This window comes from Acetobacter oryzoeni, from assembly GCF_004014775.2.
Taxonomy (GTDB): domain Bacteria; phylum Pseudomonadota; class Alphaproteobacteria; order Acetobacterales; family Acetobacteraceae; genus Acetobacter; species Acetobacter oryzoeni.
Genome location: NZ_CP042808.1, coordinates 1,323,979 through 1,415,000, shown reverse-complemented (window position 1 = coordinate 1,415,000; position 91,022 = coordinate 1,323,979). Strand labels below are relative to the sequence as shown.

77 protein-coding genes, 1 tRNA gene, 2 rRNA genes and 1 pseudogene (2 of these 81 only partly in view) are annotated in these 91,022 nt (G+C 50.3%); 44 read left to right on the top strand and 37 right to left on the bottom strand.

The features are described from left to right. From EOV40_RS06635 to EOV40_RS06615, 6 genes are all read left to right on the top strand, one after another. Nucleotides 1–2,117 (top strand): 23S ribosomal RNA (locus EOV40_RS06635) (it extends 623 nt beyond the left edge of the window). A 106-nt stretch (nt 2,118–2,223) separates the two neighbouring features. Continuing rightward, nucleotides 2,224–2,339 (top strand): 5S ribosomal RNA (rrf, locus tag EOV40_RS06630). A 55-nt stretch (nt 2,340–2,394) separates the two neighbouring features. After that, nucleotides 2,395–2,471: transfer RNA gene (locus tag EOV40_RS06625), tRNA-Met, on the top strand. 564 nt (nt 2,472–3,035) lie between these two features. Continuing rightward, entirely contained in the window at nt 3,036–3,542 is a 507-nt protein-coding gene (locus EOV40_RS06620; protein WP_128105424.1) for a hypothetical protein, read from the top strand. Nucleotides 3,543–3,784: 242 nt separating this feature from the next. Continuing rightward, nucleotides 3,785–4,069 carry an alpha/beta fold hydrolase gene (locus EOV40_RS15460; RefSeq protein WP_253534009.1) on the top strand — a complete coding sequence of 95 codons (285 nt, stop codon included), beginning with the start codon at nt 3,785–3,787 and terminating at the stop codon, nt 4,067–4,069. Continuing rightward, nucleotides 4,020–4,544 (top strand): alpha/beta fold hydrolase, encoded by a 525-nt coding sequence (locus EOV40_RS06615; RefSeq protein WP_253534012.1) that lies wholly within the window; start codon nt 4,020–4,022, stop codon nt 4,542–4,544. Before EOV40_RS15460 ends, EOV40_RS06615 begins: the two co-directional genes overlap by 50 nt. A gap of 80 nt (nt 4,545–4,624) precedes the next feature. Here EOV40_RS06615 and EOV40_RS06610 read toward each other — a convergent pair whose 3' ends face one another. Further along, complete coding sequence (locus EOV40_RS06610) at nt 4,625–5,545, bottom strand: SDR family oxidoreductase (protein WP_128105423.1); 921 nt, start codon at nt 5,543–5,545, stop codon at nt 4,625–4,627. Between the two features lie 150 nt (nt 5,546–5,695). Here EOV40_RS06610 and EOV40_RS06605 point away from each other — a divergent pair, with 150 nt between their 5' ends. Continuing rightward, on the top strand, nt 5,696–6,388 hold the full coding sequence (locus tag EOV40_RS06605) for a type 1 glutamine amidotransferase domain-containing protein (protein ID WP_128105422.1): 693 nt from the start codon (nt 5,696–5,698) through the stop codon (nt 6,386–6,388). Here EOV40_RS06605 and EOV40_RS06600 read toward each other — a convergent pair. After that, nucleotides 6,385–6,894 (bottom strand): MerR family transcriptional regulator, encoded by a 510-nt coding sequence (locus EOV40_RS06600; protein ID WP_128105421.1) that lies wholly within the window; start codon nt 6,892–6,894, stop codon nt 6,385–6,387. The two genes, EOV40_RS06605 and EOV40_RS06600, sit on opposite strands and share 4 nt — an antisense overlap. Nucleotides 6,895–7,116: 222 nt before the next feature. Between EOV40_RS06600 and EOV40_RS06595 the strand changes: the two genes are divergently transcribed. The 8 genes from EOV40_RS06595 (at nt 7,117) to EOV40_RS06560 (ending at nt 16,957) form a co-directional block, all read left to right on the top strand. Further along, nucleotides 7,117–7,830, top strand: a complete 714-nt coding sequence (locus EOV40_RS06595) for an alpha/beta fold hydrolase (protein ID WP_456304287.1) — start codon at nt 7,117–7,119, stop codon at nt 7,828–7,830. 396 nt (nt 7,831–8,226) lie between these two features. Beyond that, nucleotides 8,227–8,697: a hypothetical protein gene (locus tag EOV40_RS06590; protein WP_128105420.1), complete on the top strand. Its 471-nt coding sequence runs from the start codon at nt 8,227–8,229 to the stop codon at nt 8,695–8,697. 18 nt (nt 8,698–8,715) lie between these two features. Continuing rightward, entirely contained in the window at nt 8,716–9,951 is a 1,236-nt protein-coding gene (locus EOV40_RS06585; RefSeq protein WP_128105419.1) for a TolC family protein, read from the top strand. Further along, entirely contained in the window at nt 9,948–11,102 is a 1,155-nt protein-coding gene (locus EOV40_RS06580; protein WP_128105418.1) for an efflux RND transporter periplasmic adaptor subunit, read from the top strand. The genes EOV40_RS06585 and EOV40_RS06580 overlap by 4 nt, the downstream gene beginning before the upstream one ends. Next, a complete protein-coding gene (locus EOV40_RS06575; RefSeq protein WP_128105417.1) occupies nt 11,102–14,176 on the top strand; it encodes an efflux RND transporter permease subunit in 3,075 nt (1,024 codons plus the stop codon). Before EOV40_RS06580 ends, EOV40_RS06575 begins: the two co-directional genes overlap by 1 nt. After that, nucleotides 14,176–14,847, top strand: coding sequence for a response regulator transcription factor (locus EOV40_RS06570; protein WP_128105416.1), 672 nt, complete (start codon nt 14,176–14,178; stop codon nt 14,845–14,847). The genes EOV40_RS06575 and EOV40_RS06570 overlap by 1 nt, the downstream gene beginning before the upstream one ends. Next, nucleotides 14,844–16,196 (top strand): sensor histidine kinase, encoded by a 1,353-nt coding sequence (locus EOV40_RS06565; RefSeq protein ID WP_128105415.1) that lies wholly within the window; start codon nt 14,844–14,846, stop codon nt 16,194–16,196. Before EOV40_RS06570 ends, EOV40_RS06565 begins: the two co-directional genes overlap by 4 nt. Nucleotides 16,197–16,252: 56 nt before the next feature. After that, entirely contained in the window at nt 16,253–16,957 is a 705-nt protein-coding gene (locus EOV40_RS06560) for a VIT1/CCC1 transporter family protein (protein ID WP_128105414.1), read from the top strand. 506 nt (nt 16,958–17,463) lie between these two features. Here the strand turns inward: EOV40_RS06560 and EOV40_RS06550 are convergent. Continuing rightward, the gene (locus EOV40_RS06550) at nt 17,464–18,054 is read right to left on the bottom strand and encodes a hypothetical protein (RefSeq protein WP_128105413.1); all 591 of its coding nucleotides are present in this window, start codon (nt 18,052–18,054) and stop codon (nt 17,464–17,466) included. 94 nt (nt 18,055–18,148) lie between these two features. Then, nucleotides 18,149–18,340, bottom strand: a pseudogene (locus EOV40_RS15240) (transposase); the annotation flags it as partial. 697 nt (nt 18,341–19,037) lie between these two features. Between EOV40_RS15240 and EOV40_RS06545 the strand changes: the two are divergent. Further along, nucleotides 19,038–20,432 (top strand): type II and III secretion system protein family protein, encoded by a 1,395-nt coding sequence (locus EOV40_RS06545; protein WP_167506853.1) that lies wholly within the window; start codon nt 19,038–19,040, stop codon nt 20,430–20,432. Next, nucleotides 20,429–21,097 carry a hypothetical protein gene (locus EOV40_RS06540; RefSeq protein ID WP_128105411.1) on the top strand — a complete coding sequence of 223 codons (669 nt, stop codon included), beginning with the start codon at nt 20,429–20,431 and terminating at the stop codon, nt 21,095–21,097. Before EOV40_RS06545 ends, EOV40_RS06540 begins: the two co-directional genes overlap by 4 nt. On the opposite strand, the gene EOV40_RS06535 is transcribed toward EOV40_RS06540, so the two are convergent. The 7 genes from EOV40_RS06535 to EOV40_RS06510 all read right to left on the bottom strand — a co-directional run bounded on the left by EOV40_RS06535 (nt 21,094) and on the right by EOV40_RS06510 (nt 26,866). Beyond that, entirely contained in the window at nt 21,094–21,906 is an 813-nt protein-coding gene (locus tag EOV40_RS06535) for a tetratricopeptide repeat protein (RefSeq protein WP_128105410.1), read from the bottom strand. The two genes, EOV40_RS06540 and EOV40_RS06535, sit on opposite strands and share 4 nt — an antisense overlap. 33 nt (nt 21,907–21,939) lie before the next feature. Next, on the bottom strand, nt 21,940–24,033 hold the full coding sequence (gene sctV, locus EOV40_RS06530) for a type III secretion system export apparatus subunit SctV (RefSeq protein ID WP_128105409.1): 2,094 nt from the start codon (nt 24,031–24,033) through the stop codon (nt 21,940–21,942). Then, nucleotides 24,033–24,902 carry a SctD/MshK family protein gene (locus tag EOV40_RS06525; protein WP_128105408.1) on the bottom strand — a complete coding sequence of 290 codons (870 nt, stop codon included), beginning with the start codon at nt 24,900–24,902 and terminating at the stop codon, nt 24,033–24,035. Before EOV40_RS06525 ends, sctV begins: the two co-directional genes overlap by 1 nt. A 44-nt stretch (nt 24,903–24,946) precedes the next feature. Next, nucleotides 24,947–25,123, bottom strand: a complete 177-nt coding sequence (locus EOV40_RS14975) for a hypothetical protein (RefSeq protein ID WP_167506852.1) — start codon at nt 25,121–25,123, stop codon at nt 24,947–24,949. A 104-nt stretch (nt 25,124–25,227) separates the two neighbouring features. After that, complete coding sequence (locus EOV40_RS06520; RefSeq protein ID WP_128105407.1) at nt 25,228–26,028, bottom strand: DUF1521 domain-containing protein; 801 nt, start codon at nt 26,026–26,028, stop codon at nt 25,228–25,230. 33 nt (nt 26,029–26,061) lie between these two features. Continuing rightward, complete coding sequence (locus tag EOV40_RS06515; RefSeq protein WP_128105406.1) at nt 26,062–26,250, bottom strand: hypothetical protein; 189 nt, start codon at nt 26,248–26,250, stop codon at nt 26,062–26,064. A gap of 19 nt (nt 26,251–26,269) precedes the next feature. Further along, on the bottom strand, nt 26,270–26,866 hold the full coding sequence (locus EOV40_RS06510; protein ID WP_128105405.1) for a hypothetical protein: 597 nt from the start codon (nt 26,864–26,866) through the stop codon (nt 26,270–26,272). A gap of 208 nt (nt 26,867–27,074) precedes the next feature. Here EOV40_RS06510 and EOV40_RS06505 point away from each other — a divergent pair, with 208 nt between their 5' ends. Genes EOV40_RS06505 through EOV40_RS06455 form a run of 11 tightly spaced genes read left to right on the top strand, consistent with a single transcriptional unit; the run spans nt 27,075 to nt 34,949 of the window. Next, nucleotides 27,075–27,485, top strand: a complete 411-nt coding sequence (locus EOV40_RS06505; RefSeq protein ID WP_128105404.1) for a hypothetical protein — start codon at nt 27,075–27,077, stop codon at nt 27,483–27,485. Continuing rightward, the gene (sctJ, locus tag EOV40_RS06500; RefSeq protein WP_128105403.1) at nt 27,485–28,231 is read left to right on the top strand and encodes a type III secretion system inner membrane ring lipoprotein SctJ; all 747 of its coding nucleotides are present in this window, start codon (nt 27,485–27,487) and stop codon (nt 28,229–28,231) included. Before EOV40_RS06505 ends, sctJ begins: the two co-directional genes overlap by 1 nt. 35 nt (nt 28,232–28,266) lie before the next feature. Then, nucleotides 28,267–28,812, top strand: coding sequence for a hypothetical protein (locus EOV40_RS06495; RefSeq protein ID WP_128105402.1), 546 nt, complete (start codon nt 28,267–28,269; stop codon nt 28,810–28,812). Next, the gene (locus tag EOV40_RS06490) at nt 28,805–29,356 is read left to right on the top strand and encodes a hypothetical protein (protein ID WP_128105401.1); all 552 of its coding nucleotides are present in this window, start codon (nt 28,805–28,807) and stop codon (nt 29,354–29,356) included. Before EOV40_RS06495 ends, EOV40_RS06490 begins: the two co-directional genes overlap by 8 nt. Further along, nucleotides 29,356–30,654 (top strand): FliI/YscN family ATPase, encoded by a 1,299-nt coding sequence (locus EOV40_RS06485; RefSeq protein WP_128106204.1) that lies wholly within the window; start codon nt 29,356–29,358, stop codon nt 30,652–30,654. The genes EOV40_RS06490 and EOV40_RS06485 overlap by 1 nt, the downstream gene beginning before the upstream one ends. After that, a complete protein-coding gene (locus EOV40_RS06480; RefSeq protein WP_128105400.1) occupies nt 30,633–31,148 on the top strand; it encodes a hypothetical protein in 516 nt (171 codons plus the stop codon). The genes EOV40_RS06485 and EOV40_RS06480 overlap by 22 nt, the downstream gene beginning before the upstream one ends. Beyond that, entirely contained in the window at nt 31,145–32,143 is a 999-nt protein-coding gene (locus tag EOV40_RS06475; RefSeq protein WP_128105399.1) for a FliM/FliN family flagellar motor switch protein, read from the top strand. Before EOV40_RS06480 ends, EOV40_RS06475 begins: the two co-directional genes overlap by 4 nt. Continuing rightward, complete coding sequence (gene sctR, locus EOV40_RS06470) at nt 32,136–32,795, top strand: type III secretion system export apparatus subunit SctR (protein ID WP_128105398.1); 660 nt, start codon at nt 32,136–32,138, stop codon at nt 32,793–32,795. Before EOV40_RS06475 ends, sctR begins: the two co-directional genes overlap by 8 nt. 9 nt (nt 32,796–32,804) lie before the next feature. Beyond that, entirely contained in the window at nt 32,805–33,071 is a 267-nt protein-coding gene (locus EOV40_RS06465) for an EscS/YscS/HrcS family type III secretion system export apparatus protein (protein WP_128105397.1), read from the top strand. Between the two features lie 7 nt (nt 33,072–33,078). Next, nucleotides 33,079–33,897, top strand: a complete 819-nt coding sequence (gene sctT, locus EOV40_RS06460; protein ID WP_128105396.1) for a type III secretion system export apparatus subunit SctT — start codon at nt 33,079–33,081, stop codon at nt 33,895–33,897. A gap of 8 nt (nt 33,898–33,905) precedes the next feature. After that, entirely contained in the window at nt 33,906–34,949 is a 1,044-nt protein-coding gene (locus tag EOV40_RS06455) for an EscU/YscU/HrcU family type III secretion system export apparatus switch protein (protein ID WP_128105395.1), read from the top strand. Between the two features lie 44 nt (nt 34,950–34,993). Here the strand turns inward: EOV40_RS06455 and EOV40_RS06450 are convergent, their stop codons facing one another. The 3 genes from EOV40_RS06450 to EOV40_RS06440 form a co-directional block, all read right to left on the bottom strand. Beyond that, a complete protein-coding gene (locus EOV40_RS06450) occupies nt 34,994–35,755 on the bottom strand; it encodes a hypothetical protein (RefSeq protein WP_128105394.1) in 762 nt (253 codons plus the stop codon). A gap of 283 nt (nt 35,756–36,038) precedes the next feature. Next, nucleotides 36,039–38,609 (bottom strand): type III effector HrpK domain-containing protein, encoded by a 2,571-nt coding sequence (locus tag EOV40_RS06445; RefSeq protein ID WP_128105393.1) that lies wholly within the window; start codon nt 38,607–38,609, stop codon nt 36,039–36,041. Between the two features lie 202 nt (nt 38,610–38,811). Continuing rightward, nucleotides 38,812–40,542: an ABC transporter ATP-binding protein/permease gene (locus tag EOV40_RS06440; protein WP_128105392.1), complete on the bottom strand. Its 1,731-nt coding sequence runs from the start codon at nt 40,540–40,542 to the stop codon at nt 38,812–38,814. 216 nt (nt 40,543–40,758) lie between these two features. Here EOV40_RS06440 and EOV40_RS06435 point away from each other — a divergent pair, with 216 nt between their 5' ends. Both EOV40_RS06435 and EOV40_RS06430 read left to right on the top strand, forming a co-directional pair. Further along, the gene (locus EOV40_RS06435; protein WP_128105391.1) at nt 40,759–41,991 is read left to right on the top strand and encodes a GTP-binding protein; all 1,233 of its coding nucleotides are present in this window, start codon (nt 40,759–40,761) and stop codon (nt 41,989–41,991) included. Next, the gene (locus tag EOV40_RS06430) at nt 41,984–42,316 is read left to right on the top strand and encodes a DUF6525 family protein (RefSeq protein WP_128105390.1); all 333 of its coding nucleotides are present in this window, start codon (nt 41,984–41,986) and stop codon (nt 42,314–42,316) included. The genes EOV40_RS06435 and EOV40_RS06430 overlap by 8 nt, the downstream gene beginning before the upstream one ends. Before the next feature lie 72 nt (nt 42,317–42,388). On the opposite strand, the gene EOV40_RS06425 is transcribed toward EOV40_RS06430, so the two are convergent. Continuing rightward, complete coding sequence (locus EOV40_RS06425; protein WP_128105389.1) at nt 42,389–43,150, bottom strand: SDR family NAD(P)-dependent oxidoreductase; 762 nt, start codon at nt 43,148–43,150, stop codon at nt 42,389–42,391. A gap of 152 nt (nt 43,151–43,302) precedes the next feature. Next, nucleotides 43,303–43,932, bottom strand: a complete 630-nt coding sequence (locus EOV40_RS06420; RefSeq protein WP_128105388.1) for a TetR/AcrR family transcriptional regulator — start codon at nt 43,930–43,932, stop codon at nt 43,303–43,305. A gap of 518 nt (nt 43,933–44,450) precedes the next feature. On the opposite strand from EOV40_RS06420, the gene EOV40_RS06415 reads away from it, so the two are divergent. Further along, nucleotides 44,451–45,254: a MurR/RpiR family transcriptional regulator gene (locus EOV40_RS06415; protein WP_244297023.1), complete on the top strand. Its 804-nt coding sequence runs from the start codon at nt 44,451–44,453 to the stop codon at nt 45,252–45,254. A gap of 27 nt (nt 45,255–45,281) precedes the next feature. Here EOV40_RS06415 and EOV40_RS06410 read toward each other — a convergent pair whose 3' ends face one another. The 3 genes from EOV40_RS06410 to iolD are packed head-to-tail and all read right to left on the bottom strand — an operon-like array spanning nt 45,282 to nt 48,888. After that, nucleotides 45,282–46,115, bottom strand: a complete 834-nt coding sequence (locus tag EOV40_RS06410) for an SDR family oxidoreductase (RefSeq protein WP_128105386.1) — start codon at nt 46,113–46,115, stop codon at nt 45,282–45,284. Continuing rightward, nucleotides 46,112–47,011, bottom strand: coding sequence for a myo-inosose-2 dehydratase (gene iolE / locus EOV40_RS06405; RefSeq protein ID WP_128105385.1), 900 nt, complete (start codon nt 47,009–47,011; stop codon nt 46,112–46,114). Before iolE ends, EOV40_RS06410 begins: the two co-directional genes overlap by 4 nt. A 5-nt stretch (nt 47,012–47,016) precedes the next feature. Continuing rightward, nucleotides 47,017–48,888 carry a 3D-(3,5/4)-trihydroxycyclohexane-1,2-dione acylhydrolase (decyclizing) gene (gene iolD / locus EOV40_RS06400; RefSeq protein ID WP_128105384.1) on the bottom strand — a complete coding sequence of 624 codons (1,872 nt, stop codon included), beginning with the start codon at nt 48,886–48,888 and terminating at the stop codon, nt 47,017–47,019. Nucleotides 48,889–49,338: 450 nt separating this feature from the next. Here iolD and EOV40_RS06395 point away from each other — a divergent pair, with 450 nt between their 5' ends. The 7 genes from EOV40_RS06395 to EOV40_RS06365 all read left to right on the top strand — a co-directional run bounded on the left by EOV40_RS06395 (nt 49,339) and on the right by EOV40_RS06365 (nt 57,221). Continuing rightward, nucleotides 49,339–50,775, top strand: a complete 1,437-nt coding sequence (locus tag EOV40_RS06395) for an NAD-dependent succinate-semialdehyde dehydrogenase (protein WP_128105383.1) — start codon at nt 49,339–49,341, stop codon at nt 50,773–50,775. Between the two features lies 1 nt (nt 50,776). After that, the gene (locus tag EOV40_RS06390; protein WP_128105382.1) at nt 50,777–51,589 is read left to right on the top strand and encodes an HpcH/HpaI aldolase family protein; all 813 of its coding nucleotides are present in this window, start codon (nt 50,777–50,779) and stop codon (nt 51,587–51,589) included. Continuing rightward, on the top strand, nt 51,589–52,551 hold the full coding sequence (locus EOV40_RS06385) for a hydroxyacid dehydrogenase (RefSeq protein WP_128105381.1): 963 nt from the start codon (nt 51,589–51,591) through the stop codon (nt 52,549–52,551). The genes EOV40_RS06390 and EOV40_RS06385 overlap by 1 nt, the downstream gene beginning before the upstream one ends. Continuing rightward, nucleotides 52,548–53,726: a Gfo/Idh/MocA family protein gene (locus EOV40_RS06380; RefSeq protein WP_128105380.1), complete on the top strand. Its 1,179-nt coding sequence runs from the start codon at nt 52,548–52,550 to the stop codon at nt 53,724–53,726. The genes EOV40_RS06385 and EOV40_RS06380 overlap by 4 nt, the downstream gene beginning before the upstream one ends. 36 nt (nt 53,727–53,762) lie before the next feature. Further along, nucleotides 53,763–54,890 (top strand): Gfo/Idh/MocA family protein, encoded by a 1,128-nt coding sequence (locus EOV40_RS06375; RefSeq protein WP_128105379.1) that lies wholly within the window; start codon nt 53,763–53,765, stop codon nt 54,888–54,890. A gap of 49 nt (nt 54,891–54,939) precedes the next feature. Next, the gene (locus tag EOV40_RS06370; RefSeq protein WP_167506851.1) at nt 54,940–55,503 is read left to right on the top strand and encodes a VOC family protein; all 564 of its coding nucleotides are present in this window, start codon (nt 54,940–54,942) and stop codon (nt 55,501–55,503) included. Nucleotides 55,504–55,739: 236 nt separating this feature from the next. Then, the gene (locus EOV40_RS06365) at nt 55,740–57,221 is read left to right on the top strand and encodes a sugar porter family MFS transporter (protein ID WP_244297022.1); all 1,482 of its coding nucleotides are present in this window, start codon (nt 55,740–55,742) and stop codon (nt 57,219–57,221) included. A gap of 56 nt (nt 57,222–57,277) precedes the next feature. Here EOV40_RS06365 and iolG read toward each other — a convergent pair whose 3' ends face one another. The 8 genes from iolG to EOV40_RS06325 all read right to left on the bottom strand — a co-directional run bounded on the left by iolG (nt 57,278) and on the right by EOV40_RS06325 (nt 67,492). Then, on the bottom strand, nt 57,278–58,285 hold the full coding sequence (gene iolG, locus EOV40_RS06360) for an inositol 2-dehydrogenase (protein WP_128105377.1): 1,008 nt from the start codon (nt 58,283–58,285) through the stop codon (nt 57,278–57,280). A 131-nt stretch (nt 58,286–58,416) separates the two neighbouring features. Continuing rightward, complete coding sequence (locus EOV40_RS06355; RefSeq protein WP_128105376.1) at nt 58,417–59,610, bottom strand: MFS transporter; 1,194 nt, start codon at nt 59,608–59,610, stop codon at nt 58,417–58,419. 206 nt (nt 59,611–59,816) lie between these two features. Beyond that, a complete protein-coding gene (locus EOV40_RS06350; protein ID WP_128105375.1) occupies nt 59,817–61,073 on the bottom strand; it encodes a c-type cytochrome in 1,257 nt (418 codons plus the stop codon). 2 nt (nt 61,074–61,075) lie between these two features. Continuing rightward, a complete protein-coding gene (locus tag EOV40_RS06345; protein ID WP_128105374.1) occupies nt 61,076–62,851 on the bottom strand; it encodes a GMC family oxidoreductase in 1,776 nt (591 codons plus the stop codon). A gap of 78 nt (nt 62,852–62,929) precedes the next feature. Beyond that, entirely contained in the window at nt 62,930–63,514 is a 585-nt protein-coding gene (locus EOV40_RS06340) for a gluconate 2-dehydrogenase subunit 3 family protein (RefSeq protein WP_244297021.1), read from the bottom strand. 275 nt (nt 63,515–63,789) lie between these two features. Further along, the gene (locus tag EOV40_RS06335; protein WP_128105372.1) at nt 63,790–64,989 is read right to left on the bottom strand and encodes an SMP-30/gluconolactonase/LRE family protein; all 1,200 of its coding nucleotides are present in this window, start codon (nt 64,987–64,989) and stop codon (nt 63,790–63,792) included. A gap of 50 nt (nt 64,990–65,039) precedes the next feature. After that, nucleotides 65,040–66,413 carry an MFS transporter gene (locus tag EOV40_RS06330; protein WP_456304290.1) on the bottom strand — a complete coding sequence of 458 codons (1,374 nt, stop codon included), beginning with the start codon at nt 66,411–66,413 and terminating at the stop codon, nt 65,040–65,042. Between the two features lie 161 nt (nt 66,414–66,574). Next, on the bottom strand, nt 66,575–67,492 hold the full coding sequence (locus EOV40_RS06325) for a LysR family transcriptional regulator (RefSeq protein WP_128105371.1): 918 nt from the start codon (nt 67,490–67,492) through the stop codon (nt 66,575–66,577). A gap of 124 nt (nt 67,493–67,616) precedes the next feature. Here EOV40_RS06325 and araD point away from each other — a divergent pair, with 124 nt between their 5' ends. The 6 genes from araD (at nt 67,617) to EOV40_RS06295 (ending at nt 74,888) form a co-directional block, all read left to right on the top strand. Next, on the top strand, nt 67,617–69,395 hold the full coding sequence (gene araD / locus EOV40_RS06320) for an L-arabinonate dehydratase (protein WP_128105370.1): 1,779 nt from the start codon (nt 67,617–67,619) through the stop codon (nt 69,393–69,395). A gap of 138 nt (nt 69,396–69,533) precedes the next feature. Continuing rightward, complete coding sequence (locus EOV40_RS06315) at nt 69,534–71,027, top strand: CoA-acylating methylmalonate-semialdehyde dehydrogenase (protein WP_128105369.1); 1,494 nt, start codon at nt 69,534–69,536, stop codon at nt 71,025–71,027. A 153-nt stretch (nt 71,028–71,180) separates the two neighbouring features. Beyond that, a complete protein-coding gene (locus EOV40_RS06310) occupies nt 71,181–72,551 on the top strand; it encodes a carbohydrate porin (RefSeq protein ID WP_128105368.1) in 1,371 nt (456 codons plus the stop codon). Nucleotides 72,552–72,708: 157 nt separating this feature from the next. Next, nucleotides 72,709–73,584 carry a DoxX family protein gene (locus EOV40_RS06305; protein WP_128105367.1) on the top strand — a complete coding sequence of 292 codons (876 nt, stop codon included), beginning with the start codon at nt 72,709–72,711 and terminating at the stop codon, nt 73,582–73,584. A gap of 291 nt (nt 73,585–73,875) precedes the next feature. Continuing rightward, nucleotides 73,876–74,349: a GlcG/HbpS family heme-binding protein gene (locus EOV40_RS06300; protein ID WP_128105366.1), complete on the top strand. Its 474-nt coding sequence runs from the start codon at nt 73,876–73,878 to the stop codon at nt 74,347–74,349. Nucleotides 74,350–74,402: 53 nt separating this feature from the next. Beyond that, nucleotides 74,403–74,888, top strand: coding sequence for a GlcG/HbpS family heme-binding protein (locus EOV40_RS06295; RefSeq protein ID WP_128105365.1), 486 nt, complete (start codon nt 74,403–74,405; stop codon nt 74,886–74,888). A gap of 66 nt (nt 74,889–74,954) precedes the next feature. Here EOV40_RS06295 and EOV40_RS06290 read toward each other — a convergent pair whose 3' ends face one another. The 10 genes from EOV40_RS06290 to EOV40_RS06245 form a co-directional block, all read right to left on the bottom strand. Beyond that, on the bottom strand, nt 74,955–75,476 hold the full coding sequence (locus EOV40_RS06290; protein ID WP_244297020.1) for a RidA family protein: 522 nt from the start codon (nt 75,474–75,476) through the stop codon (nt 74,955–74,957). A 4-nt stretch (nt 75,477–75,480) separates the two neighbouring features. Further along, the gene (locus tag EOV40_RS06285) at nt 75,481–75,897 is read right to left on the bottom strand and encodes a c-type cytochrome (protein ID WP_128105364.1); all 417 of its coding nucleotides are present in this window, start codon (nt 75,895–75,897) and stop codon (nt 75,481–75,483) included. Beyond that, nucleotides 75,897–77,498, bottom strand: a complete 1,602-nt coding sequence (locus tag EOV40_RS06280) for a flavin monoamine oxidase family protein (RefSeq protein ID WP_128105363.1) — start codon at nt 77,496–77,498, stop codon at nt 75,897–75,899. Before EOV40_RS06280 ends, EOV40_RS06285 begins: the two co-directional genes overlap by 1 nt. Nucleotides 77,499–77,589: 91 nt before the next feature. Beyond that, nucleotides 77,590–80,229 (bottom strand): TonB-dependent receptor plug domain-containing protein, encoded by a 2,640-nt coding sequence (locus EOV40_RS06275; RefSeq protein ID WP_050819847.1) that lies wholly within the window; start codon nt 80,227–80,229, stop codon nt 77,590–77,592. Between the two features lie 429 nt (nt 80,230–80,658). Beyond that, nucleotides 80,659–81,204 carry a sugar O-acetyltransferase gene (locus EOV40_RS06270; protein WP_128105362.1) on the bottom strand — a complete coding sequence of 182 codons (546 nt, stop codon included), beginning with the start codon at nt 81,202–81,204 and terminating at the stop codon, nt 80,659–80,661. Next, a complete protein-coding gene (locus EOV40_RS06265) occupies nt 81,201–81,899 on the bottom strand; it encodes a DUF1349 domain-containing protein (RefSeq protein ID WP_244297019.1) in 699 nt (232 codons plus the stop codon). The genes EOV40_RS06270 and EOV40_RS06265 overlap by 4 nt, the downstream gene beginning before the upstream one ends. 137 nt (nt 81,900–82,036) lie before the next feature. Further along, nucleotides 82,037–83,188, bottom strand: a complete 1,152-nt coding sequence (locus tag EOV40_RS06260; RefSeq protein ID WP_128105360.1) for an acyl-CoA dehydrogenase family protein — start codon at nt 83,186–83,188, stop codon at nt 82,037–82,039. A 212-nt stretch (nt 83,189–83,400) separates the two neighbouring features. Then, nucleotides 83,401–89,421 carry a DUF3320 domain-containing protein gene (locus EOV40_RS06255; RefSeq protein WP_128105359.1) on the bottom strand — a complete coding sequence of 2,007 codons (6,021 nt, stop codon included), beginning with the start codon at nt 89,419–89,421 and terminating at the stop codon, nt 83,401–83,403. 119 nt (nt 89,422–89,540) lie between these two features. Beyond that, nucleotides 89,541–90,485 carry an alpha/beta hydrolase gene (locus EOV40_RS06250; RefSeq protein ID WP_128105358.1) on the bottom strand — a complete coding sequence of 315 codons (945 nt, stop codon included), beginning with the start codon at nt 90,483–90,485 and terminating at the stop codon, nt 89,541–89,543. A gap of 162 nt (nt 90,486–90,647) precedes the next feature. Next, on the bottom strand, nt 90,648–91,022 hold the 3' portion of the coding sequence (locus EOV40_RS06245; RefSeq protein ID WP_128105357.1) for an N-acyl-D-amino-acid deacylase family protein. Its footprint extends 1,515 nt past the window's final position; only the last 375 of its 1,890 coding nucleotides appear in the window; its start codon lies off the right edge, out of view — the gene reads right to left on this strand; it ends in the stop codon at nt 90,648–90,650.

Below are 91,022 nucleotides of genomic sequence, written 5' to 3'. Positions count from 1 at the left end.
AATAGGGCGCATAGTTGCTGGCAGAAGACCCGAAACCGAGTGATCTAGCCATGGCCAGGCTGAAGGTGCGGTAACACGCACTGGAGGGCCGAACCCACGCCTGTTGAAAAAGTCGGGGATGAGCTGTGGCTAGGGGTGAAAGGCCAATCAAACTCGGAGATAGCTGGTTCTCCGCGAAATCTATTGAGGTAGACCGTCAGGTGGTTACCCCGGGGGGTAGAGCACTGGATGGGCTAGGGGGGCCCAAAGCCTTACCAAACCCAACCAAACTCCGAATACCCGGAAGTATAGCCTGGCAGACAGACAGTGGGTGCTAAGGTCCATTGTCGAGAGGGAAACAGCCCAGACCACCAGCTAAGGCCCCAAATCGTGGCTAAGTGGGAAAGGATGTGGGGATTCCATAACAACCAGGAGGTTGGCTTAGAAGCAGCCATCCTTTAAAGAAAGCGTAATAGCTCACTGGTCTAATAGAAACCCTGCGCCGAAAATGTAACGGGGCTCAAGCCACGTGCCGAAGCTGTGGGTGCATATCTATGATATGCGCGGTAGCGGAGCGTTCCGTAAGTCTGTGAAGGAGATGGGGTGACCCTCTCTGGAGATATCGGAAGTGCGAATGCTGACATGAGTAGCGACAAACAGTGCGAGAAACACTGTCGCCGAAAGTCCAAGGGTTCCTGCGCAAGGTTAATCCACGCAGGGTTAGTCGGCCCCTAAGGCGAGGGCGAGAGCCGTAGTCGATGGGAAACAGGTGAATATTCCTGTACCTGCCAGAAGTGACGAATGCGATATGTTGTCAGGTCTTAACGGATTGACCTGGCTTTTGGAGCATTCCAGGAAATAGCTCTGGCGTATAGACCGTACCCGAAACCGACACAGGTGGACTGGTAGAGAATACCAAGGCGCTTGAGAGAACGATGCTGAAGGAACTAGGCAAATTGCTCGTGTAACTTCGGGATAAGCGAGACCCGTTGGTGGGCAACCATTGGCGGGTGGCACAGACCAGGGGGTAGCGACTGTTTATTAAAAACACAGGACTCTGCGAAGTCGAAAGACGACGTATAGGGTCTGACGCCTGCCCGGTGCCGGAAGGTTAAGAGGAGGTGTGAGAGCGCTGAATTGAAGCCCCGGTAAACGGCGGCCGTAACTATAACGGTCCTAAGGTAGCGAAATTCCTTGTCGGGTAAGTTCCGACCTGCACGAATGGCGTAACGACTTCCCCGCTGTCTCCAGCATCGGCTCAGCGAAATTGAATTCCCCGTGAAGATGCGGGGTATCCGCGGTCAGACGGAAAGACCCTATGAACCTTTACTGCAGCTTTACAGTGGCATCAGAGACATTCTGTGTAGGATAGGTGGGAGGCTTTGAAGCAGGGGCGCCAGTTCCTGTGGAGCCATCCTTGAAATACCACCCTGAATTTTTCTGATGTCTAACCGTGGTCAGTTAGCCTGATCCGGGACCCTGTATGGTGGGCAGTTTGACTGGGGCGGTCGCCTCCCAAAGTGTAACGGAGGCGCGCGATGGTGGGCTCAGGCCGGTCGGAAACCGGCTGTTGAGTGCAATGGCATAAGCCCGCCTGACTGCGAGAGTGACAGCTCGAGCAGAGACGAAAGTCGGCCATAGTGATCCGGTGGTCCCGCGTGGAAGGGCCATCGCTCAACGGATAAAAGGTACTCTAGGGATAACAGGCTGATCTCCCCCAAGAGTCCACATCGACGGGGAGGTTTGGCACCTCGATGTCGGCTCATCACATCCTGGGGCTGGAGCAGGTCCCAAGGGTTCGGCTGTTCGCCGATTAAAGTGGTACGTGAGCTGGGTTTAGAACGTCGTGAGACAGTTCGGTCCCTATCTGCCGTGGATGTTGGAGACTTGAGAGGATTTGTCCCTAGTACGAGAGGACCGGGATGAACATACCTCTGGTGCACCGGTTGTCGCGCCAGCGGCACCGCCGGGTAGCTAAGTATGGAAGGGATAACCGCTGAAAGCATCTAAGCGGGAAACCCACCTCAAAACTAGGTCTCCCTGAGGGTCGTGGTAGACCACCACGTTAATAGGCCAGGTGTGAAAGCGTGGTAACACGTGCAGCTAACTGGTCCTAATCACCCAATAGGCTCACTCTCTTACTGTCCCCTTAAAAGGACAGCCCGTGCACAGAAATCATCCATATAACGCCTACTTCTTCATAACCAACCGTCCTCCACACCCCTTACAGGGTGGACTGGATGACCTGGTGGCCATGGCGGGGAGAGATCCACCCGCTCCCATCCCGAACTCGGCCGTGAAAACCCCCAGCGCCTATGATACTGTGGCTTAAGCCACGGGAAAGTCGGTCGCCGCCAGGTCTTCCAATCCACCCTACACAAATCTTACCCCTACAAATTTCAACACATCTTCAACCGCGGGGTGGAGCAGCCCGGTAGCTCGTCAGGCTCATAACCTGAAGGCCGCAGGTTCAAATCCTGCCCCCGCAACCAATTCCATCATAATTCCCTACAAATCGACGTCTGATCGCCATGAAATACTGGTGCATCAGACAGTTACACGCGTCTCGCCCCTCGAAAGAGGGTTGGGCAATCACGCGCGTCTACGTATCGCCATGGCCTACAGGGCCACCTCAAATGGTTTCTCCGATCGTTCAGAACGAAACTTGGAAACCAATGAGGAATATTATCATGCGTGATGACGCAGTGAGAATGCTGTCGGGGCCAAACCAGAGGGGCTGGTTGGCACGCAATACCAGATATGACCCGGAGACTGACCGTCTTCTGGTGTGGAACATCATTACATGGAAATGATGTCTGGCCACTACGGAAAATATCCTGGAACTCTGTCTGCTGTGCGTTCGGGGCTTCGGTGATCCAGGCGACATATGGAAGGATGTCCGGAGTAAGGCTGCCAGGCAGTCTTATGCTCCACGGCAATGCGGCGACGCTCCTGTTCATAGTGAAGCAAAGCGCAGGGAGTGGCTGAGGGAAAGCCGGAGACGGAAATGTCTTCCAGAACGTATCGAAATTTTTAACATAATACAGGGCCGGTGGGTGGCGGTCACTCAGGAGAACCTGGCGGAGCATTATTCGCGTTCATATTGGGAGCCCATCGGGTTGGGTAGAGCGTGGGCAGAAATCGAGGCCGGGAGGGTTGCTGACCCCGAAACAGAATTGACGCTTCGTGAACATGCTGAATTTCTGGCCGAGCATCTGTTCGGGACACTGCGCAAAACGCCTGAAACTCCCGATGAGCGTATTTCGGTCATCGTAGAGGATTTTTATTCTGCACGGGAAGAGCAGGAGCAGGCGCTACCACCTCCGCCGCCGCAGCTTCCGACATTCGAGGAGCGGCTGGACGCCCGGATGCCGGAAGTGCTCGAAGTCTGGGCTACCTCTCAAAAAGGCCACATTACCTCACGGTTGGTGGTCGAAGGTTTACTTCAGTATCAATGGCCATTGTCTACGATCCATCAACGGGCACTTGCCAAAGCCATGCGGCAAGCCGGATGGACATCGCGTAGAAATGCAAAAACGAGGCTCTGGGTTAAAAACGATTGAGGAAAATATCGCCCTTCCTCGTGAAGTATTCAGCGGGAAAGGGCACTGATGGGAGGGAGAGCAGAGCGTCTGCTATCTGCGCCCGAACCTAAAATAACAGATGTTTTATTTACCTAAACTGTATGTCGAGCGATGTTAAAACCTTCCTCTACCGTGAGCGGTATGAAACCTTGAGGATGTAGCTTTACCGCTGATAATCTCCCCGCACGATCCAGAGCGTCCAATTTTATGAAAGCCATTGAATGTTTGCTTCAGGGAAGTTTGTATCAGTTGGCGATACAAAATTGTTCGTCTCTGAAGCCGGGAACCCGACAGGAAGAGTTATTGTACTGCTTCATGGAGGTTTGCTGAGCCGGCTCGATTTCATTCCGATCGCAAAGCTTCTTGCTGAAGATTATAGGCTGATTGCTATGGATACGCGCGGGCATGGTCGCTCCGGTATCGGGACGGCTCCCATGACATATCGACAGCTTCAAGATGATTTTACCGTGGCCCTTACCACATTGGGGCTGTATCATCGGACATAGTGACGGCGGCATTGTCGCCCTGCGTCTGGCTGCAGCGCGTGTCATACAACCCGAATTCGTCATAACGGCCGGCGCGCATTGGGTGTTGCAGGAAAATGATCCGGCCCGGCAGATTTATCAGACGATCAATCTTGAAAAATGGCGTGTGATGTTCGGGAATCAAATATCGGTCTATAATGCGGAAAATCCCGAACCAGATTTCGGAAAGTTATTCACGGCCGCGACGCATATGTGGCTCGGCTGCGATGAAGATGCCTATCCTGGTGCGTCTGTAAAAAACATCCAGTGCCCTCTGCTCGTGGTGCATGGTGACGACGACATGCTGGTATCGCGGCAACAGGGGTTTGAGCTTACTGAGCAGGTCAAAGGTGCCAGGTTGCTTAACTTACCCTTCGCCAAGCACACGTTACTTGAAGACATGCCTGAACGTGTTTTTCCCTTTTTACAGGATTTCATGAAGCGCATCACAGCCTGAAGACTATGCAGTTGCATGGCCTGTTAGAGAAATCCCTTTCTGATTTCCAGATATCTGGCATGAGGATAGTATCCGTCCCTCTATTCCTTTCTGATCAGTTCCAGACCTTCTTCATATGTCGTCACGGAAAACTCGGGGAAATGACGTTTGAATTTGCCTGAGTCAAAAAGATTGTCCTGTTCGTAACGGGGCAACAATTCCCTGATCTCCCGCACCTTTTTTGAAAAAATGCCTGCAATGATCAGTGGCCATTTTCCAATGACCGAATAGGAAGGAGGACGTCCGAAAATCCTGCTCGCCATGGTGACGAATGTCTTGTAGGTCGGCCGCTCGTCACAGCACGGCAGATGCCAGGTCTGTCCGAAAGCTTCCGGTGTATTGCCCAGCGTGGCCAGCGCGCGGCTCGCATCGGGCGTCCAGATGAGAGTCCGGCGGGTGTCGTCACGGACAGGAACCAGGGGCCTTTTGCCTGCTTTCAGCCTGTCAATGATCAGGGCGTTGGTGAAGCTCTGGGTTTTTCCCGGGCCATAGAATTCCGGTGCGCGGGCAATGAGCACGGGAATGTCTCCGCGTGCCATTTCCTGCAGCACCATGGTGGCCATTGCCGCACGCACGCGTCCTTTCCGACCAACCGGGGCAAAGCGTGTTTCCTCCGTCTGGATCTGGCTGTTCTGCGGATACATGTAGGTATTGTCGAAATAGGCAAAGCTAGCCCCCGCCGTCCGGCACGCCTGCAGGGCATTGCGGAGCATGACAGGAAACTGTTCTTCCCAGAGCCTGCTGTCAGGGGGCAGGCCGGCTGTGAAGTAGACGATCCGGCTGCCTTTCACTGCCTGTGTCGTCTGCCCAGCATCCAGCAGGTTCGCCGCCATGAGAGTATCGTCTTCGTTGACCTTACGAGGATTGCGGCTCACAAGCCGCAACTCCCCTGTATGATGCTGATGTAATGTCCGCGCCAGTTCCGTGGCGATCTGACCATTTGCACCCAGTATTGTCTGCATGTGAGGCGGCCTCCATGATGTCAGGTAGGTTTGCCCTTACACCGTTAACCTTGAAGGCAGATTTAATGTCAAACCACAGATTGACCTTTAACCGGGCTTGAACGTTACAGGACGGCAGTCAGAAACGCTGCAGCATGAGAGGGGCCTGCCATGAACCGTCGTATCCTTCACGTTGTCACTAACACCGCTCATTTCGGTAATTCCGCGCATCCGACCGGATTATGGCTGTCGGAACTGACGCATGCGTGGGATGTATTTGCCGCCAGTGGTTATGAACAACGCATTGTCAGTCCAAAAGGCGGCAGAGTTCCGCTTGATCCGCGTGCATTAAAATGGCCAATGCGTGATGCCTCCACCAAAGCTTGGCTGGCCGATCCGGCAAAAATGGCCCTGCTGTCGTCAACACCGTGCCCCGCAGACATCAATCCGGGTGATTACGATGCGATTTACTTCACCGGCGGTCATGGCGTGATGTGGGATTTTCCCGACAATGAGGGCCTTCAGACCATCACCCGCGCACTATGGGAAAAGGGAGGTGTGGTCTCCGCTGTCTGTCATGGATATTGCGGGCTGCTGAACACCCGGCTTGCAGACAGCTCGTTTCTGGTCCGTGGTCGGAAAATCACCGGGTTTTCGTGGGCCGAGGAGAAGCTGGCAGGTGTAGCGCGCGAAATCCCCTACAATGCGGAAGCGCAGATGAAGGCACGGGGCGCGATTTATGAAAAAGCGCTGCTTCCGTTCATGCCCCATGTCGTAACGGATGGACGGCTGGTGACAGGACAGAACCCCTTTTCCGCAAGAGCAACGGCAAGAAAAGTGGCGGCGCTTCTGGATAGGGCTTAACGGGATGCCGCCTTTTTACGGCGGCCAGAGCTTACTGACTGACGGCGGTCCGTTGCATCCAGAAGACGGATATCGTCCGACGTGACATCGAGGGCTTCGGGATGTTCCGCAAGCATGTTCGTTAGGACACGATGCGCATTGGCCGCGCAGTCCATGTCGTCGGGGCGGACCTGAATATCCTCGATCAGACGGAGCAAATGCGTTCTGCTCTGGGTCAGACGCACCTGCAGAGCTTCGATATCCGCAATCTTACGTGTAAGGGCATCCATCAATGTAGCATGGTCCCAGTGTTTCAGATCAGAGGGCAGCAAGGAGCGAATTTCATCCAGCGTAAACCCGGCCCGCTGCGCTGTTGTAATCAGACCCAGGATCATCACGGCCTGCTGCGGATAGGTCCGGTATCCGTTAGACTGACGATCAACCGTTTTCAGCAGTCCAATGCGTTCATAGAACCGGATCCGCGACGGTGTCAGGCCACTTAGCCGTGCCAGTTCTCCAATCTTCATGATTTACCCCCGGTCATGAACGCATGCTTGACCTTAAAGCTACCTTCAACGTTAGGCTCTGACCAGTATCTCGTTATTGATCCGGCAAGGAGACGTATCATGTCATTCATCACGACATCTGACGGTGTGGAGATTTTTTACAAGGATTGGGGACCGAAAAATGCCCAACCAATCGTCTTCCATCATGGATGACCGCTTAGCGCCGATGACTGGGACACGCAGATGCTGTTTTTCCTGAGCAAGGGATTTCGCGTTATCGCTCATGACCGTCGCGGTCATGGGCGTTCGGCACAGGTGAGCGACGGGCACGATATGGATCATTACGCGGCTGACGCATCGGCTCTTGTGGAATACCTCGATCTGAAAAACGCCATCCATGTCGGGCATTCGACCGGCGGGGGTCAGGTTGCCCGCTATGTCGCGAAATATGGTCAGCCTCAGGGACGTGTTGCCAAGGCCGTTCTCATCAGCTCCGTGCCGCCCTTGATGGTTCAGACGGACCGCAGCCCTGACGGCGCCCCGATCTCAGTCCTAAACGGGCTGCGTGCAGGGCTTGCGGCTAATCGCGCGCAGTTCTTCCTGGATGTAGCGAGCGGACCATTCTACGGCTTCAACCGCCCGGGAGCAGAAGTTTCAGAAGGCACAATCCGCAACTGGTGGCGTCAGGGCATGATGGGCAGCGCCAAGGCCCATTATGAGGGCATCAAAGCATTCTCCGAAACAGATCAGACCGAGGATCTGAAAGCCATTACAGTGCCAGTGCTCGTGCTGCAGGGCGATGATGATCAGGTCGTGCCTTACCAGAACGCGGCAGTCCTTCAGGACAGGCTGCTTCGGAACAGCACGCTGAAAATCTATCCCGGTTATCCGCATGGTATGCACACGACACATGCAGACGTTATCAATGCAGATATCCTGGCGTTCATTACCGGATGATGATCGCATCATAACGATGTGACGTTTAGCGTCAGCAGGTGGCGTCTGGACTCTCCATCTGCCCGTCGATGTCGGCTTACGGTAACATCGCTTACGGACGGAATGTTTAGATCTGTTTGCATGGTTACCGGAGCTGCTGCTGATCCTATGTCAGGACTTTGACCTGACGAGGCATTCCCTTTCCTGAAGCTCGATGGATGCCGGCCACTGTTTCTGTGACCAAAGTCTGGACACTCGGAATAGGAAGCTGAGCGATGTGATGAGAAATTTTCTTTCTCCGTAGAAACCGTTGTCTGATGGCCATTCAGGTTCACGTCATCTTTGCGCGTTATAGGGGCAAAGACGCCAGCGCAATGATGGCGTGCTGTGATCGTATTAGGAAGGCCAGTACAGGTTATGCAACGGGTGATACGTTACGGATTGTCAATTCTGATAACACTCAGCCTGTGCGGATGTGTCTCTTATACCGAAACAGAAAGTATCTGTAAGAAAACGGAAGAAGGTATTCTTCTGCATATAGATGGCTCATATGCGGGCTATCCACATTCTGTTTTACGGCATGCAGTTTTGCAAAGCGTTGCCTGCCCTACAAGAGAAACAGAACTTCAGGCATTTCACGCCATTGCTGCGCCACCACCACATATGCGGGTGTCTATCAAGCGTCCGGCCGGGCAGGGGCGGTTGGGATTGCTTTCAGTCACATTATTTTCGCAAGGGCGTTTTGTGATTGGTGAACGCATGGCCCTGACGTCTTTTTCACGCACCCAGTCACCTTCATCCATAAAAGGCGACATCAATCTGGCAACGGTCAATCTATGGAATGACCTCGCCTCCCGAATTACGCATAACAAGCCGATTATTCCGTAGGAGGCTGCGTGTAACCTCATGCGTGAAATCCTGCTGTTAAGTATTGTGACATTTTCATTCGTCATATTTTCTGCAAATGCCCAGAACATGCCAGAAAAAATAGATTTTCATAGAGCCATTAATATGGCCTGGGCGGTTGATCCTGTGCGCACGGAATTGCAGGTTGGCCATCATTCTGCAAAGGCGCGCAGCAGTGCAGCAGGATCATGGTTTGCTGGCGGGCCAACTCTGTCCGGTGAATATATGGATGACCATGCAATCGGCAGTAATGAAGGGTATACTACCTATCAGGGAGGCGTGTCCGTACCGCTCTGGTTACCAGGGCAGGGAAGCGCCACACGTCAGGTTGCAAGTGCTGAAGCCGCATCTCTGGATGAGCAGCTAAATGTTGAATACCTGTCGCTTTCCATAAGGATATTGGATGGGGCGGCCAAAGCAAAGATTGCGCAGGAACGTTTAAAGGCGGCACATCAACTGTATGAGTATGCAAGCAGGGTAAACAGTTTGATTGCCCATTCTGCGCATGTGGGTGAATCTTCATCTTCGGAAAGCCAGATAGCACAGTCAGAAATGGAAAATGCCCGTAATGAACAGGCATTGGCGCAAGAATATCTGGAAAATGCTCGGGTTGAACTGGAAGTTTTATTTGCCCAGCCAGTTGAGGTTGATCTTTCCCATGCTGCAGATATGGCACATGTGCGGTTTGTGGAGCCACATGATATGGAAGACAATGATCCGCGCGTAAAAGCCGCACACAAAAATGTTGAAGCTGCACAAGCTAATATGAAGCTTGCCCGCCGCTCTTTTATGCCCAATCCAGAACTGGGCATCGATGTGATTCATGAAAAACAGTATGGCAGCCCATGGGATGACCGGGTTGGTGTTAACTTCAGCATCCCACTACCAAGCGAGGCCCGGAATACACCGATTATGTCTGAGGCCAGCAACAGGCTTGCTTCTGCCAATAGTCAGGAAATACAGGCCCGGCGCATGGTGCACCTGGAAATATCCCGTGTACGGGCTCGGCTGATGGCCGCCACAGCTGCCCGGCAGACCACCCGTATAGCAGCCGCAAATATGCAAAAGCGTGCAGCGGCAGAAGAACATGCCTGGCGGGTGGGAGAGGCAACGCTCGAAACTGTCATGCAGGCAGAACAGGCAGCCTGCAATGCGCAGTTTGCCAATGCCCGTGCTGAGGTGGAGTGGCATGTCGCAACGCTGCGTATGATGATTGCCATGGGGATTACACCATGAAAGGGCGCATCCTTGCGTATTTCGCTGTGTGTTTTTGTATGTCGTCTCTCGCCAATGCGGAAGATCAGATACTCCCTTCGGTTGTCGCACTAGATATGGAAGCGATAAAAAATGAAAGCATTACAGTAACCTTTGCCAAATCTGGTAAGGTTTCTCGCATTTTGCCAGTTATCAGTCGGGTTATGCCCGATACCACGCGGCTTGTGTACATTCACCCAGCAGGAAGTGGCAAAGTACAGGACATTCTGGTGCAGCCGGGTGCTTCTGTTCGTAAAGGCCAAGCCTTGCTGCGCTATCAGGATCATTCTTTCCATGGTGCACAGCTGCAAGCCATTCAGATGCGTGCCGCGTTAACCGCCGCCATTGCCAGTAGAAATGATGCCGCAGCCGCAGTGCAGCGCGCAAAACAACTGGTTGGTCAAACCCTTTCATTGGCAGAGCTGCGGCGCCGGCAGGATATTCTGGCGCAGGCAGATGCAACCATGCGGGCCCGGCAGGCAGATGTGGATACATTGGGCCATCGGTTTAATGAGGAGTTCAATTCATCCTCTGAACAAAGCAGCCGAAAACAGCAGGATGAGGTATCAACCCTGATCTCTCCGGTTGATGGTGTGGTGCAAACGCTGGACACATCTGTCGCCGCAGACCTAACGCCAACTACAAACGTGGCAAGCGTAGCGGATCTGTCTGACGTGTGGATTGTTTCGGACATTACACCGGAACAAGCAGCATGTCTTCAACCTGGAGGGCTACAGACCACAGAGACCAACGATGGTGCCATCACATCCCGGATTGATACAGTGGATGGCATGGCCAACCCGCAAACAGGGTTGGTGCGTGTTATCAGTCGTGTTCCCAACCCAACTGGTGCATTGGTTCCCGGCATGGTGCTGGATGCCAGCCTGACGGAGCGTGAGAGTGTAACGGGTATTATTGTGCCGGCAGAGGCTATTCAGAAAATTGATGGCCATAACGTCATATTTGTACAGGTGGATCAAACACATTACCGGCCCGTGGTGGTGGATGTGGCCTTGGATAATGGCATGCATGCGGTTGTAAGCTCGGGCTTGAAAGAGGGTGAGGCAGTGGTCAGCCACGGCAGTTTTGCCCTGAAATCAATCATCGGGCTGGCCGGAATGGACGCAGACTGATGGCCCGTAAATACCTGGAGGCTTTGTTACGTGCCCGCATGCTGGTGCTGGGTGGACTGGCTCTGATATTGGCGGCAGGTATGATGGCAGTGCTGGAACTGCCAGTGGAGGCTGTGCCTGATATTTCCCCAAAACAGGTTCTCGTATCCGTTGTGGCGCCTGGGCTCGCGACCGAGGAAGTGGAAAAACTGATCACCTTTCCGGTTGAAGCCAGCATGACCGGTATTCCCGGTCTCACAGATCTGCGCTCTGTTTCCCGTGGTGGGGTCTCGGTTGTTTATGTGCAGTTTGCTGATGACACGGATATCAATCTTGACCGCACACGTGTGAATGAGCGCATCCAGCAGGCGCGTGCCTCCATATCTGTTTCGGGCATTACTGTAAGCATGGGGCCGCTTGCAACGGGCATGGGTGAAATTATGCAGTTCCAGATCAAGGGGGCAGGGCGCTCACTTATGGAACTCAACCGGATCATGAACTGGACGGTAGTGCCGCAGATGCGGCTTGTGCCGGGTGTTGTGGATGTAAACGTCAATGGTGGCGCGGAAGAAACCTATGAGGTTGTGCTGGATCCTGCTCGGCTGATTGCCAGCAACCTTTCAGTGAGTGAGGTTTATCGCGCGGTAGATGCAAACAATGCGGCATCAGGCGGTGGGTGGATCACCCATCATGCCGAACAGCAAAGTGTTGTCGGGCGTGGGTTGATCAGCAGCCTTGCGGATTTTGGCAATATTGCCGTACGCGCCAATGCCGATGGCTCCATCATACGCCTGCGAGATCTTGGGCTCATTACAACTGGCGCACGCACACGCCTTGGCGCAGTCACCCGTGATGGGCAGGGTGAAATTGTGATTGGCGTGGTGATGATGGAAAGTGGCGCAAGTTCCAACGCCACATTGGCCGCCATCAATCGTGCCTTGCCAAGCATAAGGCAATCCCTACCAACGGGTGTTACGCTGGAGCCCTATTACACCCGCGCCACATTAACCAGGCAAACAATCGCGACCGTGCGCGATAACCTGCTGATGGGTGCCGTGCTGGTGATAGCGGTGCTTGTGGTTGTGATTGGAAGCTGGCAGGCCGCTCTGGTGATTGCTTCCGTTATTCCAGTAGCTCTTGTCTGCGCCATGGCCGGTATGCGGTATTTTGGCATTTCAGCCAATTTGCTTAGCCTTGGCGCAATTGATTTTGGCATGATTGTTGATGGCTCATTGGTAGTTATTGAGCATATTCTTTCAAGGCGGGAGAAGGAGCCAGAAGCTGCGTTTATGCCGCTGGTTGTCTCATCCGTTCAGCAGGTCATGCGGCCTGTGGGCTTCGCCATACTGGTCATCATTATGGTCTATCTGCCTATTCTGACCCTGCAGGGCATTGAAGGGCATATGTTCCGGCCTATGGCGCAAACGGTTATCATGGCGCTTCTAGCTTCGCTGGCTTACTGTTTCATTTGTATTCCCGTAATTGCGGTTCTGGCTCTGGCGCGTGTGCGGCCAAAAGGAGATACATGGCTGATTGCTCGCCTACGTGCTCCATATGCACATCTGACAGAGTGGGGAGAAGCACATCCGCGGCTTCTGTTTGGGGGCACGCTGGCCGTTCTGGTGTTATCGGCAGGTCTTGCAACACGTTTGGGCGGGGAGTTCATTCCCCAGCTTGATGAAGGGGCTTTGACTGTTACCACCACACGTCTACCCTCAGCATCTTTGGAGACAGTGCTTGCATCGGTGACAAGGCAGGAACAGATTCTGCGGGGGTTTCCTGAAGTAAAAACGGTTGTCAGCAATACAGGCACATCCGCCATTCCCACAGACCCGATGGGTGTGAATGAGACTGACAGCTTCATTCTTCTCAATCCGCCATCAATATGGAAAACCGCACGCACGCAGGCCGGGCTGGTGGCTGCAATGGATGAGACGCTGCGGCGAGAATTGCCAGATGCGCTGTATTCCTGGAGCCAGCCGGTGCAGATGCGCATGGATGATCTGCTTTCTGGCGTAAGAACACAGATTGCGGTTTCGATTTTTGGTGATGATCTGGCAACACTTGCCACTCTGGGGGACAAGGTTGTAGCTGCTATCTCAAGTGTAAAAGGTGCCGCAGATGTGGCTGCGGCGGGTGATGGCAGTGTGCCGCTGGTTGTGGTGGACATTGATCGTGCGCAGGCTGCCAGCCGCAACGTGGCAGTACAGGATATTCTGGATACGGTAGAAGCCATAGGCGGGCATATTGGTGCGCGGCCTGTTATTGTTGGCAATGCCATTATCAGCACGCAGGTGCGCCTGAACGGTCGCCATGTGGCTTCAGCAGCAGCTATTGCTGCCTTGCCTGTCCGGCGTATGGATGGGCAGGGGAATGTGATGCTTTCACAAGTGGCGCATGTGCATGAAGTTGACGGTACACCACGTATCAGTCGTGATGGCGTACGCCGCCGCATGGTGGTGCAGGCCAATGTGCGTGGGCGGGATCTTTCCTCCTTTGTGGCCGAAGCGCAGATGCGTGTGGCGCATGATGTGCATCTGCCATCGGGCTACACCATGCAATGGGATGGGCAGTTCCGTAACCTGCACTCAGCCGTGCAACGTCTGGAAATTGTTCTGCCGATAGCCCTTGGTCTGATATTTGCATTGCTGATTGTAACCTTTGGCGCAATCCGGCCTGCATTCTTGGTTTTTATCAATCTGCCTGTGGCTGCAACCGGCGGCATTATTATGCTGACATTACGTGGAATGCCTTTCAGTATTTCAGCAGGTATTGGGTTTATTGCCCTGTTTGGAGTAGCAATTTTGAATGGCGTTGTGCTGGTGAGTGAAATTGCCGCATTGCGCGCGCGTGGCATGACCGTGGCACAGGCAGCTTTTGCGGGTGCCAAATCCCGCTTTAGGCCGGTTATGGCAACAGCATTGGTAGCAAGCCTTGGCTTTTTTCCCATGGCGTTTTCTGAAAGTGCAGGCGCAGAGGTGGAGCGGCCTTTGGCCAGCGTGGTGATTGGCGGGTTGGTGATATCCACGCTGCTGACCCTGCTGGTGCTGCCATCCCTGTATGCTCGTGTCATGCGAGAGGAGGTTCAGAACTGATGCGTATCCTCATTGTGGAAGACGAGCACGATCTTGGGGCCGCCGTGCAGGAGCGTGTAAGGCAGGACGGGCATGCTGTAGACTGGTTCATGACACTGGAAGATGCACGTGCAGCCGTAGCAACCGTGGATTACGACTTCATGCTGCTGGATCTTGGGCTGCCAGATGGCAATGGGCGCGATCTGCTGCGTGAGATCCGCCGTGCCTCCTTTGATACCGCCATTCTGATCACAACGGCAGAAGACCAGATCAGTGACAGGATTGCAGGTTTGTCCGATGGAGCGGATGATTACATTGTCAAACCCTATGACCTGAATGAACTTGTAGCCCGGATTGCAGCTGTCGCGCGTCGGTACGTCACGCCACGCAGGCAGGCCTGCTATCAGATAGGCGAGATTGTTATTGACCGGGAAAATCGTTCCGTAACGCGTAATGAGATGGAACTTGAGTTAACAGCACGGGAATGGGCAATTATGGAATTGCTCTCGCGCAGGCCCGGACGCATTTATTCTCGCCAGCAGATTGATACAGCCTTGTATGCGCTGGATCAGGATGTTGGCAGTAATACGGTTGAGGTTTTTATTAGCCGCCTGCGTAAAAAGGTTGGCAATACGGTTATCAAAACTGTTCGAGGCCGGGGCTATTGCCTGGCCGATAGAGCAGACGCATGAAAAACTGGAGCCTTGCGACCCGGATTGTCAGTGGTGTTCTGTGTGTGGTCACGCTGAGCCTTCTTGCCCTCAGTATCGCCGTTGCCGGTTTTACGCGTTACGAAATAACAGAACGTCTGGACAATTCCTTGCAGGAAGTATCCGAACGTTTGCAGGCTATCATCACCATACAGCCGCATAAAGCCCAGTCAGACAATGTGGCATGGGTGCCCGATGTGGGGCCACGAACACTCGCGTATCAGGTTGTTGACCAATCTGGCCATGTTGTTCTGCGTTCTCAAAATGCACCGGTTGAACCTTTTGTGTCTGATATTCATACAGGTTTTGCCAATACCCCTTTGTTCAGGGTTTATATTGCGGCACCTACGGCCACGGCTTATCGCGTGCTTGTTGGTGAGCCCACGTTGCATCGGCGAGGGGCCACATGGCGTGCTACGGCCATAGCGGTCTTGCCGATACTGATTTTTCTGCCCGTAATTTGGGTGCTGGTGCGGCTGATTGTGCGCCGGGCGCTGCGACCTTTGAACCGTTTGCATGATGAGATGCAATCTCGCGGCAGTGGCAATTTAAGCCCTATTTCATCACTTGATTTGCCGGTTGAGCTGGTTTCCATTCAACATGCCGTAAACACGCTTTTGTCCCGCCTTAAAACAGCACTTTCTACTGAACGCGCTTTTGCAGCAAGTGCGGCGCATGAATTGCGTAATCCACTCGGTGCCCTTCTTGCGCAGGTACAGATGCTAGGGCGCATGTTGCCTGAAGGATCTTCGGCCAATAAACGCGTGGAAACCATTGCGGATCGCACCCGCAGATTGGCCCGAACGGTTGAAAAACTTCTACAGTTTTCACGTGCATCTTCTGGCATTGCTTTTCGGCGAGATCGATTTGATCTGCTGGCCGTATTATATGTGCTGGTTGATGATCTGGGGCATCCACCACGTGATGGCCAGAGTATTGATTTAAAAGCCAAGGGTATTGGCCATATTTTTGTTTATGGAGATATGGACGCAACCGGTATTCTGTTGCGCAATCTGCTTGAAAATGCCCTCTTGCATGGCACTTCTGATATGCCAGTAAAGGTTGAGGTAAAACCTGAGGGCTGTATTGACGTTATTAATGATTGTCCTGCCTTGGTCCCGGACACATTGGCCCAACTGACAAGCCCATTTGTACGTGGTGGCAGTTCCAGCAATGGAAGCGGCCTTGGTTTAGCAATTGCCAGTAATATTGCCAGGCAGATGGATGCGCGCTTGCAATTACAATCACCTCTTACTGGTTCTGCGCGGGGATTAAGTGTTTCACTGTGTTTCCCTAACCCAGAAATCATATTGCAGTCTGAAGAAACCTGACAGTAACACGTTCAGGTTTGCGTCATGTTGGTGGTGTATTGTGTTCTCAATGGAATATGGGAAATAATATCTTGAACAGCCAGAAAGAAACGCATGCAACATCCCGTTTGGGATGGCTGCGGGCTGCTGTGTTGGGCGCGAATGATGGTATTCTGTCAACATCTAGCCTTATTATTGGTGTTGCCAGCGCACATGCTAGTCGGGAAAATATTTTGCTGGCTGGAATATCAAGCCTAGTGGCCGGAGCCATGTCTATGGCTGCAGGAGAGTATGTTTCTGTCAGTTCACAGGCAGATTCAGAAAAAGCTGATCTTGCTCGTGAAAAGCAGGAGCTCGGTAGCAGTTGGGATACCGAAGTTGGCGAACTGGCTGATATATATCGCCAGCGTGGGCTGGATGATGCTCTGGCGTGCAAGGTTGCACAGCAGCTGATGCAGCATGACGCATTGGGGGCACATGCCCGTGATGAATTGGGTATTTCCGATGCAACATCTGCACGACCAATACAAGCGGCCTGTGCATCGGCTGGGGCATTTTCGTCTGGCGCAATACTGCCGGTGTTGGCTGCATTACTCTCATCTTCATCTCGTGTATCATGGGCTGTGTCCGCAGTCTCACTCATAAGCTTGGCGTTACTTGGAGTTGTGGGGGCCCGTGCAGGTGGTGCTGCACCTTTGCGGCCTACTTTGCGCGTCGTATTTTGGGGTATTGTCGCTATGGTGGGAACAACTTTTGTCGGAAAAATGTTTGGCGGCCTGTAAAGAAATTATCATTATTATATAATACTATCGTGGTTTCCGTGAATATTGTTTTTATGGGAATATAATTCAAAGCTCTGACCAGTGTAGATGGAAGTAGAGGTGGTCGGCTGCCGTTTGATACGGTTCTGATGTTCAAAACCCTAGGGCGTGTCGTCAGTTAGCTCCGATCATAGCGGAGACGAGTTGTATTGATGCACAGAAGGTTGATTTCAGCTTGTCTATAGCGTGTTGCGATGCCTCTGAACTGCTTTAGTCTGGCGAAGAACCGCTTAATGATATTTCGTTTTTTATAAATTGAGAAACGTGTTTTTCGTGAACAGATACGGTTTTTCTTTGAAGGGGATAACTGCTGTGGTCCCTAGTTTTTCAAGCTTTTCGATGAGGGGATCGGCGTCATCGTTTTTCCCGCCACGGGCATTCAGGAAAATCTGGCCGGCAAGGCGAAAAAGTTTGGTATCTTGGTTCTGCAGTTCGAAGGTGACGCGTGAGCGCCACCTTTTCAGTTTCTATGATAGTCGGGGGTAGAATTTCTCACATTGCAAGAGCTGACTTGCGCGGTTCATTTGCAGGCCACGCCAGAAACCTAATATAGCGAGGGTAACGTAAGAAATAACTAAAAATGCACCAATGACCTGACTTTTGTGCTGGATAAAAATTGCAAAAGCCATCACAGGGAAATAAGAAAAAGCAGAGATTCCATAAGATAGATTGCTCTGGAGGTAAAAATATCTTGCACTTTTCTTCCGAGGACTCTCGATTGCGTTTTTTTCTGGATTGAGCCTTACCAGGTGTCGCACGGCTCTCATGTCTCGTAGCATGACGAGAGGGTTGCTACGTGCAAAAGCGAATTCAATTTCGGGTATTGGATAAAAGCTACTCAACGCATCTGCGACAGCTATGTACAGCGCGTACCTGTTAGCCGTATTTTTGCATGTATCTTGAGAAAAGAGAGTAAATATTCTTTCTGTCTTTGACTTTGATATATGAAGAAATCCAAATCGTATTTTATAAATTAACTTGAAAAAATTAGCGAATGCAATAGATATGGGGGCAATATATTTTACAAAATATTCTATAATTTCGGAAGTAGTAAACATTTTTTCACTCCAGTTTTCATCATGATGAGGAGGGCATTTTGCATTCCTTAAAGGAGTTCTATGGTTTTATTGTGCCTGCAATATTTGGGTGGACGACATAGATACTGTCAAAGAAACCCAGGAGGCTCCACTGGATGAAGCGATTATACAAAGTCTTGCGCGGACCATATGCTTTCTGGGTGTCTTTCCATTAAAGACCGTTGCGGATCATATAAACGATCCCTCTCAGAACACGCCGGTCATCCGCGTATGGCACTCCGTGTGCCAGAGGAAAAAACGGCTCAATCCGCTACTATCTGGTTCTCAGACAGTAAAAACATGTAATTCACAGCCTTACCTTCATAGGTAAACCTGTGAATCACAACGTCCCGCGCAGTTCAATAAATTAATAGGTCCTGAGGCTAAGTATATTGAATGATTAAGCACGGGCAGAAAAAAGGCTTGAAAAAGAACTATTTAAAGCCGCTTTATTCTCAACTTGCGATTGTCGCAATTTGAGAAGCAATTCTGCCCCCACAATCAAAATCAAAGCCCCCAAGTCTCAGGCTTGCTGAGGGCTTTTTTAGTGCACATCAAGGCGATATGCCTATCGAATATCCCATTATTTCAATAACTTGGTAACCTCATATTCAAATTGGGGTGATTGCCCCCCGCAACCAACAGCTCCGTACGCAGGCTTACAAGGGCGGGACGCAGCGTAAGCGGGCGAAGGAGAAAAGGGAAGGATAACTGACGACACATCGTAATACAGACTGTTTCATGAAAACGTCACAATACAGGGCCGTATATCTACCTTATTGGAAGACAGAATTTTGTTACGGTTTGATAGTCCTTGCCTGATGATAGTGAATTAGCGAGTGCGTACCCCCGATTTTAACCGGCTTATCTTCCAGATGGCAGAAAGAGGCGGAGCACAAAGATTGCCTGCAGCCGGATGCGACCAAGATTGTGCTAGTGACCGGAGTAAGGACAAAAGTGTGTTAATGACGACTGTCAGAAAGATTTCTGATTCAGCCTACAACCGGGAACGTTCTCGCAAACTGGTTTTTCTTGGCTTAATGGCTCTGTCCGGACTGTTTGGTAATGCGATAGAGTTTGCTGGCAGCGCGGTTGCCGGACAATATGTTTCCGCGCATGGAGCCCCTACAATACAGGTGAATGTGGGTGCGGGGCATATGCTCAGCCTTTCCCAGTCCGCAGCCAGTGTTTTTGTGGCAGACCCGCAAATTGCAGATGTACAGATTCCGTCTGACAATAAAATTTTCATTCTGGGGAAAAAATCTGGCACAACCACTTTGTTTGCGCTGGATGATAATGGCAATTCTATTGCCTCATGGACAATCCGGGTTGAGTCTGACCAGACAGTGTTTACCCCGCGTGCGCAGACAGAGTCAGAACATGCGGCACTTCAGACAACCCCCAACGGGTCTGTGCTGACAGGTTCCGTCGCCAATGCGGATCAGGCTGATCATCTGGCGTCACTTGCACACGGTATAGAAGGCAAAGAGCATCCACTGGCAAATCAGATGGGTGTTACGCATCCCTTGCAGGTGAATCTGCGGATTAGAATTGCGGAAGTGTCTCGCAGTGTTGCACAGCAGATTGGGTTCAACTGGTCAACTGTCATTAAGGCAGGCAGTTTTGCCTTTGGCCTGCAATCGGCAGCCATTGCGGAAAATACGGCGGCTTCCTTGTTTGAGGGTGTTAATAGCAGCCACGTCAATGCGCAGACGGTGCTGGATGCCATGGCAAACGAGCATCTTGTAACACTTCTGGCTGAACCCAATTTAACGGCAATCAGCGGCAGTACAGCCACATTTCTTGCGGGTGGTGAGTTTCCTATCCCGGTGCCGCAGGCGCTGGGCGTTACCTCCATTCAATACATGCAGTACGGCGTTAGCCTTGCTTTTACGCCAACCGTGCTGGGGGCGGGGCTTATTCACCTCAAAGTGCGGCCGACTGTCAGCGCTCTGTCAGGCACGGGCAGCTACCAGCTTAACAACCTCTCTGTTCCTGCTCTCACCATGCGGCAGGCCCAGACAGAAGTGGAACTGGCGAGTGGTGAAAGTTTTGCCATTGCCGGCCTGCTGCGCAACGATGCTGATAATAACGTGCAGAAATTCCCTATTCTGGGGGATATTCCCATTTTAGGGCAGTTGTTCCGGTCTTCCCGTTTTCAGCGGGACCAGAGCGAACTGGTTATTATCATCACGCCTTATTTGGTGAAGCCGGTTGATCCTCTGCATACGCCAGATGATCCGCTCCGGCATATCCATCAGCCCAATGAACTGGAGCGGTTCTTTCTGGGGCGGCTATCGGACCAGCAGGATCTGGAGCGGATGCCGCATCTTAATGGCACGGGGTTTGTATTCGAGTGAAAAAGACAATCCTGCTGGCGTTTCTGGCGCTGTGTAGTTGCGAGGCGACGCAGACAGATCGTGAAAAAAACCTACCTGTGGCATTGCAAACTGAGCAACGGACCGTGCCTTTATCCTACGGCGGCACGTTTGACCCAGATCTTGTGCGTCAGGCCAGAGCATTGCTTGGGTATAAGACGGAACTCAGTGCTGATGTTGAAGGCGTCACATCAGAACAGTTTGAGCAGATTCTCCCGCAACTCGTCACACTTGGGCTGGACCCGGACCGCGTGCATCTCGCCCCACTTACCATCCGTTACCGTGCCGTGCCGCCTCGACTGATTTTAAGCCGCACCCAAGTTGCGTTGCCTGCTTGCTCAAAAGTTATCCGCTCTGGCTGGCTGGGTGATGTCACGCCGAGTATTGAGAATGTCGGGCGGTGTGTGCAGAATAACAATCTGGCCCAAATGCTGGCAGATCCCAGCGATCTGTATCGCACTCCGGCCTTCCATGCGTCTCCGGCGGAGCGTGCTGCTTTCGGAGTGCGTCGCTTAAATGAAGGGCGGGATCCGGCACTTCCGACTGATAAACTGGGCACCGGATTAAATGGAAATGGTGGTACGGAGGGAATGATGGGGGGCTCAGTCACTGATGGCCAAACCCAGACACAGAGTGGTGGCCTTTAGTAAGATGAGGCCACCGGTGCGCTTGTATGTCGTACCGTATCGTAAAAATCCAGATTTTCCCGCGCCTGCTGCTCTGACAGATGATGCCGCAAAATGGCAGAAGACATAGTACGATCTCCCATCAGGCCATAGACCATCGCCAGAGCGTTTTCCACAGCAGCGCTGTGCACGGTCTGGTCTGTTCCGGCCAATTCGCCACGCAGGGGCCGTAAAATGCCCAGAGCCTGCTGGTAAGATCCCGATAGCGCGAGTGAAATAGCCATATCAGTCCGAGCAGCAACATCATCTGGGCTCAACGCCAGAGCTTTTTGATAATAGCCTTGTGCTGCCTGCTGGTTTCCCAAGGTGTCAAGCGCAACGCCAAGTGCCACCAGAATATGAATGTCAGAGGGAGCCTGATGCAATGCGGTTTGCAGCAGGTTCACAGCTTCTCTCTGGCGGCCAGCTTCAATCAGCAAGCGGCCTGTAATCAAACCAAGCTGAGCATTATCTGGGTTTTTGGCAGCAAGTGGTATCAGAAGCCCAAGGGCTTCATTGGCCTTGCCTCCGGCTGTCAGGGCCTGTGCATAGCCAAGTTGCAGATCAAGCCTGTCAGGACGCAGCCGAGCGGCACGATTGTAGAATGTGATGGCTGTATTGGTATCTCCGGTTTGTAAAGCAGTCTGGCCAATGCGGGCCAAAGCCTCCGGATTTTGCGCAGCCTGCATCATTTGGCGTGTGGTATCCGGGTTGGGTCCGGGTGTTTGCACGCATGCAGTCAGCAAAGAGGTGGGCAGGCAGCAAAGAAGAAAAAATCTGGGAAACTGCATGAACAATCCACAAAAAGCGTAGGAAGGATATTTTTAGGCAGCGTTATAGGCTGCGGCGGAGGGGCACATGATGGCTTCAGAGAGTGTTCCGTAGAGTTTTACAGAAAACTCAGGGGCAACTTCATCATAAGAAATTACAGGAATATTCAAACCATATTGCCTGAGCAACAGGGATGTCGGGCGGCGCAGGTCTGGTGCTACCAGAAAAACACCTTTGCGATCATGCAAAAGGCATGGAGCCAAAAGCGAACGCGATGTCTCAATCAGATTTTTTGCAGAAACTGGATCAAGGTTGATCTGCCTGCCTTGTGGTCCGTTTTGCACAAGAGCGCGAAGAATATTTTCAAAGGGCGCATCAATACCAATGGCAGCAAGCACTTTGTCATTATTGGAAGACTGATGGCAGATCTGCCGGCGGAGTGCCAGACGAACCTTTTCCACCAGCCCGGAGGTTGTTTGCTCCTTTGGAGCCCATTCTGCAACGGTTTCAAAAATAGTTCGCACGTTCTGTAAGGCAACGCGTTCTTCTAGTAACAAACGCAGCACATCCGATGTACGGGGCAGAGGGCACACTTTGGCTGCTTCTCGCATTAGATCCGGAAGAACCTTTTCCGCACGACGCACAAAACTCTGTGTTTCCTGAATGCCCATGAGCGGCCCGGCATGTGCAAGCAGAGTTGCTTCCGCCGTGCAGCAGATAAAGTCTGTGGCGGTGAGGCTGTGCAGGCCAGCGTTCTGCACAGCAGGAAGAACTGCGGCAGAAACCGCGATGGTTTCCGGTCCAAATGGGCCAGAAGTACGACAGAAATCTAGCCCCAGTTCCTGAAGAACCGCCGGGAGTTCTTCAACAAAACAGAGGTCAGGGTCTAGTGGTATCAGTATAGCAGGGACGTTATCAACATCAATGCAAGCACTCTTGGCGTCCTGCCGGGTATCTATGGAAACCTGAATGTGGGGCAGGGTAAGGCCAAACTTCTCGGATAAGTCCCGAATACGGTTGTTGATTTTCTTTTGTGCGGCATCCTGCTGAAGCGTAAAGGCGGCTCCCAGCCTGACATGCACGTTCAGAGTTGTAACCAATGCGTGGTTCTGGTTTGCCGCAATAGCAAAAGCTGTTGCCTGTTCGTGCTTTTGCCGTTTGAGCAGCAGCCAGGAAGCCCCACCCAGAATACAGCCAAAGCATAAAAAAACAGCCGCGGGAAAACCAGGAACAAGCGCTAACGCTCCCATCACAACGGCTGCAACCTGAAGAGAGAGTGGTTCTGCACTAATCTGCTGCAGAATATCCCGGCCAAGATTTCCGCCGCTATCTTCATGCGTTACGCGGGTAACAACCACACCGGCCGTGAGAGAAATTAACAGAGCGGGGATCTGCGCAATCAGGCCATCCCCGACAGCCAGTAAGGAATAGGTTTGCAGAGCAGTTGAAAAACTCATGCCTTTTTGCAGGCACCCGATTGCAATCCCGCCAATGAGATTGACGACGATAATAACCAGGCTGGCAATGGCATCGCCTTTAACAAACTTCATGGCGCCATCCATGGCGCCGTAAAGTTGACTTTCCTTCTGGAGTTTGTTGCGCCGGTTACGGGCTTCTTCCTGCGTGATATCACCGTTTTTCAGGTCAGTATCAATACTCATCTGGCGGCCGGGCAGAGCGTCCAGACTAAAGCGTGCGGCAACTTCTGCAACACGTTCAGACCCTTTGGTAATAACCAGAAACTGCACAACGGTGATGATGAGATAGACAACAATCCCCACCACGACATTGCCGGAAATTACAAACTCCCCAAACGTGCGAATAATTTCCCCGGCATCCGCTTCCACCAGCACCATGCGGGATGTGGTAATGGAAAGAGCCAGCCTGAATGCCGTTGTCACAAGAATAATGACAGGCAGGGTGGAGAACATGACGGGAGAGCTGATATAGACAGCGACCATCATCAGAACGGTGGAAATGCTGATATTTAGGGCAATCAGAATATCAGCAAGCATTGTTGGCATCGGCAGGATCATCATACCAACGGTCAGCACAAGCAGGGCGACCAGCAGCAGGTCCTGACGGCGCGAAAAACGCATCAGAAATGAGTGTAAGGGATGGAGTTCTACGTCAGCGTCTGAAGTCATTAAAAGCGTACCGCAAGATGTTCGGAACCACGATGCAAAAGGATTTTATCAGAGAGAATCTGGTCTATTACCCAGCCATCCTCCACCGTGCTCCCCGGCGGAAGGCGCTCCCCATTTGTGTCAAGAACATAAGGCTGCGCACCAAGGGCTACCGCCGCAATCTGAACAGGAGAACGCAAAGTATTTTTGGGGAAAAATGTGTGATCCAGCAGAATATTGCGGGTGCCATAAGTCTGGTCAAACCAAAGTTTTGTAGCGGACCAAACGTCATTCTGCTCAGGCTGGAGCAAGCCGGTAACGCTTATCGCGCCATCTGCAGTAGCGGAAACGGCCAAGGTCTCAAGATGCGCATTAGTCAGCTTCTCCTGCAAAGCCTTTTGCATAGACACTACGTCGTCTGAAACAGATTTGTGATTATTGGGTGGCGATAGAGCCGAAAGCTGCTGGTGGTTAGGTGTTCCGATAGGCGAATGCCATACAGAGAATACACCCAGTAACAGAAGCAGGAGGGCAGAAAGACCATAGAGCCAGATTTTCTTCTTTTTAGGAAGAATAAGGCTGAAATCGGTATTGCCAGCAGAAAAAGCGATATTTTTTCGGGAAGAATAGGATTGGTTATCAGAAATTTTTTGGCCAGAAGGCAAAGTAACCGTGCCATGCAGCACTTTGATCTCTATGCCAAACAGCGTATTCTGAATTTGAAAATGTTTGTCGGAAAGTGTCTGATCAGCAATAACAGCGTCATTATCAAGAGATTTTCCAACAGAAAAAACTCCCGTTTGCAAAGCAAGGGAGCATCCTTTTTGTGGGCCGCTTTCTACTATCAGCAGCGGAACGGAAACACCCGTAACTGTTGGTCTAGACGTCATGGAGTATAAAGGGTGTTCCGACCAATGGCCGGAACACCACTTTTTTAACCGATGTTCGGGCGCTGCTGAGCCGCAGTTTCTTCAGCACCTTTTTCAGTTTTAACAACGGTGATTTTCTCGTTGGTTTCAATAGCCGTGTTGAAAGCAGAGGTCATTTTATCGATTTCGCTATCGATGTCGGAGCTGGAAGAAGATCCGGAAACAGCAGAAGAATCGCTCATGTGAATATTCCTGTTTGCAAAGTTTAGCACAAAAGTTGTCAGACTGCCCCGGCGGACCGAAGCCTGGATAACTGGCCACGAAAGTGGCCAGTATCAAAAACTGATTACTTTACGTAACCTGTTTCGATTCTGAGGTTAGCAACAGAGGCTGCTGAGTATTCCGGCGCAGAGACAGAACGCTGACCCTGCGCTGCCATGCCTGTGAAGGCCTGAATGGCGGAGTCAATAGACTGCAACGGAACACGCTGGTTCAGGAATTCCTGAACACCGCCACCTTTACGATCCAGCATGGTGTCGCCAGAGGATGACAGAGCAGAGCCATCGGCAAAATGTAGATCGTTTAGAGAAGACCCAACGTGCAGCACGGTGTCACTGTAGGAATCAAAAGTGTTGTTCAGCTGGAAAGCATTGCCAGTTTCCGGTGCAGAAATCTGCACATGTGTATCGGCCGGATTGCCTGTTTCGCTGTAAACACCCGTGATAAAAGATGTCTGGTTGTTCTTGGTGACGGAAACAGCGTTAATGTGGGAAGCGCCAGCGTTATTCTCACCGGTTGGCTGCACCTGCACCTGTGTGCCATCAGCAAGGTCTATGACCAGGCCGTCCTGCTTGAATTCACCATGCGTTTCATTGCTGGTTTCAATGTGCGGATCGCCAAAAACCTGAACGTAGGTATTGGTTTCTTTGTCATAGATACGCACGCAGCCGTCATTATCGCTATGATAATTGTAGGCGGCGCCCGTTGTATAGGACTGGCTGGCCGTAATCAGATAGCGGCCGGTGTCGATCGTGTTGCCGGAAACCTGCAGATCAGACGTTGCAGACGCAGATGCAAAATCGCTGCCTGAAGAAGGTTGGTTGACAGTAAGATCGCTATTTCCAGCATTGTTAATGGAAACAGACATCGCTTTCCCTTATCAGAGTGAAAAAATTAGGTTTCAGAACGGTTCGTCGGGGTCGCTTGTGCTGTCATTGATTGCATCAGTCACATCTGACTGCATGCTCTGCAGGAACATCATCCCGCCCTTCATCATCATGCTCTGAAATTCGGAGCCCATAGCCTGACTATCGGTGTCAGGTGTTGTAGCCGCCTCTTTTACGGAAGTGGCTGAAATTGGATCAGTCATAATTCCAGTCTTTCCTCTGTTAGTGGACAATAATATCGGAGACGGTAGAACCCCGAAAAACGGTAAGGTGCCGTGCGCCACCTCCGGTCCGCCGCGGGGGAGGTGCTTGCGCAGGCAGAGACAGAAGTGTCTGCTGAACAAGTGCGATAAAACGTGGCGGCCCGGCTACCATAATGGTGTCATTGGCCGGACCAGTGCTTAGATCAAATCTTGTATCTAAAAGTCTCATTTTCTGCAGAGCAACTTTCAACTGAGTGAAAGTATGGCTGTGCAAAGGGATAATCTGTGCAGACCGCTCTGACTTGCTACTAATGTAAAGTGCAGCACCATCGTCATACCAGTCAAAATCATAAAGGCGGCTCATTGTCTGGAGAAAATCCCGAGAAGAGATATTCATCCAGCGACCATGAACCTGACCACGAACCTTATCTGAAACAACAACAGAGACATCATTGATGTAAGAAAATTCCTTCAGAACAGAAGATATTTTCTGGTCTACAGCAATATAGGAAAAAGGCTTTTGTTCCCATGTCTCGTATGCTGATGCAGCGGACGCGGTAAAAAGGAACCCACAAATGGCCGCACAACTCAAAACTGTAGAGAAATGATCAGTCATCTGTAATCGGTTTCCACGTCATCTGTCCGATGAGGCTTGTTAAACCTTGTGATCTTTTTTGGCGCAATAACAAACTGAGCGGGAAATAAAACTGTCACACAACTGCAAAAAAACTGCTGCTATTGCAGGTCGCAGACAAGCGGATAAGCCTTTAAGAAGATGAAAAGAGGCACAATGTTTGTCATCAATTTAACGGGTGGTTGTTCGGATGTCTGATGCGATTGGAGCTTTGGCGGGTATTGCAGGTGCGCAGAGCGAAATGCCAGCGGCTTCCCCTGCGCAGGAAGCCTCTATTACCCCTGAGATATCGCAACATCTCGGGGCAGAATTTCAGCAGGCTGTACAAAATGAAATTTCTTTCGTTCCAGATCAGGCAGGTGGTGCAGTCGCCATGGGGCAGGCTCTCAATGAAAAGCTGGAAGGGCTTTCCAGCTATCTGAACCAATGGGGCGTAGAGCCTGCGGGCCAGACATCAACCGCAACCGCTGACCCAGCGAATGCTGCCGAACTCGTGGCGCAGATTCAGGCGACCTATACATTTGCGATTGAAACGACTTTGGTCAGTAAAGGGTCCACAGAAACAACGAAAATCTTCAATACCCTATTGAAGGGGCAGTAATGTTCTTACGGCGTTTTCGTGCTCTCAAAGCCGTATTTTTTCTGATCCCGCTTCTTCTGCTTTGCGCCTGCAAGACCGAGTTGATGACAGGATTGGCAGAAGATGATGCCAACATCATGCTGGCACTCCTTCTTCAGCATGGTGTCGGTGCAGATAAGGTGCAGCAGAAAGACGGGAGCGATACGCTGCGCGTGGAGCAAAAGCAGTTTGCGCAGGCTGTGGCTTTGCTGCATGAGGCTGGATATCCTCGCCAAAGTTTTAAAAGCATGGGGGATGTGTTTCAGGCGTCTGGTCTGGTTTCTTCTCCTCAACAGGAGCGGACACGGTTTCTCTGGGCGCTTGGGCAGGAACTCTCCCGCACCATTTCGGATATTGATGGCGTTCTAACGGCGCGCGTTCAGGTTGTGTTGCCTAATAATGATCTGCTGAATCGCGAACCAACACCTTCTTCCGCTTCTGTTTTTGTGCGCTACAAAGAGCAGAGCGCAGCTCAGCATCTGGTACCGCAGATCAAACAACTGGTGGCAGATAGCGTTGAAGGGCTGAGTTACGACCGCGTTTCTGTCGTGATGGTGCCTGTAGTGGAAAAAGATATTCCCGTTAGCTCCAGTCTGCCAGCAACAGGCGTTCCGTGGGAAATTTTAGGTGTTCTTCCAGTCTTTGTTCTGGCACTTGCTGCGGGTGTGCTGGTCAGCCGCCGCTGGCCGGAGCTGGCAGAACGCTTACGGCTTCGGGCTAGGTCATAATGCAAAACGAAGAAAGCAGAGCGAAGAGCCGCCATATGCAGGATACCGTGCTGGCTGCGCAGCTTATGGGAGTATCCGAGCAAACTCTTCAGCGTCTGACGACCTGTGTGTACACGCGGGATCTTCTGCATGGCACCTTTAGGGAAAAACTCGGTGGATATCTGCCCGGTGGCCTGACAGACGTGCAACGTTTTCTTTTGGCGCAGGATGGTGAGGGCATGAGCTTACTGGCTCTTCGCCTTGGGTGTGTGTGTTATGCTCGGACGATTCTTTCTCTGATGTCAGGTGAAACGCTACGCAAACTTGCGCATTTAACCACGCCGCATGTGATGCAAGATGCGGCATGGGGAAGCACGTTTTCTTCCCCCATGAAAGGGCCGGAAAGTCTGGAGCGGCTTGTGCCTCTTATGCATGTTTCTGGCCTGGCGTGTCTCCGGGCATGGTGTGAGAGGCAACCGGTGGCTGTTGGCCGCCGTGTTTCTTTATTGTTGCCGATGCAGGAGGACGAAGAGACAGTTCTGCCTGAATATCCCGAGCAGCTGGTAGAGGCTTTTGTTGCGGAGCAGCTTGGTCATGGTTGAGCCATCCTCTCCTTACGTTATTCGGGCACCCCAGTTTGATGCCTTAACAGATGCCCGCAGAATTCGCGCCACAGCACAGGAAGAAGCCGCTGCGTATCTAGAGGAGGCGCATCGTCAGGCAGATGCGGTGCGGCTTGCGGCTAAAGCAGATGCGGAGGCTCTCAAGGAAGAAGCGCGCATGCAGGGGCAGGCAGAAGTAAGGGCTTATCTGCAAAGTTGCGAAAATTCTTTGGCGGATATTGCTTTCCTTGTGGCGCGTCGTCTGATTGATGATCTGCCGCAGGATGAAAAGCTGATGCGGCTGGTTAAAACGGCCCTGCATGATCTGCCAGCGCAGATGGGAATGGTTGTGAAGGTTCCCATGTCAGAAGGAAATGCTCTTAGAAAAGCCATGCAGCAGGAAGGCGGAGTGCTTGAAGGCCTGACTGTTATGGAATGTCCCGGTCTCGAAAACGGAGAGTGCGTTCTGCAACATGAACAGGGGCAGACCCGGCTGGATGTAACCGCGCAGTTGCGGGCTTTGTGGCAAGGCGCTGCTGCGTGATGGATCTGGTAGCGTTTGCACATCGTGTTCAGAGTGCCTCTCCGCGTCCTGTTGTTGGGCAGGTTCTGCGGGTTACAGGCGGCCTGATTCATGCACGTATAGATGGAGCTGCACTGGGCGAAAGCTGCCGCGTTATTTTGCCGGATTCAGAACTTCTTGCAGAAGTTGTCGGGTTTGAAGGCGCCATTGTTTGGCTTGCGCCCATTGGCAGTATGCAGGGGTTGCTGCCGGGGTGCCTCGTTTATCGAACTGGGAGCGCTTTGCAGGTGCCAGTCGGCGCGTGTCTGCTAGGGCAGGTTCTGGATGGCTTCGGGCGGCCACTGAATGGTGAGGTCCTGCCGGATTGTGAGGAACGTCCATGTGCCGATGCGCCGCCGTCTGCGCTTTTTCGGCACAGAGTAACAGAGCCGGTTGCGACAGGCCTGCGCGTGATTGACGGTTTGTTGACATGCGGTAAAGGCCAGCGTGTTGGTATTTTTGGTGAGGCAGGGGGCGGTAAGTCCACTCTTCTTGGCCAGCTTGTCCGCGGGACCAGCGTAGACGTTGTGGTTGTTGCACTGGTTGGAGAACGAGGGCGCGAGGTTCGAGATTTTCTTGAACATCAGATGGACCCGCAGACCCGCAACCGCACGGTTCTGGTGGTGGCTACATCGGACCGTCCACCGCTGGAACGTGTGCGTGCCGCCATGACGGCCACCACAATTGCCGAGTGGTTTCGTGATCAAGGGCAGCATGTCTTGCTGGTGGTGGATAGCATGACCCGGCATGCGCGGGCGTTGCGCGAAGTCGGGCTGGCGGCTGGAGAAGTGCCGGGACGAGGTGGCTTTCCTCCGTCTGTCATGGCGGAGCTGCCGCGTTTGTTAGAGCGAGCTGGCCCTGGGGATGAACGTAAAGGGCCGGGAATGATAACCGCTTTTTACACCATTCTGGTCGAAGGCGAGGGTGACCCTGTCGCGGAGGAAATGCGCAGTATTCTGGATGGGCATATCATCCTTTCACCTAGATTGGCGGCATCTGGGCAATATCCGGCTATTGATGTTCTCGCTAGCCGCAGTCGTCTGATGAGCGTGGTAGCAACACCGGAACATTGTGAAAAAGCCAGCCGCCTGCGCGCGCTCCTTCATCGGTATGAAGACGTGCGCTTCCTTGTTGAAGTTGGTGAATACAAGCCCGGTAGTGATGCCGAGGCTGATGAAGCGCTGGCAAAAATAGAAGAAATCAGAAAATTTCTGAAACAGGGTGAACGGGATGTCATGCCGTTTTCCAGTGTGGTGACATGGCTGAACCAGATCGTCTGAAGTTGTGGCAGGTGACACGTCTGGCGCGTATCCAGGCCTTTCGAGAAGAAGAAGCAAGCCGTGAGTTGACGGCTGCTCGCCAGCAACTGGCACAGGCACAGCAGCAGATGGCTGATGCGGCGGCGGCCTATGAGAAGGATGTGGCCAAACAGGCAATGGCCCGGCATCAGCGCTGGCAGCACTGTGTGGGGCGCGAACTGAATGGTGCAACCGTGAGGGCGCTCCATGCGGAAGATAATGCAGGCCTAGCCTCTATTAAGCAGCACGCTGTCACCCACAAAAAAGCCGGACAACACACGAAACAGGCAGAAAGTGTTCTGAAAAATGCCGAGCATGCTCTGGCACACGCCCGGAAAACAACGGCTCGGCGGGATAAGTTAAAGCTCCAGATCCAGCGGGAATACAGGCAGCATGAGCGTCTGCGCGAGGAGATACTGCGTGATGAACACTCACAAATGCTGTTTGTTCATCGTGCTGAGGATCATTCAGTATGATGCATAATACGGCAGTACCCTATGTGCCGGAGGCAGTTAGCCGGGCAGAAGCTGAAGAGAAAAATCGTGGCGCAGCACACCATGTCTCTTTGCCGCTGGCAGAAGGGCTTGTGTTGCACGACCGAAAATTGCAGTGGGATGGGTCATGGGTTTGTTACGAAGGCCGGGCAGGGTATGAGTCCTTCCGGTTATTTTTGGTGCCGCCACTTATCGCCTCCCTTGCCGGCGTGGAAAAGCACGAAACTTCTTATGAAATACAGGCGATATTGAGCCTTCTGCCTCTTGAAGCCTGTCTTTCCCAGTTAGAGCAGAAGCTGGGCGTGGAGATACGCTTTTCCAGAATGGGGCAGGCTAAGCCCTCAGCCGAAGCCATATACGCGGTTGTTGAAGCGCAAGGTCGAAACTGGCCAGTGGCCGTGCAGGCAGCTTCTTCTATTATCAGCAGCCTTCTGGATATTTGGCCCCTGACTCCTCTACCTGCGGATGAGATCCTGTTCAGGACGGCTTTCCAGATTGGCAAAACCAAACTGCCATTAAATGTTTTATCCAGCCTGAATCTCCGCGATGTTGTTCTGTTTGAGGAAGGAAATCCCGCACAAGCTGGCTTGCTGGTGGAACAGTATGTAAGAGCCGACGTACGCTGGGGTGAGGAAAAAGGGTGGGTGCTGGAGAGCGGCATTTCATACCCAGATAAAAGGGAGAAGCAGATGGCGGACGAAGCCCAATATGCACATCTGGAAGAACTGCAGGATGGTATGGGTGAAGTGGCATCAGAAGAGTCTCTCCCCATCACCATAAGTTTTGAAATAGGGTGCCAGACCCTTACGTTGGCAGAACTACGTATGCTGGGCCCAGGCAGCATTTTGGTGGGGGCTAACCCTGTTAAAGCGCCTGTCAGGCTATGTGTAGGCGGACGGCAGATTGGCACAGGGAAGCTTGTGGATGTTGATGGTTCGGCTGGTGTACGTGTTGTAAGGATTTTTGGGCGTGAATAGTCTTGTCAGCCCTGATATTTCAGCTGTTCTGGTTGGAATTACCGCTCTGGGGTTTGTCACCTTTGCTGCGGTCACCATGACAAGCTTTATCAAGATTGCGGTTGTGCTTTTCCTGTTACGCAATGCTCTGGGTATTCAGCAAACCCCACCCAATATCGTGCTCTATGGCATTGCGCTGCTACTCAGCATTTATGTGATGGCTCCTGTTGTGACGAGTGCTTATGCAGCGGCTGTTACCTCTCCAGTAGACCATATGACGCTTTCGGATATGCTGGCGGCGGGGCGGCGAGCCGAGCAGCCTGTGAAAGCTTTTATGCTACGCTTTACTAGTCCTGGTGAGCGTGAGTTCTTTGCCAACGCAACCATGCGTGTGTGGGGGCCTGAATCTGGCCTGAAAGCTGCGCCGGACGATTTGCTGATTGTTCTGCCCTCTTTTCTGCTCTCAGAGCTTCAGCGTGCTTTTGAAATTGGCTTTCTGCTCTACCTGCCTTTTATCGCAATTGATCTTGTTGTGACTGCGGTTCTCATGGCTATGGGCATGTCGTCTGTATCACCTTCCACCATTGGGGTGCCGCTCAAACTGTTTCTGTTTGTCGCAATTACGGGCTGGACACGGCTGATTCATGGTCTGGTCCTGAGTTACGCGACATGAAATCCTTCCATGTCTGAACAGCTTATTTTTCACTTTCAGTCTACGTTCTCTCTCGTGCTGTACATGTCGCTCCTGCCATTGCTGACAGCAATGGTGGTGGGGCTTATTGTGGGTATTCTGCAGGCTGTCACGCAGGTGCAGGACCAGTCTTTGCCAATGACCTTCAAATTGCTGGCAGTTATTGTCCTGCTTCTGTTTGGTGGGTCTTTGCTAGCGGTTCCATTGGAGCGTGAAGCTGCTGAGGTGTTTGATTCCTTTCCAGCTTTGACGCGGTAATGGTGCTGTGAGCGGGCCAGTATCCGGCGTTTCGTCACTTCTTGATATATTAGGGTTGTTGCAGCATTGGCTGTTGGCGCTAGGGTTTGCCATGGCTCGGCCCATGGGGCTTTTGTCCATTCATCCAATTTTTACCCGTTTTCAGATTACCGGGTTGTTGCGAGGGGCTATGGCGCTTGTTCTGGCTCTTCCCGCTGTGCCCATGATTGCCACCATGTTGGAGCAGACACCACAAACAGGCGTGGCGTTAATGATGCTGGCTGTAAAGGAAGGTTTGCTAGGATGCTTTCTGGGGCTTTTGCTCGGGGTGCCCTTCTGGATGCTGGATGTGGCGGGGGATATTCTGGATTTGCAGCGCGGCGCCACGCAGGGGCGTATTAATGATCCGGCAGGGTTTGAGGATGTCTCGATAACCGGGACGTTTCTGCTGCTGCTTGGTATTACATATTTTGCAGCATCTGGTGGTTTGCAAATGCTGCTGCATTGTCTGTATCAAAGCTGGATAATTTGGACACCGCTGGCCGGCCTGCCCAGTTTTTCAAAACAGTTTCCTGTACTGGTGTTAGGGCTTCTGGATGAAATGCTATCTTCCGCAGTAAGTCTTGCCTTGCCAATGCTACTGGCCATGCTGCTTTCTGATGTGGCGTTAAGTATTGTCAGCCGGGCCGCCCCCTCTCTGCGTGTAGATGATCACGCTATGGGCGCGCGTAATATTGTCTTCTTTTTTGTGCTGACTCTTTATACGTCTTACCTATGTCTTTTTGTTAGGCAGGATGTTGCCCGTATTCCTGCATTTTTTGATGCCCTGAAACTGATGATAGGGTAGCCCCGCGCATGAGTGATACAAGCGAAAGCAAGGAAATTCCCGCTTCCGCCAAAAAATTGCGCGAAGCGCGTAGGAAAGGGCAGGTTGCTAACAGTAAGGATTTTGTTGGGGCGATTGCGACCGTAACTGCGCTGTTTTATGTCGCCCTGCGCGGTCCTGATCTGTTTGCACAGTTGAGTGCGGCCTTATCTGATACAGCCACTCTCTCAGAAAAGCCGCTAGATATTGCTTTATCGCTTATCCTGCATCGGCTGGAGAGTTTATTTATAGGGTTTGTTCTCCCTTTGCTGGTCTTGCTATTTTTTGGTGTTTTTGTTGCTGCCTTGATAGGCAATGGCGGAATGATTTTTTCGGCAGACCCGTTGGCGCCCAAATTTGAGAGAATAAATCCGGTTAGTGGTTTTCAGAGAATTTTCTCATTACGCAACATCATTGATGGTCTGAAAATTGTTCTGAAATTTGTAGCTGTTTTATGCACGCTTATTCTGGTTGTTAAATCTGACGTACAGTTTCTGGTACATCTCCCTGCCTGCGGACCAACCTGCGTGCCGGCAGCTGTCAAAGGCATGATCTGGCCGCTTCTGCTGTCAGCGATATTTTGTTTTCTGATTCTCGGCTGTTTCGATCTTGGTATTCAACGTCTGCTCTTTCGGCGAGAGATGCGCATGACCCGCACAGAGCAGAAAAAGGAACTAAAAAACTCAGAAGGTAATCCGCTGATTAAAAGAGCCCAGCGGCAAGAGCGCCGCGCTGCCATGGGTAGCAACGTGCGGATGGGTCTGAAACATGCAACTTTTGTTGTCTATGATGCAGAAGGGGCTCTGGCGTTTCAGTATGCGCCACCGGGTGTGCTGGTGCCAGCGCTGGTCGCCCGGTCTGGCAGGACTGGTTTGTCTGAGTTTCTGGGTGATGCGAAATCTGCAGGTATTCCAGTTGTGGAAGATGCTGAGTCTGCTAGATTTCTTGCATCCCGCGTGCCAATGGGCAGTGCACTCCCACGCGATGCTTTTCAGACGGCTATTTTCTGTATGCGAAAAGCCGGTGTGATATAATCTCTCTCTGCCACAGAGGGCCTGTAGCAGAGAGAGATGTCGTATTAGGCGTCACCAAAGCTTGCGGTGTAGTTCTGGCTGTTGTCTTGCGCCATGGTCATCGGGTTTGTGCCGTCAGACCGTTTCTGGTCATCATCAGGGTGGATATAGGCATTGCCTGAGCCCAACTGCTGCTCCATATAAGCGCCACCGGCTTGCATGGTGGAAGATGAGCCATCATACCAGCCAGCAATGGTTGCATTGCCAGCGCTATCCCGCGTAACGGTACCTTCTGGGGCAGAAGCCGCAATGCTTTTTGTATCGCCAGCGGTTTTGCCCTGATCATCAGAAACGTGAATGGACGCGTTTCGGCCATCAATATAGCTGACGTCTGTATTGTTAACGCCCTTTGCATCCGCATAAAATTCCAGGCGCGAAGCCGTAGGCTGGAAGGTGCCGGAAGCATCTGCTTTTGCCATAAAGCCACCCTGACCGTTGGCGTAGCTCAGTGTACCACTTTCACCCGGCTTTAACGTAATTTTGGCAACAGGTTCGGTTGTGGAGCCACCATTGAGAAACATACCGATGGTTTCGTCATGTTTGCTCGTATTCGTAATGGTCACTTTGTTTGCGCCACTGCCAGCAGAGACATCGGGGGTGGTTGTTTTGTTAGTTACATCACTCTCATGCGACGATATGACAGGGGTTGGCGGCTGTGCCAGATTGCCAAATATCTGGGCCAGTTCCTCTGGGTTAGCCCCCATATGGCTCAAAGCATCTTCTAGCCCAGTGAGAGAATTGACATTCGAAGCTTTTGAAACGGCCATATTATATGCCTTATTAAATCGGAAGTAGATGGAAAATGTGGCATATAAATTATAAAAATAGAAAGAAAACCAATTTATTTTATAAAAATTTCACAATGCTATATTGGGCGATGTTCATAAATTAATCATTGTGCAGATATGTCGCTCTGGACTGTCAGGAACATAATTTATCGCGAGAGCAGCCACGTTAATAGGCCGTGGGTCAACGAGCATGTCTCTTTCTTCTGCTCTCGCGAAAATAATACTCCATCAGTTCAGTGGAGCTAACTCCTAGATATTTGTTTTAAGAACCAGTTGTTTTATTTTTTGTGGAATCTGAGCTTCCTGTAATACCGTAATCAGCGAGATTAGAGAGCTGATTATAGTAATTATGCTGCTTTTTCTTCTTTTCCACAGCCTGAATAATGAGTTCTACAAGACCAACAACAAATCCGACTGCCGCAGTAACACCCGAAGCTATTCCCGCAACAGCGCCAGTAACACCAGCCGCAACACCCACGCTGGCCCCGGCTGCATCCGCGGCTGATACCGCGCCTTCAACACCCCCAGCTATCCCGCTAATTGTATCCAGACTGCCTGAGGTGAGGGTCAGCCCTCCATCAACTTTATCGCCATTTTTTAAAGATTTTACGCCGCTGATAAGGCTTAGTACACCGGAGGCAACGCCGCCCGCTGCTCCTACTTCCTTGCCGCCAACTTCTGTCCAGTTCAAGGAGCTCTTTATTTTTTTCAAGGCCTCTTCATCTCTTGCTTTCTGGATTTTCTTAATAAGCTTGGTCGTGCCTTCGGTCGTGGTGCCCAAAGTTTGGGCAGAGGATGCTGCTATACCAGCCTGCCCAGTTGCTGTATGTGCTCCCTTTGCATACTGCACAATGGACGCAGCCAGACTTCCAGCGCTCAGGCCTGCACTGGTTAAATGGAGGCCGCCACTATCGTAGCCGCTTTCCTGACCAGGCAGAGATGGACTGGATTTTTCACCCGATGAGGCTTTTTCGATTTTTTGGATAGCATCATTAATTTTATAGCCAGACCTTACCAGATCAACAATTTTCTTAATTTCTTTGACGACGCTACCTGCTGTTGCTGCATCAAAGGCCTGCGGGTTCTGGCTTTGCACCGTTGCGACATATGCGTTTATTTTTGAATCACTGGCATTGCCATTGGCATCGCAAAATGTCGTTAGAAGACTTGCAAGATCAGCTGTGTCGTTCTGCTCATTTTTAACGGCATCGTCGATATTAGTCTGAATTTGCCCGGAATGTCCTTGTGTATAATCATCTTCTAGCACGGACGAAAATGCTGTATTCTCATCCTGATAATTGCTAATAACCTGAGCACTCTCACCATCTCCAGAAACAGTTTGCAAAGCCTGCGTCAGGCTGCTGCCGTCCACAATATCATTATTGTAGGCTTGCTCGACCTCGTCTTTCTCGCCACTTTTATTCAGAATGTTCGTGAGATCAGTAGCATCACTACCGCTTTTGCCCAGTAGTCCATCGACTGTGCGGGCCTGACTGACAAATGTTTGAATGCCCGAGCCGACACTCACCTGATCGCCCTGACTGTTTTCAGCGCTTAGAGCACTGGACAGACTGTCACCTGTCAGTTCCGTATTTGTATAATACTGGCTAATCTGGGCCTTCAAAGTAGGATCACTGTCCGCTAGGCTTTGTAGTCCGCTGCTTTGTGCAGTTTTCTGAAAATTCTGGACGTCCGTATCTGACGCAAGCTGGGTGATTTTACTCTTCAGGTCTGAAAGCTCATTATCATAACTAGAACTCAGGTGTTTGGATTTGGCCATACTGCCAGACCACAACCCTTGCGCTTTACCTGATTCCATCACGCTTTCATCGTTTTCAAGCTGTTCCAGTACAGCGGCTTTTGTAGCGCCACTATAGTTTTGTGGATTTTCGAAAACGTCTGAACCGATACTTTTGGAATCAATATCTGGTAATGACTGCTTAATAGCATTCTCGCTCATGTAAGAAAGAAAACTGGCGTTGCTCGTTGGCGCATCAGACTTGATCCAGTCTGCTATATTGCCACGTCCTACTGCACCATCAGCCCCTGTACCGCCAGGGCCGTTCCCCGCGATATCCAGATTAGAGAAAATGGCATTCTGATCTACAATATTTGCTGCATCTTGTAGGGCACTGCCCAGCCCAGTATCAGACGCGACGGCAGCAAGATTGTCCTTATGTAACCCCAAATTATCCTGCCGCTGGTCTGCGGCACCGGCTTGCATCTGGCTACCTGCGCCTGCAATCAGTGTTTGATTTGCCATGACAAGAGCTGCCTGCCGCACTAAAGTCAGAGACATGCCGCCGGCATCAGGATTTTTTTTCTCGTAGGACGTAATAGATGACAGGGCCGCTTTCTGATCTGCGTTAGATTTTTTTATAAAATCTTTTACTTGCGAGAGGGTGACTATACCGCTGGATTTTTTATCTTTGGCGCCCGTGTTTTCAAGCGCGCTGATCATGGATGGGCTGCGTGATATAACCTTCAGAGCCTTCTGGGCATCTGGCGGGAGCTTGCTCCAGGTTGAAGGATCATTAAAATTGATCTTACTTTTGTCTAGCCCCCATTTTTTCCAGTTATCACCAAGAAGGTGCACCGCCGCATAAGACCGCCCAAGGGTTTTTCCCTGGTCACCGGAGTCCGACAAGCCTTCCGTCAGTTGTTCCCACTTGCTGTAGTCCTCAGCATATTTTGAACTATCGACATAATCATCCGCGTCCTGGTCTGAAACGCTATCTGTCACCTTATTGGTTGCATTTTTAAAGGCTGCGGATAGATCTTTCTGAGTGGTATCATCGGCAAAAGACGTGCTTTTGACAGAAGAGGTTTGCATACTCTGATCCTGAGGCTCTGGGGACGGTAAGTATGGGAAGAATAAGCCATTTGTAATGCAGAAGCCTCATGACGGTTTTATGAACAATTTTAGCCGGAAGTACCTCGGTTTCTGTGAAGGGGGGTGTAAATTTCTGGATACGCTGGCTGCGGGTTGGCTATAGTTTAGGACCTATAATTGTAAGGGTATTGATATGTTGGTATCAGGCACCTTTAAAACGGGTGATATCAATAATCAGATTATGCTGGGCCTGTAGGCTGGGTTTGTGTGTAACTGAAACAATGGTGATATTTGGCAGGCTCTGCCGAAGGTGTGCATAAAGGATATTCTCGGCATCTTCATCCAGATTGGATGTGGCCTCGTCCAGAAAAACCCAATCAGGTTTGTTAAGCAGGATACGGCCAAACATAAGCCGCTGCTGTTCTCCGGGAGAAAGGGTTTGTTCCCATACTTCCTCATCCTTTAGTCTGGACGCAAGTTGGGGCAGGCCAATTTGCCTTAAAATCTGTTGTAATACAGTGTCATCGTAATTTTCTGCCTCTAAAGGATAGCAGAGTATCTGCTTTAAATTTCCTAAAGGCAGATAGGGGCGTTGCGGCATAAACATCATGCGCAACTGAGGTTGCTGAATGCAGCCAGAAGCAAAAGGCCAGATATTGGCCATAACGCGTAAAAGTGTGGATTTTCCTATTCCCGAAGGACCTGCAAGGGCAATGCTGTGTCCATGAGGTAGGGTAAGAGAAACATTTTGCAGCAGAATACTGCCATCAGGTTTGAACACATCCACATTCTGCAAAATCATGTCTGACAGATCAGGGATTGTCTGGCGTTCTATGGTCTGTTCGTATTCTCTTGCTCTGGCCATCATACGCTGAAACATAGCGAGCCGGATAACATTTGAGCGCCATTCAGCGAGGGAACTGTAAGAAGAAGCAATCCAGCCCAATGCACCTTGAACACGAGAAAAAGCCAGCACAAGTTGCATGAGTGTCCCAAAACTGATTTTTCCAGCAAAATATCGCGCAGAACCAACAAGCAGTGCGAAGTTACCGGAAAGCACTTCCAAGCCACTGGTAAGCAAGCCTAACCACTTGCTACGCTTCATGATTAGGAAAAAATTATCATACACGGCAGTAAAACGGGATGTTAAGGCACCTTGCTCTCTTTTGCCGCCACCCGTGAGTGCAATACTTGCTGCATGGTTGCGAATATGCACAAGAGCGTAACGAAAATCGGCTTCTACTTTTTGCTGCTGTGTTTGCAGGTTAATAAGCTTGCGCCCGCAAAAATGCGTTATAATGGTTGCAATAATTGAATAAATAAGGGCAACCCACAGAAAATAACCAGGAATACGCAAACCAAATATAACAAGTGGTCCCGATAATACCCATAACAAACCAATATAACTTACAAGTGTAATAAGGTTTGAAAAAAGACTGGTAAATTGCGTAAGGGTATCTGCGGCAAAACGATCAATATCTTCCTGTATGCGCTGGTCTGGATTATCAGCGCCGATATCCATGTTGGCAGCCTGCATAGCAATAAGGAAGGCTGTATTCTGGTGGAGCCATTGTTGGCTCATGCTGCGGGTCATCCATGTGCGCCAGCGTAATTGCAGCAGTTGCTGTAGGTATGTGGCATAAACACCAGCCAATAGGGCGGGAATGGCAATCAGGAAAAATCCGGGAACAAAACCTTCTGAGGTATGAGAATACCAGAACAAACCACGTAGAAATGTTGATAAATCTTTTTGTTGTAGGGCCGTATAATAGATATTGCGTGAAAAAGACTGCCATACATCCAGCCCAACCATAAGAAGCGTTAAGCCAAGAACTGCTATAATAAGCAACCATGCTTTTTTACGATCTTCAGAAGAAAAATACGGGCGGCTGAGGAACCATAAATCGCCCATCATCTGAAAAAGTTGTTTCACACGAATATCCCAAGATCTTTATAAGTTAGCGGCTGGTGAAACGTTATAATATTCCAATAATTAAGTAAAATAATCAGAGACAGCATAAGGAAGAAGCCAGCGGCGCTAAAGGGTCAAAAGCTGGTCGTGCGAGCGAGGCTGTCTTAATCATCAATTCCATCAGGTATTGTTATGATATAACATAACGTATATATTTCACGAATCGCAACCGAATGAATGGTATCCGTCATGCACGAAAGACTTCCGGTAACAGTCCTTTCCGGCTTTCTGGGGGCAGGAAAGACAACGCTTCTCAACCACGTGCTGAATAACCGTGAAGGCCGGAAAGTTGCGGTGATCGTCAATGACATGAGCGACGTGAACATTGATGCGGATCTGGTGCGTGATGGCAGCGATCTCTCTCGAACAAACGAAACACTTGTGGAGATGAGCAATGGTTGTATTTGCTGTACATTGCGCGATGATCTTCTGCAGGAAGTAAGGCGGCTTGCAGAAGAAGGGCGCTTCGATTACCTCCTGATTGAATCAACAGGCATTGCGGAACCCTTGCCGGTTGCGGCGACCTTTGAGTTTCGTGACGAAGCTGGCAAGAGTCTTTCTGACATTGCGCGCTTAGATACGATGGTAACGGTGGTAGATGCCGTTAACCTGCTGAAAGATTATGCTTCAACAGATTTTTTGCGTGATCGTGGGGAAACTGCCGGTGAGGGGGATGATAGGGCATTGGTTGATCTGCTGGTCGAGCAGATTGAGTTTGCAGATGTTGTGGTCCTGAACAAAGTTTCCACCGCAACACCGGCGCAACGTGAGACCGCACGGCAGATTATTCAGGCCCTTAATGCTGATGCGGATATTATTGAAACGGATCAGGGTATTGTGCCCTGCGCGCGTATTCTGGATACTCACCGGTTCGATTATGAGAAAGCCCATAAGCACCCGCTATGGTACAAAGAGTTGTTCGAGTTTCAGAACCATGTTCCCGAAACTGAGGAATATGGCATTCACACCTTTGTCTGGCGTGCCCGCCGCCCTTTGGTGCCGGAACGGTTCAAAAATTTCATAGATACTATGTGGCCGGGTGTCATTCGGGCGAAGGGATATTTCTGGCTGGCAACGCGTCCACAATGGGTGGGCGAACTGGGGCAGGCGGGTGCACTGGTGCGCACGCAAGCTATGGGCCGCTGGTGGGTAACTATTCCCAAAAATCAGTGGCCAGACAGTGATGAATGGCAGGATATGCTCCTCTCGAAATGGGACCCGGTTTATGGGGATCGTCGGCAGGAAATTGTGTTTATTGGCATAGCAGAGATGGATGATGCCGCAATTGGTGCAGTTCTAGATAGCTGCCTTGTGCCGGATTTTGATATGCAGCAGTTTGATCCACTGCCATTTGCTCATCTGCCTGATCCATTCCCAGCTTGGGGGCAAGGAGAAATGGCGGATGCGTAAGGCTACAGCGGATAACGAGCGCACATTACGGAATGAAATGTGGCGACGGTATGCTGGGGATGACTGGGCTGCGTTTGATGCGCTTCCTGCTACAATCCGAGAACGGGTAGCAACGCACGCCTATGATGCATGGTCCGTTAATGTGATGATGCTCTGGCAACATTATAAACGGCTTTATGGACGGAACTCACGCGCCGAACGGGCTCTGATGAGGTATCTTGATTACTGTGAGAGGCTGGAACGTGAAGCTTTTGCTTCACGCTATAGAGATGTCTACGATACGGTTTTGCCACATGACGCAGCGTGTGCCACGATTTTGAGATGAAACAGATGCATTGAGAACACTGCTGTCCATAACGTCTATCATCATATTTTCTTGGTTGCTGTTGGTGCGTATTTAAAGTGACTGACCGCCGGTTACTTCGATCCGCTGACCATTCACCCAGTGCATGTTGTCAGATAAAAGGGCGGCAACGGCAGCACCAATATCATCTGGCTGCCCGACACGTCCCAGAGGTGTGATTTCTGCCAGACTTTTGTTGACCTCAGCGTTGTCACGTACCAACCCACCGCCAAAGTCCGAAGCAATAGCGCCGGGTGCCACAGCATTAACGGTAATGTGGCGTTCTCCCAGTTCCTTGGCCATGTAAAGAGAGATCACTTCAGTCGCACCTTTCATGGCCGAATAGGGACCGTGATCCGGCAGATAAAAACGTGTGGCTGCCGAGGTGATGTTGAGGATACGCCCGCCGTCACAAATGAGTGGCAGAAGGGCCACCGTCAGCAGATAAGGCCCCTTGAAATGAATGTTGTATTGATTATCAAGCTGTTCAGGTGTTGCTGCGTCAAAACGGGTGTGGATGATGTTGCCCGCGTTCTGAACGATGTATTTTAACGTGGCTCCCGCAAGTTCTTCATCCAGAAGTTTTCTGAATTGCGCAGTAAATGTCGCAAAAGTTGTGTAGTCTGAAATGTCCAATTTTAGCATATATAATTTTGCTTTATCGGTGCTCAGTTCTGTTTCTGCCGCCTGTGCTTCAGCTTCATTGGTGTAATAAGTGCCTATGACATTAATACCTGCTGCAATGAGGTATTTGGCGATACTGTAACCGATTCCGCGATTGGCACCTGTGACAAGGGCCACGTAACCCAGGTTCATGATCGGTTTCCTTTAATAGTATTTAGCAGGGGAGTTATATTTAGAGATCGATCGATACATAAATAGGGCAGGATGGTTCGTCAATAAATTATGGATCGACCGATACATATCAATCGACAGAGAACTGCTCGCGATAAAATCAGGCTTGTTTGCTAGCGGGAGGAAGCGCTCTTGGGTAGCACTGCAAGGCTATCCCATACCTGCATGAGCGTCGTAATAGCTGCATCCAATTTCTTTGCTCTGTCACCATCTCTGGCTTCGCAGGCCATACCGTGAAGAAAGGTTGTGAATAGGGTAGGCAGGGTTTCTGTGGCGGGTAAAGCTGCCAGTTCTCCGTTTGCCGTAGCCCGGTTTACGCAGGCTTTTATGCCTTTTCGAGTGCGAGCGCGTTCAGCAGCCAAAAGGGTCTGCACAGACTGGTTTTCTGGTGAACAATTGCTGGCCCCCAGCACAATCAGGCACCCGGTGGGGTGAGAGCGTGTTGTTTGCATGTGGGCTGAGCGTCGCAATGTCTGTTCAATGGCATCACGCGGCGTAAGTGTTTTATCCCAAAGTGGTGCAATAACTTGCCCATAGGTTTCCAGATAACGCTGCACGACTTCACGGAACAGCGCTTCCTTGGAGCCAAACGCAGCGTACAAACTGGCAGGCGAAATATTACCCATACAGGCTTTAAGCTGGTTTAATGACGTCGGCTCGTACCCTTGCGTCCAGAACAGCGTGAGCGCTGCGTCCAGCGCCTTGTCTCGGTCAAATTCACGGGGCCGTCCTGTGCGAGCCATGTCCTATCTCCGTTCGTATAGAATAATTTTATACTAATCGATCTAAAATTAGATTGCTAGCATTGCGTGCTAAAGCCATCCTTAATGGTGATCTGTATTGGTTCAGTATCATGGTAGAAATAAAATCGTATTTTCAGATTTCAAATTATATTGGTAATTTTATGAAAGCATATTTTGCAGTGGCATGTGATTGTGCCCGGGATGCAAACGGACGCGCTGTGAATAGGATAGATTATGTTTGCCGAAATGATCTTTATCTTCCATCTCACATAATTAAGTATGTAACACAGTAGCAGTGTAACTATAATAACCGCCAACCATCAGGTAAAGTAATTCTAAAAGGGGAATGTTGCTCTATATCGGGTGCATAACGGAAGTGATCAGTCGGTGTTACATCTTTCAGAATGGGTAGTTGGAAAACAATGAAGATATCGGAAAAAAAGCAGGCATCAATCGCATGCTCTCCTCCAGCTACGTATGAGGAGTTGATCCGTGTGATCCATGACCGATATACCCATATGAGTAATTCCTACCAAAAAATATCTTTATATATCACGCAGAATCCAAATGATATCGCTGTTGATTCTGTTTATGTTGTTGCCGAAAAATGTGGCGTGCATGCATCTGGCTGTGTTCGTTTTGCTCAATCCTTGGGCTATAAAGGCTTCAAGGATCTGCAGACTGTTTTCAAGCATCGTCTTTCTACAGCAGCGCTGGGCTTCAATGCCCGCGTCAGAGCGCTGGAAGATGAACTGGATACCTGTGAAGATCGCACCGAAATGGGTTTTCTGCGGGATCTGATCGGACGTGATATCTTCTCATTGCAGGAATTGTTGGCAAATATTAGTCCTGAACAGATTGTAAAGGCTGTAGACCTTATGGAGCAGGCTGATACAATTTACCTTATTGGCCAGTTGCGTTCTGCTCCTGTTGTTGAACTTCTGCGCTATACATTAACAATGTTGGGAAAGCGTGCAGTCTTGTTGGATGCGGCAGGAGGGCTTGCTACCCATATGGCCAAGGTTATGCGGGCCACAGATTTGCTGTTTGCAGTTTCTTTCCGTTTTTATGCCAGTGAAGTTGTCAATATCATTGAGGAAACCGCTGCCCGCAGCGTGCCTGTTGTGGCGATCAGCGATAGCACTCTTTCCCCGTTGGGGCGCAGTGCAAATGTGCTGTTCTGTGTGCCAGAGCATGAATACACGTTTTCACGCTCACTGGCTGCTCCCATGTGCTTAACTCAGGCGTTGGTGGTGGCCTTGGCATCGCGATTACAAAATAATTCAGATGCCCCACGCATACCCGTCGCGACACAGGAATAGCGACGCGATATGCAGGAATGGAGCATCTTAGTTTCTGGGCGTGGCTGGCCAATGCATTGGTTCTTCAGGGGTAGGCATGCCACGGGCTGCTGCACCCCATATGGACTGATCAAAATTAACGATCGCGCCTGTCATAAGCCCAGCGTCTTCTGAGACAATAAAGTTCACGGCCCGAGCCACTTCATCTGGTGAAATAAGCCGCCCAAACGGAAGTTTGGCCGCAGCTTTTTCCATCCAGTCTGGATCGTTTGTTTCTGTTCTCTGGATTTCCTGTTCCTTGTCCGATGCCATCCAGCCGATATTCAACTGGTTGACACGGATCCTATTGCGCATAACAGAAAATGCCGTGTTGGCTGTTAGCGTAGCTAATGCGCCCTTTGAGGCACAATAGGCGCTGATGAATGGTTGGCCCGAAAGTGCGGAAATCGAACCGATATTGCAGATTGCCCCTTCAACGTTATCACGTATCATATGCCGGATTGTTTCTTGCATGAGAAAGTAAGGACCGCGCACATTGGTGGCAAATATGCGGTCGAACAGATCGGGGTCTGTATCCAGTATGCTGCCTCGCTCCGTTAACGCTCCCGCGTTTACCAGCACATCAACACGGCCAAAACGTTGGTGGCTCTGGGTAATGACAGTCCGACAATCAGCTACGGATTCAAGATCAGCACGGATGAACATGACAGGCACGCCGCAGTTCTGTGTAATCTCGTGTGCAAGTGTTGCTCCCCGTGCTTCGCTCCGGCCTGTAATGGTAATTCCTTGTGCCCCTGCGGCAGCAAGGCGGCGTGCAATGGCTGCTCCAAGGCCCTGCGTGGCCCCTGTGACCACGCAGATTTTATGATCCATTCGGTTCATGACGCTACGCTATATTCCGCCTGCGCCATCATTTGCATAAGGGCAGCATGCCCTTTGCGGGCCATTTCTAGCGGTGGGTTAAGGGTTGGGTCCTGTTCAGCTTCCACAACAAACCAGCCTTCGTAATTATAAGATGAAAGCCGTTCAAAAATGGGCAGGAAATCAATCGAACCATCACCAGGAACAGTAAACGCACCCTTTACAACAGCATCAAGAAAACTCTCCTTACTGCGGTCAAGGTGATCAATCACGGCTTTACGCACATCCTTGGTATGAACGTGGCTGATGCGGGCATGATGTTTATCAATCACACGCAATAAGTTGCCACCCGCAAAATACATGTGTCCTGTATCAAACAGCAGATGCAGCGCCTTGCCAGAGTGTTTCATCAATAGGTCAAGTTCAGCTTCGGTCTCAATCGGAGCGGCCATATGATGGTGATAGGCTAGAGGCATGCCTTCATCCGCGCACCATTCGGCAAATGTTGTCATTCTGCGCCCGTATGTGCGGATATCATCTTCCGAAAGGCGCGGTTTGGTTGCAAGCGGCGCAGAACGCACTCCCTGAACTGATCGTGCAGTTTCGCCGTAAACAATGCATGGGGCGCGTGCAGCAATAAAAAAATCCATCTGGGCACGGATGCGATCTTTCTCGGCTTCCATGTCTCCATCCAGCAACAAACCAGAAAACCATCCACCACAGACCGATATGCCGTAGCGTTTCAGAATTGGCCCGAGTTCATTCATATCCATTGGGAAGCGGCGCCCGGTTTCCATGCCGGTAAAGCCTGCCTCACTGGCCTGACGCAAACATTCTTCCAGGCTGACATCATCAGAAAGTTCTTCAAGATCATCATTCCACCATGCAATTGGTGCGATACCTAGTTTTGCTTTCATGGTCATTATACTCCCACACGCTGTTTTGCGCGGATTTCTTCTTGTTGTTTTCTTGCCGCCTGCACGGATGCGCGAGAGGACACTTCTGGAACGCCTACATCCCAGTCTGCATCACCGGGGGCCCATGCATGGGCATCCGTGGTAATAGTTAAAACGGTGGTTCTGTCTGTGGTTTTTGCCCATTCAAGGGCTGCTGTCAGTTCTGCCAGGCTATCGCACTTGCGGGCAAGTGCCCCCATTGATTCAGCATGTTTAACAAAGTCGACATGTAGTGGATTATTGGGCTGCTGCACCCGGCAATCGACCAGCAGGTTGTTGAAGCCGGGAACACCCTTGGCCTGCTGCAGGCGATTGATAACTGCAAAGCCACCATTGTCACAGACCACAACAATCATTTTATGGCCTGTAAGCACAGAGGAATAGATGTCAGAGTTCATCATCATGTAAGTGCCATCGCCAATCATGACGATAGGCGTGCCACCCGTTCCCCCAGGCCCTTTACTCGCCATGGCGTGGCCCCAGCCTGCAGCAATTTCGTAACCCATGCATGAAAAGCCAAATTCAAGATCAAAGGTGTTGGGGGCTTTTACTCGCCAACCTTTACACACTTCACCGGGGAGGCCACCGGCAGCGGTAATGATGGTATCGTTTTCATTTGCAGCATCATTAACTGCATGCACAACCTGCGCATATGTTGGGACGGGCGCATTGGTAGGAGCCTGTAATTTTGTCAGTAACTTGTCCCATTCTGCAAACAGATGCTGAGCATGTTGCATATGCTGTTGGTCGGCCTTCCATTCTCCTAAAAGAGTATCAAATTCGGTTATGGTTTCCAGTGCATCGCCCACAACAGCAATTGCACGGTGCTTAACTGCATCAAACCGGGCAGTATTGATGGAAATAAAACGGGCCGTCTGGCTGAATACTGTCCATGATCCGGTTGTGAAATCTTGCAGACGGGTGCCAATTGCAACAATGACATCGGCTTCTGCGGCCAGTGTATTGGCTGAGGTGGAGCCAATAATGCCAATTGGCCCGGCATGAGCTTGATGATGATGTGTAAGGCTGCCTTTGCCTGCAATTGTTTCTACAATTGGGATACCATGTTTGACCGCAAAAGCAGCAACAGCATCTTCCGCCAGTGAATATCTCACCCCACCGCCGGAGATTAGAAGGGGTTTTTTAGCAGTTTTTAAAAGTTCCACTGCTTGTGCAAGTTTGTGTCGATCTGGTCGGGGGCGAGGAATGCTCCATTGTTTTTCTTCAAAGAAAGAGATGGGATACTCAAACGCGATTTCCTGAATATCCTGTGGCAGAGAAATAAATGCCGGCCCGCAATCTCCCGGATCAAGCATTGTGGCTGTAGCTTGGGGTAGGGATGGTAGTATTTGCGCAGGATGCATGATCCGGTCCCAATAACGGGTGACGGATTTGAAGGCATCATTGACGGTTATTGTGGGGTTACCGAAATGTTCGACCTGTTGCAGCACTGGGTCGGGCAGGCGGGTGGCAAATGTATCACCTGCTAGCAAAAGTAATGGCAAACGATTCGCATGTGCAGTTCCCGCAGCGGTCACCATGTTGAGTGCACCTGGCCCAATGGAAGACGCGGCAATCATAATTTGTCGTCTGCGTTGGGCTTTTGCAAAACCTGTTGCTGCCAGCGCCATGGATTGTTCATTCTGCCCGCGCCATGTGGGTAGCCTGTCTTGTACTGCTTCAAGCGCTTCTGAAAGGCAGCTGACGTTACCATGCCCGAAAATACCAAAAACCCCGGGAAACAGCGGTACACGTTGGCCTTCAATTTCCGTAAACTGGTTAACCAGCCATTGTACAATGGCCTGAGCTGTCGTGAGGCGGATTGTCGCCTGTGTCATTTTTATTTCCTCCCTCGACGGGTTATGGCCACCATATCCAAATGCAATATATGTTGACAATAAAATAAATACGCAACATTAGTTGAATATGTAAAAAAGGAAGAGAGGAACTACGAAATCCAGCCCGATACTCGCACGGGCGTTTCGGACATCTAAATGAACTGATGGCCTGCCAGTAGTGAACGTCACACAGCAGAAGTTGGTTCATTGTGCTGTTAGGTATCATTATTTCTTTTCTGGAATAATGATACATCACTTGGCCTGTTTTTACTGGTTCGTAAAAAATACTTCTACCGTTAAAAATTCACTCATTGGTGCAGTCAGAAGGACCAACAAGAAATAGTGTAGTTTTACTCAGAAAGGGAACGCAAAATACCTTTCTGCTTTTACTGCACAGGCGATCAGGTCAATCGCCGCATGTCGTGTCATAAAAATAACAGGGACCGAATAATGTACACGAATTTCGGATTGTTTATTGATGGTGCATGGCGCAAGGCAGCCAGAGAAGCAACTGAGCCGGTGATAAGCCCCGTATCGGAAAGCCCGCTGGGAGAAGTGCCAAGTGCAGGCGTTGAGGATACGCAGGCGGCAATAGAAGCTGCACAGCTCGGGCTTCTCAGATGGTCCACCACTCCTGCTCAGAAGCGTGCAGATGCCTTGCATGCCATTGCCAATGAAATGTGTCGGCGCACAGAAGAAGCCGCGCAGATGATCTCAAGTGAAACAGGTAAGCCCCTTGCACAGTCACGTCGAGAATGGGGGCTGAGTATTGACCAATTCCGATGGTATGCGGAAGAAGCCCGCCGTATCTATGGGCGTATTATAGAAAGCCGTGTTCCTGGCGGCCGGTTTGATGTCAGTCATGAACCGGTAGGTGTGGTTGCAGCATTTACGGCGTGGAACTTTCCTGCATCTCTTCTGGCGCGCAAAATGGCTCCGGCATTGGCGGCGGGATGTTCTGTAATTGCTCGTCCATCGTCACAAACACCAGGCACAGCAATGGTTATGTTTGACTGCTGTCTGGCCGGAAATCTGCCATCTGGTGTCATTAATCTGGTAGTGGGATCAACCGAGGCGACTTACCGTCCCATTATGGCTTCAAAAGCCGTGCGGAAGGTATCGTTAACCGGGTCTACACGTATTGGTCAGCAGATGATCCGTGATGCTGCCGATACAATGAAGAAAGTATCCATGGAACTGGGCGGTAATGCACCGCTGATTGTTTACGATGATGCTGATCTGGATCTGGCCCTTAATACGGCGGCCCAAACAAAGTTTGGGAATACTGGTCAGGTCTGTGTGGCTCCTGATCGCTTTTTTATCCATGATCACCTGTATGATGCATTTGTAGATGGGTTTACCACGCGCGCAAAAGCAATCCGGCTGGGTGACGGACTGGATGAAAACGTGGGGATGGGGCCGCTCATCAATGCGCATCGTCTGGCAGAAATGGAAGCCATTGTTGCCGAGGCCTTAACGGGTGGTGCGCAGTTACGCACAGGCGGGCAGCGCCCATCAGGGTTCAACAGCGGCTATTTCTATGAACCGACAGTCCTGACCGATGTGACGGACGATATGCGGGTTATGGCAGAAGAAAATTTTGGCCCCATTGCCGCCATCAGCCGTTTTTCAAGTGATGACGAAGTTCTAACCCGTGCCAATGCATCGGATATGGGGCTTGCAGCATACGCCTTTACCCGATCTCCCACACGGGCACGCCGCACGATTGCTGAACTGAAAGCTGGGATGGTGGGTATTAATTCCGCAGCTCTTGCAGCAGCAGAAGCGCCTTTTGGTGGCACCAATTTTTCCGGCATGGGGCGGGAAGGGGGAAGCGAAGGCATTCTGGATTATCTGGACGTAAAACTGGCACAGGTGGTGTTCTGACATGATCCCCAACCGTCTCAAGAAACTTTGGGCTGAAGGAAAACCCACGCTTAATGGCTGGTGTTCCATCGGTAATCCTTTCACGGCCGAAATCATGGCGGCTCAAGGCTATGATTCAGTCACCATAGATGTGCAGCATGGCGCATTAGATTATTCCAATGCACTGCCCATGATGCAGGCCATGCGTGCCTCTGGCGTGGTGCCTATGGTCCGCGTACCGTGGATGGAACCGGGTATCATCATGAAAATGCTTGATGCCGGTGCCTATGGCGTTATCTGCCCCATGGTCAACACAGCGGCGCAGGCAGCCGAATTTGTAAGCTACATGCGCTACCCCCCTTATGGGCAACGCAGTTTTGGCCCAACGCGGGTTTCGTTTTCTGCAGGCAGTAACTATGCCAGTGGAGCGAATGACGAAATACTTGCTTTTGCCATGATTGAGACACGGCAAGGCATGGACAATCTGGCCGAAATTGCTGCAACGCCGGGTCTTGATGGCATTTATGTTGGCCCTGCCGACCTGACGTTTAGCCTGGCTGAAGGGCGTTTGCCTCCGGGGTTTGACCGTGAAGAACCGGAGATCATTGAAAGCCTCCATGAAATCCTCGCAGCCTGTCAGGAAAGTGGCATTCGTGCAGCTTTGCATTGTGGCACGCCGGAATATGCTGCCCGCGCAATAGGCTGGGGATTCAATATGACCACTGTATCGGGGGATTCCCGGCTGCTTGCTGCTGCTGCTGGCGCCAGCGTTGCGCAGTTTCGCAAGCTGGTCAGCCGCGATAGCGTGAGGGTTGTAGAGGGAGGCGTGTACTGATGCCCCATATCCTGGTGGCGGGGCATCTACATCCGGCGGGGATTGCTCTGCTCGATAACTCTCCTGATATAACTTATGATTATATCGAAGATATATCGGAAAGCAGTTACGTTCCTTTTGTGGCGGATGCCGATGCGCTAATCCTGCGCACTCAGCCTCTTTCCGCTACAACAGTGGCTAGAGCGCCAAAGCTGAAAATCGTTTCCCGTCATGGTGTCGGGTATGATGCTATTGATCTACCCGCGCTGGATGCACGTGACATTACCCTGTGTATTGCAGGTGATGTTAATTCTGTATCTGTTGCCGAGCACGCCATGATGCTCATCCTCGCCTGCGCCAAGTATCTGGTTCAGGCAGACAAGGCTGTGCGCAATGGGCAGTGGGAGTGGCGCAACAGGCTTATGGCGTCCGAGGTAAGGGGCAGGCGTCTTCTCATACTCGGATACGGTCGCACGGGCCGCCATCTTGCCACTATGGCAGCCGGGTTTGGCATGGATATCCGGGCATATGATCCGTACCTTGCGGCCCAAGGTAAATGGCCATCTGGTGCAGTCAGTAACGTCGAAACTTTACATGCCGGGCTGGAGTGGGCGGATATCATTTCGGTTAACGTGCCCAAAGCGGATCGCCCACTTTTGGGAGCGGCTGAACTGCAGCACGTCAAAACGGGGGCCATTCTTGTCAATACCGCGCGTGGCGGCGTGGTGGATGAAGTGGCCCTGGCGGAGGCTCTGTCTAGCGGGCGCATTGCCGCCGCGGGGTTAGATGTATTCGACCCCGAGCCGCCCTCTACCCATAACCTGCTCATGGATATGGATCAGGTTATCCTTACCCCCCATATCGCCGGGCTGACCGTACAGGCAGCCGAACGCATGGCTGTTTATTCCGTAAAGAACGTTCTGGATTTTTTTGCAGGGGCACTTGATCCCGCCCTTGTTGTGAATAGGGAATTTGTGAAATGACCAAACGTAAACTGCGTATTGGCCTGATTGGGAGTGGCTTTATGGGCCGCACCCATGCCTTTGGTTATGCAACCGCATCCCGTGTGTTTGATCTTCCGTTTCAGCTGGAATTGACGTGTCTGGCTGACATTTCCGATGAGACGGCAGCAAAGGCGGCTGAGGCTTTAGGATTTGCCCGCTCCACCAGCAACTGGCGCGCGCTTGTTAACGATCCGGACATCGACGTCGTTAATATTACTGCCCCTAACGCCTTTCATAAGGAAATGGCTTTGGCGGCAATTGCTGCTGGCAAGCATGTCTATTGTGAAAAACCTCTGGCTCCGCTTGCTGCTGATGCGCGTGAAATGGCCGATGCAGCTGAAGCAAAAGGAGTAAAAACACAGGTTGGGTTCAACTATCTCTGTAACCCCATGCTCGCACTGGCGCGAGACATGATTGTGGCGGGGGAACTGGGTGAGATCAGGGGATACCGCGGGCTACACGCTGAAGATTATATGGCGGACGCCATGTCTCCTTTCACGTTTCGTCTTGATCCGGCAGGTGGCGGAGCATTGGCTGATATTGGCAGCCATGCTCTGGCAACAGCCGAATTTTTAATGGGACCAGCCGCAGGTGCAATTACGCAGGTGATGGGGGACTGTGTGACAGTCATTAAAACGCGGCCTGATGGCAAAGGGGGCACGCGTGAAGTGCAGGTAGACGATATTGGGCGCGCGCTCCTGCGTTTTGAGAATGGCGCAACAGGATCGGTTGAGGGGAACTGGATTGCAACCGGCCGCACCATGCAGCATGATTTTGAGATATACGGAACAAAGGGCGCGCTTGCCTTCACCCAGCAACGATTTAATGAACTGCATTTTTTCTCCACCACTGATGCGCGGGGGCGTAAAGGGTTCCGCCGCATTGAAGCAGGGCCAGAGCACGCACCTTATGGCCTGTTTTGCGTAGCACCAGGGCACCAATTGGGTTTCAATGACCTGAAGGCCATAGAAGTCGCAAGGTATCTGGAAGCACTTGCCGGCCATCAGCCTGAACCGTTTAATTTTCGCGCAGGTTTGCGCATTCAAACATTGGTGGAAACCATTCACGCCTCAAGCAGGGCTGCTGCTTGGCGGGATGTGCCAACAGATATGGTTCAGCATCAGGAAGAGTATCGTCAGTACGAAAAGGCATAACGCCTACATATTCCATGACTTCATGGAGGAATGACCATGCATCAGCTTATCCATGACAAAAAGATTCGCTACGCGGTAATTGGGTGCGGGCAAATCTCTCAGCAGTCTTTTATTCCCGGTATTGCGCGGGCCACCAATTCTACCTTGGCCGCCTTGGTAACCGGCGACATGAAGAAGGCAGAAGCGCTTGAAGCCCGCTATGGTGTGCGGGTGTGGCATTATGATGAACTCCCCGACCTTCTGGCATCGGGAGAGATTGATGCAGTCTATCTGGCAACACCAAACGGGCTGCACAGGCAATATGCGGTTCCGGTGCTGGAGGCAGGGTTACATCTTCTGCTTGAAAAACCCATGGCAACCAGTGTGGAGGATTGCGAGGCAATTCTGCAGGCTCAACGTATCGGCGGAGGCAAGCTTATGATTGCCTACCGGCTGCATTGTGAGCCGGGAACGGTGGAACTGGTATCACGCTGCCGTAATGGGGATTTTGGAACCCTTGTCGGTTTCAGTTCGGTTTTTGGGCAGGATGTATCGCAATCAAACCATCGTGCCCATGGCGGTTACTGGTCGGGCCCGGTGCCGGATCTTGGCAATTATCCTATCAATGCAGTCCGCCACATGTTTGGGGCTGAACCCGTGGAGGTTACAGCAGTTGGTGTATGCACGCCAGACCGGGACTTCAATTTTGACGATACGGTTTCGGTCATACTGCGGTTTGCTGATGGGCGGATTGCAGATTTTACGGTCAGCTATGCCTGCGCGCCAGTAGAAGGCCTAACCCTTTTTGGTAGCCGTGGCAGTGTGAAAGTCGGCCCATGTTATACTTTTGGTTCATCTGTCGCCATTACGTACAGCACGTTGATTGACGGAAAAAAAGACCATCACACTTATGGCCCCGTTGAGCAGTTCGGGGGAGAAACCTTTTATTTCTCGGAATGTATCCTGAATGACCGCAACCCCGAACCAGATGGGGAGGATGGATTGCGTGATGTACGTGTTCTGGAAGCTGTGGAAGCCGCACTCATTACCGGAAAACCTCAGTCTCTGCCGCCTCTTGCTGCGCGGGAGGGGATACAGCGGGAGCAGATGGTCATTCTGCCGCCCGTCGAAGATGAACCTTCGGATAGCGACTTGATCGGCGTGATGGCGCAAGCTGTTTCATAATCCAGAACCATGTGGCCTTATTTATGTAAGGGCAAAAATGATGACATCAATGACTTGTCCCCGGCCGCTTAATCACATCGGTATTAGTGTGCCGGATATCGACCGTGCCATTGCATGGTATGGAGAGGTTCTAGGGTATCGGCTGTTCAGTGGTCCTTTTGATCTGGTTGCCAACCCGCCAGTTGTCGCGCAGTTTCAGGATGCGTTGGGGGAGCGGTGCAAGCATGTGCGCATCGCACATCTTTCAACTGGGGGCGGAGTGGGTATTGAGCTGTTTCAGCCTGTCTTGCCTGCCACGTTGGCAAACACCACTGATATCAGGTTTGATCAATCTGGCCCTTTCCATATATGCGTCACCGATCCGGATATAGACGGTCTGATCAATAAGATTGTTGCAACCGGAGGTAGCCAGATTTCACAGATATGGGATGATCGTCCGCCATCTGGAATTTACAGGATGGCGTACTGTCGTGATCCCTTTGGCACCATTATCGAAATTCACACACATTCCTACGAAATTGTTCAGGGATGGCGCGTTCTGGAAAGTAAAGGGGGAATAGAGAGTTCTAATACTCCCGATTTCGAAATGGAGGATATGAAATCTCCCCTGTAATTCCCAATTCAGAGGTGCTCTTGCTGCCTATAAAACAGTGTTTGGCGATGTAACAAAGCACTGAATCTGGATTTTGGGTTTCTGGATAGCACAGGCCGTAGGCATAGTTTTTCGGAAAAATCTTCTACCACGCAGCGTATCCTACGGTCGGATTCATTGAAAGGCGCAGGAAGTATCTCCGCGTCACTCTGCTGAAACAGAACAACAAGAACAAATACCTGTTGGAGTGGTAAAAAATGAAAAGATCCTTAAAAGATATCATGTTTGTCCAATCGGATAAACATGATGTGGGTTACGTGCTGCGAATATGCGCAATTGCAGCGTTGGGTGGCATTCTGTTCGGTTATGATACAGCCGTCATTTCAGGCGCAGTGGGGTCCTTGCAGTCTTATTTTCACCTATCCCCGGCAGAAATTGGCTGGGCAGTTTCCAACGTTCTGCTTGGCTGTATTTTGGGAGCAGCTGTTTCGGGCTGGCTGGCAGACCGCTTTGGTCGTCGCCCAACATTGGCCGTTTCCGCCGTGCTGTTTACGGCCTCTGCAATTGGGGCAGCGTTGGCGACAGGTTTTACATGGTTTGTAATCTATCGCTTTATTGGTGGGGTTGCAGTAGGTGTGGCATCTTCCATTTCCCCCATGTACATGTCGGAAGTTTCTCCAAAAGACATGCGAGGGCGAGCGCTTTACATGGAATCTTTTGCCATTGTAGGGGGGCAGTTGGCAGTATTCATCGTCAATTACTTGATCGCACGAAGCGCCAGTGAAGTGTGGCTGACAAATGTGGGATGGCGATGGATGTTAGGTTCGGAAGTCATTCCATGTATTGTGTTTTGTATCGCGATTTTCTTTATGCCTGAATCCCCGCGCTGGCATGTTTTGCGCGGACGTGATGATGATGCAATGCGCACGCTCACCCGTATTTCCAATGAACGCCATGCACAATCAGTTCTGACAGAAATTAAAGAATCACTGGAACATAAAATTGAAACATCTGAATTGGGGCGCGCTGTTGCCTCAAAGGGGGCGCGCTGGATTATTTTTGTGGGAGCATCAGTTGCCATGCTGCAGCAACTGACAGGTGTAAACAGCATGATGTACTACGCTCCGCTGGTACTGGGTTCAGTGAGTGGCAGTGTGCAAAATGCTTTGTTTCAAACCATCTGGATCGGGGTGGCTTCCGTATCGGGTGCGGTACTGGGAAGCTGGGTTATTGATCACAAGGGGCGGCTGCCACTGTTCCGCTTTGGGTCAATCGGTATGATTATTGGTTTGCTGCTGGCCTCTTGGGCACTGTATACGCAAACCCAAGGATATGCCGCTTTGGCCGGCATGTTGGTTTATATGCTGCTCTTTGGTCTGTCATGGGGGCCGCTGACATGGGTGCTGATTGCCGAGATATTCCCCAATCGGATCCGTGGCGTGGGTATGAGCATTGCCGTGTCGGCTAACTGGGTGATGAACTTTATTGTCAGCCAGCTTTTCCCAATGATCGCGCAAAATCAGAGGCTGGATTCGCTTTTTCATGGTGCGCTGCCGATGTGGCTTTTTGCACTTTTCACACTTTTTTCATGGTGGTTTGTAGAACGGTACGTGCCGGAAACAAAAGGCATTGCACTGGAGAAGATCGAAAGCGTTATGCTCACGCCAAAACGTCAACGCGGGACTGGGCCATTGACCGCTTCGAAAGAAGGTTTGACGGATATTCCCATTCAAAAATGAATATATTTTATCGGCAGGTTTGGCCATGCGGTTTCTGCCGCATGGCCAGAATGTGATTATCCTATTTCGCTCACATCCACGATACGTCCTTCCTGCAGTGATTTTAAAGCTGCTTCAGCAAGAACCAGCGCCTGTCTTCCATCATGATAGCTTACAGCAACGGGGCTACCGTTTTCCACGGTATCTACAAAGGCATCAATCTCTGCATCAAAAGCCTCGCGGTAGCGTTCAATAAAAAAGTTTAGCAAGGGAGCCGCCTGGCCAGTAAATGAGCTGCCAGAGAGGACCATATGATGCGAACGACGGTTTTCAGAAACAGCCATTCCGAGGCTACCAAAAGCTTCGACACGCTGATCGTAGCCATATGTTGCTTCACGCGAATTCATCAAGATGACCTGTTTGCCCGAATGTGTTGTCATCACAACAGTGATGGTATCTTCATCATCTAGCACGTTCATAAGGGTAGGGGCAGCAAGGCGTGATCCTACTGCAAATACGCGTGCAGGTTCCTCACCCAGAATGTAACGGGCCATGTCAAAATCATGGATTGTCATATCCCGCAAGATCCCACCGGACTTTTCCAGATAGGCTTGTGGCGGAAACCCTGGATCACGTGACGTAATGATGAGTTGGTGTAGTTTTCCTATACTGCCGTTATGAACGGCCTCAAACACAGCCTTATGTCCGGGATCGAAACGCCGCACAAAACCGATTTGAACCGGCAGGGATGTATGCGCTATGGCTGCGGCACAACGATCTACGCGCGTAAGGCTGAGATCAATCGGTTTTTCGCAGAGCACGGGTTTGCCTGCTGCAATCGCCTGTTCCAACAGGTCCGCATGGGTATCGGTCGCTGTTGCGATCAGCACCGCATCCACATCAGGTGAGGCAAAAACCTCGGATGCAGATGCCATCACTGGTGCACCGGTTATGGCGGATACAGCCTGTGCGGCTGCATGGTTGATATCATACACTGCTGTAACCCGTGCTTTTGCATGCGCCGCAATATTGGCGGCATGCATGGCGCCGATACGACCGCAGCCTAGAACTCCAATTCCAAGCATGAGAGATCTTCCTGATTTGATATGTTATTTATAAAAGAGGATACTGATACATAAGTTTTCAGTATTAAGGAAAACAGATTGAACTCTTTGTCTGTTCCCTTCCTCCCTACAAAAAAGTGGGTGGGAAGGTTTTACTGTTCCGTCGGGGTTGTCATCCGCCATGCTGCTCGTGCAAGTACTGTGCTGGTTACGGCCACCAGACTGATCAGAATAGCACAGCAAAGCCAGCCGTGATGGACATACAGGGAGGCAGGGGCAACAGCCCCGATACTGCCACCCAGATAATAGCATGTGAGATAGAGGCCTGTGGCCGCAGACCGACCACTTCTGGCATGTCGGGCAGTATAACCGGTGGCACAGGATTGTCCGGCAAAAACGGCCATGCAGGAGAGAGCCAGCCCGACTATGATAGAAGGCAGATAGGCGGAAAGTGTCAGGGCAATTCCGGCAATTCCGGCGATCTGTGAGAGCAGAAACGCCTGCGTTCGCCCGATTATGCCGATCAGACGCCCGAAGAAGGGCGTGACTGTAACAGGCAGAAGGAAGACCACAAACAGGGCACCAACTTCAATTGAGGTCAGGCTGAACGGTGGAGCTGCCAGACGCAGGCTCAGATAGGTAAAGGATGTGACCTGCTGAAACAGCAGGCTAGCCCCGACAAAGCATGTGGCGAGCAGCCGCCAGTCCCTCACTCCCTTTGCGACATTCCGCAAACTGTTTCCAAGAGACGCACTGGCTTTGAACCGACGCTCCGTGGGCACACAGAATACTGTGAGCGCAAGCACTGGCACCAGAAGAACCGCAAAAACCACAAAAGTGGAGAGCCAGCCGGTGAAGGACGCAGCAGCACCAGCAAGAAACCGCCCACAAAATCCACCAAATGCCGTGCCCGCCACATATACGCCGTTCATGGTGGTTGCCGTGCGCCCGGACCACTCCTCGGCGATGTATGCAAGAGCGGCAGTAAAGATGAAGGGCACCAGCAACCCTTGCGCAAATCGCAGGGAAAGCAGAGCGGTAAAATCCCATGCCAGAGCGCAGGAGGCGGTTGTGAGGATCAGTCCGACAAGGGCCACCACCATAACACGTTTGCGGCCGAAGCGATCGGATATGGCGCCTGCCAGCGGGGCAGCAACTGCGACACCCAGTGTGGAGGTGCTGATTGTCCAAGTACTTGCACCAAGGCTGACACCAAACCGGCGGGCGATGTCGGGCAGGATGGGTTGCGTGGCGTAGACGTTTAGGAGCGCACAGCTACCTAAAGCGAAAAGGGCCGCCATTTGTCGAAATGGGGCAGCGGTGTCCTTAGCCACTACATTGCTCATTGCTTGAGAACCTTTGAACGGTTCATAGTCCGTCTTGCCGGTTAAAGCGTTTAGGCCGTTGGCTGTGAGGGACCTGTGCGCGAAAGCCGGATCTTGTCATTTTTATGATGAGTTACTGCCTGTATGAACGAATAAAAGACGTGGAGGGTTTTAAAACCCTCCATTTTCTACTGATTTGAATAGAACAGAGATTAAGAGAATGTGTGTTAGCGTAAGGTTGCCGGTTGGGCGCCAATGGCAGCCCTTGCTTTATTGACATCGGTTGCGGAAACGGCTTGTGCAGCATTTCCCCAGCTATTGCGGATGTAAGTTAGAACATTAGCAATTTGCTGATCCTGCAATTTCCAATCAAATCCTGGCATTGCCGCGCCTGTAGGGTTTGCATGTGTTGCTGGCCCGTCTGTGCCTTTCAGCACAATATTCAACAGGCTATCTGGATTTTTAGCATTAATAGCTGAATTATTCCGAAGATCAGGAATCATATTTGATATCCCTGTACCATCGCTTTTATGGCAGGCACTACATTCTACAATAAATTCATGTTGTCCGGCTTGCACCTGTTCGTTAGACGTTGGAAGAGGTGCAGGGATTGTAATGTTGCGTGGTGGTAAAGATTTAAAATAAACTGCAATCGCATGCAGATCTGCATCGGTGAGGTGCTGTGTGGAATTGACGATTGTTTCCGTCATGGGCCCGTATGCAGCGGTATAGCGGTTAGTGCCGCTTCGCAAATATGCAACAATGTCTTCTATAGTCCATCGACCAAGACCAATATGGGCATTGTTGGTGAGATCTGGCGCGTACCATCCCTGAAGCGATGCGCCCTGGAACGCATCTTTTGTATCACCCCCAAAAGCATTTTTGGGGGTATGGCATGTTCCACAATGTTCCAGACCCTTAACCAGATAGGCACCGCGATTTACGTCTGCACTTTTGGTAGGATCAGGCACAAATGCAGAATTGTTAAAGAATAAAAGATTCCAAAATACCAGCAAGGCCCGAATATTATACGGGAAAGGAAGTTTGTTGCTTTCTACCTTGTTATGAACAGGCGCTATTGTTTGAATGTATGACCACAAATCAGCAATGTCAGTGTCGCTTATCTGAGCGTAAGCAGTATAGGGCATAGCGGGGTAAAGGTGCCCATTGGGGCCTTTGCCATGACGAACTGCATTATCAAACTGTTGGAATGTCCAGTTACCAATACCGGTTTCTTTGTCTGAAGTGATATTGCTGGTGGTAATAACGCCAAATGGCGTTTTCAGGTCAAGCCCACCGGCAAAAGGTTTGCCTCCTGCGGTGGTATGGCACGCAAGACAATCCCCGGCGATTGAGAGATACCGGCCGTGTTCTACATGTACGTTTTCAGCTTGCGCAGCATAAACGGGAAGCGCCGTAAGAGAAAAAATAATGCTATTGCGAAAACTGAGACGCACAGTACGCTGAAGCAGATTTCGTGTCATGATTACAGTCTCACCAATGGGCCAGGATTTTTGAGATACAGATCTGTAATGGCTTTTGCCGTCCACAGCGTTGTTGCGCCTACAGCAGCAGTTGGGTTGTATCCGGCATTATTGGGAAAGGAGGAGGCACCAATCACGAACAGATTGGGAATATCCCAGTTTTGCTGATAACGGTTTTGCACACTGGTTTTAGGATTTTCCCCCATGACCACTCCCCCTTGAACATGAGATGAATCCCACGGTGTGTAACCAGAATAGGGTTGGTCTGCCAATGAAACACCAGTAACTTCTCTAGCGCCCATTTCCTTGGCAATTTCTGCACATTTGTCTCGGATAAACCGACCAGACCGGCGGTCATTCTCGTTATAATCATATGTAATACGCAGCAGAGGTTGCCCAAACTTATCCTTGTAAGTTGGATCAAGGTCCATAAACTGTTCACGGTGTGCAAAGCTTGTGCCTTGCCCCTGAATTTGCGCATAATTCTGATATGCTTTCTGGAAAGCCTGTTTCCAGCCTTTTCCCCATTTGGGGCTACCTTCAGGAACAAGACCAGACATGCCAATTGGCAACCCTTGATTGCACAAGGATTGAATTCCGGCACCGCCTATAAATCCTAGTCCTGTATGATCAAAATTATCACCATTAAAATCGTCAATCTGTGTCGCCAAAGCTCCCGTATTCATGAATGGATTGAGGTATTCATTTTCAAAAAACATGAATGCCCAGGAGAGCGTTTGAAATGTAAATGCTCTTCCCACAACACCTTCTCCAGATACAGCATCATATGGGGTGCCAATACCGGATAAGAGCAAAAGCCGGGTGTTATCGAGCGTGAATGTGGCAACAATAACAATATCAGCGGGTTGTTCTCCAATATTGCCATCTGAATCTACAAACGTAACACTTGTAGCCGTTTTTTTATCTGGTGTCGTATTAATGCGAACAACTTCTGATTCCGTAACGACTGTAAAGTTTGGACGCTGCATAAGAACAGGAAGAATGCAGATATTGGGGCTAGATTTGGACCAGTTGCCACATCCATAAAGCTGGCAGTATCCACAATAGGTACAAGGGGCCAGATTGATGCCAAGTGCATTGGTGTAAGGAGCCCCAATCATGGCAGAAGGCACGGGAAAAGGCGTATAACCCAACCGTGTTGTTGCTTCTGCAAACAAAATATTGGCGCGCGTACGTTCTAGGGCAGGGGTTGGGTAAGGGCTGGTTCTGGACCCTTCAAACGGATTGCCCCCCGGCTGCTTTACACCATTGATAACACCAGCGGTGCCTGATGTTCCGGCAATTTTTTCGAAGCGATCATAGAACGGTTCCAGATCATCATAAGTAACGCCCCAATCTTGTAGGATAAGACCATCTACCAGTTGTTTGGCGCCATATCGCTCCATAATGCGGGTATATGGTTGGTGGTCAAAAGGCTGCCAGCGCCAGCTGGCACCAGCCCAATGTGTTCCGGCCCCTCCAACGTTATTGCCTAAAGTCAGGTTATGGTATTTGCGTAAAGGAAGCGCTGTTTCGCCCGGTTTATTTCTAACCGTATAGGTTTCTGTAACCGGCGCTTGAAGGATTTCCTTACGGATAGACCCACTTAGCTCATCCGGATTTCGTGTTGTGGGAAAGCTCGTTGATGTTTCACGCCACGCACCGCGTTCGATGGCAACAACATTCAATCCTGCACGGGTAAGCTCCTCGGCCATTGTAGAACCAGACCACCCTAGACCGACAATTACAACATCAGCTTTTGGTCTTTTATAATGCATTTGGCTGCACCTTATTTTTATTACTTTGTGAGGATATGCTGAGTATTATTTTTCAGGCAGCAGATCGGTGTGGAGTTATTACCCAGTCCGCAAAAGACTAACGGGTTGCACATCAATCTTTTGACCGCGTTTGGAGACAATCCAGTCACGGTAATCATAAACTGCACCAGGAAACCCTATAAGCTTCCATCCAACCATATCGCGATTACCACCATACATTGGGTCGGCCAGGTACCCCTCACGTACGTTTTGAAGTAGAAGGGTAAAGAAATCTTTGGTTTTGACGGTTTCAAAATCAATCGTTCCGTCTTCCATTCCCTCAAGAAATGCGACTTTTTGTTCTTCTGTTAGATTCAGAAAGGGATGACCAAATTTTTTCTGGCTGACGTTATTGAGTTCTGCCAAGCCCTTCCGATAGATTTCTGCTGGTGTTGCAATGCTTTGTGGCCCTTGTTGCGGCAGACCTTCCACAACGGGCCCCAGCTTGTAATCCTTTGCGGCTGAACCATAGGGGCCTGCAAGTTGATGATCAAGAAATGTCACACATCCGGCTTCGGTGGCGCCTATACCAAGTTCATCAGCAGGTATAAGAACATCAAATACTGCCCCAACCAGCTTTGCCTCATCTGGTGTAAGATAAACCAACTTGCTGGAATCAACCACGGATAATGGGGGCGGGGGCTGTGCTTTCCAGCCGCCACTTCCTCCCACAAGTGTTTTTGAATAAGCAGGTTTATAAATAGAGGCCAGCGTGCTTGTTGCTAACAACACCAGCCCCCCCTTTAAAGCATCACGGCGTCTCATTACTATCGTCCTCTCTGGTTTTTCTTACCATTCACAACGCAGCAGAGTTTTTGTGCTTTCACCATTTCACTGATGAAAACAATTTTTTAGGAATGTCTTGGTAAAGTGTTTGTTTTCTAAATTTTCTGATGCCTTTAAAGGCCACTCACAACGTCACCTAGACGATGACCTTGCAGTGTTTCAGGAAGAGGAAAAGAAAGGCTGATAAAAGGTGGTTTTAAAGCGTTTACACCTGCATTATTTGTAGGCAGCCGTTCGGTTTGAGGAATAGGCACCAGCATTTTGCGATCGGCGGTAATAAATAGCGCATCACCATCAACCAACCGAGAATCTTCAAACAACACAAGTTTCTTTTTCTCTGGTGTCAAAACAATAATTTGCCCTTGCTCTGCATCGGCAAAATAGAAATTGTTCAGTGTATCAATCGCCGTGCCCATCATGGTTGGCATATCGATAACTGTTTCAATTTGCGCAGCGCGCTGAGCATCTGTTTGACTATCATCCAAAAGGGCCGAGGTGGGAATACGGCGTAGCGGCCCGATAGGAGTGGAGAAGTAAAACCATTTACGGTCTGCTGTAATTTCCAACATATCCGAATGAACAAGAGGACGCTTGCCATTCTTGTCACGGAACACATGGCCGTCACGTCCGATCATGGGTTTACTGTATGTTGCCCGTAATAATGGATGCTCAGAAAGCCGCCTTACCGTTTTTCCGCTGCGCATATTATAAATAATAATGCCACCTAAACCGGAATCTGTGATGAACATCAGATCTCCAGCAATGCGCAAATCATTCATTGCCGCGCCAGTAGGCAGAATATCTTTCCCCCAACGCAAAATCTGCAGCACTTTGCCGGTTTTCGGGTCAAGCTGAACCAGCTTTTGGCCGCCATCTACTGTGCTGCCTGTAGAGGGGTCTATACCTTGATCAACCACCCACAAGGTATCATCACTGAAAATATGCAGGCCGTTTATCATAATGAAAGCATTGGCTGGATCAGCACCCTGCTTCCACTGGTTCCATGTTCCTCCAGGAAAAGGTTGAAGTGTTCCATTGGAAGATACACGAAAGACACCGGGGGTATCATTCATGCCTTCCCATCGTGGAGCCCCCAAAAATACTGTGCCATTTTGTGTTGCAGCAATGGCGTTACACAGATAACGCGGGGAAGATGCAATAACAGTTGCGTGTAAATGCGGGGGAAGATTTGCAGCCACAGCACGTGAAATGCCGATTGTGCCAATACTGCTTAACGCAATGCCCCCAGCAAGACTTTTGAGAGCATGTCTCCGAGAAAAAGCATGATTTGAGAGAGTGATGTTGCTGATCATGTTGGTCTCTTCTTTTTATTGTTTTTAGAATTTCACGAGAGAACAGCGTTTTAGGAAGGAAGTGAGAGCCTTCTTATTTTTCCGACAACGAAGAGGTAGAGCACAATTGCCACAATGCAGTGTGCCGCCACAAAAAGAAGCGCGCCATCATAAGATTTGGTCCACGCTACAATGTATCCAATTACGATTGGTGTTACGATACCTGCAATATTTCCAACGCCATTGAAAATGCCCGCCGCCAGACCGGGGGTTTCTTTAGGGGCAATATCGGAAATAACAGCCCAACCAATGGCCGCAATTCCTTTTCCGAAGAAGGCAATGGACATCACGGCGACAATAAGCCACCCAGACTGAATAAAGTTACAAAGACAAATGGTTGATGCAGTGGCCATACCAAGTATGTAAGGGGTTTTGCGGGCAACATTTTCGGAATGTCCTGCACGCAGTAGCTTATCAGATAGCGCGCCCCCAAAAATTGCGCCTACAAGGCCGCATAACGCAGGAACACTGGCAGCAAACCCGGTTGCAGTAAGAGAGAAGCCGCGGGATTGATGCAGATACAGGGGAAACCATGTCAGGAAGAAATACAGAAGAGCCGTAATGCAGTACTGACCACCATAAACACCCAAGAGTGTTCTGTTGGTAAGCATGAAACGAATTTGTTGGCCAGTAAGGGTTTGCTTGGCCCGAGTAGCGCGGTCATCAATATCTACAAGTGCTCCACCAGCGCGCATATACGTAAGCTCAGCAGCATTCACACCGGGGTGTTGGGCGGGAGGATACATTTTGATCAGCCATAGAATGGCCAGTATCATGCCTAAAGCGCCCATTAGGCTAAAAATGTATTGCCAACCGAAAGTTTGGGTAACCCAGCCCATAAGTGGAGCAAAGAATGCAACCGCTACATACTGCGCCGAATTGAAAATGGAAGTGGCCAGACCACGTTCTGAGGTTGGGAACCAGCTTGATACAATACGGCTATTGGCCGGGAAAGTAGGGGCCTCCACAAGCCCAAGAGTGGCCCATAATAGGAAAAGTGTCGGGAAAATAAGAGTGTAGGGAATATAGGAAACACCAGCTATGGCCAACGTACAGACTGACCACGCAAAGAGACTGAACCCATAAACGCGAATGGAACCATAACGGTCCAGAAGCCAACCGCCCGGAATTTGGTTGAGAACATAGGCCCATCCAAAGGCGGAAAAAATGTATCCCATTGAAATGGGAGTTAGGCCAAGATCTTGCGAGATATTGGTGCCTGCAATCCCTAATGTAGCACGATCACCGTAATTGATCGCGGTAATAACGAACAGAAAGGCAAGAACACTATAGCGAACGGCACTCCGCTCTCCTACGCGGGATGTTTCGGGTGGTGCCGTAGCATGCGTGATAGCGGAGCTTGTTGGCTCTCTTGTTCTGATCACCCTGTTTTCTCCTTCAATGCGCGTTATCGGTCGACTTCACGCGATCTTTCTGAAAACAGGGAACGCACGATATGTATTTACGTCAAAATTAAACTTCGTATGGATTGATGCAGGATGCGCATTATTAGCTCTGACAACGCCAGGTTTATGCCGCAGATAGGTTATAAATTGCGGGGAAAAACAGGCACCGCATCTTTTGTAATTCTGCTCACAACAGCCATCACACTGGATAAAAGTGGGCTGTTGTCCTGTGTGCGATGGGCCATGTAAAGCTCGGCCTGAATATCATCTCCAAATGCCAGAGGACGGCAGATAACATTTTCGATACCAAGCCGCGCTGCGGATTCGGGAATCAATGCCATACCCACTCCAGTTTTCACCATGGAAAGAAGCGCGTGAATCTGTGTTAGACGGTGTATAAGCCGTGGCTGGATGTTTGCGCTCACAAGTAACCGTTGCACAAGATCGTGAAAATAACCGCCACCTAGCACAGAATACATAATCAGATCCTGTCCTTCCAGATCCGTAGATGTGATGGCCATACGGTGTGCTAGTGGGTGATGAGCGGGCAAAGCCGCTACAATCCGTTCGTACCGAACGGGTTGAAATGTTACGTCTGTAGCCCCAAAGGGGGGGCGTACAAAGGCCAGATCAATGCGGTTTGATGCCAGCGCAGTAATTTGATCTCGCGTAATCATTTCTTCCAGAATCAGTTCGATATCGGGGTACTCATTCTGAAGGGCAGAAATCAGCCGTGGCAGGAAGTCGTAGCTGCTGGATGGCGTAAAACCAATGGCAATTTGCCCCAATGCTCCGCGTCCAGCGCGGCGAGCTGTGAGCATTGCGTCTTCTGCACTGCGGAGCAGGCGCCTTGCTTCGGGAAGAAAGACTATCCCTGCTTGAGTAAGGCGCACATTGCGGCTGGTGCGCTCTAACAAACCTACACCAAGCGTATGTTCAAGCAGTTGGATCTGCCTGCTAAGGGGAGGCTGCGTCATATTCAGGCGTGCGGCAGCTCGCCCAAAATGAAGTTCTTCTGCAACGGCTACAAAACAACGTACCTGAGTGAGCTGAAGCATCAATATCAATCCTATCTCAATCAATGCTGTATCTAAGTTGGACACTCTTCGTCTGTCACGTCCTAACTGAAGGCACAAACATCCTTTCTCTGTTCTGGGGACGGTGTGCAAGGAGAGTAATGGAATGACGAAAGATGCCGGAACTCAGCCGGATGTGGCCATAGATGCCCCCGAAAAGCGTAAGCTTAGAAGTGAGAGGTGGTTCGGTCCGGCCGATTTGCGCAGTTTTGGGCATCGTTCACGGGCAATGCAAATGGGGTATGATTCGAAAGATTGGGAAGGAAAGCCCGTTATTGCCATTCTCAATACCTGGTCTGATATCAACCCCTGCCATATGCATTTCAGACAACGTGCCGAGGACTTAAAGCGCGGTATATTGGAGGCCGGAGGATTTCCCCTGGAACTTCCAGCTATCTCATTATCCGAAAACTTCATGAAACCCACAACCATGTTGTACCGGAATATGTTGGCCATGGAGGCAGAGGAACTGCTGCGCGCATACCCGGTAGATGGGGCCGTGTTGATGGGGGGGTGCGATAAAACAACCCCCGGCCTTCTGCTTGGCGCAACAAGTATGGATATTCCAGCAATTTATGTACCAGCCGGCCCGATGTTGCGGGGAAATTGGCATGGAAAAGTGCTGGGTTCTGGCGCAGATTCCTGGAAATACTGGGATGAGCTGAGAGCTGGCACTATTACCCAGGAAGACTGGCAAGGTGTTGAAGAGGGTATTGCGCGCAGTGCCGGTACGTGCATGACAATGGGCACCGCAAGCACCATGACGGCAATTGCTGAAGCCATAGGTCTCTCATTACCAGGTGCGAGTTCAATACCGGCCGTGGATTCCAACCATATTCGTATGGCCAAGAGTTCCGGGCGGCGTATTGTCGATATGGTAAAAGAAGACCTGAGGCCATCAAAAATTCAGACAAAACCAGCATTTTTAAATGCTATTGCCGTTGCTATGGCCATGGGGTGTTCAACAAATGCCATCATCCACCTTATTGCCATGGCACGGCGGGCGGGGGTTGATCTCGGTTTGGATGACTTCGACCAAGCCAGTCGGACTGTGCCGGTTTTGGCAAATGTACGGCCAACTGGTCAGACCTATCTGATGGAAGATTTCTATTATGCGGGGGGTCTTGCCGCATTGATGAACCGTATTTCCGATTTTCTAACGCTCTCTTGCCTTACTGTAACTGGCAAGACGATTGGTGAAAATATCGGAAATATGGCGGTTTATAATGATGATGTCATCCGCCCGATCAACAATCCGGTGTTTACCGGAAAAGAAGGCGGAGCGCTGACAGTTCTGCGTGGGAATCTTGCGCCAGATGGGTGTGTTATGAAACCTGCGTGCTGTGATCCAAAGTTTCATAAACACAGTGGACCAGCATTGGTTTTTGATGATTATCCTACAATGAAAAAAGCGATTGAAGATGAAACGCTGGATGTCACCCCAGACCATGTTCTGGTGCTGCGTAATGCGGGCCCTTTAGGTGGGCCGGGAATGCCGGAATGGGGCATGTTGCCGATCCCTAAAAAACTGATCAAACAAGGTGTGCGTGACATGTTGCGCCTCTCGGATGCTCGGATGAGCGGAACCAGTTACGGAGCTTGTGTGCTGCACATTGCTCCAGAAAGTTACATTGGTGGTCCGTTAGCGCTTTTAAAAACGGGGGACATCATTAGCATTGATGTCGAACGCCGTTCGATTTCCATGGATGTTTCAGATGAAGAACTGGCTCATCGCCGTGCCAGTTGGAAGCCACCCAAACCGCGTTATGAGCGCGGCTATGGCTGGATGGCAGCCCATCACATGCGACAAGCGAATGAAGGGTGTGACTTCGATTTTCTTCAGACAGATTTTGGTGCTCCTGTGCCAGAACCTGTCATTTATTAACCCCAATCAACTGCAACCGCAGAGAAAAAATGCTGGAGATCCAGCACAAAGGACAGACTTCTTACTAACGTTATTTGCCTGAAAGTTTGTTCATACTTTTTCTTTTACACGAATACTTATTAAAAACTGGAGGTAAGAATGCCTACTATTCCTCATGTTATTGCGGGACATCACACAGAAGGTCATGGAACGCAGCGGTTTGATGTTTTTAATCCGGCAACAGGAGAAGTAGCAAATCAGGTTGCACTGGGTAACGCTGATGATCTGGAAGCCGCCATTTCTGCCGCACAGAAGGCTTTTCCGGGGTGGGCTGAAACACCGCCGCTTACTCGTGCAAGAATTCTGTTTAAAGCGCGTGATTTGATTGAGGCTCATCAAGATGAGCTTGCCGCCATTATTACTGCGGAGCACGGGAAGGTGCGTTCTGATGCAAAGGGAGAAGTAATACGCGGCCTGGAAGTTGTAGAGTTTGCTACAGGCATTCCAGAACTTCTTAAGGGGGAATATACCGAGCAAGTAAGCCGGGGCATAGATGCGTGGACCATGCGCCAACCACTGGGCATTGCCGCAGGTATTACGCCCTTTAATTTTCCGGTTATGGTGCCTTTATGGATGGCGCCCATGGCCATTGCGACAGGAAATTGCTTTATTTTGAAGCCTTCCGAGCGCGATCCATCAGCATCTGTTCTACTTGCAGACATCTTCAAGGAGGCGGGGCTGCCAGATGGTGTGTTGCAGGTTGTGCATGGTGACAAAGATATGGTCAACGCCATTCTTGAGCATCCTGCAATTTCCGCCGTTAGTTTTGTTGGATCAACGCCTATTGCAAAGCATGTGTATGCAACAGGCACAGCAGCAGGCAAGCGTGTGCAGGCTCTGGGTGGGGCAAAAAACCATGCAATCATCATGCCTGATTGCGATATTGAGAAAACTGTCGATGCCTTGATTGGTGCGGCTTATGGATCAGCTGGGGAGCGCTGTATGGCCATTTCTGTGGCTGTAGCTGTTGGTCCGGTAGCCGATACGTTGGTTACAATGATTGCAGAACGCGCAAAGGCGCTGCGCATTGGCGTTGGCACCGATGAAAGTAGCGAGATGGGGCCGGTTGTCACGGCGCAGCATCGGAACAAAATCCGACAACTCATTGATAGGGGTGTGGAGCAAGGGGCAACATTGGTTGTTGATGGGCGTGAACAGGTGGTGAAAGGCTATGAAAATGGCTTTTTCCTTGGTGGAACACTCTTTGATAATGTGACAACGGAAATGGATATCTACCGGGAGGAGATTTTCGGCCCGGTATTGTGCGTAATGCGTGCGCCAGATTTTGAAACGGCTCTTAAGCTGGTCAATGACAGTCCATATGGCAATGGTACGGCCATTTTTACGCGCGATGGTGACAGTGCTCGTTCCTTTACGCATCGTGTCTCGGCAGGAATGGTTGGCATTAACGTGCCAATTCCGGTGCCCATGGCATTTCATTCTTTTGGTGGATGGAAGGACTCCCTGTTTGGGGATCACCATATGCATGGTCCTGAAGGCGTGCGCTTTTTTACGCGTATGAAGGCTGTTACACAGCGCTGGCCGACAGGAATTCGCACAGGCGCAGAATTTTCCATGCCCACGCATGGTTAAGATAACAACAGGTTAACAAAGCGGACGCAAACAGCCCGTAAAAGATGGCTAGGTCTGCCCTCTTTAAAAACAATAAAGAAATCGAAAACAAGAAAAATAAATGAGGTTTCGGTATGTTTCCTTTTTCTTCTTATCTGGAATAGGCCGTGTGTTATGCGGCACTTTCCGTTCATTGCAGTTTTTATAGCTGTGATGCTGCTTCCTGCTGCTCAGGCATGGGGCCAGTCAACAAGCACTGGTCCTGGCGCTCGGCCAGAAATTCTTAATGCGATCCCGCCTGATTCCTATTACCCGCCGCCACCGCCCACAACGCATCTCTTGGGTGGCGAGGTTGGGGAGTGGCGTAAATCGCTCTCAAAAAAGGGGGTCGATATTCTGCTAGATGACTGGTCGGAATTTGCTGGCAACATTTCAGGCGGCACGCGCAAAGCACAGGATTTTGCCGGGCAGGTTGCCATTGAAGTAGATTTTGACTGGGAAAAGATACTGAATATTCCAGATTTCACCACCACAATCACGGCGGTGCAACGTCACGGTAGAAGGCTTTCAACAGATGCACTGCAGGATGGGGTGGTGAACCCTCAACAGATTTATGGTGGGGGCGGCAATGTGCTCATACACCTTGTATATTTTTATGCACAAAAAAAATGGTTGCATGAAAGGATCATTCTGACTGCAGGCCGTTATGCGCCAGGACCAGACTTTGATTCCAGCCCGTTGCAATGTTTGGTGATGGGGCAAGCAACATGTAGTCAGCCCCGTGCCACCACGTTAACAGACGGATATTCCTCTTGGCCCGGAACAGTCTGGTCTATGGTTCTGCGCGTGAGGCCAACTAAGCCGACCTATATTACATTAGGTGCGTATGAAACCAGCCCGCTCAAAGGTGGAACAGCCGGCACGGATTGGGGAGGAGATCATATAACCGGTGCTACGCTGGCGATTGGTGGCGGGTATGAACCGGTATTTGGCGCTCATAAGCTTAATGGTCACTATAAGATCGGCATGTTGTGGGATACCTCGCGGCACGCTTACAATGAAGTAGACACAGATGCGCCAACTCGTTGGCGGCATGGACAGATGATTAGCTACATTGCCTTTGACCAGATGCTTATGCGGAATGGCCAATATTCAGATAGTGGGCTTATCATTCTAGGTGGTTATACGCATGTTACTTCTGGAATATCAGTTATTTCAGACCAAGCTTACGTAGGGATTGAGGATGTTGGTCAGTTTGCTGGCCGCCCGCGTGATGCATTGGGGTTAACATGGTCTGCATTACGATATGGGCCCAATATTAAATCCATATGGCAACCCGAACATGGCGCAATTCTGCTAGATCCACTCGCGCCGGATAGACCACTTTTGGCAAGCCGGGAATCAATATTTGATGCGACTTACAACGTTCATGTTGGTGAAGGCATCGATATTGCTCCAGATTTTCAGTATTTTTGGCGCCCAGGAGGCTCTGGGCGTGTAAAGAATGCTGCAATATTGGGGATAAACGCTCATGTAACTTTATAAGTATTAGGGATACATAATCCTACACAATATAAAGGAAAAGAAATGGGTAAATTTTCACAAAGAGCAAACTTTTAAATATGTAATGAGTTTTGTGTGGTTGTCATTGAACTTCCATACAAGTGTTTTGGTTTTGGCATCTTTTAGAAGAAGAATACTCATGTCTATGAAACCAAATGTATTGGTTCCCTCCTTTGCTGCACTAAGACCGCGTTACGTGCCTTTATGGCTTTTATGGGCAGCGCTGGCTGTTTCTATCTGCGCAATGGCTTATTCATCTTTTATTGTGCCAGTTATTCCTGATTTTGCGCGCTTATCCACAATAGGACTGGACTTTATTGCATTAGGCATAGCTGTTTCTGTTATGCCCAAAAATTTTGTAATTGGTTTTTTAGCCTCCTTGCTGCCTTTCATAATCAGTTGGCGTGTTGCTGCCATACATGGTTCGTTTCCAGGTATGGCAAGTTCCACAATCGTGTTTTTAATCTATCTGGCGCTTTATATTGACTGCATGATGCATGACTGGATGCAGTATCGTCTCTCTGGATGGAATGGTCATCTGCAGTGGCAAGTTGCAACAATACGCATCTATTTTGGTTTTGATATGGTAGGGCATTTTGCAGAAAAGCTTTTTGCAGGAACAGAGTCTTTTCATCATATGTCTCAGGTTTTTATTGGTTTTGGCCTATCCTCTGGAGGTTTTTGTGTAATTGTTGCGGGCTTGTGTGAGCTAGCAATAGCCATTGGCGTTGGTATGGGGTTTCTTACTCGGTTGGCCGGTATTGGTGCTGCGCTTTATTATATTATTGCCAATCAGTACGGTCGGCATTTTGAAGATGGATTTACGTGGAATAATCTACCAGTTGGTGGTTGGGAATATCCAATGCTCATGATCGTATTTTTTGCAAGTTTTGTTATTGCAGGGGCAGGGAAGTTCTCCATTGATGGATGGCTTATCGCGCACGGCTGGATGCCGCAATTTCTGAGACCATTTTGTGTGTCAACTCGACCAGATTATGTGACGGCCGAAAAATGAACTGGCTACACGTTACCATCAGAAAGAGATATTTTGGAAACTATTACACAGGACATGCATGTAATATAGTGAAATAAAAATATAATAAACTACATTATAATAATCAAATATATGTGAATAAGAAAATAAATATTACATTTATTATTTATACTGTTGTAAATTATTACTCGATATGATGATTCTCATGTCAAGTTATGTGGTGAAAGGCGTTTACATTCTTTGGTATTTTGCTGGGGATAATAAACGTCACGATGGGTCAATAATAACACTTCCAATAAGGTACCCTTGGCAATGAAAAAGATACTTGCAGCGTTTGCATCTACTGCGTTGTGTGCATCTACTGCGTTTGCTCAATCTGCATCCACAGCACCGCAGCTTAATATTACAACAGAAGCAGCGTTGGATATGGCGCATTATGCAGTTGGTTTGGCTGAAAGCCGACACCTTAAGCTATGCGTTGCAATTGAAGATACAGATGGCAATCTTGTTGCTTTTATCCGTATGCAGGGAGCATATGCCGGATGCGTAGAAGCTTCGATTGCCAAAGCTAAATCGGCTGCACGATTTGCACGCAATACTATGGAATTTTTTGAAGCAGCGCGTGCACAAAATCTTCCTATTGGTTTTGTTCCTGGCATTTTGCCATCTGCTGGCGGTGCGGTCTTTAAACAGGGCGATACTGTAGTTGGCAGCATTGGTACAAGTGGCGATACCAATGAAGCAGAACAGGCTCTTGTTGTCGATACAGCCAAGAATTTTCGTTAATGCGTCTTCCTGAAAATACAAGTTGTTAAAACAGCTTTAGGATAAGATATCAGATGAAACGTGCATATTTGGGGCCATTGGCCATTTTGGCATGCTTGTCTACAGTAACCGTGGCACATGCAGATGACAGCAAGATACTCACGCGTGATGTGCTGAGTAATGCTGGTGCAAAAAGCCTGCTTAACGCAGCTGAGGCAGAAGCCAAACAACGTGGCATGAAGGTAAGCATTGCTGTTGTTGATGGATCGGGCAGGCTGCTTGCATTTACCCGGATGGATGATTCTCAATCCGGAACTGATGAAACTGCCATCAAGAAAGCACGCACAGCAGCACTATATCATTCACGAGGAAAAGTTCTTGCTGAGCGTGTCAGTCAAAATCAGGCATTTTTAACAACATTGCCAGGCATTACTGCTGTGCCAGGGTCTGCTCCTGTTATGAGTGGCCAATACCTTATTGGTGCTGTGGGCGTAAGTGGTGCAACGGATGATTTAGATGATGCGGTTGCAACAGATACCGCTTCGGCCTTCCATCCCTAAAGTGTGAGGGCAGGGCAAGATTTCGAGACATCTAGATCTTGCCCATACCCGATACACTAATCTGATTTAATGATGGGCTGGTCTTACGGCCACAACTTCAATTTCAATCAACCATCCGGGATTAGCAAGCTGCGCTACGGCAAAAGCTGAACGCACAGGTAAGTTAGGTTGTGCTTTTGTGCCAAAGAATTTTTTGTAACCATCCATCATTCCTGCAAAATCCAGTTTCTTGGTTTGGGCATCGGCTACCATAAAAATATGCATCTGCACGATATTGCCCATGGTTAGCCCCATGCCTTTGAGTGTTTCCTCTATTCGTTTAAGTGAGCCTTCCGTTTGGGCTGCCATGTTACCGTAGGCTTCCAGAGATTTTGCAGGTGCTTGAGGGTTGATTACAGGAGCGCCCATACCGCTCAGATAAATAGTGGAATATCCGGCTGGCACTTCAATTGCAGATGCAATAGGAAAAGTCGCCTCGTTATACCGTATAATATCGCTCTGAGCATATGCTGGTGCCGCTGATCCCATTGCTACAAAAATTGTTGTCGCAAGTAAGGTTGAAACCCCGAATAATTTGAAGAAACGCATGAACTTATTGCTCCTCTGCAGTCAGGTGAGGGCGCATGAGTGCCACTTCCGACGGTTTAAGTTTATCTTTGTAATTATTGCCAAAATGCGTGCGAATATAATCCACCACATCCGCAATTTGTTTGTCATTTAACAAGCCCGCAAACCAAGGCATGGCTCCGTAACCGTTAAGGATAACCGTGGCAGGGTAGCTTGCAACCTGTAAATGGGAATTATGCGCCAAGGCAGGAATTTGCGCCCCGGCTCCAACGGCACCCTGTCCATCAGGCATATGGCAACTCTGGCAGATATGCCGGTAAATAGCCTCACCTGATGGTAAGTCTTCCATTTTGCCGGATATAGCGCTTGCACTATCTGCCCGAGCCCAACCACTAGGCACAAGAATGCTCACCAGAGCCGAAACAAGAAGAAATTTACGCATCAGGCGGCTCCCAGTGCTCGTTTGTGCAAACGTGTGACGGCATCCAACGCGGAAAGAATAGCCCCTTCTTGCCAGCATCCTACGTAAGAGGCGTGTTCTCCGGCCAGAACAATCCTCTGGTCAATCGAACATAGGGTTTTGTAATGGGTTTTGCGGGCTTCTTCACTCCACATAGAACAGCACCCCAATGTCCAAGGTACGCGGCTCCAGGCAAAACTCACGCCATTAAGGAATTCCTTGCGGTATTGTGGATGAAAGGCCAGCCCCTGTTTTATGCCTTCTTCCAGTCTTTCTTGTGGTGTCATGCCAGCAAAGTCATATGCTGCTGGGCCAAACATATATCCTCCTAACAGCACGGCTGGTCCTTTGGAAAAAATACCGTGGCTTGGATAGGAAATCTGGCTGATTGGTTGATCGGTAAAGCTGATACCGCCGTAAATCTGGTCATCTTCCTCCCAAAAACGCCGTTTGAACTCCAGACCAAGCTTGACGGAAGATGCGTAAGGCACAGCACCTATGGCTGCTTTCATACCAGCACTTACCTGCACATCCAGTTGTGACAGAATGGAAAGAGGGATGGTGCATACACAATAATCAGCCTTGGCTTGCCTTACTGCACCAGCGTGCTGCATATCGTTATAGGTTACAGTAACGCCATTAACGTCTTGATGAATGGCTGTAACCTTGCATTGAAGTTGCAGTAAATCCCGCACCTGCTTGGTAAATGCCTTGCCAATATTATCCATGCCCCCAACAGGTTGGAACATGGTTGTCTGCATATCCAGCCGCTCATGGAATGCCATCCAGTTCCACATGCCGGATTTCCAAATTTCGTTTCGCTGCATCAGATCAGAGGGAACCGGGGCACCATTCAAGCCACCACCCTGCGGTTTTTCAAACCCACGGCGTAAGGAGCTGGTATTCCCCTTAGTATAAGCCAATTCAGGTGTAAGGGCGCCCCAGCCACGCATGGCCTCTTTAAGGTGGGCAACCTCATCCGTGCTAACTAGATCATCCAGCTTGTGTTGATCTACTGCCTTGGCCAGCAGTTCTGCCGTAAATCCATTAAAATCAGCCGCCAATTCCCGGTAGCGCACAGCTTTGCCACCAAAAGAGCCCGTTGAATGGAGCCAGCTGTTATGATTGAGCTCAATAAATGGTTCAAGCTGCACACCAAATTCGCGGCAGTAGTGCAAAAGTCCTTGATGGTGGTAGGGAATACGCCACGGGCCTGGATTAATATAATTTCCTGAAGCAAAACCAACTTTTTGCGTTGCGCCCCCCAGTTCTGTTACTGTATCTCCCCCACGCAGGCTGATATTACGACCACCACTACGTGATTGAAATTCAAGGATTTTAACATTGTATCCTGCCTTTCGTAGTTCGTAGGCGCTCAACATACCTGCAAGGCCAGCCCCCAGAACCAGAACTGATGTTCCTTTTTTTGTCCCTGATAGTTTGGGCGGGCCGGAAAAATCTGTTCCCATGGCATGACCCATGCTGGTCATGGCCTGATAAAGTGCAGCGCTTCCTGCTACCATGCCAATGCGGCTCAACAGTTGCCGCCGTGTTTGCGAAGGGGTGCGTGATGGACTTGCCATTGAGTATTCCTGCTTTTTACTCATGGTCCCTTACAAAAAGAACCGGTAAAAATGCAGAACGTTTAAAATTAAACGCTCTGCATTACTTATTTTAGAAATCTGCGTTCAGGCGACCATAGTAGTAGGCACCTGTGATTGGTACCTGCAGTGAGAACTGGTCATATGGTTGTGCACCGCGCGAATTATTGATCTGCGCAACAATACGGGGCCGGACATTGGCAATATTGTTGACGCCAACAGCCATGTGCCAGTTTTTGTTAAAGCGGTAACCAATTTCAATATCGGTCATCCAACGTGGTGTGTTTTTAAACTGGCTAAAGCACGTGTTGGAGTAAGCCAGATTTCCACCTCCAGAGCAGGGCGTGTTCTGGTTCTGCCAGTCGTAATAGGTCAGCATGGAGGTTGTTTCACCATACCGGGTTTCTCGTACGTTAAAGTCCCAGTTTTTGTAATGGTAAAATGCGTTCAGAATAATTTTACTACGTGGGTAGGCAGTCGTGATGTAGGCAATATTCTGTGCATTCAGCAAGGAATTGCCATTTGTATCCAGAGCATTGTGGTGCAGGCGCGTGCGATTGAGATCTAGCGCCAGCGTTAAAGCCAGAGTGCCTGCTTTACGAAAACGGAACGTATAGTCTGCTTTGATATCCAGCCCTTGAGTACGCGTGCTGGCACCATTGGTCATGTAATATGCAGATACGTTGTCTGCAATCAGACCATTGGAAGGTAGCAGATAACCAAGTTGTTCAATGGCCGAAATGGCCGATGCGCCTTTAACCGTGCCACCGCCCACAATACGGTCTCGCAGGTTGATCTGATAAACATCTGCTTCAACATGGAACCCTTCAACAGGTTCAACAACAATGCCACCACTGGCACTGACAGAACGTTCCGGCTTGAGTTTGCTAGCCCCCAGAGTGCGGGCTGCTTCGGAATCAACCGGCAACAGGCCGGATGCTCCGTTTGGATCCACGTTCATAGCGGAATAATGCTGCTCTGGCAGGGTAGGAGCACGAAAACCGGTGCTGATGGTTCCGCGCACACCAATGCGTCGGGTTATATCATACCGCGTAGAAACCTTGCCGTTTTCGGTATTTCCAACGTCTGTATAGTGCTCGAAACGCCCAGCAAAATCCAGATCCCAGTTTTTAAGCGGGTGGAAATCACCATCTACATAAGCGGCCCAGATATCACGGCTCCAGCTGCCTGCGCTTTGTGGCCCAATACCGGCGTAACCTTGTGTTCCTCCCAGAATATAGGATGCGGCATTGCCAGCTTTTAGATCATATGTTTCCAGCCGGTGTTCACCGCCAAATGCCAGCAGCATGGGAACTTTCTGGGCAATATTAAAGTGCCGCCGAAAGTCCAGATTATTGGTCCACTGTGCCAACCTGTATGTTTCAGCTCGAACTGTTGTTGGGGTCCAGCCACAACCAAGGGATGAGTAGTTGGAAGATGTTGGATCTGAAGAACAATCAGAAGACAGCATACCCGTATTGGCTGTATTTTTATTGCCAATTTTAGTTTCATCTGCACCATAAGTGGTGCTCAGATCCCAATCAAAACCGAAAAAGTTATCACCTTTAAGGCCAAGGGTTGCCGCGTAGTCATCTTCCCGAATGGTTTCGAGAGGTGAGAAGCCATAAGGATAATAAGAGGGGGCTATGGTTGGAATACGATAGTTTTCGTAGGCTTCGCCATAGCGATGCGCGTAGGTGATCAAACCATAAAAGTTGATGCCATCGGTAATTTTCTTGCCAAAATCAATGGCAAGGTTTTCCCGTGTTTCCTCTGGTGTGCTCATGATCTTATTGGAATCCAATGGCACATTCATGGCGTTGGGCACGATACCATTATAATAGCCCGTTGTTGTTGCCCCTTCAGGCCATGACCCTAAAAGGCGATGATCTTTTGTTTTTACAACGTAATGATCTGTGTGTGTGATCTGGCCGGATATATGGATGTATCCATCTTCACCCAGCTTCAGGCCACCATCTGCATTTAATTGGTACTGCCAGCCATCACCATTATAAGCATTGGCGCCTGTCTGGGCAGACATATGCAGGCCGTGATCTTCCTTTTTTGTAATAATATTCACAACACCCGCAATGGCATCCGAACCGTACATGGCGGCTGCGCCATCTTCTAATACTTCAATATGATCAATAGCATTTGCCGGAATCATGTTCAGATCAACGCCGGTTGAACCAAACTGCGGTCCGGCATCGGCAACAATATTTGCGGTTGAATGACGGCGTTTGCCATCAACCAGTACCAGCACTTCGTTCGGGTTAAGCCCTCGCATCTGAATGGAGGACGTAAGGGCTGCACTATCTGCCGCCATAGCCTGCACGTTAATGGAAGCATAAGTGCGGACCAATGAATCTGCTAAGTTGACCTGCCCTGAACGGCGCAAAGTTGCGGCCGATACAACTGTAACGGGAGATGTGCTCTGCCGTGCCTTGCGGTTGGTTGAATGGGTGCCGGTTGAAACATTTACGGTTTCTACATCCGTAGCATATAGAGCTTTTGTATTATTTTTTTTATGGCTGGCTGTTGCTGCCGGGGGAGCTGTAGTTTGAGCAACTGATTTACCAGCTACACTCCCAGCATGCTGATGTGAAACTTTACGGTGTGTAGCTGTTGTTTCGGTTGTTTCTGCAACTGAAAGTGAAGGCAAAACGGTGCAGAGTGTGGTGGCAAGAAGGGAAAAGCGTCTGGCTAATCGCATGTTTCATGTCCCACTGATGAAGCGTTATTGCTTTCACAGCCGTAAACTATTACGTTTAAGAAACGATATAAAAAAACATATCAGGGCCGTATATTTTGCATTGCGTTGCGGAAATGCAACATTTTTATCCCGTTCAGCTAAATCCATAAATAATTGTACATGTACAATGTCATGATGGAAGATGACGTGGAATTTCCTTATGTTTTCGGCTGAGGCATGGCGGAAAATATACGTCTTTATAAGGAGATATCAGAATATTTGGCTTTAAATGGCTACTCCATTATCGACAGAGCAGTTCATCAATAGATTTCTTGAACACCAGCATTCTATGAGGGTTACACCTCAAAAAAGTGTAGATGTTTGCAGCTTGGCAAACCGAACCAAATATTAATCTTATGATGTAAGTAAAAGTGAAATTAAGTATTTTGTTTATGTAGCAATCCTGCGTAAGGGGCGTGCCGGGTTGCCTGCCACGGTTACACCAGAAGGCACGTTATGCGTAACAACACTGCCAGCCCCAATAATGGCGTTATCCTCAATCATAACCCCGGGCAAGATAATAGCTCCGCCGCCAATCCAGACATTTTTCCCGATGGTAATAGACTGGCCAAACTCCAGCATTTTTTGACGTAGTTCAGGATCCCGCGGATGGTCTGCCGTCAGGATCTGAACACCGGGGCCAATTTGCGTGCCGCTTCCAATCCTAACAGGCATCACATCAAGTATGATGCAGTTAAAGTTCAGAAAGATATTGTCGCCTAGAAAAATATTATAGCCGTAATCACAATGAAAAAGAGGGCGGATACAGACGTTTTCTCCAATATCTCCCAGTTGTTCAGTCAGAGATCCCTTACGATTATTATATCGGACCAGCCATTCAGCGCATTGCGCCATGTCCTGCTGCAATTCAGGATCGCTGGCGATATACAGATCGCCAGCCAACATTTTCTGTTTTTCGCTTCGGTGCGCCATTATGTCAGATCATGCAAAGCTTTACCGAGTGGCGCGCTGAGGTGCCAGTCAGAAAAACGCACTTTAAGGCCTTCACGCTCGGGCGTACAACACATCGGGCCAACCAGGTAAGACGTGGCCGTGGGGAAGGGGGCCAAGCGCACCAGAGGCCAAAGCTTGCCATCACCAGAGACCTGAAGCCTTAACACACCATCGGCTACGGTAGCTCGAATCCAAAAGTCTTTTGGATCGCCTTCATAAGGGGCCGTTGCCCAGTCTGAACAGCCATCTGTAAGAACACTGCTGAGCATTGCGCGCCCATCAGAAAGCTCTATACCGGCCTTTACCCAGTGTTTTTCATCAATCCGCACCATAAGCCCGGCTTGATCATACAGCTTCTCATATTCCGCACGGATACGCAGCTGTGCGGTAAAGCGTGATGGTGCATGGATGCCGTAAAAATGGCCACTATCACGGGTGAACCCATAAAAGGTCTCACGCCAGAAATCGGAACCTTTGTCCGTTGTCATCTCAAGTGTATCGGCCGTGATCACGCTTTGATGGGGCTTGTTGAGCCAGACCCCATTTTGCCACGTGTCAGAAAGGCCGCTGGCGCGGGCTTTGCCACCCAAAGCCATACTGCCGGCCATTGCGCCTGCTACAATCACCGTACGCCTTGTTATGTCGGGACAATCATTTTTTTCGGGGATATGTGTCATGGTTAAGATTCTATATCATGAACAACAAAAATGAGCAGACAATATTAACACATTCATGTCGGTTCATTTTGAAGAGCTCCATCTTCCTTCAAAAGGAAAGAGTATTGGTTTTTCCAGTAGCAAGAATGATTGCGAGTTTATGAAAGAGCCTGCTGGCCTGCGATCCGCCGAAGTAATTCAGCATGAGGTGCGTGAATACGCCCACAGAGCGCATCGCGATGGGCACGCTCTAATGGATTGTGAGCAGATAGTCCGGCATTACCAGCCAAACCAAGGAGAGCAGATGTAAAATCCGCAGCGGCATCTACAACACGCGTTTTTATAACTGCTGCATGTGCCTTTAGTTGCTGGGGAGAATGCTCTGCCTCTACATCTGCTGCGTAAAGGTGCAGCAACATGGCGTTCATGTGCAATGTAATGGTAAATCCGCCAACAGCATCGCGCATTGAAGGCAGTGTTGCCAGTGGTGCTCCCAAATTGGATGGAACGCGGTTTTTCAGGAAGTCACAAAACCACGCCAATGCGGCGGTCGCAATGCCATTATACAAAGCCCCCAACAGGCCTGTATTCCATAAAACAAGAGTATTACGCCCGATTGGTGGTGCATCAGGCGCGTGTAATTCCAGTGCTGCATCGAGGGGCAAGGTAACCTCGGTAAACATGACCTCATGGCTATTGCTGGCCCGCATGCCGATGTGGTCCCAGTTTTCAAGAACAGCAATGCCATCTGCCTTGGCAGGAACAATAAAGGTGCCAACTTGTGCTGGGGTCTCATCTGTGCGGGCGCGTACCAGAAGCCACGATAAACCGGGAATGCCCGTTACATAGGCTTTTCGTCCTGTTAAAACCCATCCGGTTTCCGTGCGGGTGGCGACTGTGCCTGGTAATCCACCACGAGATGTAGATCCTAGGTCTGGTTCTGCCAAAAGGATATTCAGCAGTTGATCATGCTGTTCATCCTCTATCCAGCGGGCGACCTCATCTGAACCGAATTGATGATGCGCAATGGCAGCGCGTACCATATAATGATTGACCATAACCAGTGCTGTAGAAGCATCACCCTGAGCAATCTGCCCAACAATGTCCTGCACAACTGTTAGTGTGAATGGCGTAGGGCGCGCAGGTGTAGATAGACGTAAAGACAGCAGCCCTGCCTGACGAAGATCTTCAATATTTTCCTGCGCAAAAATTCCAGTACGATCATGATGCGCGGCACGTGTGGCAAACTGTTGCTTGAGATGCGTAGCAGCATCAATGGCACTGTGCGCGGTCTGTAGATCAATTGACATGGAATATATATTTCACCATTTCTATGGGTTCGTCATAAAATACAACATTTATGACGCGAATATATCTGTCAATAACTTAGCCATGCTGATTTCTGGCCGGAGCGTATGTTCATACAAACGCTTTGGTTTTTTTATGCTGTCATGGCCAATTAAGAGAGAGAATGAAGGTGCTCAGTCACACACCTTCATTCTTGCAATGCCTGTTGATATTTTCAGGATAATACTTCGGTCTGATTATCATTCATCAGCCGCGCGGCTTGCAAAGCCTCAGCAAATCGGGTGCGTGTTGCTTGCCCCATACGGCTCATACCGCATGCATCGCGCATACGCGTAATGGCTTCATCATCAGGGCAATCAATGGCGATAGCGCGGCAGGCAAGATCCACCAGAGCAGGCAGCGGGACTTTGGTAGGATCTATGCTTTTTTCTGAAGAGAAAGAAGACAGAGGTAAGCGTGGCGCAACAGGCAGGCGTTCTGACCACAGGAATACACCCACACTTTCTTCCGTACGACCAAGTGAGGACGGAACTGCACGTTGAATGCGCTCACGTATCTCTCTGCCCACGCGGGCAAAGCCATGATCGCGCGAGAGTGTCTGGATAAGCACATCTTCACGTATAACGCCTGCCTCATCCACAATCTGGTGAATGAGTTGCGTTAATGTGGGCAGATAATCTTCCTGATGAAAGCGGGAAGGATCAATCACCGGTTTTGAAGGCGTGAGTGTAACGCTTTCAGTAGGAGCCTTGGCGTAAAGTGGTTCAGATGGTGGCGCAGCTAGTGCCAACGCATCGGATGGTGGGTTTTCCGCGTGAGATGTAGCGACAGAATTGGCAGGAATTTCCTCTATTTCGGGGGAAGTCTCGCTTAGGCTTGCAGCTGCCATTGCCGCATCATGTTCTGCCTGTTCTGCCCGTTTTTTGCGTGCTTCTTCCAAAAACGCGTTCAGGGCACGGTCAACCCGTTCCACTTCACGCGGTGCATTGGTCCACCAGTCTGTGGACCAGATGCGCAGGATGTTCCAGCCAAGGTTTTCAAGCACGGCCTGCCGAAGCCTATCCCGATCACGCGCAGTAGCGCTTCGGTGATAGGTCGCTCCGTCACATTCAATGCCCGCTAAAAATGTGGTGGGCAGATCGGGATCCACCACACCCAGATCAATACGAAAGCCGGATACACCTACTTGCGTTATGACATCCCACCCCTTGGCACGCAGCATAGAAGCAACTTCAATTTCGAATACACTGTCATAACCACCAACAGAACCTTCATGCGCACCAGCCAGTGCTGTTGCGCCACGTTCAGCAAAGAGCAGGAAGCGGCGCAAATCACGCACACCTGCGGCGCGCGTGCGCTCAATTGCAATCTGGTCGCCTCGGAGTGAGCCGAACACAATCAACTGTTCTCTGGCACGAGTGATAGCAACATTCAGGCGCCGTTCACCGCCTTCCCGGTTAAGCGGCCCGAAGTTCATGGAAATCTTGCCCGCAACATCAGGGCCATAAGTCAGGGAGAACAGCATAACATCGCGCTCTTCACCCTGAATATTCTCCAGATTTTTTACAAGCAGAGGTTCTGGGGCGGCATCGCCCGTAAATCTTTCAAGGCTTGGGTCTTTGCGCACTTCTGCTTCCAGCAGATCGACAATCAGTTTTTGCTGTTCACTATTAAAGGTAACAATACCAACGGAACGTTCCCGCCCATCCCGCATGATCTTTACCGCCTCGGCAACCACCATACGTGCTTCTACAGGGTTGGTATGGGAGCCGTTACGTCCGGGTTCATAAATGCCTTTGGGCACGAAACGGAATGATACCGCCTGATCGGATGTGACAGGTGAGGGGAAGGTGACGAGGTTGCCGCTATAATATGTCTGGTTAGAGAAGGCGATCAGGCTTTCATGCCGGCTACGATAATGCCATTCCAGACTAATGGCAGGAATACCTGCACCAAGGCATTCATCCAGAATGGAATCAAGGTCAGTCATTTCATCGGATATGGCTGCATCCTCCGCAGCCTTGCCTGCTATAAAGAAGTCTGTTGGCGGAAGCTGTTTGGGGTCTCCCACCACAATAACCTGTTTTCCTCGGCCAATAGCGCCAATGGCATCCCATGTTGCAATCTGAGAGGCCTCATCAAAAATTACCAGATCAAAAGGCTCAGCATCGGCTGGCAGATATTGTGCCACAGAAAGAGGGCTCATCATCAGGCAGGGGGTTAACGTGCGCAGGGCGTGAGGCATTTTTTCAGCCAGTTGACGCACCGGGAGATGACGGGTCTTTTTTGCAATTTCGCGCGTTAATACCTTGTATTCAGGGTCATGCTGCCGCGTGGCTTCCCCGGGAATTTGTCCTGCCAAGCGTGCACGTATCAACCTTACGGCTAGGTTTTTCAGTTTCTCATCAAGTTCACGAAAACGCAGGATACGCCCTTCATGCGTTGCAGCCACAAAACCGCTTAACAGTGCGGAATCACTTACGGCATGCATGGTCCACCAACGGGCGTAATTTGCTTCAAAAACAGAAAGCACATCTTCCTGCGCAACCAGACCTTGCTCTATTGCGGTCACCAAAGGCGTTAAGCCCAGTTGTGCTGCATGGTGGCAGGCGCGTTGCCATGCGCACCAGTCCCGCAATTCACGTGCAGAATTTTTCCAGCTTTGTAGTTTTTCACTAACCTCGTTAAGCCAATCAGGAGCCTTGGAGTTTACCAGAGCGCTGATATTACTGGCACTACACTCAGCAAGCGTTTTCAGGGTTGTTTGCAGTGCTGAGAAGGCAGCCCGATACTGCGTGAGTGCAGTATGAACGCTGCCTCCCGGTGCCAGCAGATCCTGCCCTTCGGTGAGCAAGGTTTTAAGATGGGCGCGGGCAGAGAGGAGGGCAGAGGTGTCTGCCATACATCCGCCAAGATGGTTTCTGGCCTGCTGTCCCCATTCAAAAACAAGGTTTACCTGGTCGAAATCAGTCTCAAGTCCGCGCCATAGGGCACCGATATGTGCCTTGTGTGGTGCTTCTTCCAGTTTACTGGCAATGGTCTGGCGTTCCACCAGCTTTTCCAGATCACTTTCGCAATCTTCCGGCATGGCTGTGGCATGGTCATTTAACCGCTTGCGGATGGCTTTTTGCCCCATGGAACGTGCTATCAGCCATTTTTCTTTTGCCGTGCGCCATTCAGCAAGAATGTCAGATACTGGAAGCGTATCAACGCTTTCTTTCCAGCGTGTATTCAGGTCTTCAGTAAGGGTGCGATGTTTGGCAACCTGCTCTTTTTCTGCGAGCACTTGGCTGCAAATGTCCTGCGCGGCATCTCCAAACGCCCAACCGGCAGCATGGGGCTGTAATAAATGTGCGCATAGCGCATCAATCTGCCCGAGGCGGATAAATGATAAATTATCTGCCCCCAATGCAAGCGCCTTGACCACATCATGAGCCGCGTTGCGGAGTTCCCCCAAAGCTGCCAGCGTTGCTTTGACTGTCTCCAGCAACCGAGCCTCCCACAGAGGGGACCATTCCGTCTGCTCAAGGCCTGCTAATTGGGGAGATACAACAATATCGCCAATGCGGGCATAGAGTGTGGCCAGGTCTTCGGCCGCCTGCACTAGGTTGTCGTAATCTGTTTTTGAATGTGCATCAGCATCGCGCCATACAAGGGGGATGCGTACGATTTTTTCTTCCTGCGCACGTAATGTGATGCCAATACCTCGGTACGGCGTCCAACCATTTCGGCGTGGGGCATGGAGCGCGTGAACATAAGCATTCAGTTCAAGCCGCAGCGCATCAAGTGTTTGTTTTGTGTGTGCGTATTCTTCCTGCTGAAAATCTTCCAACGCGGCCTGGGCTGTCTGGAATTGCTGGAGCACACCCATTTTACTGGCTTTGGGTGAGAACAGATCCAGACAGAACTCGGCAATACCCAGCTTTGCCAGCCGATTACGTACAACCTCCAGCGCTGTGCGTTTTTCGGCCACAAACAATACGGTGCGGCCTTGCGCTAGCGTATTGGCAATAATGTTGCCAATAGTCTGGCTTTTACCTGTGCCTGGTGGGCCGATCAGCACAAAGTTTTCGCCCGCAGCAGCCCGTGCCACGGCTTTGAGCTGTGAGGAATCAGCTTCCATTGGGCAGACAAGATCAGCTTCAGCTAACGCCGTATCGAGATCCTGAGAAGCATCAAACCTATTGGAAGGTGTAGCACCATCTTGCTCGGGTTCTTGAACACCATTTAACAGACGGCTTGCAACATCATTGGTAGCCAGCTTGTCTCGCCGTTCAAGAAGATCTTTCCACATCAAGAACTTTGAGAAACTTAATGTGGTCAGACTAACATGTTCACGAATTTCCCATCCTGGAATGTGGCGCAGATGAAGCCGGAATGCTTCGATAATTTTTGGCACATCCAACCCTGAACCATCTTCAGGAAGGTTTTCATGTTCCAGCAGGGGGATGCGGATATCATAATCCGCACGCAGCATTTCCAAAAGTGTTGTGTTTATGCGGGTTTCATCACTGTGCGCACGTAACGTAAAGGGAGATTTAATGCTGGCGCGTTCCAGAATAACCGGAACAAGAATAAGTGGCGCAAGATAAGGCTTGCTTTTGTCCTCTGGTGTCCACGCCAAAGCTCCTATGGTCAGAAAGAGCACGTTTGTGCCGCCTTCCTGCTCCGCAGCTCTGGCTTGGCGATAAATCTCGATAAGGGCGTTCTGGAGGTTTTCTTTCTTGCGCGGTACAACAATTTCGCGCCGTGCAAGCGCCTCTATGGCATAGGCGCGTGCGGCATCCTCCTGATGCCGGTCTTGATGAAGGAATTTGTTGCGCGGATCATCCTCATCCATCAGGTCTGGCGCAGAAATAAAGCGTAAAGGTTTAGCGTTACCGCCTGCGCGCATGTCTGCCAGCATATCTTCCAGCGTGGCAGGCTCTGGGCACTCAATCTCAATTTGCTGACGGTCAGACTTCGGCAAATTAAGCAGGCGGTTACGCGCTGACATATCCAGAAGACGATTGCACCAGCGCTGAACGCGATCAGCGGGGCGATCCGGTAACAGTTCTTCTTCCCGTTCCTCACGCAGGGCCGGAGGTGCCTCAAAAAGCGGCTGCTCGGAAGTATCTTCCGAGGTTTCATCAAGCGCCGTATCTGTGCGCAAACCTGGTGTAGAAAGAGGACGGATGCGGCGAAGACGTGCGCGATGCACATCAATAATTTCACGGAATGCGTCTTCGTCATCATCGCCGATATCGCGCAGGTGGGCCTCTCCGCGCTCACAGGCAATTGCAAAGCTGGGTTTGCGGGCAGCCGTTACAAGCGTTGTTTCAAAAACGCGCAGATCATCAAGTTTCAGGCGGTTGCGTATGCCCGGCAGATCCTGAACAACGGATGCACCTGCATCCTGCTGAGAAAGCCAGAAGCCTGCAAATGCATGCCCTTTGGTAAGAACAATCAATGGGCGCAGGCCAATGGCCTCAAGGCAGGCGGCAAAAAGAACGGTGGTATCCAGGCAAGTGGCCAGCCGTTCTTCATACACCTGAGAGGGTAGGCGAATGCGTTGCCCATGTTCCACAAACGATGCGGGAGGGTTGATGTAAGTGATGTTCAGCCCACAAATAGCACACCAGATAGCCTGAGCCTGTGCCCATACTCTGGTTTTATCGCCCTGATATCCTTCCAGCGAGGCAACTTGCCCGGCCTGCTGCAAAATATCGGCTGCATTGCGCAGAATACGGGCTATTGCCGGGTCATTCGGCAAAACAAATGCTGCAAGAATATCAGGAATGCCACATAAGCCGCCCCATTCATTACGGGCCAACACGCGCACATCGCGGGTGGTTTTGGTTAATTCCTGCTCTCCGGCACGTGCGGTAACTGTTACGACAGCTTTGGAAGCCTCTGTTTGGGCGGAAAGCAATGCCCCATCAAGCGTGATGTCACGATCATTCAGCACGCGCAGTTCTTGGGGGCGAACCTGCTGCAACATCCATGAGCGTGGCGTAAGAAACGGAGGCTCACTGCTGATGGTAATTTCTACGGCAGGGTATTCAACGTCCGTTTTGTTGTCGAAAGCAAGTTCTTCAAGAACGGGAACACTGTTTTCCCACAGGCTTGCATTTACGGCTTCCTGTAGTGCGATTTGCAGCGATGGTGTTTCGGCAGGCATGGGGTGATCGGTGTTTTCAGAAATCTGTTTTTGCTCTGTATCCACCCAAAAGTCCCCTTTATCTGCCGTTATCATGCGCTCAATAACACAACTACCGCTTGTATTATGGCAAAGTTATTCATGTTTCATAGGAAAGAGGAGTGTCTGTAATTGGTGCCAGATTTGCAAGCCGTGTATTGGCGGAGTTTTTAAGTTTATAACAGGCGACGTACGGCTTCCAACACATCATGACGCACACGTTTGCCTAGAGAGGAGGGCAATAGGTCAAAGGCATGTACTGCATTGGCATAGACGATAAGTTCTGTTGGTACGCTTGCTTTCCATAGGCGCTGCGCAAAAGTAATATCTTCATCGCGAAATAGATCCAGCGCACCAGTAATAATGAATGTTGGCGGCAAGCCGGAGAGATCACGCATGAATGCAGGCGATAAATAACCAAATTGCGGATCATCATCAGTCAATTCTCCACGCACGGCAGACCAAGCATGTTGGTTCTGGGCGCGTGTCCACACAAACTCTCCTGTTGTCGGATCATCTGAAGGCGCATTTGTGCTGCCTGTGCGCAGATCAAGCATTGGATAAATCAGGACTTGTGCGTGCAATTTTATCTTGCCACGATCTCGCGCCAGAAGTGCTGTGGCGGCGGCCAAACATCCTCCACCACTATCACCCATAATCATGATGCGCTCAGAATTAATGCCCAATTCTCCCGCACTCTCATGCAGCCAGACCAGTGCGGCATAAACATCTTCCAACCCACCAGGGAAAGGCGTTTCTGGTGCCAAGCGATAATCAACCGAGACAATGAGTGTGCCTGTTTCAGATGCCAGTCGGTCCAGCATACCCGCCTGCATGTCAGGGGTTCCGGCAATCATGCCGCCACCATGGACGTAAAGAATGGCAGACGTTGTTCTGCTGGTTTTAGGTGGGTGAAACAGGATAACGCGAACATCCGGGGCTGCATCTGGGCCGGGGATTAGTCGCTCCTCATATTTGACAGCTCCAGAATTGAGGAGAGCTGTTGTCCCTTCAACCAAGCTGCGGCGGAACTCCATCAGGTCATCCTGCTCTGGGTTGAAGGACGGAAATGACGCAATCATGTCGCGCTGTTCGATATCGACCAAAGGCAGAGTAGTCACTGAAAGAACTCTTTATTTCTATTGAGAAGCAACAGGATCATAAAGAACAGTTACCCAAAATAACAATGCCCCTACAATAAGTTGAATTGTTGGGGGTTTTCCCCATCTGACGCTTAGGTAAATCCGATAGAATTGTTTAACAAACACCAAAAAATCGGCCTATTAGAGAATATTTTGTTCCGATAGGTGGTCTTTTGCTCTGATGACACGCCCATATGCTGTTTTTCCGAATTCCTCTGAATATTCGCTGTCATGCCATGCTACTTTGCCGCCAATAATAACATTCCGCACAACAGCGTCAGGACGGTTAACAACTTGCCGACATCCAAATTGGGGACGGTGTATAAAGTGATATGTTTTTTCAGGGTTCCACCGTGCAAGAGCGATCGGATCAATAATGCAAAGATCGGCCTGCATACCAGGACGCACTAACCCCGCATCAATTCCAAAAAACTTGGCAGGAAGACCTGTTAGGCGATGAACCATGACAGAAACCTGCTGCAATCCTTCTTGCTGTGCAATTTTTAAGGCACGAAG

Coding starts and splice junctions, on each gene's coding strand:
- EOV40_RS06390 (WP_128105382.1), top strand. CDS start 50,777: ATGATCCCCAACCGTCTCAAGAAACTTTGGGCTGAAGGAAAACCCACG.
- EOV40_RS06290 (WP_244297020.1), bottom strand. CDS start 75,476: ATGCGTTTCTTCAAATTATTCGGGGTTTCAACCTTACTTGCGACAACA.
- EOV40_RS06535 (WP_128105410.1), bottom strand. CDS start 21,906: ATGCAGTTTCCCAGATTTTTTCTTCTTTGCTGCCTGCCCACCTCTTTG.
- EOV40_RS06415 (WP_244297023.1), top strand. CDS start 44,451: ATGAGTAATTCCTACCAAAAAATATCTTTATATATCACGCAGAATCCA.
- EOV40_RS06465 (WP_128105397.1), top strand. CDS start 32,805: ATGTCTGAACAGCTTATTTTTCACTTTCAGTCTACGTTCTCTCTCGTG.
- EOV40_RS06615 (WP_253534012.1), top strand. CDS start 4,020: ATGATTTTACCGTGGCCCTTACCACATTGGGGCTGTATCATCGGACAT.
- EOV40_RS14975 (WP_167506852.1), bottom strand. CDS start 25,123: ATGAGCGATTCTTCTGCTGTTTCCGGATCTTCTTCCAGCTCCGACATC.
- EOV40_RS06480 (WP_128105400.1), top strand. CDS start 30,633: ATGGCTGAACCAGATCGTCTGAAGTTGTGGCAGGTGACACGTCTGGCG.
- EOV40_RS06315 (WP_128105369.1), top strand. CDS start 69,534: ATGCCTACTATTCCTCATGTTATTGCGGGACATCACACAGAAGGTCAT.
- EOV40_RS06570 (WP_128105416.1), top strand. CDS start 14,176: ATGCGTATCCTCATTGTGGAAGACGAGCACGATCTTGGGGCCGCCGTG.
- EOV40_RS06265 (WP_244297019.1), bottom strand. CDS start 81,899: ATGACACATATCCCCGAAAAAAATGATTGTCCCGACATAACAAGGCGT.
- EOV40_RS06285 (WP_128105364.1), bottom strand. CDS start 75,897: ATGCGTAAATTTCTTCTTGTTTCGGCTCTGGTGAGCATTCTTGTGCCT.
- EOV40_RS06410 (WP_128105386.1), bottom strand. CDS start 46,115: ATGAACCGAATGGATCATAAAATCTGCGTGGTCACAGGGGCCACGCAG.
- EOV40_RS06550 (WP_128105413.1), bottom strand. CDS start 18,054: ATGTTTACTACTTCCGAAATTATAGAATATTTTGTAAAATATATTGCC.
- EOV40_RS06565 (WP_128105415.1), top strand. CDS start 14,844: ATGAAAAACTGGAGCCTTGCGACCCGGATTGTCAGTGGTGTTCTGTGT.
- EOV40_RS06305 (WP_128105367.1), top strand. CDS start 72,709: ATGTCTATGAAACCAAATGTATTGGTTCCCTCCTTTGCTGCACTAAGA.
- EOV40_RS06590 (WP_128105420.1), top strand. CDS start 8,227: ATGCAACGGGTGATACGTTACGGATTGTCAATTCTGATAACACTCAGC.
- EOV40_RS06580 (WP_128105418.1), top strand. CDS start 9,948: ATGAAAGGGCGCATCCTTGCGTATTTCGCTGTGTGTTTTTGTATGTCG.
- EOV40_RS06380 (WP_128105380.1), top strand. CDS start 52,548: ATGACCAAACGTAAACTGCGTATTGGCCTGATTGGGAGTGGCTTTATG.
- EOV40_RS06395 (WP_128105383.1), top strand. CDS start 49,339: ATGTACACGAATTTCGGATTGTTTATTGATGGTGCATGGCGCAAGGCA.
- EOV40_RS06575 (WP_128105417.1), top strand. CDS start 11,102: ATGGCCCGTAAATACCTGGAGGCTTTGTTACGTGCCCGCATGCTGGTG.
- EOV40_RS06525 (WP_128105408.1), bottom strand. CDS start 24,902: ATGACGTCTAGACCAACAGTTACGGGTGTTTCCGTTCCGCTGCTGATA.
- EOV40_RS06375 (WP_128105379.1), top strand. CDS start 53,763: ATGCATCAGCTTATCCATGACAAAAAGATTCGCTACGCGGTAATTGGG.
- EOV40_RS06455 (WP_128105395.1), top strand. CDS start 33,906: ATGAGTGATACAAGCGAAAGCAAGGAAATTCCCGCTTCCGCCAAAAAA.
- EOV40_RS06275 (WP_050819847.1), bottom strand. CDS start 80,229: ATGCGATTAGCCAGACGCTTTTCCCTTCTTGCCACCACACTCTGCACC.
- EOV40_RS06350 (WP_128105375.1), bottom strand. CDS start 61,073: ATGACACGAAATCTGCTTCAGCGTACTGTGCGTCTCAGTTTTCGCAAT.
- sctV (WP_128105409.1), bottom strand. CDS start 24,033: ATGACTTCAGACGCTGACGTAGAACTCCATCCCTTACACTCATTTCTG.
- EOV40_RS06365 (WP_244297022.1), top strand. CDS start 55,740: ATGAAAAGATCCTTAAAAGATATCATGTTTGTCCAATCGGATAAACAT.
- iolE (WP_128105385.1), bottom strand. CDS start 47,011: ATGAAAGCAAAACTAGGTATCGCACCAATTGCATGGTGGAATGATGAT.
- EOV40_RS06370 (WP_167506851.1), top strand. CDS start 54,940: ATGACTTGTCCCCGGCCGCTTAATCACATCGGTATTAGTGTGCCGGAT.
- EOV40_RS06260 (WP_128105360.1), bottom strand. CDS start 83,188: ATGTCAATTGATCTACAGACCGCGCACAGTGCCATTGATGCTGCTACG.
- EOV40_RS06255 (WP_128105359.1), bottom strand. CDS start 89,421: ATGATAACGGCAGATAAAGGGGACTTTTGGGTGGATACAGAGCAAAAA.
- EOV40_RS06450 (WP_128105394.1), bottom strand. CDS start 35,755: ATGGCCGTTTCAAAAGCTTCGAATGTCAATTCTCTCACTGGGCTAGAA.
- EOV40_RS06585 (WP_128105419.1), top strand. CDS start 8,716: ATGCGTGAAATCCTGCTGTTAAGTATTGTGACATTTTCATTCGTCATA.
- EOV40_RS06300 (WP_128105366.1), top strand. CDS start 73,876: ATGAAAAAGATACTTGCAGCGTTTGCATCTACTGCGTTGTGTGCATCT.
- EOV40_RS06605 (WP_128105422.1), top strand. CDS start 5,696: ATGAACCGTCGTATCCTTCACGTTGTCACTAACACCGCTCATTTCGGT.
- iolG (WP_128105377.1), bottom strand. CDS start 58,285: ATGCTTGGAATTGGAGTTCTAGGCTGCGGTCGTATCGGCGCCATGCAT.
- araD (WP_128105370.1), top strand. CDS start 67,617: ATGACGAAAGATGCCGGAACTCAGCCGGATGTGGCCATAGATGCCCCC.
- EOV40_RS06510 (WP_128105405.1), bottom strand. CDS start 26,866: ATGACTGATCATTTCTCTACAGTTTTGAGTTGTGCGGCCATTTGTGGG.
- EOV40_RS06435 (WP_128105391.1), top strand. CDS start 40,759: ATGGTATCCGTCATGCACGAAAGACTTCCGGTAACAGTCCTTTCCGGC.
- EOV40_RS06355 (WP_128105376.1), bottom strand. CDS start 59,610: ATGAGCAATGTAGTGGCTAAGGACACCGCTGCCCCATTTCGACAAATG.
- EOV40_RS06485 (WP_128106204.1), top strand. CDS start 29,356: ATGGATCTGGTAGCGTTTGCACATCGTGTTCAGAGTGCCTCTCCGCGT.
- EOV40_RS06610 (WP_128105423.1), bottom strand. CDS start 5,545: ATGCAGACAATACTGGGTGCAAATGGTCAGATCGCCACGGAACTGGCG.
- EOV40_RS06505 (WP_128105404.1), top strand. CDS start 27,075: ATGTCTGATGCGATTGGAGCTTTGGCGGGTATTGCAGGTGCGCAGAGC.
- EOV40_RS06385 (WP_128105381.1), top strand. CDS start 51,589: ATGCCCCATATCCTGGTGGCGGGGCATCTACATCCGGCGGGGATTGCT.
- EOV40_RS06420 (WP_128105388.1), bottom strand. CDS start 43,932: ATGGCTCGCACAGGACGGCCCCGTGAATTTGACCGAGACAAGGCGCTG.
- EOV40_RS06335 (WP_128105372.1), bottom strand. CDS start 64,989: ATGATCAGCAACATCACTCTCTCAAATCATGCTTTTTCTCGGAGACAT.
- EOV40_RS06560 (WP_128105414.1), top strand. CDS start 16,253: ATGGGAAATAATATCTTGAACAGCCAGAAAGAAACGCATGCAACATCC.
- sctJ (WP_128105403.1), top strand. CDS start 27,485: ATGTTCTTACGGCGTTTTCGTGCTCTCAAAGCCGTATTTTTTCTGATC.
- EOV40_RS06430 (WP_128105390.1), top strand. CDS start 41,984: ATGCGTAAGGCTACAGCGGATAACGAGCGCACATTACGGAATGAAATG.
- iolD (WP_128105384.1), bottom strand. CDS start 48,888: ATGACACAGGCGACAATCCGCCTCACGACAGCTCAGGCCATTGTACAA.
- EOV40_RS06595 (WP_456304287.1), top strand. CDS start 7,117: ATGCTGTTTTTCCTGAGCAAGGGATTTCGCGTTATCGCTCATGACCGT.
- EOV40_RS06600 (WP_128105421.1), bottom strand. CDS start 6,894: ATGAAGATTGGAGAACTGGCACGGCTAAGTGGCCTGACACCGTCGCGG.
- EOV40_RS06445 (WP_128105393.1), bottom strand. CDS start 38,609: ATGCAAACCTCTTCTGTCAAAAGCACGTCTTTTGCCGATGATACCACT.
- EOV40_RS06345 (WP_128105374.1), bottom strand. CDS start 62,851: ATGCATTATAAAAGACCAAAAGCTGATGTTGTAATTGTCGGTCTAGGG.
- EOV40_RS06520 (WP_128105407.1), bottom strand. CDS start 26,028: ATGTCTGTTTCCATTAACAATGCTGGAAATAGCGATCTTACTGTCAAC.
- EOV40_RS06545 (WP_167506853.1), top strand. CDS start 19,038: ATGACGACTGTCAGAAAGATTTCTGATTCAGCCTACAACCGGGAACGT.
- EOV40_RS06295 (WP_128105365.1), top strand. CDS start 74,403: ATGAAACGTGCATATTTGGGGCCATTGGCCATTTTGGCATGCTTGTCT.
- EOV40_RS15460 (WP_253534009.1), top strand. CDS start 3,785: ATGTTTGCTTCAGGGAAGTTTGTATCAGTTGGCGATACAAAATTGTTC.
- EOV40_RS06490 (WP_128105401.1), top strand. CDS start 28,805: ATGGTTGAGCCATCCTCTCCTTACGTTATTCGGGCACCCCAGTTTGAT.
- EOV40_RS06325 (WP_128105371.1), bottom strand. CDS start 67,492: ATGCTTCAGCTCACTCAGGTACGTTGTTTTGTAGCCGTTGCAGAAGAA.
- EOV40_RS06475 (WP_128105399.1), top strand. CDS start 31,145: ATGATGCATAATACGGCAGTACCCTATGTGCCGGAGGCAGTTAGCCGG.
- EOV40_RS06515 (WP_128105406.1), bottom strand. CDS start 26,250: ATGACTGATCCAATTTCAGCCACTTCCGTAAAAGAGGCGGCTACAACA.
- EOV40_RS06425 (WP_128105389.1), bottom strand. CDS start 43,150: ATGAACCTGGGTTACGTGGCCCTTGTCACAGGTGCCAATCGCGGAATC.
- EOV40_RS06280 (WP_128105363.1), bottom strand. CDS start 77,498: ATGGCAAGTCCATCACGCACCCCTTCGCAAACACGGCGGCAACTGTTG.
- EOV40_RS06495 (WP_128105402.1), top strand. CDS start 28,267: ATGCAGGATACCGTGCTGGCTGCGCAGCTTATGGGAGTATCCGAGCAA.
- EOV40_RS06310 (WP_128105368.1), top strand. CDS start 71,181: ATGCGGCACTTTCCGTTCATTGCAGTTTTTATAGCTGTGATGCTGCTT.